Origin of the sequence: uncultured Sulfitobacter sp. (assembly GCF_947502895.1) — a bacterium.
Classification (GTDB): domain Bacteria; phylum Pseudomonadota; class Alphaproteobacteria; order Rhodobacterales; family Rhodobacteraceae; genus Sulfitobacter.
This window is the reverse complement of the sequence record NZ_CANNBM010000003.1, coordinates 340958-427981: the sequence shown is the minus strand read 5'-3', so window position 1 is coordinate 427981 and position 87024 is coordinate 340958. Positions and strand designations below refer to the sequence as shown.

Sequence of the window (87024 nt, the reverse complement as noted above, 5' to 3'; positions counted from 1 at the left end):
TTGCCTGCCACTGTTGCCTGCCACTGTTGCCTGCCACTGTTGCCTGCCACTGTTGCCTGCCACTGTTGCCTGCCACTTATGTTCTAAGCATGGACAGGCAAATCGGGGTTCGTTTTGGTGTCGCTAGCGGCATTCCATGGGCGTTACTCCAATACCGCACATTCCCCAACGTCGAAATAGTCGCCTTCCCACGTTGCGATGACGATCATGTCACCGAGTGACGGTCCCGCCAGGTTGGGTTTCCTTTCGTGGGCTGTGCATTGTTCAAGGCTCTCGATTTGATCTCAGAACCGTCTCGTGTTCCAGTATGCTCTACCGCACGCGAAAGGCTGTGATGATCCTTCTTTGTGAACGAAGAGCTCCTCCTCATCTTCTAAAATCACATAAACAGGTCTGTTCGCCCGCGTGACCTCAATATGAAAAATCTGTTTGTCGTCACCTTCCACCAGAAGGTAGAGGCAGGATGACGAACGCTCCAACCATACGTGTTGCCGAACTCAGTTCACACCCCGAAGGCGGCCTTTCAGGCGCAGCGCCTCCGAGACAAAAACTGACTAGCGCTTAGGCAAGTTCGAACATCAGCTCCACGCCCTTTCGAGGTCTTTCACTGGGTAATGGTCCAGTCCCGAAAGTAACCGCTTTTTCGTGCTGCAAGTTTTGAGACCAAAGGGTAGATTTGCAGCTCGCAATCGATCAGGTTAATACATGATCGATCCCCCGCGCCAATCGGATAGAAGTTTGAAATGACGGAACAATCAGTCTCGCCCGCCAGCGAAGAGTACACTTGGATGACCTTTATGGGGCAAGGAGCTATGCAATGGGGCCATTCAGATCTTCTCGCTGTCGGATCCGACAAGGAACTCGCTCGGCTCGGCGAGCTCGCCACCTACTTTTCGATCCGGGGCGATAATAATGGTGGTCGTCTGGCGGACCAAATCTGGATCGTTTTTCCGCCTGTGGCCGCGAAAGGACAGGCGAACACCCTACAGCAGTTACGGGCCGGTGTTGATGCAACTCTGGCCAAGATATCGGAGGGCACAGCCACCGCCGAGCAACGCGACGATGCGTTTGGTTTCCTGTCCCCCCATTTCATGGAGAGCTATGACGGTGATGCGCTAGTCCGCGTGCTCTCGGCGGCGCCCGCGAAGACCGCCATTATTGTCGTCGAGGCCGGCCGATATCGTATGGTCACCACGCACATGCCAAACGGTAGCCCGCTCGAGGAAACCGTGCGTGCAGCGCATCTCCATCAGCTTCTGACGGAGATCGACGCGCTTTGCCGCGCCAATGCCGTCTACGTCACGCTCGATTCCGGCTTTTTTCCGCCCCAGCGGCAGGAGTCGTTGGACTTACTCATGTCGGTGGGTGACGCCGGATTCGTGTCTGGCGCCATGGTCGGCGCCGAGCCTCTCAATGCCGTCGAAGTTACTGCCAAAGTTTCGCGATGGAGCGATGCCGTCGACGCGGGCGGCATTGGCGGAGTCATTAAGGAAATCGATGGCGATGAAAGCTTCTCCGACCGGAAGCGCTTCTTCCTGAAACTCGAGTTTCTCTCTCAGGCGGGCCTTTCGGACCCGTTTCGCGATCTCCTTAAGACCAAACCGGATATGCTGGTCGAGCTGCCCGTCCAACAGGCCCTGGCGATAGCGCGGCTTTCGGAGACCGCTGACATTGACGATTTCGCGGAAACGCTTATTACGAAGGCGCTCCCAGATATACGCGACCGCGAGGACTTCGCCCAAGCGCTCGACACCGCGCTGCGATTGCGCGGCCAACGCTTGCAGTCAGCAGTGCTCGACGCGTTCCGTAGGCATCATCCCAACGCGCCAATGTTGCAGCGACTCGACGTGGTCGCTGCAGCGCGCGAAGGTGATTTCGATCGCGCCGTTACGATCTTGGCATCGATGTCCGACGGCGATTACGATGAAGAAGCTCGCTTCTATCGCCTACTCGCCGACGGCACGCGGGTTGATGGCTGGAACCCTTATACCGTGCATGCAACGATCGCCGATGAACTTCCTGACCTGGTTAGCGATGCCGGCGTCAAGATTGCGCTGCAGCTTGAGCTCGCTGGTCGGTTAGATGACAGCTTCGGGTTCCTGCTTGGACGCAGCGCCGACGTTTCCAGCCAGGAACTGCTCCTTCTGATACGGCTTGCCAGCACTGCGCTTCAAGCAGAAACACTGTTGAGTACCGATCCGATTATCGAGCAGATCATGGACCGATCGATCGCGTTTCTCGCGGCCAGTCCAAGTGACGGACGCGTTCGAACGCAGCTGGCCAAGCTGCTCGGACCTACAGAAACCGGCACGCGCGGCACCGCAATGTTGGTCACAGCCCTCATGAAGCGTTCCGTCGCGATGCCGCCAATCGATCCCCGTCCCAAGATTGCCGATCGTCCGCCTGTCATTCCGGCCGAACAGACCCGAGCGCCACTGGAACGTATCTGGAAATGGCTCGCCGAACAGGGGCAGGGCATGTGGTTGGTGGGACAGGAAATCCTGCCGGCTGAGCTGCTCGACGTATCCGCGGACGCGCTCATTGGCTCGATACTCATGCAAGCGGATTATGCCGGGAACCGCATCGCAGAGGCAGGTGATCTTGAACTGCTAAACATGTATCTGGCGGCCGCCAATGCTATTGCCCCGCTCGCCAAGCAACCCGACGAGGATCTGAATATCGCTCGAACCGTAGGAAGCAAGCTCGCTGTTGCGGGTAAGGGACAGGCAGCCCGCGACATCGCCGAGTTCATCGTCACGAACAGCGGCTACCGTCCGGAGCGGCACCGAATAGCCTTGTTCAGCTTTGCGGACATCTATGCGCGCGTCGGAATGAGAATTGAAGCGATGGTTGCGATGGCGGCTGCGCTGGAAACGCGTGGAATGGCAACTTGGGATGAAATCTGGTTCGAGACAAATCTGCTGTTCCGTCTCCTGCGCGACGCTGGCATGGCAAACCTTGCCATACCGCTGCTGTACCGGTCGCAGGAAGCCCTTGACCAGCTCGGCATCAAGGAACGTGATGGATTTCGCCTCGAAACCATGGCGCTACAAGCCAAGACCACTGTCTTTTCTCGCGATGGCGGGTCTGATGCGGACCTGATCGAATTGTTCGACGCTGCGGCCGCCAACGCGGCAGAAGTAATGGATCGAAGCGACGAAATGCTGCCGATTGCGATGATCCTGAACACGTTGGTGCATTTCGGCAATACGCGGATTCCCGAGCAGGTCGCGTCTGCTGAAGCGCTTCTACAGAAGATTGTTATCGCGCTGCCACCTGAGCAGCGGCCCATGATTAAAGCGTCGGGTCGATTCCCGACACTCGCTGACATTGTCGACGTGGCACGCGGCCTTGATAACGCCCGCTACGCTGTCGATGCGGGCTACGACTTGAGGCACTTGCGCGTTATGACGCGCACGCTGGTCGGAAACGCTCTGGCCGATGTCGACCCCAATGCGCTGACCTATGTGGTGGAAGCGTCGGCGGACCGTGCCATCGAGCTTCGGGCCGCAGACGGCAGGCTCTTCGAGGTCGAGCGCCTGCTGACGCGAGCAGATGCTCCCTATGAGGCGGCGATCGCGCTGAGTCGATCAGATGCTGCGATCGTCGGCATGGCTCTGTTCGACAACCAACTCGCCACCGTCGAATTCGAGAACGGCGATATTTCGGACATCACGATCGAGCCAGAAGGCACCTTTTCGGTCGGAGCGCTCGATCGCTGGAGCGAGCGATTCCCCAAGGACTATGCCCTGGATTCAGTAAGCGAAGCCGAGATGCGTGAAAGCGTCGCGGCCTTGGGTGTGACCAAGTTGCCCAAGCGGTCGATCATTGTTGCAGATGGGAGACTACAGAGATTACCCGCTAATCTTCTGACTATTGATGGAGCGTCTGTCGGATTCAGTCATGCAATCGGCGTGACGCCCTCGCTCGAATGGTTGACAGCTTCACGGCAGCTCGACCGGAAGGGGAACGGCTCGGCGCGCATGTGGATTCCGGTTCCCTCTGCAGGCGAGGGACCCGGTCCCCTTGCCATGATGGCAGATGAGGTGGCGCCAATCCTGGCCGAACATGGTGTGGACCTCGAGCGAGGCAAACAGCCATCCCCAGGATTTGCCGACGCCGATGTCGCGATTATCGGTGCTCACGGCGGTCTAACCGAGGTGAACCGCTATTTTCGGTCGATGAGCGACGACGGACACGGCGTTACCGAGATCGCACAGATCGCCGAGGTCACCCGCAAGGCACGTCTGACCATCCTGTTCGTGTGCTCGGGTGGCCGCATCGATCCGCACCCGGAAACCGGAATGGCGATTGGTCTCGCGAAGCAAATCCTCGCGCGCGGCAGCGCCGCCGTGATTGGACCGGCTTGGCCGATTCCGTTCTTTGTCGCACGTCCTTGGCTGAAGGGTTTCCTAAATGCTTGGCAGGAAGGTATGATGGTGCTGGACGCTTGTCACGCGGCCAACCGCTGCGTCTCCGACATAACCAGCTGGGACCCTAAGCGCGCTCTTGCCATGTCGCTCTACGGTGATCCCTTTATTCGCAAGGACGCCTGATATGGTTGCGTTCGCAAATCGTTGAAGCTACCGGGCCGACGGTTTGCGATCGAGCATTGTCCCGGTCATTAGAGTCGGGACCCTCGCGCAAAAAGCACTGAAAAGGCGTCTCTGAAACTCCAGCGGCTGAAACGATAGTCCGCTTTGTTATGTGGCGCGACAAATGCCGCCATTCCGCAATCGGCCCCAAAGCCGCCATTGCCTCGGAGCGGACAAACGGCAGTAATGTCCACACTTCGGTTGTCCGACTCCATCAGCACGAAGGTCCGCTTCGCGCAACCAAGCACGTCGATACGGTGGTCGTGTTCGGCTGGAAGCGGCCGTTAGATGACCTCAAGGTATCGGGTCTAAAAAACTTAAATATTCGAAATAGAATAGTAAGTAGAAGGTATCAAATCGCTTTCGGACTATTATTTTGAGAATTTCTCTGTGGACGACTTTAAGTTCCAATTAGACAGGTTATGGTTAAGCTTTTGATTTAATTGTTAAATAAATTTGGCAAGGGTACTGGGAGGAAGTTTTCCAGATTTGAAGCCAAGTTTTCCACAATTCATCTTCCTGGTGCACTTCGTCCTTTCGTTCATTGCGCGCACATTTGTTTTGAAACAAGAAACAGGAGTTTTCGCATGCACCTTACTGCACCCGATGAAATTTTTACGAGCCAGGAGGCTGCTGAGTATCTCGGTAGGAGCCGCCGCCAGATACAGCGTCTCCTCACCAGCGGAAAGCTCAATGCAGTGCGCCCGAATGGGCGGTGGGTAATCTCCGCCATCTCACTGTGGCGTTATCTTGGAATTGCAGATGACATGATGCTGCTCTGGGAGCGCCGTGGGCTGGATGAATCCGGACCTTCAGCTGAAATCTATAAAGTTCAACAGCTTACGTAGATCGGGTCGTGAGGGGTTAGCCCAAATCCATCGGATTTCGCGCAACCCCTTTTGACCCGAAGTCGCCCACTGTCGTCCCATGTCGCCTTAAGACACCACGAGACACCTAAAGGCGCCACCCGTCACTCTAACAGATAAAGCCCATCACGATGAAGCCAAGCCAATTGGCGTCATCCGCAAAAAGTGGTGGCCGAATTAAGAAAAGATAAACTGATGCTAGACCAGAAAAATTCGCCTCCAATGATTTCAGATCTTGAGATTGCCCTTCGCTTAAAAGAGATGCCTTATCAAACGCGCAGTTCGACTATCAAATCTCTGAGGAAACTCCGCCAGACAGCCGGAAATGATGGAGACCTGAGTGTTGAAGATGTTCGGCATATCGTTGCATATCCCGATCCAAAGTTACGTAATAATCTGGGACATAAAGCATCCCAAGTATTCTCTGATTCTCGGAGGGCCCTGAAAGTTTGGGATGAATATCCCATTCAAAGACTTGCTATTAAGCTGCGGGGTAAAGTGGTGACATTGGAACATGCCATCGATGCTGCGCACCTGAATTTTCCACCTGAACGCGCCACACGAGCTGAAATGGCCATGCGGGCGTTCGCCAAACATCTGAACCAGCCAGTTGAAGCAATCATTGCGACTGAGGCGGTTGTCGGTCCAAAATTAATTGCTCTGACCCCGGAAGATCTCGCCGTCGGCACTGATCAAACCCTGAAGAACAAGAAGACCCTCATTCGTTCGGCCCTTCGTCTTGTCGATCCCGTTTGCCTCGGTCGTATGCACAGCGACACGACACGGCTTCCGGAAGTTTGGAGTACAACGCTTGAAATGCTTGTCTCTCGTGCCCCCAAGCACTCACCTTCTATCGCCGCGATTTTTCGCCGTCTGGCAACCAGGTCTGATTTTGAGGGAATGACCCCTGACGAATTGACCAAGGGTGACCTCGAAGGCTTCTTGTATCAGGAGCGTCAAACGCACGCAAAGCCTTTCGGAAGGAAGCTCGGGATGGCAATTAAAATATGGAACGGTGCAATCAATGAGGGCGCGCTCAATGCGACGCCTTTCATTCGGAGCCGCCAGACCGAACGGTTGCCCGACGTACCATGGGGTGCCGTCCCTCTATCCATTCGCGAGCCACTCGATGCGTTGCTCGGACGAGCTTCGATCGCTGACCGAAGCGGCGGCGTCTGGGAAGATCTAATCGATGACGACCTCGGAGTCCCTGATGCAGAAACTAACGGCGAAGCAGAAAACGTCGATCTGACAATAGACCCGGCGACTGCCGAGCTGTGGCGCAGGTCTCTAAAACGCATATGGCATGCCGCTGCACATGATGAGGGAGGAAAAGGAGCGCCGGAAACCCTCGAAACACTGTTTACTGTGCAGAATGCTCGCTCTTTTGTCACGGCGGTTTGGACCTGTCGCAAAAAAAATCTCGATAAGGCGGGGGAAGACTGGGAATCCAATAAGAAAGGGATTTACGAAACAGGTCTACTAAGAACATTTGTTAATGCTGGACGAATTCTGGGTGTCGAGGATAGTCAGCTTGAAAAGATTCGGGCCTTCATTAACAAGATCGACCCTGCTGTCGTCGGCAAAAAGAGAATGCCAGATGGCACGACAAAGTTGATTTACGAAGAAACCAGGATCGGTCCAAAACACGCTGACATGTTAAGAGCGTTTAACCACGACAGTGTTTTGGCGCGTTGGTTCAAGGCACCGGAACTGCTCTGGGCAGCCGCGTTGAAGGGCAAATCCCGTAAAAACGGTTTTAATGAACACGACGCTGCCTTGGCGCGTTCCGCTTTAATCCTGCAAATACTGCAGCGTGTTTCCCCTCTAAGGCGCAATAACCTTGCGCGGCTTCGAATCTCCGGACCCAATCCTCACATTCATCTCCCAGTTGGGAACGGGGAGGGTCGCCTGCTCCTGCCAGCGGTTGAGTTGAAGAATCTTCGGGCAATTGAGGTGCGCATCGACGCTGATACAGTGCGCATGATCAGAGAGTTCGTAAAGACATTCAGGCCGTTTGCAATCGCGCGCGAAGGGGTGTCGGACGGTAATGAACACCTTTTCCCTGGTGCTACAAATAAACGCCCAGAGCACGGCTTTGATGCAGAATACTCGGACGGGTATGGCTACCACTCGCCGAATGCTTTCAGTGCCATGTATTCGAAGCATATGATGAGAAAATGTGCATTGAAGGTCGATATGCATGTGGCCCGCCATATCGCAGCCAAGGTCATTCTGGATATTGACCCCAGCGCTATGGGGCTCGTTCAGGAGATTCTTGAACATAGACGTATCGAGACAACTCGTGCGTACTATGCTGAAGTCAGCAAGTTGATAGCGCAGAAAAGATACCTGCAACTTCTTGATAAGGCTACTTTGCGAGCACTCGGGAAGATTGATTTCAGGGTTGAGTTCGAGAAACAGTTGGGGGCATAGAGCATGGCAAAGCAGATCAGAAAATCGCTTCCTATTGCTCAGTGGCCGGCCGATATCCAAGAGCGCTTCCTCAACGTCTTCAGTGACAAAGAGGCAACCCATCTCGCGTGTTTGAGGCAAATGATGGGTCGATGGATACTTGACGCAGAACAGGATGGAGTGCCACCGAACTTGGTGACGCCCTCACTTATCACACGGCGTTCAGAAGGTCTGATCCCGGCACATCGCTCTAAAATGAAGCAAGCGCTCTTCGAGGTGTTTGAAGTGCCTTGCACCTTCGTTTCGCCGGATAAGCAAATTCAATCCAGTGAAAAGGAGAAGCTGTCCGATTTGGTTCAGCGGCATCTTCAGCGTTTTCCTACAGATTGGCATGACCGAGCTGTCCCGATGTTATACGTCTGTCCGGAAGGGCTCGCGGACGGTGCTATAATTGATGCACGAGCATTCTCATCCATAAAGTCTACAATGGAGTTGGCGGGGCAATATTTTGATTTTTGTCGTGCCAACGACCTGCCGGTTGATCTCGATCGGGTTCCCTTCCGTTCATGGGTAGCTCATCGACGCAAACGTTTCGCTATCGGTGATTTCTCTATATATACGATGGTGATTGAAGCTGGGCGCCTTCTGACGCTTGGAAGAGACGTCTACCCGGAACGTGACTGGGGATGGCTCTCCAAATTCTTGGCGAAGATGAAAAGTTTAGCTAAATATCATCCGACCCGTGCGAATGGGCGTCACGTAAATATTGAGGAACTGCACATTGCGGCTCTGCAAGGTATGGAGGCCGCTCTTGAAGCTCATGAGTTTTCTTCAGGATACCGTGGTAAACTTCAAGCACATACGCTCGCCAGAACGATGCTATCGATCCTGATGTTGATAAATTCACCGATCCGGATCTCATCGCTTGCCGCGCTTGATATAGAACATCACTTTGATCCGGAGATGACACGGCTGCATTTATCTCCTTTGGAGACGAAGGACCGAAATCGAGACGAGCGTGCGATCCCTGAGCGTCTCAGGGCAGTGATCTTAACCTACATTCGTCATCATAGGTCGCTCGTCGCACCTGAGGATGAAACACGTCTATTTATAGGGTGGAAAGGCGCGCCCTGCACACCGGGTCACTTAAGTGAGTGCATCGGTGATATGACGGAAGCGTTGTTTGGTAGCCGTGTTTCGGCTCACATGATCCGAAATGTGATAGCCGCTTTTATTGTTTCAGAATCCCCAGCTGAACGCGGACTTGCGTCTGAGGTCCTGAACCATCGCCGCAGTTCTACCACTGACACCTATAGCGCAAACAGCAATGGTATTGTGGCGTCTCGAAAGCTGAGTGCTGCCGCAGATGCGGAGAAAATTCGCCTTGGTATAGGACCAAAAATTATGCAGAAAAAGTCGAAGCGCTCTCGACCGTCTGGCAGGCGAAAGCACAGGGGCACGGAGACCTGATGTCACATGCCGAGATGAGCGTCCTTGCATAGATGTTTCCAGCGTACAGCTTCTAAAAGGTGAGATCGCAAAATTGCTACGGCTTCATAGTTGAGCCGGTAGATATGAATGGTTCTTTTAGAATATTTGCTCGTTATCCACGTACATATGTCAAATAGAACCCCTTAACCATACGATGTTCTTGAAGGCGATCGCCAAGGTTAAAGCCAGCTCGACTCAATGGGGGTTGGAAAATATCCAAGCCTCTATCCAATACAATTTTCCAGCCAGTGTCAGTTACGATATCTCGAGCATGAGCTGTTCCCGAAGTGTCGAAGGCCCAAGTGAAATCAACTCCTGATCCAGTGCAAGCTTCGGAGATGCTCTCGAGAAGTTCGCGTTGCTTCTGGACCTCACCGTCATTTGCACCAGTGACAAGATGAACTGAGACCTGATCTTCGGGCGCTTTGCGCCGAATGATCATTTCAACAAATTCCATCATGTTCTTGATCTGATAATAATAGCGGATGTAGGGATCAGTCACCATAATCCGCGAAGCGCCGTCGGTGTAGGGGCCGAAGAGTGTATCGAACCTTACGCCTTTCCGGTTCTCAGCAAAAGTGTGGTGCCCTTCTTCGAGTGTCGGCTTGGATGGCTTCGCTATAAATGTAGGACTTGCTACATTTGCGTCGGTTTCAATCAAGTTCTCATTAAGCTCGTCGACATTGTCGGAGGGTGGTTGTGTGTCTTGTCCAGGTTTCCGGTGATAAAACTGGGGATACTCCTGTTCTTCTACAGTCTGGATGCTGTGTTTCTCGCCGTCTGAGCCAGTGTAGTAGAAATCGACTTCTGGATATGTTGCGTCAATCCGGAACAGCTGATCTTTCACACGCTTGCGGCTCTCCAAGGCGAGTTGCAGCAGTTCCTCAACATCTTCAGCACTCTCACCGCCTGCAGGGAAGATGATCTTGAGGAGGCCTGACATCGTTTTGTAGACGGCATCGCGGTCTCGGGTCGAAATTTTCGCGCTGATCTGGAAATACTGATCCGGACGGTTCGAAAAGTCTTCCTGACGCAATTGGCGTAGAACTTCAGCCAGATAATCAACAATGAACCCATATCCACTGGTGAACATCTCTCCCCGGATCACATCGATCTCCCAGCCAGGAAGGTAGGCGTGCAGACGGTCAATGAATGCGGAGTCGTGGAATTGCGGAGGGAGAGCTTCGAACAGATCGCTATTCTTCAGCATGAAGGGCACATTGTGGTCGGTGTTCCCAACGAAGGCAAAGCTGGCCTCGGCACCCATGGGGCTCACCCCGCGCGAGAAAGTCTTGTTTGCCATGTAGTTCTTCATGATGTCGACGAGCGCTTTGTTGGCGGTTTTCTCACGCCCCGCAAATTCGTCAAATGCTACTACGTCCCAGTAGCCTACCAAGCCGATACGACCATTTGAGTTGTTGACGAAGAGCTTCGGGATCGAGACTTCGCCGCCTGAAATCAATTGGCCGTGAGGTGAAAACTCAGAAAAGATGTGAGATTTCCCGGTTCCCTTAGGGCCCAGTTCAATCATGTTGTAGTTACGCTCAACGAAGGGAATTAGACGCATCAGCTGCAGCAGCTTACTGCGCTGCCCGAAAGCTGCTGGATCAAAGCCAATGGATTGCATCAGCAGGTCGATCCATTCGTCTTTGCTGAACTGAGCGCGGGCGGTCTTGTAACCTTCGTAGTCTACCTTAGCGATCTGGATCGGCTTAATCGTTTCCAACATCCAAGGGGACGTACGCGTATCCTCGGAAAACTCGTATTGGACATCAGCGATGCACCAGACACTTGTCACCAGGAGTTTGGGGTGGGCCTTGACCGTGCCACTGTCTACAGCGACCTTCTTAATTCCAAGATTGTCAAAAACCGCCTCATAGCTGTCGGTCTTTTCGTTCAACGAAACGCTGATTTGGTCGATGACTTTATAGCGGCCTTTTTCCTTAATCGTAGACTGGATCAGCCCTGCCTCATTGCGGTGCACGTAATGCTTGCGCAGGATGTCTTTGACCGTCTCGATACCGCTCTGGATGGATGCTTCATCGTCAGTCGCACAGTATTGCCCCAGCAGGTATTCAAGGACATAGGTCGGGACGATTGCGTTGCCTTTTACGGCCTTTACCAGATCTTTGCGTACGACGTAGCCGGCAAAGTGTTCGTTTGTCTTGTCATCGAGTGAGCTCATGACTGCTCCTTAAAAATCGAAATCGGTTGAGATGCCGCGGCGCAGCTGAAAAGGGTGGCTTGCATACTCTTCAAAGTGGCTGGTTTTGCCGATGCGTTCTCGTAGTTTGAGGAAGACATCCTGATTATTGAAGCGGTCAGCCTCACGCGAGAGCAGGAAAGTGACGGGGAATTCCCGTTCGCGCGGGTTTTGCGAAATGAAGTCAAAGGTCAGCTGGTGTTCGTCGGAAATCAACGTCCCATCCTGGGCGTATATCCCGGCCAACAGATCGCGCTGCTGTTGCTTTTCTGAAACCGACTGTGCCTGATAGAGTGCAACGGATGTCTGGCCGGAGGAGATCAGGCTGCGGCTTGGTGCAATGATCTGGACTTCGACTTTACCAATATCTGCCTCGCGGCGTTTTCCAACGCGCAGCACGGGAATAACAACTTCTTGAAGCGTTGCTCCGCCGTGGACAAAACGGCTGGCGGATCCTTTCTTGCGAATTCTGTTGATTGAGTTTGGGATCAACACATCCAGATCGCCAGCCAGACTGAGTTGTGATGAAGTGAACTTCTTCATGCCGGGTGTTTCGTTAAATCCTCGACCGAGTAAGAAACGTCGATCTCGGTGTAGAATTTCGGAAGCCATGGGATCGGCAACAGAATAATCGGTTTCTTCAAGGGATCGATGCTGGTATAGAAATCCATGATCAGCCGTGATCAGTATGTTCGAAAAATTTGCGGTAGTCAGCTTGCGGACAAGCTTCGTGAGGTCTTGAATGGCATCTTCGGCTGCTTCAGTCGCGCGTGTTTCTGAAGCGAGGTCATGGCCAACCTTATCGATCCGGTCGTGATACAAATAGAGGATATCATTGTCGCGGAAGAGGGCCTTACCCTCATCAGCTTTCATCGCCATAAATTCGTCAGCCTTCATGGCCTTTGCACGATCACCATCGCGTCCTTTACCCAGGATTTTTTCTCGGTTCTTCGTACCTTGTGTCGGATCCCCGAAGGAAGACACCGCACCGTCGCCAGATAGGGTCATGTCTTTGTTCGGCAGGAGAGCGGCCATTCCCAGCTGCGTGTAACTCGGCAGAGAACTGAGCATTGGTTTCAGATCGGCGTCAAAACGGTTAAGTTTGCGGATCTCCCGCAGGCATTCCTCGGCCACTTCAAAGCGTAGTGCGTCCGAAATGACGACGACAATCTTCTGATCACGACGACGGAATTCGGCAGCTTGATCAAGGTAGAAGTCCGATTGCTTCGGGTAGCCGGGCACTGCCCAATCCGTCATCTTGGCAATCTGATCCTGCCATGCATCGTTCACTGTCTGGAGGAAGTTTGTAGTGTAACGGTTTTCTACGCTTTCAAAAAGGGCTCCCAGCAAGGAAGCCTGTCCACTTTTCTGCATGTGGTAGATGAACTTGCGATAGAGCTGATCGATCTTGAACCATGTCGTAACATATCGCTTCACGCCCTCCGCTGCTGACGTCATCCCAAGCGTCGCCTCGGAAAGAGCTTGCTGAAACTCGGTCGCGTAGCCGATCGCCTCGTAGACGTCGCGGTAGATTGCGTACCAGTGGCTCTGCCGCCGTTCTCGGACGGTTTTCAGCACCTCGGCAGAGGTAACGGTCTGGCTGGACATCTCGGCCACCAGCAGCCGGATGATTTGCCTATCAATTTCTTCGAAGTGGTCGATGGTGCGCAGGGCCTTGATGTCGCGCTCGCGCAGATCCTCAGCGATGCGCAGGATATCTTGATATTTCTGGCTCAATGTCTCGAAGGGTTCCGCGCCCAGACGGTTGTTCTTCCAGCGGCGATAAACCAACAACGCTTCACTGTTCAGCTTGCCGTCTTCCCCAAGGGCTCGACAGTAACATGACTGGAACAGCGTGATGGCGAAGTCTTCGAAATCCGGCTCGTCCGTGACGTAGCCGTAGGCATTCGCTACTTGCTTCCAGAAGAACTCACTCAGGCCCGCGCGGTCCATGAGGCGTAGCGCGTCGTCTCGACCCTCGGCGAGTTGGCCGAGCAGCGTCTCAATCACCGTGTCCAGCGCGCCATCTGCATCGGCGCAAACCGCCAGCATTTTGCGCTGTACGGCAGCGACGGAATCCGAGGGTCGCTCTGCTTCCAGCTCTTTCAGGCGCGCCATCCTCTTGCCGGATACGTAAAACTCTTTGTGGTCGCGCACTGCGGCCTCGTATTTGCTGGGTAGGCCAAGCTCTGCCAGCCAAATAGCCGCCTGATCGGCTCTGAAGACCGCGGTGGCAATCTGCAGATCCAGCAGCCAGTTATCGGTCATTTCTGGCTCCGGCCCGTCCTTGAACACCAGGAACTTCTGCGCAGGCTCTTGCCGCAGCATCCGGTATTTCAGCCCAAACTCGTTGTTGGCGATCTCGAGTTTTTCGACGCCGTCCAGTTCCATGGCTTCATAGGCACCGCGCATGTCGTGTGCGGTGTCGTACCAGAATACGATGCGGTGCTCTTCGAACAGGCGCGCCAGTCCGGCGGTTATCCGGTCCGACATCAGCTAAGCCCCACGATCTTTTTCAACGCGGTGCCGAACAGCGGGTAGTTCACCTTTACTCCGTCATCGAGGTCGATCTCGATCTTCTGCTGGGCGAGGGGGAAGATCACTTCGCGTTCCCATTCGTTCAGCTCGTCGATCTGCTTGGCTACTATGCTGGCGTCCTTGATCGCCTTAGTGCGTTGCGCTTGGGTGGCGGTCGCGTCATCCGACAGCTTGTCGAGGCGGGCGCGCTCACCTTCCAGCTTGCTGATGAATTCGCGCAGGTATTCGTTGAGCAGAACCGACACCGTGTCGCTTTGATAGCGGTGCATGTAGATCAGCGCGTTGAACGTGCCCTTGGGGCTGGAGAACATCCAGTAGATCGGGCGTTTTTTGTAGCGCTTCACGTGGTCGGCGTAGAAATCCTTGGTGAAGTATTTGCGGATGTCCTTACCAAGCGCATCCTCGATATAGCGCAGGTTCTCGCGGAAATGCGCCTCGCCGAAGGTGGTGCGCAGGAACAGGCGGAAGCGGTCGGTAATGTCGTCGGGAAACCAGTCGGCGTCGAGCACGGGGATGACGTTGTCTTCGTCCGGCATGAAGGTCGGCTCGGGGACGCGGGCGAGGTAGTCGTCCAGCGTCTCGCCCTGATTGGCGAGGATCAGGCCGGGGGCGTCGAGGCTGTAGCGCCCGAACATGCAGCCCACGGCGTAGGAGAGGAACTCGGCCATTGTATCGGCGCGCAGGCGGGTCTCGTTCGCTGCGGCGTCGTTCTTGATGCCATAGCGATAGGCGGGGTTGCAGGTGAGGGTGATCTCGTTCAGCGGTACCTCGGGGGTCAGCTCGTCTTGCAAGCCGTAAGCGTTGATGAAGATGCGGTTGTTCTCTTCCTCCAACGTAAGCATCTCGTCTGTCATGCCCTGCCAATGGGTGCGGAGGGTGGTGTAGGTGCCCTCCAGTGTCTCGGCACCATGATCGGGTTGGAGCAGCGGGAGCGTGGTGAAATCCCATGAGGTTTCGTAGGCGTCCCAGTCGGAACGATGCAAACCGATAGCTTGTTCACTATTCTGGACTACAGCATCCTTATTCGAAAGTTCTCTTACCGGTATTTTTCCCACCGGTCCCTCATGAAAGTCGATTGTCGGGGCAACGAAAGTCAAAAGGTTCTCTACAACCTTCGAATTCATAAGCGCCAAAGGATATTTTATAGGAATATCTGCTACCTGAAAGCACATCGATCCTTTAGTCTCGAACATACTTCCAGCCTCTGCAAAGCGCATAGAGAGCTTTGTGCTACTTACCGTAGACCAAGTCATTCCTTCCTTGAAGTAGTAATTCGGGTTCCTGATTACAGAGCCTGATTCAGACTTTATTCTTGTTCCATCGAATTGCCAGTCAACAACAACACTATTGTTTCCATACCAGCGTCGAAATGGGCCACCTTTGTTACAGGGGAACCACCTCAGCTGGCTGCTCTCAGCTTCTTGTGCCGACTTGAAGCCAAATCCAATAGCCATATGACCCACCTCAAACCACTCGCGGATATAGTCATCATTTCGACCCGTTTGCATCCCCACTTTGGGGACCGCGATCGAAGCAAGTGGCGCGTCATTTTCAAATGAGTTCAGAACCTCTTCACTTGCCCAAAAAGCAATTGGGCGACCTGGGATACGCTTAATGTTGGCGATTGTTGACCTGAAGGAAATTCTCGATCCATTTTCGTTAGAGATATCTGAGATGTCGGTAACTCCATCGCGATCTCTGTATTCGTCGAAGTCATACTTGTATGAACTATCTTTTTTTGCATTTAAGAAGATCGCGCTGATATCGCTTGGGTGTAGGTGCTGAAAATTTCTTTTGTGGAGCCTAAAGAAGCTCCCATTTTTCTCTGGTCTGTTTGCTTTGTTCAAGACGAATGCCACTGATCCCCAATCAATGCCAAATATTCCCCGCCCCATATGGAGAAGAGATTCGAACGAACAACTATCTGTTATTTTGAAGCGAAGCTTCTCGAATGAAGAGAGAAATAGCCATGAAGGTAGGTTGATCATGCCTACATAGCCGCAAGTAGTAGTTAAATTTAAGCATCGAACCATAAACATGGAATATAGATCCGTTCGGCTGTCCGCATAATGCTTCTTGACCCAACTTGCTAAAGCCCCATTCATCCCCCCGCTGCCCATATACGGCGGGTTAGCCACCACCACATGATACTTCGGCGACAGCGCCTCGGCCATGCGCAACACGGCGACGACGCGCTCTTGCACCTCCTTCAGCAGCAGGTCCCCGCCGAAGTCCCGTGCCTCCACCACCCGCAGCGCCTCTGCCGGATCGCGTAGCTTCGGCACGATCAGCGAGCCGAAGTTCTTGGCATGCTCGAACTGCCCCAGCGTCTCACGCAGCTCATCCGTGAACAGATCCTTGCCCACCACGGCGGCCACGTCCTGCATCTCGGCCTCTGTAAAGGTCACGTTTTGCAACACGCAGATGTCGGGCTTTGCCTCCATCCGCAAAAACCGCCGCCGCCCCAGCTTGGCCGCCGCCTTCATCGCCAGCGCAAAGGCGGCCAGCGCGCCCGCGCGGTCGTCAATCTCTACCCCCGTCAGGTTGTGCGTCAGGATCAGCGCGGGGATCTCGGTCGCGTCATATCCCTCTTCCTCGTAGATGGCGTAGAGCAGGTCAAAGGCATAGGTCAGCATGTGCCCCGACCCGGCGGCGGGATCGCAGATGCGGATGTCTTCCGGCTTGGTGATGCGCAGGAAATCCGTCTCGGGCTCTTCCGGCGCGATGTAGTAGTCCATCCGTTCGGCCAGACGGCTTTGCGGCCGGTTCAGCAGCCAGAGCCGCCCCAGCGAGTTCTCGACCAGATAGCGGACGATCCAGTGCGGGGTGAACAGCTGCGTCGCGGCGGGGATGTTCTCGGCCGTGATCTTCTGGTTCTTCTTCAGACCCGCAAAGACCTGATCCTTTTTCTCCGAGATATAGAACTGGTAGAGCCAACCGATGATCTCGACATCCTGACAGGCGTCCTCGGTCATGACCTTGCGCAACTCAGACAGGATGGAGGTCTGCGACAGCAGATCCTCGGGCATCAGTAGTTCGGTGTAGTCGTCGATCTGTTCGAACAGAAACGGCATCGGCCCGTGCCATTGGTTGCAGGTATGGACCAGCAGCGCACGGTACGCCTCTGCCTGCGGATCATTGGAGGGCGTGCGCCCGTCGAGCAGGGCCGCGATAGTGGCAGGAGCGCCATCCGGTAGGTTGCCCGCCATCGCCTCTGACAGGATCTCAGGCCGGGTTTGACCGTCAGCAGGGGACACGACCCGCACCTGAGTGTAGCCGTTGGCATCCATAAAGCGCAGGGCGGTGAACCGGTTGAACCAAGTGTAGGCGGTGGCCTCGATGACCTGTTTGCGGCTGTCGCGGTTGATGGCTTTTTCAAGGTCTTTCACAGCTTGCGGATTTTCGCGGCGGACAGGGGACCCTTCGGCCACCACAAGGTCAAGCTTGGCCGTAACCTGATCTATCAAAAGGTTACGAGCGCCTTGGGCGAATTTTTTGAGAGCGTTGGTGTCCATGTCAGACGATCACTTTCTTGCCCGCGTGGATCTCGGCCAGCAGGGTCTTTTTGAATTCTTCGAGGTAGTCGGCAACGTCCGCATCGTCAGACAGGTAGGCCTTGGTGAACGGCACCTTGATCTGCGCGGCGTTGATGTATGTCGGAGCCTGCGGCGCGGGGGCAGGGGGATCGTTCACGCCGGGTGCGGGTTTGAAGGGCTCCTGCGGCGGGCGTGCAAGACGGTCCACCTCGGCGATCAGTTCCCCGAGCAGAGTGCTGTGCGCATGGTTTGCCTTGTTCTGCAGTACTGCGATCATGGTGATGGTGTCGATGCCGGCTTTTTGGTGGTCCAGGCGTCCGGTGATGCGAGTCTGCTTGTCAGCTTCGAGCCCTTGGAACTCGGGCATCTGGGTCACTTTGGCAGCAACCTCATCAACCGCGGCAATAACGCCCTTACGCTCTTCGAGCACCTTGAGGTCGATCTTCTCCTTCAGATCGTAGAGCGCGGACTTGAGGTCCTGAATGGCATTGCCTTGGTGACACGCGGGATCGGCGAGTACATCGCGGATCTGTTGACCGGCTTGCGGATCAACGTATTCGATATTGGCCTGCTGCTGGGTGATGGTGTTGCGCGCCTCATCATAGATACCGCGCTGCGCACCGCCCATGAAGGATTTCATCTTGTCGAGGATGTCCTCTTTTGGGTTCAGCCAGTCATCCTCGTGCCGCGGCGCGTCTGTAATGAACCAGGGGGCTACCTTGGCCTTCATGCTGCGCAACTGGTCACGGAATGGCACCAGCGCTTCAAGGAAGGGGTAGTCGCGCGCCTGACGGGTCAGGTCGTCGACCTCAGCCTCCAGCTCCGTGACGCTTTCAAGCCATTCTACGCCAAGGCTACGGGCATCACTTCCAGACGCAGGCCGAGAGAACAGCTCTTGATAGAGCTCTTTCGATCTGCGGATATCAGCGGCAGAGAATTCCTGTTGCGGTGTGAGTAGAATGTTCGCCAAGGCATGACTGTTGTTCAGGGCCTTTGCCAGATCCGGCCCTTCGGTCGAGGTGCTGTCTACGCGGGCTTCAACTTTACCCTTGGCGGAAAGGCTCCCCGCAAGGCAAAGCACTGCAACTGTCGGCCAGCCATACGGCTTGGTCGTGAACTTTTCGACCAGATACTTGACCGAGACTTTCACCCCGTTGCGTGCCTGACCGTTGATGAAGCTAAGGACATCTTGTTCGGCTTCACCGAGCCCGGTTCCTCCTGAACCGAAAAGGCTGCTTTCCGGTTGCACTGATTTATTGATATCTGCCTCGGAATAGCTGACGCCGCGCAGCATAGGCAAGTTGGTGTAGACTTTGTCGACAAGCGTCTGAAATGCCTTCGTGATGCGATCCTGAGCGTCCTCGCCTCCGATTTCGAGCTCGTTTCCGCGCACGAACATCCTTGCCTCGCCCATAAGACGGCGTAGGCGGAGTTCCAGATCCTTTGCGCGGCGGCCATTCTGTTCGCCTTTTTCGGCAATGATACGGTCACGACCAGGTTGAGGTGATCCGGTCCGAGACTGACGGATGAATTTGTCTGTTTGTTTGAAGAGGATCAGATCACGAACAAAGTTCGTGTCAGCTTTCAATGTAACGGCCAATTCTTCGCGGGACATAGTCCTCATCCGCACAGCCTCGGGGCTGTCGGCGTCTTCGCTGAAGGGCGAGATGATATTGATGGCCAGCTCGTGTTCCCGGCCAAGTGAATGATCATCCAATTTGCGCGTAAATGCATATTCGCTATTCGTCGCGGCGTGCTTTAGCTTTCTGAGCTTTAGAATGGTATCGAAAGCCAGTGTTTCGAGTTCCTTGGAGAGCTCCGATGGGTCGATGTCGAGCGACTTGATCTCAGCTTCGACGTCCTTCTCCTCGTCGGTCAGAAACTCATAAACCTCCCCATTACGCTGAATGAGCGTATTACGCTCCAGCAGACTAAGGGCTTCCTCAATCTTGCGGCGTTGTCCCGTCTGGTCTGCGGCAAGATCAGAGAGCAAAAGGACTGAGATGTTGCGGACCGACGGTTTGAAACCTTTAACGTATTTCACAAGAAAGAGAGCTTTCAGAACTCTGACGGCGAATTCGTCCAGATCCTGAATCTGCCGTTCAGCCAGGTGGATCGATTGCTGAACATTCGATTTCAAAGCCGTTCGAATGCCTTCGAACATCAGATCAAAAGTGCCCAGTCCGCCGACTGGCTCATTCATCAATTTTTTCGAGACTTCTTGGAAAACGCCAAGCATGGAGCGTTCGCCAACCGAACTGTGCTTGCCCTCAAAAGCGTTATGTTGGGACAGCGAGCGGATTGCCATCTGGAACAAGGTGAACTGGTAAGGTGGGAAGGGGTAGCTGGCGATAAAGTTTTCCCGGTCGGTGTAATTTTTCAGCTTGATTGAGCCATCTGTAAAATCGAACAGGGTCTTCAGATTGTTTTGTTCGCGGTCATGTAAGCTGCCCAGTGTCACCTCTGCTTCGGGGGTCTTCGACAGCAGGCGCTTCTGAATGACTTCGGCGACATTTTGAGAGTCGAGCGGCATCCGGATGGAGAACCGCGCCATGATCTTCGAAAAATCTTGGCTCTGAAAAACTTTGGTGTCGCCGACGATGGCCTCCATGTCCTGCTGTGAGGTCACGATGATCCACGCCTGTCCCTTACAACGGGTGTTCAGGGTCTCGGCAACCGTCTGCAGATTTGTCATCAGCTTGACGTTGTCGGCAATGTACTGGCCCACCTCATCGACAAAGAAATTTAGCCGGAATCCTTTTGGTTGCTCGTCGATCCAGTCTTTGACGGTGCTTGCAAAGTCATCGATCGAGACGCGCGTATCCTTGCGGTATTGTGTCAGAATATCCTTGGCGTCAGCTACATCGCCGCCCGTTGCCGCGGCGAATGCGGTGGCGATGTTCCTTGCCTCAAGGAGCGCCTGTTCTCGACCGTGCTCCCAAGGCTTACCTGCTGCCTCTTGGAATGCAGTACGGAAGGCCTCAAGTTGCCCGCGTCCATGCATATCTCGTTCAAACTGAGCGATATGCGGCTGCTTGCCATAGAAGCCGCAGGATTCATCAAATACTTTCTGGAACACAGATAGTAGCGCATCGACATCCGTTTTTGAGATGACATCCGCTTTCTGGTCGATGTTGAACAGAATAGATTTCGACGGGATCGAGACAGCTTTGTCCAGCGCGCCTCTCAAGAACGGATCATCTTTCAGCTTCGCTCCGAAAATCTCATGGGCAGATGCGCCGCCGACGTCACGGTTCTCGAGCAGAAGGGCAAGCATTTTCAACAGGTGGGATTTACCTGACCCGAAAAATCCTGAGATCCAGACACCATTGGAGGTTTCATAGTTGTTGTAGGCTTCCAGGAACTGACCGAGTTTCTGACCGATCTCGCTGGTGATAACATACTCGTCCAACTCGATGCGCAGGCTTGCTTCATCGTCGGCTTTGATAACACCATCAATCGCGCGGTCGACCGGTTTCTCGAAAATGTCTTTGAGTAATTGTGCCATGGGGTCAGACCTCGTAATTCAGGATATTGAAGGCGCGGTAGTATTTATCGTCATGGAGCATGCCAAATAGATCCAGTGACGCGCCGGTCGCTAATGCATGAGTGTAATTCCCAGGGAAGAACAGCACTGTAGGTGCGTCCTTCGCTGTACTTTGTAAATTGTTCAGGACGTTATGGGAGCGGATGAAGGGATAGACCTCGCCTACACCCGATAGAAAGATCACATCGTGCGGGGTTGCTGAGATGGCAGCGCCGATCTTGGGAACCAAATGCGTTTCAGGGGCAAGCACGCCCTGCAAGAGGTCCTTGATTTCGGGTTTCTCGCTGTCAGCCTCGATTTCCAATATCTGTTCGAGAATGTCGCGCTCTGCAAGGATTTCAAGCGCGATGTCGTAGAGGTTGAGGTCAAGAACCCTGACCCCCGAATGCCCCACGCGAGACACCAGATCTTTCCGGTCATCGACCATGGACAGACCTTCAACGGCCGGAAACGGGCATATGAAGAAGGGGACCTCGTTTCCAAGACCTTGCTTGGTAAGAAAGCGTTCGCTGGTGATAACGCGATAGAGGTGCTCGGCACGTTCCTTGCGGCTAAAGTCGAGTTTCAAAATTTATGCTCCGTCAACCGAAGTGCTGGGAAAATACGCCAGTTCACCAGGATTGTTGTCATTGATTATTTGCTTCAGTTGAGTGGACAGAATTGAGGCCTGAATGCGATTATCTTGGGATAAGATGCCCGCCTCACGCATGATACGAAAGAGTATTTGCCGAAGTTTGCTTCGAGTGGATCTGCTGAGACTGGCGATACCATCATCCCACTCCGCCTTGTTTTCCAATGCTATATCAAAGGCCGATAAAGGAAGTTCCAATTGATAGGATAGGTATCGATCGCGCACGACGTCTTGAGCGAACTCCCCGACGAAGCGATATGCACGGCAGGCTGCCAGCCATAGAAGCGCCTGTTGATCCGTTCTGTCGGCATGCTCACAAAGAAAACGACGTTCTTCCTCAGTCAGAGTTCGCAGACGGTTGGTAATCTCGCGCAATGACCTGCTGTTCGATGCTGATTTTGGCAGTGTGGTAGTGCCTTGTTCCAATGCGCGCTTTCCGGTGTCACTCCAGGTTTCACCATCACGGTGCAGCCGAGCCACTTCGACACTTTCGTTCAGGAAAAGCCCGCCAGTTGTAAATGACATACGATAGGGGCGATCAGAGGCGGTTGTCATTGCGCTACCTGCCCGAGAAAGCCCTGAACTTCGGCAGGGTTCATTAATGCAATATGTTGATCTTGCGGACGACGCGTATCAGGGGCGATATCCAGGCCGAGCCGTTTTAAGATATGGAACCGCATGCATGTCTTGACGATGCCTTCAGCTACGCCTTGCACCATGGCGTAATCCAGCTCCACGACTCGCCGTTGGTTTTCAGAGAGCCCAGGATGTGCTGCGATTTTTAGGGTAACGCTTTCAGACCAATTAATGTCGGCTTCCGGATCTACATCGGCCGGCTCACTCAAAGTGCAGGTCAATATACGAGCCAATACGAAGTCCTTAAAAATGTTGTTGCGGAAGCACCACGCTCTCGCATTCCATTGGTGACGCTTCGCCGTCCTCAGTAAGAAGATGCACAATGTCCTATGACCTGACATGATTGCGATACTCAGGGCGTAGATGGACATGCGAATTGCCCCTTGAAGGGCTTCGCGTCTACCGAAGCGTTCTTTTTGGTGTTCTTGCTCAAGGTAGTTCTCCAGAAATTCCCGAATTCAATCCGCTGTTCCCGGTAAGGTAGGGCATTCGTTTCATAAATAGAATCTCTAACCTGAACAAAGGTGTGGATAATCATGGTCTTTCATCAGGGGCCTGGCGGCGTATGGGTGAACATTACTTTGCGATAGCGAAAGTTCGTACGATTTTCTCTCGTCCATCGTGCTCCCCTTATTACTTGAGGTGAAGTTTCTTCAAAAACCGAAAAACTGGCTCTGTAACAAGGTCAGTGAATTGTTTTTAAAGGATAAAATTTGCTATTCAGTAGCGCTTGTTACGCCCTGTAACAGAAAAAGTATTTAAAAACAACGGGTTGGCAAAATGTTACGCTGTTACGCCCATATGAGTGTCTCTATGTGTGTGTACATAGGTGCATGCGTGCATGTCTGGGTATGAGTGTATGTATATATATTTATGAATCTTGTAACAGATAGATATATATACTTATTTAATAATAATATCAGGTACTTATGGCTGTTACTTAATGTGTAACGCTTTTCAAGGCTGTAACAAAGTCCACGTGGCTTTATTCGGTTTGAGGAAAATGAATTAACCAATTGAAAGAAAACATAAAAACGATGATTTATTTCGTCTTCAGGCACTTATTCGGGGTCGATTTTTTTGTTACAGCGGTGATGATTTGTTTGGCAGTGTTCTACAAAACCGGGTTTTCGCAATGGCGAAACCGTCAGGTTTAACCTGGTGCTGAGTGCTCGTTCTGTGGTGGCGATCGGTAAAATTTTGCCAGTGAAGGTAGTTTCCGCCGATTGCTGTAACAGAGAGTCTCCGGAATCGTTCGCGATCAATGAGGTATTCTCCGGGGCAATCTTTGCCAGCAGGTAGTTTTTTTACCCTTAGCGGAGCGATAGTCGCGACAAAGATCTCTGGCGAATTTCCTTTTTCGCAAGCGGGATTATCAGGCATATGCAGGGAGCATCTTACTCCCTAAATCATGTATGCTTTGGTTTTTGCGAAATTTTTATGGCCTGGTTAGAACGTAGTCTGTTTTTTCGCATCCTTTCCGATGCTTAAAAATCCAATAAAACCTTTTTTTTCGCAAATAAATCAATGCCTTGATGGGGTTGGCTCTTCCGATTTCGGTAGTCAGCTTTGTTATTGAAGTGAGCGAGGTATCCCATTGATCTACGACATCCTGAATGTGCCGAAAGTGCATCGTTCCGAATATCGCTGCCTCATCGACGCGTGTGAGTGGGATGTCTGAAATGGACCCGAACGCAGATGACTTGCGGGTCCTGCATGCTCTGCGGCAAGCAGACCCCATGGCGTTCACCGGGGCAGACGGAGTATTATATGCGGTGGCAGACACTATCCCGTCAGAAGCTTTGGAAGCGTTAGAAGCCATGCCTTCGCCAGTCAAATACGTTTTGGTAGACGAAGTCTGGAGTGTGCTGGCAAGTGAGTGGATGGCTTCCAAAAGGCAGCTGATGTCGACGCTCGGCATGCGTTTGACGAACCGGTCTCTCCAACTTGGTGTAGAGGGACCTGCTGATCATGATCTGGAAGCTGCACCGCTTTTAAATCCCTGGACAGCAATCCGCGATCCGCAATGTGGTGGAGCCATCCTTCTGGGCATACAATCAGGGCACCCCACACTCAAATGTCGGCTGATAAACAGTTCTCGGCTTTGCGGCATTGCAGCCGATCAATCATGGGCGCGTACAGCCTCACGCTGGTACCGGCTGAAAGAAGAGGTGACGACAGAGGATCTTGTCGAGCGACTCGGGCATCAGGTCGGCGGGCTTGAGCATCTGACGCTTGATGCTCGGGAGGTGAAGGCCTTCGTCGAGCGCGATCAGATTGATGCGGGTGTCCGAGATGTCTGACCAGATTTTTTTAGATTCTCGGGATCAATGATGAAGTTACTTGTACTTGCGGATCTCCACTGCGACCTGCACTTCGCGGATGGTGTGGATCCGTTCAAAAATATTTCAGACGCGCAACTTCGAGCCATCACGCACTGTGTACTGGCCGGTGACGTGAGCAACAAAGGCCATAAGAAGTGGAAAGAATGTCTCCGGTGGATCACCGCTCGGCTGCCTGAGGCTCAAGTCTTTGCGATGCCGGGAAACCATGACTATTACGACGGCTGCATTGATCAAGAAGACAAGCTGCGCGATGTAGCGGCTGCACATGGTGCGGCATTTATTCAGAAGTCTGAGCTGGTTTTAGGTCGGCACCGTATTCTGTGCTGCACCCTGTGGACCGATTTCGAGATCTACGGCGATCGAACAGACAATTTGCGACACGCTGCAACCTATATGAACGACTACAGGTGCATCAGGATCGCCAGGACGGGTTACAAAAAGCTCTTGCCAGTTCAGACTGCGCAAATTCACCTGGATCATCGCCACTGGTTGGAAGAGCGACTGTCGAGCGCGTTTGACGGGGAGACAACGGTCATTACGCACCATGCTCCGCATGTAATGGCGCTGAAGGGTAGACCAGATATCGGTCCGTGTTATGCCTCTGATCTCGAGGCGGTGATCATCAAGTACCAGCCCGAACGGTGGCTGTACGGCCATACACATCGTCGGATTACATTCACTATCGGCCAGACGTCGTTGACCAACGTCTCGGTAGGCTACCCTGGGCAGCATGACCCGATTGATGATCTTGCACGGTTTACATTTGACCTGGATGGAGGAGCTGCACTGTGACGAACAAGCTCTACGCCAAGTTCGCGTTTCTTAATTTTGAGGTAAGCAGTCTTGATACAGACAGCTGGCCGGGTGAGATCGGCCTCAGCTGGGTCGATCAAAATTTGGAAGTTCAAACTTTTGACAGTTTGATCCGTCCCGCACCAGAATGCCCCGAGGATGCATGGTCCCCAGCGAGTGCTGCGATACACAACATCACGCGTCGTGATCTGGACAAAACACCTGACGTCGTGACGCTCGCAAGAGCGTTTTTGCATGCTCTCAAAGTGCGTATCGCGCTTTCAGACGCCGTTACGTTCGAGCGGCATTGGCTCGATCAGCTGTTCGGCGCTGCAGGGGTCTCCGGCTATGTCTCAATCCACTATTTCGATGTGACAACGCTGGGAGCCTTCCCGTCAAATGCGCTGGATTACGTCTATGAGCGTCTTGACCGTACCAAGGCACCGCACCGGGCAGGGCCTGACAGTGGTCGGACGGCAAAGGTATGGATAGCTGGCCTGAAGCAGACAATTGATGGGTCAGGGACACGCTGATATGACTTCTTGTTTCGATACGCATATCGTTTTTCATTTTTGTTGGATCGACTGAAGATGCCCACTGACCAAACGTCCTATAAGTCATATCATCTGCCATGGCGCGAGCTGCCTGGCGAATTTCCAGATGACACCGAGGCATTCGTGATCGGCGATGTGCATGGGCAAGCTGATTTGCTGGCGCAGGTCCTCAAGGAGATAAGGGATGTGCCGCGCGAGGCGCGGACCAGGCATCTCATTTTTCTCGGAGATCTGATTGACCGCGGTCCGTCATCCATCGAAGCCGTCGATCTGGCGATGAGGGCAGGGGACTTCACAGGAGCGGATCACCTACATGTTTTACCAGGCAATCACGATCTGGGGCTGTATTTTGGGTTGTCTTCGGGAAGTGTGCTTTCATTCTGGATCGCTGGTGGAGGAAATACGGTCTTGGCTGAAGTCGGCATGTCTGAACAGACGCACACACCGGCGGAGGTCACCGATAAGCTACTCGAATCCTTCCTCCCCGAATATCTCAAATGGATCGGGGAGGGGCCGAGCCATTTGAGATTGGGTGATTTGGTTTTTGTCCATGCTGGCGTTCATCCAGATGGTGATCTCGAAGAATTTCTGGCTCAGGATCGCTTCTTTCTTGGAGTGGATGATCACTGGGCCACGATGAGGCACCCTTTTCTGTCGCATCAAGGTGGCTGGGATACCCGCGATCCAGACCCCGATCGTCGCGACCGTAGGCCGACGGTCATAGTCCACGGCCATACGCCAGCGCTACGTCGGGATTTGAGCAGTGCCGAAGATCTTGAGGCCTGTGACGGGATTGAGGGGTATCGGACCATCGCACTCGACATTGGCGCCGCGTACCGGCCGCAGCTGGCTGTCGGGCATGTTCGCGGACGCGCTGGTAAAGCTAAGGTCCGGATATTTGCTGTAAGAGAGAGCACTTTGAACCAATCACCAGAAAATAGTCGATCTCTGGGAGGGAGTAGGGGAGTGAAGCCATCAAGTATGAAGAAGAGTACAGAATGTTAAAATCGTTAGAGGCCTTGCAGCCGAATGGGGGATGTTGTGAAAAATCAGGACAGTAGCATATCGTATGAGACCTCGCTGTTTTGGTTGGACAAAGAGAACAAAAATCTGTTGCCGAAAGTAGGCGGGATATACGTCCTTTGGGAAGACGGTCGCCTCTACGGCGGTTCGACCGACAATCTCTTCAGGAGAGTTCCAGAAAGCATCCGAGAGCAAGGCTTTGGGAAGACTATATTTTATTATCCAGAGAAGCTTCTGAGTTATAACGGAAACATCGACTTGATAGCGCTTCTAAGGCGTATCGAGGCACAATGTATTTCGGCAGTTTTCACGATAACCTGTGGGAATGGGGTTCCGTTCGTTCTTACGAATGAACAGCATGCGTGTCCGCTTCAGCCTTCAGCGTGGAACATGGATGAAAAAGGGGGACATTCGTTGGGTATCGATATCGCGCATACCGTACTCCATAGCCTAATGGTCCCTAAGTGTCTGAATTTGTTGCCATACTACGACCTCTTATTTTCTGAAATTCCGTCCAAAATGCGTATGGAGAACGCTCTTCGATGGAATGACATAATTACTTTAGAGCGAGATAATCGGAGAAAAACAGGTTTTCAAAAGGGACCGCTCTGGTGCATCAAAACTGATTAAGGAGCTTTATGGAGCATTCCTGCTTGAAAATCCCGCTTTGGCAAATGCGATGCTGACTTGACCCTTACCCCAACAAGGCCACGACCCGCGTGTCGATCAACAGGCCGGATACATATGAGCGACTTCCGAGAACACGCCAGAAATCATTTGCGAACAGCAGCCGGTACATACATTTGGGCCGACCTTACTGAGAAAAATTTGCCCGAATTATTGTTGAGGAAAAAAGTTGCTCTTCAAATTTAGTTGCGGGCGCTGTCAGGTCGATTGTTCTGAACGTGACTGTATGCCCTTGAACGACCATCGTCTCATCCACGCTCCCGCCAGCCTGAGGGTGAAGGAAAAGACCTTCGGCAGTCATGCTCGACGGTTGGGACATGTCTTCCTGCGTTCTTAGGTAGGCGTACATCTGGTAAAGGTATCCGCTTTTCAAAATCTGCTGTCGATAATTGGATGACGTCAAAATATTCGTGAATTTCGTATCAATGACGACACGGCGTCCCGAAACAGCGTGGTTCATTTCAATGTCTGTCTGCATGCCTGGAAGTATATCGGATAGACTTGGGGTCGCCATCGTCACGGGCCAGGCAATCCTTCGACCTTGCGCGATATGCCAACCCAATGGTTGAAGCTTGATCCGGAGTGCATTCCCAACGGCACGCTCAAACAGCCGTCGGATCAAGTGCTCTGTCGTTTCGTCTCCAGGCTGAAGTGCTGCCCCCTGCGCTTCTGTGGGGATCGTCCCGTCAAAGATCATTCGCGCGAGTGCGACCATCATCCGGTCAGCGCTTTCGTTCCGACCAATTTGGTCAACTCCAAGCTCAGCCCGCGACGGCCGCCCCGCCGAGACCCCTAAACGTGAGAAATCAGCGGCAAGTCCGCGGCACCGATGCGCCGTTTCCTTGGATGAGACGCGCCCAGCCTGCCTTTCCAGCGCGGCACGGATCAGTCGGTTGCGGGGCGTATCCATTACGTGCTCTTCAAACCGGCAAGCGATTTGTCCTCGCTCCATGAGTTGCCCCGCCTCAGTTGCCAGCATGTCGATGCGGCCGCGCACGCGTGGCAGGACTGCTGCGCGCGTCCGATAACCCCGGCTGAGGTTGCGGCGTAAACGATCCTCTACGACATGCGCAAGTAATCGACCAACCAGATCAGGCAGGTCCCGCGCGTTCTCAACATCGCGTTCGAACTTGTCACGCAGTTGCGCAAGATCGGCTGCATAAAGGAACAATATCCAAATGTTGCGCAGAGGGATCTTGGTCGACATCAAAGCCCGTCGCGTAAGCGCGCCGCTGCTTCTGCAGCCCGCTCGGGGGCGTCGAACCAATACTCATCCAGCAGGGGCCCGATCTCCGTGTCTATCACGTCGCGAAACCAGCCTACCAGATCATCAAGCGGCTCGGTCGGCGTGACGTAGGAGTGGCCCACACGAAATTGCGGACCCAGCGTTCTGTCGGCTGAGATCTCCTCGTTGAGAGCTCTCATGCGGGCCCGCACCAGTGTCACCATGTCTTCGTCAAAGCCGCGATCCAAACACCAAGCTGCCCAAGAATCGTTGAATGCGGGCTCGAGCGAGACGAAGGCGAACCGACGACGAAGTGCCAGGTCAACGAGGGCCAGTGAACGATCGGCAACGTTCATGGTCCCGATGACGTAGAAGTTATCGGGAACATGCACTCGTTCACCTGGCTGCTTTCGATAGGCCAGCTCTATGGCGTCAGCCCGGCTGCGCTTGGTGTTCTCAAGCAAGGTCAGCATCTCACCAAAGACCTGGGCAGGGTTGCCACGATTGATCTCTTCAATGATGAGCACATGTGCGAGGTCTGGTTGTGCGCGAGCGGCTTCGACGGCCTGCAAAAATACACCGTCGGTAAGTGTCAGGCCATTTGAACTGGGCCGATAACCTCGCACAAAATCCTCATAGGAAAGCGAAGGGTGAAACTGGACTGAGCGCAGTTGCTCGTGTTTAGGGGTTCGCCGTCCGATTAACGCTTTGCCAAGGCGTTTGGCCAACCAAGTCTTGCCGGTCCCCGGTGCGCCCTGCAGAATGAGGTTCTTTTTGATCTCGAGACGGTTGATCATATTGGATATCAAACCGCGCGGTAGGAAACCACCGTCAGAGACGATGTCATCGATACCATAAGTCTCGACAGGAGGCGCATCCGCCTCACTATCCGACTGCTCTTCGTCTTCAATCGCAGTGAGCGGCGCAACATCGTCTGCGAATTTTTCAGCCCAATATGGATGTGCGAGGAAGCCATCAATATTCTGATCTTGTCCGTCAAACGCGAAAGCGACGAGTTGGCGAGCCATATCGTCATCCTCGAACCGAGCGCGCGCAATGGTTTTCCGATAGGTGTAGAAGAACCACTCGCGCGGAGGGTCGACCTCTTCCCAAGCGACATTGACTATTTTCCCATCACCTTGATTGCCGGTGATCGTACCAATTGCTTTGATACGCATTGCGCTGACCATCCGCCCCCGGTTCTCGAACGGCACATCGTGCTTACGGGTGTAAGTCGCTTTGATTGCGATCCGGTCGCCCTGCTTCATCTGTTTGACGAGATGCCCGAACTTTTCATCATATCCATTTTCCCAGATACCCTCATCCAAGAAACGCGCCGCCTGATCGCCTTCGTTCCATGCCGCGCCTACAAACCAGTAGTTCATACCATCGGGGACGATCTCTCCTTCAGGTGCTTGGTCTTCATCCTCGTCAGCTTGGAAAGCAGATTGGGCATTGCGAAAAAGTTCGGCTGCCACGGCGTCAGTAAGTTTGGCTGACGCACCTTCGTCGGTCAACGCCCAAACGCCACGTTTGGGGGAGTATATGTAGCCTGCTTTCACAAGATAGAACCGCGCCCAAGCTACCCGATTGTTAAACGTCGGTTGCCCATTTTTGTTAGTTTGATGAAGTGAATCTTCGGGAATATCATAGCGCCGTGCGATTTCGTCCATCACATCCTTCGGCTTTGCCTGTCCTCCAAGATCTCGCAAGATCTCCAAAACCGGCGTGAAATAACTTACGAATTGTGGAACGCCCTCAATTTTCTGGTCAAAGAGACTCACGGTTAGCTTTCCATTCAATTAGAAACTCGTGTTTCAATAGAACCGAAACCAATAGTATTCGCAATCTCAAGTCCGTGGCGCGTGAAAATACGGCACTATCGATCAAATTCCGTTTTGGGAGGCTGCGCCTCGGCGCTGAGCTGTATAGCTTCAAAAAGCGAACTCAGTTATCAATGTGATGCTTCGCTTAATTGAAAGCTCAAGCTGCACCTTTCGGATCAAATTTTATTACTTTTCATACGTGAGTCATTCAAATCGTCTTTCACGATACTGAGCTCATACTCTACCTCAGCCAGAAGCCTTTTTGTCTCGCCAAGTTCTTCCTCAAGCTCACTTATCCGTGCGTCTTTCACCGTGGCCTCTTTTTCCATCGAGGAAATGTAGCTTTGAAGTTCAGACAGAATATTGCCCACCCCACCTTTTACATTCTCCGCTGACGCTGTTTTTGCGTCATTGCCTTTCTTCCTCTGCTCCCAGGCCGCATGCATAGCGTTCTTCTTCTCGGGGTGTTGCTCTACAAATGCATCATAACGCTTCTTAATATCAGCGGCTGTAGCGGGGCTATCCGGGTCGAGGCAGGCCGCTAGCGCTTTTGACCCTTCACCTGCATCCAGCTGGTAAAGTCGCTCTGCGATTTCGATTGATGAAATTTTCGCATTGATCGCATATTTTTGTGGAATTCTATCCAGCTCCATACTGGAGGAGAGGAAGTTATAGGCACGGCGAACTTTGTGTAGATGACCAGCCGATACTGTATGTCCTGCGTCCGTCAACCTTTTCTGGACTTTGTGTACCCACTGTTCTCCATCGTGGGCCGTGCGCCCCATTTTTTCGAGAGAGGTAAGCACGTGACCTACCACGCGCCAGTCGGTTGCAGTCGGAGCCGTCAACTCACCGAGGAGTTTGTCAGCGGAAATGGGGGGGCTATTCAGATTAGTCATGAGGTATCATCTCAGTATCATACATGATGGTCAATGTTATCCACAGTAAAAAGCAATATCATTATTCGTGATAGTTTCATGATTGTATATCATGTCTATTATCATGATATAAGTCTCGTAACGAGATATCTGAGATGAAAAGGGCAGCGCTGCTGTACAGCGTGATCTAGAGGGTATGCGATTGCTGAAGGATAAGGCGAAAGTGAAAGTGCGAGATTGCAGATGAGAAAGGGCATGAACTCGGAGCTGCGGCCTTTGGCGGTAGGGGAAAAAGCTGCGGCCGCGATGCTTGATATGTCTTTGAAGGACTTCTGGAACCTGGTTTGGTGTGGGGCTTTACCCGGGCCCAAGATCATCGGGGATCACAAGCGTTGGTTGGTTTCTGACTTGGAAGCAATCTTAAGTGGCGATGCGGCTCGGCCAGAACAGGCATTCACCGTATGAAAAAACCGCCAAAACCAAAAATTGTGAAACCCCATCTCAAGTGGGTATGGAAAGGAAAAGACCGAGGTTGGCGTCCGTTCCATAGAATAACGTGGCTTGAGGGTAAGAAGCGCAAGGAAAAAGCCATTCAGCTTGATTGGAAGGGTGATCTTCAAGAGCTAGATCACCTCTACTGGGCGTGCGAAGCGGGTCGACATATCAGGCAAGAAACTCCGAGCAAGTACACTTGGCGCGAATGTATCCAGGCGTGGCGAGCGGATCAGCAAATTCAAGGGAAACTGGCTTCGAGTACAAAAAAATCATATCGGCCACCGATGGAGGCAATTCTACTGAAGAATGGTGGAAAGGCATTGAAGTCCACAAGTCGGCAGGATCTTCGTGCTGCACATCAATCGCTCGCAGACACCCCCAAAAAGGCAGATCGTCTGCTCCAGACAGTATCACTTCTATGGAATTTCGCAGCTCTGGAACTTGATTGGCCGCTGGGTGAAAATCCAGCGAAGGGCATCAAGCACTTTGGGAAGCAGCGTGAGTTTGAACCATGGCCTGAATGGATGGTTGAGGCGCTGAATGAAGCCCCATTTCGAGTAAAGGTACTGGCAAATCTCATATTGGGAACAGGGCAAAGGCCAGGGGCGGCTGTAGCGATGAGGCGCGATCAGTTTAGAGGTGAATGGATGGTTGTCAGAGATGAGAAAGGCAAGCAGGAGCTTGAGGTTTACTGCCCTCGGGAGCTACGATGGTTTGTCAAAGACATCCCGGTCGAAGGTCAGCACCTGCTTTCGAAAAATATGACAGAACCGATGACCTATCATGCGATCGAAAAGGACTTCAGCGCATGGCGACTTTCTTTGGGTCGCGACGCCAAAAAGTTCAGCCTTCACGGCCTTCGAAAGCTGTCCATTATTCGACTGGCTGAAGCAGGTGCAAGCGATGCAGAGATTCAGGCAGTTACTGGTCAGAGCGCAGAGATGGTCGCTTACTATCGCAAGAAGGCAAACCGTAGAATGCTCTCGAAATCTGGTCAGGAAAGAAGAGAATAGAACGCGAACGGAACAGAAGTTGGGACCAGACATTGGGACCAAGGGGTAAATCCCAAAAACGAATGGTTGGCCATAACCTCGTAAGTATCTGACAAGTAAGTGGTGGGCGACCCTGGAATCGAACCAGGCGTGCGTCTCCGCGAGGGAGTTACAGTCCCCTGCCACACCTTGCGGCCTGTCGCCCACTGGCGCGGTGATTACCTGTGGGTCGGCGACGGGTCAACCACTAAATCGGGCGATCTGGCATGAAATGTCAGCAATGGCTTTGGCAGGATTTAAGGATGGTGCAACGATGTCTGCGCGGCAGGCTTGGCCTGCGCTGTGCAAACCGATAGAGGGAGAGGCAAGCGGTGACAGGGGACGCGCAAAATGATCAAAAAACCAAAGTGGGTTGTCGAGAAAGAGCAGGGCAAGAAGGCTGAAGCACGCGAGACGCTTTGGCTGTTCGGTTTGCATGCGGTGCGTGATGCGCTGATGAACCCCGCACGTGAAAAGCTGACCCTCATGGTCACGCCCAATGCGTTGGCCAAGCTGGAAGAGGCTGTCAGCGCCAGCGGAATTGAGCCGCAAGTCATGGACCCGCGCAAGTTCCGCCCGCCAATCGATGCAGGATCGGTCCATCAGGGTGCCGTGCTAGAGGTCAAACCGCTGGACTGGGGGCGCATGGCGGATGTGTGCATCGGCGATGCGGCACCGCGCGTGATTATGCTGGACCGTGTGACCGACCCGCACAACGTGGGCGCGATCCTGCGCTCCGCCGAAGTGTTGGGCGCTTCGGCGGTGATCGGGACACGGCACCATTCCGCGCCCGAAACGGGTGCGCTGGCCAAAACGGCGTCAGGCGCATTGGAGCGTCAACCCTACCTGCGCATCCGGAATCTGGCGGACGGGATCAGGGAGTTGCAAAATATGGGGTATCTGGTTCTGGGTCTTGATGGCGAGGCCGAGATCACCATCGAGGCAGCGGTTGAAGGCAAGCGTGATCGTGCGGTGGCACTGGTGTTGGGGGCCGAAGGGCCGGGCCTGCGCGAGAAAACCCGCGAAACAGTTGATGCGCTGGTGCGTATTGACGCGGGCGGTGCTTTTGGTTCGCTCAATGTCTCAAATGCGGCGGCAATCGCCCTATATGCCACCAAGGATCACAGCTAGGGAGAGGGGCCATCGCCCATCCAACCAAATTTGCCACCTGCTGCCATTGTGGCACGCGCGCCATGCTGCGGCTGGGAAGGGGGCATCATACGTTGACCTGTAGGGCGTGCGGCGCGCCGCTGAGCGCGTTGAAGGCGATGCCCGTCGCGGCAAGTACATCCCAGCCCGCCGTGAGCCACCAGCCTGTGCCACCCAGACCGCGCCAGCAGCCGAAACCGGCGAAGTCCTGGTTTGCACAACCTGCAAAGCCGAAGAAGAAATACAAGAAACGCAAGGGGCTCTGGCGCAAAATTGCTGAAGAAGCCTTCGATCTGGTGGAAGATATCTTTGATTGAGCGCCGCGCTTAGGCGGATATCGGCGCATCGGAACAGGCGCGCATCTTTTGTGCAGTGATGGGTCTTTATCGGGCTGATTGAATACCTATCTAAAGTAAAAGGGGCGGTTTGGAGCAGCCGCCTCTTGATTTGTCCCTGTTCCCACTTTTTCAACCTCCCGACATCGTTCGGGAGGTTTTTTTCTGAATCGCGCGGCGTTAGGATCGGGGAATGGAATATACCGATAGATACCTCAAAGATATCCTGACACGCACCAAACGGATTGCGGTCGTGGGCGTGTCCGACAACCCTGTGCGGGCCAGTTATTTTGTCGCGCGGTATCTGTCGCTGCGCGGTTTCGAGGTTGTCGGGGTAAACCCGAAACTGGTCGGGCAAACCCTGTTCGGATCGCGCGTGGTCGCTTCACTGGGCGAAATAGACGGTGATGTGGATATGATTGATATTTTTCGCCGCTCTGAGGCTGTTCCGCTGATTGTTGAAGAGGCGCTGGCACGATTTGCAGCGTTGAAAACGGTCTGGATGCAGATTGGTGTGACCCATGCAGATGCTGCCGCAATGGCGCAATCACGCGGGGTGGATGTGGTACAAAACCGTTGTCCCAAGATCGAGTATCAGCGCCTGTTTGGCGAGCTACGCATGGGGGGATTTGCCACTGGAGTGATTTCAAGCAAGTTATGACCGCGTGCGTGATCCGCAGACGTACGCGCCTGTGTCGAGGACGGGTATGAGTTTAAGGGAAAAATAAAGAAGGCCTTAACGGGACGCTTTTTCGGCGATGCCGGATGTGGATTGGCGGGCCGCGAGGACCTGCATCACGTCTTCCAGTGGCACGTCGCGGGCGGCCAGCATGACGAGAAGATGGTAGATCACATCGGCGGCCTCGTTCGTGAGGGCAGCTTTGTCGTCTTTGACCGCTTCTATGATTGCTTCGATTGCCTCTTCGCCAAATTTCTCGGCGCATTTTTCGGGGCCTTTGGCCAGTAGTTGGGCAGTCCAGCTGGAGGTCGGATCGGCAGACTTGCGGGCCAGAATAGTGGCGTAGAGATCATTCAGGGTCATGTCAGCCTCATGGGGATACCTGCGGCGGCCATGTGTTGTTTGGCTTGTTGGATTGTGTATTCGCCGAAGTGGAAGATGGAGGCTGCGAGTACGGCTGATGCACCGCCTTTGGTCACGCCGTCAACAAGGTGGTCGAGATTGCCAACGCCGCCAGAGGCGATGACTGGCATAGTTACTGCATCGCTGATCGCGCGGGTCAGCGGGAGATTGAAGCCCTGTTTGGTGCCATCGCGGTCCATGGAGGTGAGGAGGATCTCTCCTGCGCCTTTTTCCATCATGGTGATGGCGAATTCTACCGCATCTATGCCTGTTGGTTTGCGCCCGCCATGGGTGAAGATTTCCCACTTTCCGGGGCTTACGGTTTTGGCGTCAATCGCCGCGACGATGCATTGGCTGCCGAATTGATCGGCGGCCTGCGCCACCACATCGGGGTTGGCCACGGCGGCTGAGTTAAAGCTGACTTTATCCGCGCCAGCGAGCAGCAGGGCGCGGACATCTGCAACCGTGCGCACGCCGCCGCCTACGGTGAGAGGGATATAGCAATGTTCGGCGGTGCGGCGGACCATATCGAACATGGTGCCGCGGTTCTCGTGGGTGGCGTGAATGTCGAGAAAGCACAGCTCATCCGCGCCAGCAGCGTCATAGGCGATGGCGGCATCCACAGGATCGCCCGCATCGTGCAGGCCGACGAAATTGACACCTTTGACCACACGGCCATCGGCGACATCGAGACAGGGAATGATGCGGGTTTTGAGCATAGAAGTGGTTTAGGGGAAATTTAGGGCAGAGGGAAGTGAGCTTAACGGCGTGTTCTGACCTCGATCAGTGCCCCCGCAAGAAACAGGAGGGGCAGGTAGAGAATCGCGGCGAGAAAAGCTGTAACGAGCAGATTGAGGCTGTTGCGGGCAATGATATCGGGCACGACTGAACAGCTGTGATAACCTTTGTCGGCAGTACCGCTGCATGTTGTGTCCACCACGATCACGCATATCCACAAAAGCACAAAGGTTGCGATCCAGAACATGCTGCTTGATCTGAGAATGCGAGCCAGGCGTGGTGCTTGGCTTTTTCTTGCCCAAAGCAGGCCAAGCCCCGACAGCGCTATGACCGGACCAGAGGATAAACCGATGGCTTGCAGGGTCTGCAGTGCTGTCATCAGGCGAGTTCTTTGAGAGCCGTCTTTAGATCAATCGCGCCATCATAGAGCGCGCGGCCAGAGATTGCGCCGCTGATCACTTCTGTTGCCTTGAGCGCTTGGAGGTCGGCCAGCGAGGACACGCCGCCTGAGGCGATGACGGGGATGCTTACGGCACGAGCAAGCGCGGCAGTCGCCTCGATGTTGGGGCCACCCATCGCACCGTCGCGCATGATGTCGGTGTAAATGATCGCGGCCACGCCTGCGTCCTCGAAGGATTTGGCGAGGTCGGTGACCATCACGTCCGTCTCCTCGGCCCAGCCTTTTGTGGCAACGCGGCCATTGCGGGCGTCGATGCCGACGGCAACTTGGTTCGGAAAGGCGCGGGCGGCTTCGCGCACCAGATCGGGGTTTTCGACGGCCACAGTGCCGAGGATCACGCGGGCGAGGCCCTTGTCCAGCCACGCCTCAATGGTGGCCATGTCGCGGATTCCGCCGCCGAGTTGGGCAGGCACTTTGCACCGCTTGAGGATCGCCTCGACAGGGGCGGCGTTCACGGGCGCCCCTGCAAATGCCCCGTTAAGATCAACCAGATGCAGCCATGTGCAGCCTGCATCGACAAAAGCCTGTGCCTGAGCGGCTGGATCATCGTTGAAGACGGTGGATTGCTCCATATCGCCGTGGACAAGGCGCACGGCCTGGCCGTCTTTGAGATCAATGGCGGGATAGAGGATCATGGCAGAGGTCCTTTACAATTGCTTGGGCGCGGTTTTGCACGGAAACGCGCGATGTGCAACGCGACCTGACGTTAGGCTTGCGTCACAATGGGCGACGGCCCCATGCTATGGCCCAGTTCTAGGGAGGAACAGTTATGAGAATGATTTTGGCGGCAGCGGTTGCTGCATTTGGTTTGGTGGGGGCTGCATCGGCTGATCCGGCTGCGGGCACGTGGAAGACAGAAGTGGACGATAGCCGCTATGCCCATGTGAAAATGCAGTCCTGCGGGGCTGCTATGTGTGGCACGATCGTCAAGACGTTCCTGAACGGTGAAAACTATAAATCCCCGAACCTCGGGAAGAAGCTTGTCATTGATATGAAGCCAGAGGGCGGCGGAAAATATGCGGGCAAGGTATGGCGGCCTGCAAATGACAAAGTCTACATCGGGAAGATGACAGTGTCAGGCAACAGCCTTACGCTGTCTGGCTGTGTGGCGGGTGGTTTGATTTGCAAAAAGCAAAAGTGGAGCCGTTTGAACTAGGACGCCCCTATACCACTGCTCTAGGGCGTCCATGATAGAAAGTTCGAGATCATGCGCAGGCCTGTGGTCTGGCTTTTCTCGGGGTGGAATTGCATGCCAACCATATTGTCCCGCCCGATAACGGCAGTCACCTCGCTTGCATAATCTACGTGGGCGAGGCGCTGGGCGGGGTTACTGACAGCCATGTGATAGCTGTGCACGAAATAGGTGTGATCGCCTGATTTGACACCGTCGAAAACAGCGTGGGGCATGTCGATCACCAGATCGTTCCAGCCCATATGGGGTACTTTCAATGTGGGGTCTTTGGGCGTGATGCGGGTGACTTCGCCAGCGACCCAATCAATGCCACGGGTGTCTTCATACTCGCGGCCCCATGTTGCCATCAGTTGCATGCCGACGCAGATACCCAAAAACGGGCGGCCTTTTTGCTCAACTGCTTCGACCATCGCGTCATAGATGCCGCTTTTGCCTTTGAGGGCTGCCATACAAGCGGGAAAGGCACCATCACCGGGCAGTACGATACGGTCTGCGCGTGCGATTACATCGGCATCAGCAGTGACCAACACTTCGCCTGCATCGCCCTCACGCGCCATCCGCTCGAACGCCTTGTGCGCCGAGTGAAGATTGCCGCTTTCATAGTCGATAATTGCGGTCAGCATTCAAAGCATGCCTTTGGTCGAGGGGATCGCATCGGATTTGCGCGGATCGAGAGTGAGCGCATCGCGCAACGCGCGGGCAACCGATTTGAACGCGGCCTCGGCGATGTGGTGGCTGTTGAAGCCGTGCAATTGATCCACGTGTAGGGTGATACCGCCATGGGTTGCGAAGGCTTGAAAAAACTCGCGCACGAGTTCGGTATCAAAGGTCCCGATTTTGGCGGTGGGCAGATTGATGTTCCAGATCAAAAAGGGGCGACCGGACAGATCCAATGCACAGCGCACCTGCGCGTCATCCATCGGCAGCAGGCATGATCCATAGCGGGTCATGCCGCGTTTGTCGCCCATGGCTGCACTCAGCGCCTGACCAAGTGCGATGCCTACGTCTTCTACTGTGTGGTGGTCGTCGATGTGCAGATCACCCGTGCAGCGCACTGTCATGTCGATCAGCGCGTGGCGCGACAGCTGGTCCAGCATATGGTCGAAAAAACCCACACCGGTCTGGTTGTCATAGACACCCGTTCCATCGAGATTGATCTCTACATGTATGTCCGTCTCGGCGGTGGTGCGGGTAATGCTAGCCGTGCGCATGTCGGGCCTCCCTTGGCGTGTCATGCGTCCTTATAACAGGGCATTGGCGCAGGCCAAGGGGCGATGGGGGATTGCGGCGCTGGGTGCTTCATGCCAGCCTATAGGCAGCCACAGCAGGAGCGCCCCTAATGAGTACATGTGTTTTCATCCAGATCCGGTGCAAGCCCGGTACGACCTACAAGGTGGCCGAGGCGATCTCGCTTCGTGAAATCCATTCGGAGCTGTATTCGACCTCGGGTGATTTCGATCTGTTGATGAAGGTCTATATTCCCAAGGGCGAGGATGTGGGCGTGTATATCAACGATCATCTGCTGGATATCGAAGGGATTGAACGCTCGCTGACCACCATGACATTCAAGGTGTTTTGATGCGCGCGCTTACCCTCGTGCTGGCGTTAGCCGCGACACAGGTCACAGCAGCACAGCGCGTCTACGAAGGCGAAGAGGCAGCGGCGCTGCGCTGTGCCAACATGATGGCCTTTACAGGGGTTACGCTGAATCAGGCAGGGCTGATGGGTGATCCTGAAAAAGACGTGCTGATCGGCATTTCGGTTCTTATCCTTGAGCGTCACGTCAGCGGGAACTGGACCGAGAAGAAGCGCGCTATGGAAGCCATGCGCGACCGCCGCGATGTTGATGCAACCCTTGCGGACTACCAGCGCAATGCGCCTGTCTGTCTCAAGAGGTTTCCGATCAACTAGATATTCTACGCGCGAAACTGCGGTGCAACTGCGCCAGGGCAGGTCGCCTCTATCTGTGTCAGAATGTCTGTCACGGGCAGGTTTGTCGCGGCTTGGATCGCTGCGCGGTAGGGCGGCAGGTTTATACATTCAAGCAGGATATGTGCGTGCGCGCGGGTCTGGCTGGTGATCAGGCGTTCCGCGATTTGCAGACCGGCCTTGTCCGCGTCGAGGTTTGCCATATTGCCGCTGATAACCTGTCGTAAATGTTGGCGTTCATTCAGACCTATGATGCTGCCGGTATACGCTTTGTGTGCGCCGAGATGCGCGGCGTTCAGGCTATTTGCATCGAAAGTCAGGATGCGCAGGGCGTCAGGCGAATATCTCTGTGACAGCCGGTCAAGTGCGACAAGGGCCGAGCTGATAAACGGGCGATCGGTAAGAGCTGCCAGGTGGCCTTGCCAATAGGATAGAAAACCACATGACGTGACAATAACATCGCCGTTCGCCGCGCTTAGCGCCTCCTCGAATGGTGCGATATCGATATCTTGCGGACGGTTGGTGACGATCCGGCCTACGGAGGCACCTGCAATACGTATGATTTGGGGCGCGCGCGAATAGCTCTCGGGGCTGGCGACGTCCCCCGCGATGCGGGGGAAATCTGTATCAAGCTGCAAGACTGTGACACGCGGGGTCATATCCGCACTAACTGGCCTGATTTGCGCTGATCTTGTCTGGCAGCCAGGTGGCAAGTTCAGGGAAGATCACGAGGATGATGACCATCAAAAGCATCAGACCGACCATGGGCAGAGCGACCTTGGAAATGTAAGAAATCTCGTGTTTGGTCATCCCTTGGAGCACGAAGAGGTTAAAGCCGATGGGCGGTGTGACCTGTGCCATTTCAACAACCACAACGATGAAGATGCCAAACCATATCACATCAATACCTGCCTGACGGATCATCGGTTCGACAATTGCCATAGTCAGAACGACAGAAGAAATCCCGTCAAGGAACATGCCGAGGATGATATAGAACACTGTGAGGGCTGCGATAAGCGTGATGGGCGAAAGATTCATTTCGTCAATCCATGCCGCCAAGGCGCGGGGTAGTCCGGTAAAGCCCATAGACAGCGACAGAAACGCGGCCCCCATCAGGATCAGCGCAATCATGGCTGACGTGCGCGTGGCACCCATCAGGCTCTCCAGAAAGGTATTAAAGCTCAGCGAGCCTTGGGCCAGTGCCAGCGTAAGCGAGCCCAGAACACCAACTGCCGCCGCCTCTGTCGCCGTGGCCCAGCCAAAATACATGGAGCCGATCACAGCGAAGACCAGCATCAGCACAGGGATCAGAAATCGGCTCTCGGCAAGCATGGTGCTGAAAGGCATAGAAGGCTCTGGCGGCGGCCGTTGATCGGGCCGGACAAAGTGCCAGACAGCGATATAGCTCATGAACAGGCCCGCAAGGACCAAACCCGGTATGATGCCTGCCATGAACAGTTTTATGATGCTCTCATTGATCGACACGCCATAAACAATGAGCGTCAGAGAGGGTGGGATCATCAGGCCTAGTGTGGCTGCACCTGCCAATGTGCCGATGATCATATATTCAGGATAGCCACGCTTGCGCAGCTCGGGGATAGACATCTTGCCCACGGTGGTCAGCGTCGCGGCGGAGGAGCCTGATACAGCGGCAAAGATCGTACAGCCCGCGATATTTGTATGCAGCAATCCACCCGGCAGCCAGCGCATCCACGGCGCCAGCCCGCGAAACATGTCTTGGGACAAGCGCGTGCGATACAGTATTTCGCCCATCCAGATGAACAGGGGCAGGGCGGTGAGGGTCCAAGAACTGCTCGACGTCCAGATGGTGGTGATCATCGCATCGCCCGCGGGGCGGGTGGTGAACAGTTCCAAGCCCACCCAAGCGACACCCATCAATGCAAGGCCGATCCAGATGGAGGACGCCAGCAGCGAAAAGAGAACAAAGAGAAATACGACTGTTGCATAGGCTTCGATCATTCCACGCCCTCCGAAACGATGGGGTTCTTGCCCGTGATAATTGTGCGGTACAGCGTATCCCAAAGGGCAATAGCCAGCAGGATGGCCCCTGCGGACATGGCAAGCTGGGGTATCCAGACGGGGGTATAGACCAGATCAGAGCTGGCACTGCCCATGGCTGTGCCCCATTCGCCGATGGGCGTCGCCGGCAGCGACAGGAAAGTCACGACCCATTCAGGGATCTGGTCCTGACCTTGGGTGCGGTCATTGAGCATTTCTGAGAAAATATTCGTCTTTACCGCAAAGCGCGCGAAATAGGTGGCGATCACGGCTGCCCCGAATACAGCAAACAGATCAAGCCAGCGGGATGTGTGGCGGTTCCAGTTCAGAATGATCGAAACGCGGATGTGTGCGCCCCGCGTGAGCGCATGACACAGCGCGAAAAAGGATGTGGCGGCCATCGCATAGCCTGCAAATTCGGTAGTGCCCGGCAGGGCCACGCTCGTCCAGCGGGCGACCATCTGCGCCACAATCAAGAGCAGGATGGTTATCATGAAGCATGCCGCAATCGCACCCGAGGCGAAATAGACGCCGTCAAGGATGCGCCAGACGGGACGCAAAACACGCTCCAGCGCCGGACGGGCAAAGAAGCACAGCAGTCCGAAAGCAGACGGCAGAACAAACAGCCAGACCCAAAGGGGCAGGCCAAGGACTGGGGACCAGTCACGCATGGGAAATTCCTTTGGAGGGTATGGCGCGCCTGCCTGTCAGGCGCGCCGATCAGGCTTTAGTTGGCGGCTTTGTATGCGTCAAGAATGGCTTGACCATCGGCACCTGCTGTTTCCAGCCATTCGGCTGTCATCTTGTCGCCGATCACTTTCAACTCTGCCAGGAACTCTGGCGACGCATCAGCAACGGTCATACCGTTTTTGGCCAGCTCGTCGAAATAGAAGTTCGACAGTTCTGCCGACTTTGCTGCACAGGATGCTGCGGTTTCGTCAGCGGCTTTCATCACGCCTGCTTGGGTGTCCGCATCAAGCGCTTCCCAAGCCTGCTTGTTCGCCACCACATAGTTGCGCGGCAGCCATGCGTTGACTTTGTAGTAGTGGCTCAGGTGCTCCCAGACCTTGCGGTCATATCCGGTCGAACCGGACGAGATGAACGCGGATGCGACACCCGTTGCCAGTGCTTGGGACAGCTCCGCCGCCTCGATCTGCACTGGAATCATGCCCAGCTCTTCTGCGAAGGTCGCAGTGGCCGAGTTGTAGGAGCGAAATTTCACGCCTTGAGTGTCAGCTGAAGAGTTCACCTCTTTGGCGAAGTAGAAACCCTGACCGGGCCATGGGCAGGTGTAGAGGGCGACCATGTTCAGGTCGGATAGCTGCGCGTTGACTGTGTCTTTCGCGACATCCCACAGCTTGGCGTTGTCTTCGTAGGAGGTTGCAAGAAACGGCAGATTGTCCCAGCCCAGCAGGGGTGCCTCATTGGCGTGAGCGGACATGAAACGCTCGCCGATGTTGACCTGACCTGTCTGCACAGCACGTTTGATGTCACCGCCGCCGAACAGCGACCCGCCCGGGTGCACGGTGATATCGATGGCACCATTTGTATATTCGCGCACTTTGTCCGCAAAGATCACACCTTGTTCAGAGTGATAGTTGGTGGCTGCATAGGCCATCGGCATGTCCCATTTCTGCGCATGGCCATCGGCCATCGCAGTGCCCGCGATCAGTGCAGTGGCCGCAGCAGTGAGGCCCAGTTTTGTAAACATTTTCATGGTATCGTCCCTATTAATTTGGCTCTTATGGCCTTTTGTATTTGATTGGGTCAAAGGCGCTCAGGTCCATGTTCGGACTATGGCCATTAATTAACTCCGCAACCATCCGACCCGTTTTTGGCCCGCCTGTCAATCCAACATGCTGGTGGCCAAAGGCGCTGTAGCTGCGGCCAGCGGAATCATTTGCCCCGATCAGCGGAAGGCTGTCTGCAGGGGCAGGGCGGTGGCCCATCCATTCGACCACCTCGCCGTAAGTGATGTCCGGCAATAGTGTTTTAACCTGCCGCCGCAGCATATCAAGCGGAGCACGCGAAGCAGGTGCGTGCAGCCCCCCGAATTCGATCACACCGGCAGCACGCAAGCGGCCCTGCATCGGCGTCAGCACAAACTTGCCAGAGGCAACCATCATCGGTGCGCGGGGCATGGTGGACGGGTTTGTCAGCTCGATGTGGTATCCCCGCTCGCTTTCGAACGGGACTTTGACACCGAGTTTATGGGCTATCTCGCGCGACCACGGGCCCATGGCAAAAACGATTCTGTCCGCGCTTAGCTTGCCGTCATCGGTGATGAGCGCGGCAACTGCGCCGTCGCGCATTTCGATGTCGGTGATGGAGGTGATATGCAAGGTGCCGCCTTGCGCAACAAAATGATCCGCCAAAGCGCGCACATAGGCCCCCGGATCGCTGATGCGGCCGTGATTTTTACACCGTACGACTGTTTCAAATGCTTCGCCCCAAATCGGATCAAAGGCACCATAAGTCTTGCCGTCGACAACTTCATATTTCACGCCCTGTGCGTCGCGCTTGGACCAGCCGTAACTGTCGGCTTCAAAGGCGGCTTTGGTGTCATAGCCAAAGCAGTAATCATCGGTGGTGATGAATTGGGCCGCAGGGGTGTCGGCGGCCAGTGCCTGATGTTGCTCTACGGTGTCGTGCAGCAGGGCGGACATTGCTGTGCCGTATTTATCAACATGGGCGTCCGTTGCGTAAGACATGTACCGCTTCAGAAAAGGCAAAAGGCGTGGCAGGTACGACCAGCGCAAAAATAGTGGCGAGTCGCGGTTCATCAGCATGGCGGGCGCTTTGCCCAGCAGGCCCGGTGTTGTCACAGGAACAACGCCGCCCGCTGCAAGGACGCCCGCATTGCCGTGGCTGGTGCCACTTGCAGGCCCCTGGCGGTCAACGACCGTTACATGATGGCCCGCCCGTTGCAGCCAGATTGCGGTGGATATTCCAACGATACCCGCGCCTGCCACCAATATCTGCATGTTTTTCCGTACACCTGTCTGACTATGGGGTCAGGTGTATCAAAGCGGCGGCTAATGTCACGTGAGGATATTGCGAAGGAATGATGCTGGCAGTGCAGTGACCTGCGTAAGAAACAACAAAGGCCGCCCGAAGGCGACCTTGGTCGTTTGCCATGTGGGTTACATGGCCCAACTTGGAGCGGGCGAGGCGATTCGAACGCCCGACCCTAACCTTGGCAAGGTTATGCTCTACCCCTGAGCTACGCCCGCATCCGTTGGTGGGGGTGATTTAGCTCTCTGCGCTGTAGGCCGCAAGGGCTAATGTTGTAAGATTTGTAAAAAAAATCATTGGGCAATCGAATGTGCGATAAGGGCAAGCGCACTGACCAGCAGCATCGACAGGGTCAAGACCATCCCACCAACGCGCAAAGGCATAATTTGCGGCCTTCGGGAGAACCCGATCGCGTGCATTAACCGTCCAGCCAGCAAGACGGCCCCCATAAGATGCAACGCTGCTGCAGGCGCGCCTTGCAGTTCCGCAAGGGCCATCAGGATCAGCCCCAATGGGGCATATTCGGTCAGGTTGGCCTGCGCGCGCATCCGTTGCAGTAAAATGCTGTCTCCAGTATCGCCCAGCGACAGCTTGTTCGTGCGCCGGTAAACGATCACCCGCGCAGTAAGCGCCAAGAGCAAGAGCGTGAGCAGACCCGCGTAAAAAGCCGTAATATCTAAGCTGAAACTGCTCACTCCAATTCAACCAGCAGGTCTTTGGCATCAATCTGGCCGCCAGCGGTCACGTGGACCGCTTTGACAACCGCATCACGCTCTGCGTGCAGGCCAGTCTCCATCTTCATCGCTTCGATGGTGAGCAGAAGATCGCCCGCTTTAACAGTCTGGCCCACCACAGCACCCACGCTGGCCACAACACCGGGCATAGGGGCACCGATGTGGTTGGCATTGCCTGCTTCGGCTTTGGGGCGTTGCTGGGTCGTTGCTTTTACCAGACGGTTTGGTACGCGGATGACGCGGGGCTGACCGTTAAGCTCGAAAAACACTTTTACTTCGCCGTCTTCATTAGTGTCGCCAATAGCTTGCAGGCGGATTTCGAGCGTTTTGCCGGGGTCGATCTCGGCAGCGATCTCTTCACCGGGTTCCATGCCGTAAAAGAATGTTGGCGTGGGCAGGGTGCGCACGGGGCCATAGGTGGCATGGCGCGCCATGTAATCGGTATAGACCTTGGGATACATAAGATAACCTGCGAGATCCTCATCGTCGATCTGCGCGCCGTCCATCTGGCCCGACAGATCCTTACGCAGCGCCTCAAGATCAACAGGAGCGAGATGCGCACCCGGACGGTCTGTATTGGGCTTTTCACCCTTGAGCACTTTGTCCACGATTCCGGCAGGGAATCCACCGGGGGGTTGGCCCAGATTGCCTCGCATCATGTCGATGACGCTGTCGGGGAAAGATACTTCGGTGCCCGCATCCTCAACCTGCGCACGGGTCAAACCTTGTGACACCATCATCAGGGCCATATCGCCTACGACTTTCGAGCTTGGCGTGACTTTAACAATGTCGCCAAACATCTGGTTCACATCGCGGTAGGTGCGTGCCACCTCGGGCCAGCGGTCATCCAGCCCGAGGCTGGCCGCCTGTGCTTTGAGGTTGGTGAACTGGCCGCCAGGCATCTCGTGCAGATAAACCTCGGAGGAGGGGGCCTGCATGCCTGTCTCGAAGGCCGCGTATTGATGACGCACATCTTCCCAATAATCCGAAATTTCGCGCACGGCTGTCATGTCCAGCCCCGTGTCGCGGTCAGTGTGGCGCAACGCTTCGACGACCGAGCCGAGGGTCGCTTGGGACGTGTTGCCCGAGAACGCATCCATCGCACAATCTACCGCATCCACACCAGCCTCGGAGGCGGCGAGGATTGTAGCAGTGGCAATGCCTGCTGTGTCGTGGGTGTGAAAGTGTATCGGCAGGCCGACTTCGGATTTAAGCGCTCGCACAAGCTGGCGGGCCTGTGCCGGCTTGAGCAAACCTGCCATATCCTTGAGCCCCAGCACATGTGCGCCCGCAGCTTTCAGCTCTTTGCCCATCGCGACGTAGTATTTAAGGTCGTATTTCGCGCGGTCAGGGTCAAAGATATCGCCTGTGTAGCATATTGTACCTTCGCAGACTTTGCCCGCTTCTTGGACCGCGTCCATTGCAATACGCATGTTTTCAACCCAGTTGAGGCTGTCGAACACGCGGAACACGTCAACGCCGCTGCTGGCGGCTGTCGCCACAAAATGCTGCACCACGTTGTCGGGGTAGTTTGTATAGCCCACACCGTTAGAAGCGCGCAGCAACATCTGGGTCATGATGTTGGGCATCTTCTCACGGATATCGCGCAGGCGCTGCCACGGACATTCCTGCAAGAAACGATAGGCCACATCAAAGGTCGCTCCGCCCCAACACTCAACGGAAAAGAGCGTGGGCAGATTGGCGGCGTAAGACGGTGCAACCTTTATCATGTCATGGCTGCGCATCCGCGTGGCCAAAAGGCTCTGGTGGCCATCGCGCATGGTGGTGTCGGTGATCAGCAGCTGGCGTTGCTGGCCCATCCAGTCGGCCACGGCTTGCGGGCCTTTTTGCTCCAGCAGGTTGCGCGTGCCCATCATCGGCTCTGCGCGGCTGACGGGAGGCTGCGGCGCGCGGTGCGCTTTTGCGGGCAGGGGCTTGTCTTTTGTCTCGGGGTGACCGTTCACGCTGATGTCTGCGATATAGGTCAGCACTTTTGTGCCACGATCAAGACGCGCGGCAAACTGGAACAGTTCAGGCGTCTCGTCGATGAATTTGGTATGGTATGTATTGTCGAGGAATGTCGGGTGCTTCAGCAGGTTTTCGACAAAGGCGATGTTGGTGCTTACGCCCCTGATCCGGAACTCGCGCAGCGCACGGTCCATCCGCGCGATCGCCAGCTCGGGCGTTTGCGCCTTGGCCGTTACCTTGACCAGAAGGGAATCGTAATAGCGCGTGATTACACCGCCCGAATAGGCGGTGCCGCCATCCAGACGGATGCCCATACCTGTTGCTTCACGGAAGGCGGTAATACGGCCATAGTCAGGAATGAAATTATTCAGAGGGTCCTCTGTTGTGATGCGGGTTTGGAGGGCATGGCCCTGCAACTGGATGTCCGATTGCTGCGCTTTACCGGTGGCCTGCGCGATGGTCTTGCCCTCGGCGATCATGATTTGCGCTTGTACGATGTCGATACCGGTCACTTCTTCGGTCACGGTATGCTCGACCTGCACGCGCGGGTTTACTTCGATAAAGTAGAACTCTTCCGTTTCCATATCCATCAGGAATTCGACAGTACCGGCACACTCGTAATTCACATGGGCGCAGATCTTGCGGCCCAATTCGCAGACATGGGCGCGTTGCGCCTCGCTCAGATACGGGGCTGGAGCGCGCTCGACCACCTTTTGGTTCCGGCGCTGGACCGAGCAGTCACGCTCATAAAGATGATAAATGTCGCCGTGGCTGTCGCCCAGAATTTGCACCTCGACGTGGCGGGCCTTCATGATCATCTTTTCCAGATAACCTTCGCCATTGCCGAAGGCGGCTTCCGCCTCTCGGCGGCCTTCGCGGACCTTTTCTTCCAGCTCTTCTTCATTGTAGATCGGGCGCATGCCACGCCCGCCACCGCCCCATGAGGCCTTGAGCATTAGAGGATAACCGACTGCGGCCGCTTCTTTTTTGATGGCATCCATATCATCGCCCAGCACTTCTGTGGCTGGAATGACTGGTACGCCTGCTTCAACCGCGACCCGACGTGCGCTGGCCTTGTCGCCAAGTGCGCGCATTGTTTCGGCCTTGGGGCCAATAAAAGTTATACCGTTTTGCGCGCAGGCATCCACGAAATCGGGATTTTCGGAGAGCAGGCCATATCCGGGGTGAATGGCATCCGCGCCGCAAGATTTCGCAACTCGGATCATCTCGTCGATGCTCAGATATGCCGCGACAGGTCCGAGGTCTTTCCCGATGCGGTACGCTTCGTCCGCTTTGAACCTGTGCAGTCCCAACTTGTCCTCTTCGGCAAAAACCGCAACGGTGGTTTTACCCATCTCATTGGCAGCGCGCATGACGCGGATGGCGATTTCGCCACGGTTGGCAATCAGGATTTTGCGGAATTCGGTCATGAAAATAGCCTTGTGCAGGAAGATATACCAAATTTGTAGGCGAAACGGGGTGCATGCCGCAATGCGTGTCTTTGGGTAGGCGCGATGCTTCTGGCATGAAGCGGTATTCAGCATGGCCGTGCGCGGGGCGAAATACGTGTATCTTGTAGAAACGCTTGTCAGATAACCTGTATTTGATAACCTGACGAAAAAGCACAATATAAAACAGGATCATGAGCGATGGGTTGGAAAAGCAAGGCGGCGGCAGTCGGGGTAGCCATTGGGGTGTTGGCGGGATGCGATGCGCCTGACCCCTATGCAACGGTATCGCTGCCAAGGGGCGAGCAGTTGGACATTCGCAACATACTGGCCGCCAATCCGAACAAGCGGGCCTGTACCGAATATCGTGCAGCCAGCAATAGCTGCGCTTCAATCATCACATCAACTGTGCAAGGTAATACCATGATATCGAGGGAAATTGCTGCGGTGAAAATACCTGGCAGCACCCAAACCCAACGCGTTGAGGTTGTTACACGCAGCGCCCTGCGAGGCAGGCAGGCCTGTGTGCGTGCAGGTGACATCAATGTCACTGGCCGGGACCAGATGTCGGCGTTCTTGCTTCAGGCGACACGCTCACTGGTGAATGACTTTGGCGGGAGCGTGTGTGGCTCTTACTTCCGTGCGGGCGATGGCTATATCGTGAGCAGCAAGGGCGCCAACGGTGAAACCTTTCCACCCGGCGATGTACGTTTCCAGTTCATCACGGGCGAGGCGCAGTTGCGCGCTCAGTAATTTGAGTGGGGTGTCAGAGGCAGCGGGGCAGGCAGATCCGACAGGCGCTGCACCCCGATCTGACCCATATTAGCGCGAAGATCCTGGGCAAGAATCTCGATCAGGTGATCAATACCCTTGGGCCCCAGCGCGCCTAAGGCATAATGGAAAGCACGTCCGAGCATCACAAAATCTGCTCCCAGCGCGAGCGCCCGCAAGATGTCCAAGCCCCCTTCGACACCGCTGTCAAAAATTATGGGCAGGTCGGAGGCTGCTGCAATCTCGGGTAGTACTTCAATCGCGGCGGGTGCGCCGTCAAACTGGCGTCCTGCGTGGTTGGATACCCAGATACCATCCACGCCGAGCCCTTCCAGACGCTTGGCATCCTCCGCGCGCATAACGCCTTTGACCAGCAGCTTGCCTTCCCACTCATTGCGCAGCCAGCCGACATAGTCCCAATCAGGGGCGGTGCGCAGCAGATAACCTACGTGCGCTGTGGGCGAGAGGCCATTGGTGGCGGCGTTGGCATATTTATCCAGCCCGCGCATGTGGGGCATTCCGCGTTTTGCCATGCCCGCAGCCCAGGCAGGGCGCATCGCGACCTGCAGCGCGAGACGCGGTGTTAGGCGCGGCGGGTTCGTGAGACCAGAGCGTACCTGCCGCTCACGGCGGCTCGCCACTGGTACGTCAACGGTCAGGATCAACGTATCAAATCCGGCTGCTTTTGCGCGTGCCAACATATCCCTTCTGATCTCGGGGTCGCGCGGCGGGTACATCTGAAACCATGCATTTTCCCCTAGGTGGGGCGCAATGTCTTCCGGGCTTTGAGTGGCAACTGTCGAAATGCTGTAGGGTATGCCATTGCGCGCTGCGGCCCGCGCCAGATGACCTTCTGCGTCAGGCCACATCAGGCCGGACATGCCGATGGGGGCAATGCCGAAAGGTAACGGCAGGTCCGCGCCCAGCAATTTGGTCGTCAAATCAGGCTCGAACTCGCCGTGTAGGACAGAGGGCATCATGCCGATCCGGTCAAGTGCTGCGCGGTTGCGCGCCTTGGTCGCTTCGTCCCCTGTGCCGCTGTCCAGATACTCCCATACGAACTTGGGGATGCGTTTTTGCGCACGGGTGCGCAGATCGGCAAGGGCGGGGTATTTTGAATGCAGGTCCATGGCGCTATATGGGCGCGTGGTTTCGTAAATGTCTACGGCCTGATCGTTTTGCCGGCGCACAAACGAGGGCCAGCCTTCATGCTACCGGAGGTTAAAGGTAAAACGAAGATTGGAACATCACAAGAACATGGTTTTCCTTGGAATGGAAATTGGGTAGGGTTTACGGATGAGCAGTTTTGATGAAAATGCCGCCTTTGAGGGCGCTTCGCTTTCCGCGCGTGCTGTTGCCGCGCGCCCGCAGCCTTATCTGGAGGGGTTGAACCCCGCGCAGCGCGCCGCTGTTGAGCAAATGGATGGTCCCGTGCTGATGTTGGCAGGCGCGGGGACAGGAAAGACCCGTGCGCTGACCGCCCGCATCGTGCATCTGATGAACACAGGCCGCGCCCGCCCGAACGAGATTTTGGCTGTGACGTTTACCAACAAAGCTGCCCGCGAGATGAAAAATCGCGTGGGCGCGATGCTGGGCCAGCCGGTAGAGGGGATGCCGTGGCTGGGTACGTTCCACGCGATCTGTGTCAAACTGCTGCGCCGCCATGCGGAGCTTGTCGGGCTCAAGTCAAACTTTACCATTCTGGACACGGATGACCAGTTGCGCCTGCTCAAGCAGTTGGTGCAGGCCGAAGGGATTGATGACAAACGCTGGCCCGCGCGGATGCTGTCGGGCATCATTGACGGCTGGAAGAACCGGGCACTGACACCCGATAAAATTCCCGCGGCCGATGCAGGTGCCTACAACCACCGTGGAGGCGAGATCTACGCGGCTTACCAAAAGCGCCTGATCGAGCTGAACTGCTGTGATTTCGGTGACTTGCTGCTGCATATGGTGACAATCTTCCAGACCCATGAGGACGTGCTTGCGCAGTATCAGCGCTGGTTCAAATACATCTTGGTGGACGAGTATCAGGATACGAACGTGGCCCAATACCTCTGGCTGCGCCTGCTGGCGAGTGCGCATAAGAACATCTGCTGTGTGGGCGACGACGACCAGTCGATCTATGGTTGGCGCGGTGCCGAAGTCGGCAATATCCTGCGGTTCGAGAAGGACTTTCCTGGTAGCCATGTGGTGCGGCTGGAGCAAAACTATCGCTCGACCCCACATATCCTAGCAGCCGCTTCCGGTGTGATCGCGGGCAACGAGGGGCGCTTGGGCAAGACCCTGTGGACCGAGGCGACCGAAGGCGAAAAGCTGCGGCTGATCGGCCATTGGGACGGCGAGGAAGAGGCGCGATGGATCGGGGACGAGATCGAATCGATGCAGCGTGGCACCCGCGGACTGAGGCCTTTTTCGCTGGATCATATGGCGATTTTGGTGCGCGCAAGCCACCAGATGCGTGCATTCGAGGATCGTTTCCTGACGATTGGCTTGCCTTACCGCGTCATCGGCGGCCCGCGCTTTTATGAGCGGATGGAGATTCGGGACGCCATGGCCTATTTCCGTGTCGTGACGTCCCCTGACGACGATCTGGCGTTCGAGCGGATTGTGAACACGCCAAAGCGCGGTCTTGGCGACAAGGCTCAGCAGAAAATCCAGATGGCTGCCCGTGCGAATGGCACCAATCTGGTGGAGGGCGCACGGATATTGCTGGACCAGAACGGATTGGGCGGCAAAGGGGCGAAAGAATTGCGCGTGCTGGTCGACGGGATCGAGCGGTGGTCCTCAAAGCTGCGCGGCAAGCGGATCGAACTGAATGACGACAGTGTGCTGGACGATGGCGGACCTGTGCGAATGGAATTCGCCCCGCCAGAAATGAGCCATGTTGAACTGGCAGAAATGATTCTGGACGAAAGCGGCTACACCGGTTTTTGGCAGAACGACAAAACACCCGAAGCGCCCGGGCGTCTTGAGAACATCAAAGAGCTGGTTAAAGCCCTGGATCAGTTCGAGAACCTGCAAGGGTTCTTGGAGCATGTCAGCCTGATCATGGACAATGAGAAAGAAGGCGAGGGCGAGAAGGTCAGCATTATGACGCTGCACGCGGCCAAGGGGCTTGAGTTTCCTGTGGTGTTCTTACCCGGATGGGAGGACGGATTGTTCCCCTCGCAGCGGTCAATGGATGAAAGCGGGCTGAAGGGCCTCGAAGAAGAGCGCAGGCTGGCCTATGTGGGTATTACGCGGGCCGAAGAAATCTGCACGATATCTTTTGCATCCAACCGCTTTGTATTCGGCCAGTGGCAAAATGCCATGCCGTCACGGTTTGTCGACGAGTTGCCCGAAGCGCATGTGGATGTGTTGACGCCGCCCGGTCTTTACGGTGGCGCATTCGGAGCGGCAGCTATGCCGAAATCCACTCTGCACGAGGCGGCTGCCGAGGCGAATGTTTATAACTCGCCCGGATGGCGGAGATTGCAGGCACGCGCGGGCAATCGCGGGGTCAGCCAACCGTCAGAGGCGAAAAACATGACGATCGACATGACCGCAACCAGCAGCTTTGTGATGGGCGAGCGGGTCTTCCACCAAAAGTTCGGCTACGGTGCGATCATTGGAATTGAAGGGGATAAACTGGAGGTTGCCTTTGAAAAAGCGGGCGACAAAAAGGTTGTCGCCCGCTTTCTGACTGCAGCAGATGATGTGCCGTTCTAGCCCTTAACTGGGGCTGTGAACGTCAACTAATCTGCATTTTTGCAAACCGCGTCCACGCACCCATTTGCGCCACTGCGATCCCATTGGCGCTAGTGCGCGTGCCGAATCTGCTTTGCAGAACTCCAGTGCTGCGGCGCGGGCCTCTGACTTGGTGTTCCAGCCGAAGGAAATGCCGTAGGTATGTGTGCCATCGATGGCAAAAGCGCCGTATTTGCCCGGTTTCTGGTCACGCTTGTAGCGGTTCATGAAGTCTTTGTGCGCAGGCTGGCTCAGGCCTTTTACGCCTTTTGCGTTGGGGTTTACGCCTTTGGGGTAGGTGAGGGCGTAAAGCGTGCAAGGCTTGCCGCGTGACGCCATCTCACACATCGCCTTCGCACCTGCTTTGGCAGTGTCAAAGCTGTGAAAGTTCAGTGTGTTGCCGCTGAAGTCTGTCCCGGGTCGTACATAGAATGCGCCAAAATAGGTCCGCTGTGCGCGATACTTCTTGAATACATCGCGCTGCGCACGTGACAGCTCTATTCCCTCAACAGTGCTGAGGCGCACAGAGTTGCCGAATAATTTTGTCTCTGCCTGCACGGGCGAGACGCTCAGCATGGCAAGGGCAGCTGCCCAGATCAATGGTCGCAAAATAATTCTCCTCCTAGGGTTCTTATCTGCTTATAAAGAATGAGAATTGACGAATTTGCAATGAATATTTACTGTGAAACGATAATTTTTGGAAGGCGCTCATGCAAAAAATACGCACACTCTCTACATTTGCGATGATCCTGATGCTGCCGATGATGCTCTATTATCCGTATCAGGCGATGGTTTGGAACCTGAACCTCTCCTTCCTTGATCAAGGGGCGTGGACGCGCAACGATGTTTGGGTTGATGTTGATGCACAGATCGCCACAGCCACGCGGGTCGTGTTTTTTGTCGTCTGGACGATACCTGTGGTGTTGGGGTCGCTGTCATATCTTCTTGCATTTATGACGCTGGTTTTGGTGCGGCAGGGCATTGTCTTTGACTATCGTGTGGCGCGGCGGTTGCGGTTGTTGGGCATTTTTGTCTTTTCGTCCTCTGTGTCCTCGCTGCTCGGCGGGGCGATAAGCCCGATGATACGGTCATGGCACAACGCAGACGGGCCATTGCCCCTGCGGTTTTGGTACAACAGTAGCGAAATCGGGTTGGCATTTTGCGGGCTTGCGTTCTTGTTCTGGGGGATCGTGATGCGCGAGGCCATTCGCATCGCCCGCGAGAACGAGGAGTTCATCTGATGGAGATTGTCGTCAGGCTGGACATGGTACTGGCCCACCGCAAGATGAAGGGCAGGGAGCTTGCCGAAGCAATCGGAATAACCGAACAGAACCTCAGCTTGCTCAAATCGGGTAGGGTGAAAGGCGTTCGTTTCGAGACGCTGGCCCGGATATGTGAAGTGCTAGAGTGCCAGCCTGGCGATTTGCTGGAGGCGTTGCCAAAAAAATAAAACGGCGACCCACAGGGAGGTGTGGATCGCCGCTCTATCAAATGCACCCTTCCGAATGGGAGGAGGGAAAGATGCATCTTTTGCAGCATAGGGTCATCTGGGAGGAGAGACTCTGCTTTGCTGCTTTTTCACCGCTGCCCAGTGGGAGGACCGGGCAGCGAGGAATTTCGATTACTTGACCATTTCGGCAGCTTCGCGCGCCAGACGATTGAAATCACCGCGCGACATGCCCAGATCGGCCAGATCACGTGCTGTCATTGTGCACAGCTCATTGAATGTCTGGCGGTAGACTTTGCGCTGGCGCAGTTTCAATCCGATGGCATCAAACAATGCTGCGATGCGGCTAGGCTGGCTGGAGACGGCTACGTTGGTGTCGTTGAAGTATGTCATGTTGCTCTCTTCTCATCATCAGTATGTCTTGTTGTGGATCATAAGTAAGGTTTGTTGCCCTGCGTGCAACCGCCAATGCTGCAATGCGGCTATGCATTTTCTGCATACGCAACCTTAGGTTAACTAAATGTTTAAGTTAGACAAAATGTCACACGAGATCACGGTGGCGTGATCGGCAGGCGCAGCGATGGACAAAAAAATGGCGACGACATCAGGGAGGAGGAGATGTCGCCGCCTAAGAAGAAGAGGGCCCTCGGGAGGAGGATGAAGGCCTCTTCGATAATCAAGAAAACCATCGGGAGGATTGTTTTCACTTCTCATGTATAGCGAATCTTTCTGCGCTTGCACAATAATAAATTCCGCAATGCTGCCATGCAGCATCTGCATATGTGCGAAATTGCCTCATTTATGTGCATCCGTGTTTTGCTGCCATGCCGCAGGACCATGGCCTTGCGCATTTCGCGCAATATGCGATGTGGTGATGCAAAGGGGAGAACTATTATGTCAGTCACAAAATCCGATGTCCTTGCCGCGCTGGAGCGCATCAACTTGCCCGACGGGCGCAGCTTGGTTGCCCATGATTTGCTGCGTGCGTTGACGGTAGAGAACGGTGTTGTGCGTTTTGTGATAGAAGCACCCGATGCCGAAGTGGCGCGCGCTATGGGTCCGCTACGCGATGCGGCGGAAAAGGTTGTCTCCGAATTGGCAGGGGTGAGTAAGGCCACTGTTGCTCTGACAGCCCATGGTCCTGCGGCCAAACCTGCCGCCCCGCCGAGCCTCAAAATCGGCGGCCACCCCAAGCCGCAAGAAGGCCCCACCAAGCCAAGCGGTGTGAAGCGCATCGTGGCCATCGGCTCGGGTAAAGGGGGGGTTGGTAAATCAACCGTCAGTACCAATCTGGCTGTTGCGTTGGCAAAGCAGGGGCGCAAAGTAGGATTGCTGGATGCAGACATCTACGGACCGAGCATTCCGCGCATGATGGGCGTTAACAAACGCCCTGCCAGCCCCGACGGCAAAACCATCATCCCGCTAAAGGCGCATGGCGTTACGCTGATGTCGATCGGCTTCATGATGGAAGAAGGCAAGGCCACGATCTGGCGCGGTCCCATGTTGATGGGGGCATTGCAACAAATGCTGGGGCAGGTGGAGTGGGGCGAGCTGGATGTTCTTTTGGTTGATCTGCCCCCTGGCACGGGCGATGTACAGCTGACCTTGTGCACAAAGTCCGAGCTTACGGGCGCGATTGTGGTCAGCACACCGCAGGATGTGGCACTGATTGATGCCCGCAAGGCGCTGGATATGTTTGGTACGCTCAAAACACCTGTGCTGGGGTTGATTGAGAACATGTCGATGTTCGTTTGTCCCGACTGCGGGGCAGAGCATCAGATATTCGGGCAGGGCGGTGTTGCTGCAGAGGCGACCAAAATGGGTGCTCCGCTGTTGGGAACACTTCCTATTGATCTGGAGACGCGTCTGGCGGGCGACGGTGGCACACCTGTCGCTGCAGGCGAGGGGCCAATGGCCCAAGCCTATGCACGCATCGCTGAGGGACTGATTAAAGGCGGAATGGCCTAAGATTAAATGCTGTCGTTGTCGGTCTTCTGGATCTGGCGCGCATAAAGTGTTGTGAGCACGCTGAAGATCAGCAACCCTTCGATGATATAGATAGGCAACTCCAGCACCAGCGCGTGAACGGGACGTGATAGGTCAAACAGGGTCGTTAGCCCTGTAAGGGCCGTATTGACCAGTGCAAGCACCGCAGCCACGCCCCACAAAGGTCGTGTCAGGGGCAGAGTATGCTGCCAACTGACCCGCATAGAGATAGGGCGCCCCAGCGCCGCGGCCGGTAAAATCAGACTGAGCCTGAGTGACAGCCAGAGCAAAAGCAGTTGGGTGATGAATGTCGTAAGCATCATGGAAGGCAACGCCGGAGGGCGCGCGCCTGCTGTGCCGGACTGGCTTGCGATCAGTAGCGGGATCACAAGGGCAAGGCCGGCGACAAGCTGGATCAGTGCAAGCGCGACCACCCGCCATAAATATCCGCCGATCAAAGGGGCTGTCATCGGCTGCGGTTTGCGGATGCTTCCCAGCGTGTGGCGATGCCACAGGATAGCCATCAGCGCGTAGCTGAGTATGAATGTGCCCAACAGGATCGCAGACAAACGTACCGACTTGATGCTTTGCAAATCAGGATTGGTCGGGTCCAGCGCCAGGAGTTCGGGCGCGGTCAGCGCTGTGATGGCGCCCACGCCACACATCAACACTAACGCAGGTGCGACGACAGCCAGCGTTTTAAGCGGCGCTTCTGTCAAAAGGCCCAGAGCGTGGCGCAAAAGTGCAAGTGCAGTGTTCACTGGGCAAACCTGAATGAATGATCCTGACGCCATATTGGCCGCTTGTGTCCGTTTACACAAGAACGATGGCTGCCCGCGCATGTGTAGACTGTTTGAAGTCGCGCAATTGCATCGAAGCTGGGGCGGTATGGGAAATGATGGTACGCGCCATGGGAAATGATGGGCGCGGTTTGATTGAATTCGCGAGATCGGGGCGCGCAGGGTCAGTTTCTCACGGGAATAGGGGGCGATTCGGATCCTTTGTCGTCGTTTACTTGTGAACAAAAGGGGAATACGAATTGGTAAGTCTTCCCACAGTCAAAAAAATCGGGAAATCATGGGAAAAAATTCCCGTTTCCAGAATTGTCTATATGTTGTGGTTATAGGTCGGTTTGTCAGCACATATTCCGAAAATTCTAAATTTTCTGGTATAAATTTAGATTTATACATGCTGAGTTAGCGTAATCTTCACTGATATTTCGAAATTAATTGTAGACGCCCATGATTTCCCATGGCATCCCTAGTGCATCGGAAGAGATCGAGACACGGGGCACCAAACGACCCCACGCAACAATAAACTCTAGCAGGTTTCATACAGGCACCTCGCTTTCTTCAGACCAAAGAGATCCGGCGCGCGGGCGAGCAGACATCCCCCCAGGTGGCGCGCGCAGTCGGACTTCCCCGCAACAGCGGGACAAAGCGGCGGGTTGATCAGTGGCAGCAGATCAATCCGCCCTTTTTACATTTAACGGGTCGATAAGGCCCGCGCATCGCACCGACGGGTGCCAAACGCAAAACGACGAGGCGCAAAGCGCAAGGGACAAACACAGTGAGCCGAAGGTTCAGAGGCGAAAGCCAGCACAAGGTCGACACGAAGGGGAGGGTATCTATACCCGCCTCTTTTCGGCGTGTGCTGGAAGCGTCTGACCCTAACTGGAAGTCCGGCGAGACGCCCGAGCTGGTTATCGTCTATGGCGACCATCGCCGCAGTTTCCTCGAATGCTACACAATGGCCGCGATAGAAGAGGTGGATGCCAAGATCGACGCACTGCCGCGCGGCTCGATGGAGCGCAAGATGCTGCAAGCCCTGTTTCACGGGCAGTCGTTTCCTACGACTGTCGATGAAACCGGGCGTTTGGTTCTTCCTGCCAAGCTGCGCAATAAAATCGCGCTGGATAAAGAGGCGTTCTTTATCGGGATGGGCGACACATTCCAGATTTGGCAGCCCGAAACCTATGACACCCAAGAGCGGGCCAAGCAGGAGGCATGGCTCGACGAGCTGCCAGAGGATTTCGATCCGATGCAGTTCCTGGATGGACCAGCCGGAGCGTAGAGCGTTATGGCTGCCACCAATACATCCCCTCACATTCCTGTTCTCTTGCGCCCCATCCTTGAGGCCGTGGCACCTGTGCAGGGCACATGGCTGGACGGGACCTTTGGTGCTGGCGGCTATACGCGTGGCTTTCTGGACGCGGGCGCTGACTGTGTTATCGCAGTTGACCGCGACCCGCTGGCGTTCGAGATGGCTGCCCCTTGGGCAAGCGAATATGGCGGTCGTCTGGTAATGCAGCACGGCGTTTTTTCGAAAATGGATGAATACGCCCAAGACCTCGACGGCGTTGTTCTCGACCTCGGCGTATCCTCGATGCAGCTTGATCTGGCCGAACGCGGATTTTCGTTCATGCGCGATGGCCCGCTGGATATGCGGATGTCACAAGACGGCCCTTCGGCGGCTGATTTGGTGAATGAGGCGTCAGAGGAAGAGCTTGCCAACATTATCTTTCTGTATGGAGAAGAGCGTGCAAGCCGCCGGATCGCCAAGAAAATTGTGTTGGCGCGCGAAGAGGCGCCGCTGACGCGGACGCTGGAGCTGGCCAAATTGGTCGAAAGCTGTCTGCCGCGCCCCAAGCCCAACCAGAGCCACCCCGCAACGCGGACCTTTCAGGCGCTGCGCATTGCGGTGAATAATGAGTATGGCGAACTTTGGGAGGGTCTTATGGCCGCCGAACGGGCGCTCAAACCTGGCGGTAAGCTGGCGGTGGTGACGTTCCACTCAGTCGAAGACCGCATGGTCAAACGCTTTCTGACGGCGCGCGCAGGGGCGGGCGGCAACGCCAACCGCTTTGCGCCCGAACTGGTACAGGACGCGCCGCAGTTCAAGGTCAAGTCGCGCAAGGCCATCATCGCCGATGCGCAAGAGTTGGACGAAAACCCACGCAGCCGAAGTGCAAAGCTGCGTGTGGCCACACGCACCGACGCGCCAGCCGGCAGTATCGAGGCGAGGGCCATAGGAATGCCGATGATGAAGGGGAAAACGAGATGAAGTCGGTGATTTACGTTTTGACCGCTCTTGGTGTGATCGGACTGGCCTTTTGGGCCTACCGCGAAAACTATGCCACCCAAGCTATTCTGAACGACACGGACGAGCTGCGGTACGAAATTCGCAATGCCCATGCCCGTCTGGCAGTTTTGCGCGCTGAATGGGCATTCCAGAACCGCCCCGACCGCCTGCGTGATTTGGCCGAGCTGAATTTCGAGCGTTTGCAGCTGTTGCCGTTGCACCCTGACCAGTTCGGGCAGGTAGACGAGGTGCAATACCCGACACCGAAACTGCTGCCGATCACCAACTCCATTGATGTCTCGACCATGAATGCGGAGGATCCGCTATGATCCGCACCCCCCTGCGCCCGCTTGCCCGAATTCTTGAGGCCCGTGCCAAAGGTGAAAACCCTGACGCGATCGAAAACCAGAACCGCCGCATCCGGCACGAGCAGATGCGCGATCAGGACCGCAGCCGTGCCGAGGGCCGTCTGCTGGTGCTCGGTGTGTTCTTTTTCTGCGCCTTTGCTGTAGTTGGCGCGCGTATGGGCTTGCTCGCCATCTCTGATCCGGTAGAGCCGCGCGCCCACGCACCCGGCTCGATTATCGCCAACACCCGCGCAGATATCGTGGACCGCAACGGTCGTATTCTCGCGACTAATCTTGACACACATGCGCTTTATGCCCAGCCGCCACATATGATTGACGCCGAAGGCGCCGCCCGTCAGCTGGCCAAGATTTTCCCTGACCTGAAAGAAGAGCGGCTCATCAAGGACTTTACCGGTAAGCGCAAGTTCTTGTGGGTGAAAAAGAAGATCAGTCCCGAGCAGATGCAAGCCGTACATGATATTGGTGATCCGGGTCTGCTGTTTGCTCCGCGCGATATGCGCCTTTATCCCAATGGTAAACTGGCCGCGCATATTATGGGCGGTGCCAGCTTTGGCCGCGAAGGTGTGCGTGCTGCCGAAGTGATCGGTGTGGCCGGTGCCGAGAAGTATTTTGACGACTACCTGCGCGATCCTGCAAATGCAGGCAAACCGCTGGAATTGAGCCTTGACCTGACCGTGCAGGCCGCAGCCGAGCGTGTTCTGGATGGTGGCATGAAGCTGATGAACGCCAAGGGTGCCACCTCGATCTTGATGGACGTGCATACGGGCGAGGTCGTAAGCGTCGTATCATTGCCCAGTTTTGATCCCAACAACCGTCCGCGCCCCGCGATTGAGGGCGATCCGTCTGACAGCCCATTGTTCAACCGCTCGGTTCAAGGTGTGTATGAGCTTGGCTCGACCTTCAAGATTTTCGCGGCTGCCCAAGCGATGGAGCTGGGGCTGGTTAATGCCAACACAATGATTAACACCGCAGGACCAATGAAAGTTGGCGGTCATACGATTGGCGAGTTCCAGAACAAGAATTATGGCACACTGAGCGTAAGTCAGATCATCGAGAAATCCTCCAACCGCGGCACAGGTCGTCTGGCCCTAATGATCGGCAAAGAGCGTCAGCAAAAATTTCTGGAGAAACTTGGCCTGTCCGTGCGGACCCCGTTCGAGATCGTCGAAGCTTCTGGTGGGCGGCCCTTGATGCCTGCGCGCTATACCGACCTGTCAGCGGTCACGATATCTTATGGTCACGGCATATCCACAACAGCAATGCATCTGGCGGCAGGTTATGCGGCGATTGCGAATGGGGGGCTTGCGGTTAAACCGACACTGCTCAAGCAAAAAGGTCCGCAGCTGGGCGAGCGTGTGATGCGAACCGAAGTCGCCGCTGCAGCACGGCGGATGCTGCGCGACGTGGTCGTAGGCAAGAACGGAACAGCAAGTTTTGGCGAAGTCCCGGGCTATTTTGTGGCTGGCAAAACAGGCACTTCGGAAAAGCTGCGTGCGGGTGGCGGGTATTACAAAAACAAAAATATCAACACCTTCGCTTCGATGTTTCCAGCCGAAAACCCGCGCTATGTACTGATTGTCACGCTCGACGAGCCTGTGATGACCTCGGGCGACAAACCGCGCCGCACCGCAGGTTGGACGGCGGTGCCAGTAGCAGCTGAAATGATCCGCCGTGTTGCACCTTTGTTGGGGATGCGGCCCACCATTGAACCTGCGCAAGTCGCTGATATAACCCTGACCAGCAGCAACTAATTACGCAGGCCCACCCCCATGACAACGCATCCCGGCATTCGGCTAAACTCTCTGGGGCTGATGGCCGTAGGGGGTGAGAACCCGACACTGACAAGTCTCGAAGTCGATAGCAGGCGGGTGGGTCAAGGCACACTTTTTGCCGCGATGCCCGGATCGGTTGTGCATGGGGCAGGTTTTGTGGACAAAGCATTGGCGGCGGGGGCTGTCGCGGTCCTGACGGATGCGCAGGGCGCCCAATTGGCGGGTGACGCGGTGCGCGCTGCAGGGGCAGCACTTGTGATCTCCGAGCAGCCGCGCGAAGCATTGGCCCGCACTGCCGCCCTTTGGTTTGGCGCACAGCCCAAGACCATGATTGCAGTGACAGGGACCAATGGAAAAACTTCTGTTAGTACGTTCGTGCGGCAGATCTGGATCGAGATGGGCCTTTCGGCCGTAAATCTGGGCACAACGGGGGTCGAGGGGGCATGGACCGCACCGCTGGCCCATACCACGCCAGAGCCGATCACGCTGCACCGCGCGCTGGCAGATGCGGCTGCCAATGGTATCACCCATGCGGCGATGGAGGCGTCCTCGCACGGGTTGGACCAGCGCCGCCTTGACGGTGTGACGTTGCAAGCAGCGGGGTTTACCAACTTTACCCAAGACCATCTGGACTATCACGAGACGTTCGAGGCCTATTTCGACGCCAAAGCGGGCCTGTTCGCCCGCGTGCTGCCCGAGACCGGCACAGCCGTAATCAATATTGACGATCCGCGCGGCGTTGACATGGCCGCGATTGCCTCGGCGCGGGGGTGCAACGTGATCACCGTCGGCCGCGATGGGGGTGATTTGCACCTGACGGGCCAGCGTTTTGATGCAACGGGACAAGACCTTCGGTTTGAATGGCGCGGCAAGGCATATCAAAAACGCCTGAACCTGATTGGTGGTTTTCAGGCAGACAACGTACTGCTGGCGGCCGCCTTGGTTATCGCTTGTGGTGCCGACCCTTCCCATGTGTTTGATACCATCCCGCATCTGACAACTGTGCGGGGCCGCATGCAACTTGCCGCGACGCGTGACAACGGTGCGGCGGTTTTTGTTGATTATGCCCATACGCCTGATGCGATCGCCACGGCGCTGGCGGCCATGCGCCCGCATGTCATGGGCCGCCTGGTGGCTATTGTCGGTGCAGGGGGTGATCGCGACACGGCCAAGCGCCCGCTGATGGGGGCCGCTGCCGCGGAGAATGCCGATCTGGTTTTTGTGACCGACGACAACCCGCGCTCCGAAGACCCTGCCACCATCCGCGCTGCCGTGATGGAAGGCTGTAGGGATGCCACCGAAGTGGGCGACCGTGCCGAGGCAATCCTGCGGGGTATAGATGTGCTGGAAACAGGTGATGCGCTGCTGATTGCAGGCAAGGGGCATGAAACAGGCCAGACCATCGGCGATGATGTGCTGCCCTTTGATGATGTGGAACAAGCCAGCGTAGCTGTGGCGGCGCTCGACGGGAGGCTGACATGAGTTTGTGGACAAGCGCGCAGGCTGCTGCGGCGACAGGTGGCAAGGCGCAGGGTGACTGGGCTGTAAATGGCGTCTCTATCGACACCCGCACGATTGAGGCAGGTGATCTGTTCGTGGCGCTGAAGGATGTGCGCGACGGCCATGATTTTGTCGCCATGGCGCTGGAAAAAGGGGCAGGGGCGGCACTCGTCTCGCGTATCCCCGAAGGGGTAGCACCCGATGCGCCTTTGCTGGTTGTGGATGATGTCCTGAAGGCGCTGGAAGGCCTTGGCGCTGCGGCGCGTGCGCGCACGGATGCCAAGGTGATCGGCATTACCGGCTCTGTAGGCAAAACCTCGACCAAGGAAATGCTGCTGGCCATGCTTTCCCCGCAGGGGCGCACGCATGCAAGCGTGGACAGTTACAACAACCATTGGGGCGTGCCGCTGACGCTGGCGCGAATGCCCGCCGATACCGAATACGCGATCATCGAGATGGGCATGAACCATCCCGGTGAAATTCTGCCTCTGACCATGTTGGCCCGCCCCCATGCGGCTATGGTTACAACAGTCGCCGCCGCCCATCTGGAAGCGTTCGAGAACATCACCGGCATCGCGCTGGAAAAGGCGAGCATCTTTGACAGCCTGCCCATCGGCGCTCCGGCGGTATATAACGCAGATGTTGAAACTTCTGCCATTCTGGCAGCGAAAACCCATGACAAACGATTACACGGCATAGCCTTTGGCGAGCACGGATTTGACTGGAAGCTGAAGGAGCTGAGCATTCAGGGTGATACAACCGTTGTGCAGGCTGAATTCGACGACAAGCCGATCTTGTTCAAGCTGGCCACACCGGGGCGGCATTTTGCCATGAACGGGCTGGGTGCCCTGGCGATTGTGCAGGCCATTGGTGCCGATCTGGGCCAAGCGGTGGCTGCCTTGGGCCGCTGGACCCCCTACAAAGGGCGCGGCCAGCGCGAAGTCATACAGCTTGATCCGGTAGAAACCTCCCAGCGCCTATCCTTGATCGACGATAGCTATAACGCCAACCCCACGTCTGTCTCGGCCGCTCTCGAAGTGCTTGCCGGCGCGCAGACTACCGATGGTGTGGGCCGCATTGGCAAGGGTCGCCGCATCGCCTTTCTGGGTGACATGAAAGAGCTTGGCACAGACGAGATAGCGCTGCATGCGGGGCTTGCGCATCTGGAGGCTACACAGTCACTGGATGTGGTGCATTGTGTCGGCCCGCTGATGCGCGCGCTCTATGATCTGCTGCCCGAGCACCAGCGCGGTGACTGGTATGAAACCTCTGCGCAGATGTGCGAAGGTTTGCGCCACCGTCTGGATGCGGGGGACGTGGTGCTTGTTAAGGGCTCTTTGAGCATGAAATTGGGCCTGATCGTTGACGCCATCCGTAAAATGGGCCATCGGGTAACTGACGAGTAACACCGCCTATGGGGGGGATACGCTGGGCTGACCTACAAGATGTGGGTAGTGCACCGGTCAAGTAAGTAAGGACGATGTATGCTGTATTGGTTGACCCTGTTGTCGGATGGCGGCGATTTCTTTAACCTTTTTAGATACATCACTTTTCGTGCAGGTGGCGCTTTTCTGACTGCGCTTATCTTTGGCTTTATCTTTGGCAAACCGCTGATCAACATGCTGCGGCGTACCCAAGGCAAAGGTCAGCCCATCCGCGATGATGGCCCCGAAGGGCATTTTGCCAAGGCTGGAACGCCTACCATGGGCGGCTTGTTGATTGTCGGTGCTTTGTTGACGTCCACGCTGTTGTGGGCACGGTTGGACAATCCGTTCATCTGGATGGTGCTTTTTGTCACGATGAGCTTTGCCGCCATCGGTTTTGCAGACGACTATGCGAAGGTCAGTAAGCAAACGGTGGCGGGTGTATCCTCCAAAGTGCGGTTGCTGCTTGGCTTTGCGATCGCTGGCATCGCAGGTTTTTGGGCCGCGCAATACCACCCCGAGCATCTACAGCACCAACTGGCGCTGCCTGTGTTCAAGGATACGCTTATTTATATGGGCTATCTTTTTGTGCCTTTTGCAATGGTTGTGATTGTGGGCGCAGCCAATGCGGTCAATCTGACCGATGGTCTTGACGGTCTGGCGATTATGCCAGTGATGATTGCAGCTGGCACGCTTGGCGTGATCGCCTATGCGGTGGGTCGCGTTGATTTTACCGATTATCTGGATGTGCATTACGTGCCGGGTACGGGTGAAATCCTGATCTTTACGGCGGGTATCTTTGGCGGCGGCCTTGGGTTTTTGTGGTACAATGCGCCCCCTGCGGCAGTGTTTATGGGGGATACAGGCTCGCTTGCGTTGGGCGGCGCGCTGGGGGCAATTGCGGTCGCCACCAAGCACGAGCTGGTGCTGGGCATCGTAGGTGGCCTGTTCGTTGTCGAGGCGCTGAGCGTGATTATTCAGGTGCTTTACTTTAAACGGACGGGCAAGCGTGTGTTTCTGATGGCCCCGATCCACCACCACTATGAGAAAAAGGGCTGGGCCGAGCCGCAGATCGTGATCCGCTTCTGGATCATCTCGCTGATCCTCGCGCTGATCGGTCTGGCCACCCTTAAGGTCCGCTGATGGTCACGCCCGTCAAAGATACGGCTGCTATGATCGCGGGCATGGCGCCTGTGCTTGATCCGGTCCTCTACCACTTTTGCACCGGCCCCGAGGCACTGGCCGCCCACGCCATCGCCACCTTCCGCGAGGACGAAGGCCTGTCCCTGATCCTGAGCGACGAGACGGCAAGCGCGCACGGCCTGCAAAGCGACCTGCCCATGCAGCGCATCACCCTGTCGGTACATTCCGCGCTGGACGGTGTAGGCCTGACTGCCGCCGTGGCCTCCGTGCTGGCCGAAGCAGGCATCGCTTGCAACATGGTCGCAGGCCTGCACCACGATCACGCCTTTGTGCCAGCCGAGGATGCCCCCCGCGCCGTAGCGCTGTTGGTTGATCTGGCAGGACAGGCGTAAGGGGCTGGCACCTCTGGGCTTTTCGCCTTTGCCGTGTATTCTGGACATTGGGATAGGGTGAGGAAAGCGGTATGGACAGCCTTGTTGCGCTAGGTAACGAAGTTTGGACGTGGTTTGGTGTCGAGGACAACCAGAACCGTGCAAATGCCATAGCCGCTGTTTTGGCCGTGCTGCTGACGATCCTTGGTCTATTGGGCGGCGCATTCTGGTTCATCGTCAAACCGATTTTCAAAAAGAAACCGCCCGAACCTCCAGTGTTTACCGCCTCCCTGCCAACGGGCGATGTCCTTTCTATGGATCAGCATTTGATGATCTTGGACAAACGCGAAGCGCAATTGCAGGAAAAACTTCGTACACCCATGTGGAAGAAGGCGATCTTCTCAATCGCGAGATTGCGGCGCTGAAGGCGCAAATCGCCAATCCCGAAGCCTCCCTCAAGGAAGCGCAAAAGCGCATTCGCGATCTTGAGGGAATCCTCGAACGTGCCGGCAATGAAATCGGTGGCGACCGTATTGCCGAGGCGCGCGCGGCGTTGGAGCAGGGCGACTATTCCATCGCGGATGAGTTGTTTGCAGAGATTGAAGCCCGCGAACAAATGGCTGTCGAGAATTCTGCTCGCGCGGCCTTCGGGCGCGGCGAGGTTGCCGAAGCCGAAGTGCGGTGGGCAGATGCCGCCAATCACTACGCCCGCGCCGCCTCCCTTTCCGCGACCTATGACCATCTCTACAACGCCAGCAATTTTGCGTTGAAGGCGGGTGATTTTGCCGCCGGTTTGCGGTTTGCCAAAGAGATGAAACGCAAATCGCGTGCCGAGGGAGATAAATTGGAACTGTCCAGCGCCTTGGACCGCGCCGCAACAGCACTTCAAAACAGCGGAAATTATCCAGCAGCGGAACCGCTGTTTCGGGAGGTTCTAGCTCTTACAGGTGAATTGGAAGGCAAAGAGTCGGAAAGTTATGCAAACGGTCTCAACAATCTGGCTGGATTGCTTGACGCAACCGGACGGTATGAAGAGGCCGAGCCGCTTTACCGCGATGCGTTGGAGATTGACCGAAAGACAGTGGGCGAGGTGCATCCGTCTTATGCAATACGCCTCAACTATCTTGCTGAATTGCTTCGCGTAACCGGACGGTATGAAGAGGCCGAGCCGCTTTTCCGGGAGGCGTTGGAGATTACCCGCAAGGCAGTTGGCGAGGCGCATCCGAGTTATGCTGTACGTCTCAGCAATCTGGCTGGGTTGCTTGAGGCAACCGGACGGTATGAAGAGGCCGAGCCGCTTTTCCGCGAGGCGTTGGAGATTGTCCGCAAGATAGTGGGTGAGGCGCATCCGGACTATGCGGTATACATCAACAATCTGGCTTTTTTGCTTCGCAGAACCGGACGGTGTAAAGAGGCAGAGCCCCTTTACCGCAAGGCGTTGGAGATTACCCGCAAGACAATGGGTGAGGCTCATCCGGATTATGCGATTGGCCTCAACAATCTGGCTAAATTGCTTGAGGCAACCGAACGGTATGAAGAGGCCGAGCCGCTTTACCGCGAGGCCTTTGCTGTGTTTGAGGCGGCTTTAGGGGCGGATCATCCGAGTACGGTGACGGTTGCAAAAAATCTTGAGATTTTTCTGGCCGCGCGGCCTAGAGACTGCCGCTGGCGCGTGGTGCCTGCGCGGAACAGCTCGATTGATCTTGCCCACCCCGAACCTCCACATTGAAGCGGCGCGGAAACTCTGGCAAGGGAGGAAGCGTAACGGGCGGCATTGGGAGACGCGGGATGATACCAGTTCAGGGCATGCAAGGAAGCCGTGTGGCGGTTTTGGGGCTGGGGCGCTCTGGCCTCTCGGCGGCGCGCGCGTTGCAGGCGGGCGGGGCGGAACCTGTGTGTTGGGACGACAATCCCGCCGCGCGGGACGCGGCAACCGCCGAGGGGTTCACGTGTCTGGAGTTGTCAAAACAGGGTGCCTTTGACGGGATCGCGCGGCTGATCGTCAGCCCCGGTATTCCGCATCTCTATCCTGCGCCCAATCCTGTCGTCGCTGCAGCCCTTGAGGCAGGTGTGCCTGTGGACAACGACATCGGGTTGTTTTTCCAAAGCTTCGCCACCTCCGAATGGAACATGTTTGACATCGCCCCACGGATTATCGCCGTGACAGGATCAAACGGGAAATCCACGACCTCGGCCCTGATCCATCACATATTGGAGCATGCGGGCCGCAACAGCCAGCTTGCGGGCAATATCGGGCGCGGCGTGCTGGATATCGAGCCTGCGCCCTCGGGCGGCGTGGTGGTGTTGGAACTGTCGAGTTATCAGACCGATCTGGCACGCAACCTCACGCCGGATGTGGCCGTATTTACAAACCTCAGCCCTGACCATCTGGACCGTCATGCGGGCATGGGTGGATATTTTGCCGCCAAGCGTCGCCTATTTGCCGAAGGCGGACCAGACCGCGCCGTGATCGGTGTGGACGAGCAGGAAGGGGCCTTTCTGGCCGGGCAATTGAGCGAAGGGGCTGTGGATGACCGTGTGATCCGCGTGAGCGTGGCGCGCAAGCTGACCGGACCGGGGTGGCAGGTCTTTGCGCGCAAAGGGTTCCTGAGCGAATACCGTGGCGGTAAACAAGCGGCCTCTATTGATCTGCGCGCGGTGGCCGGATTACCCGGTGCGCATAATCATCAAAACGCCTGTAGCGCCTATGCGGCCTGTCGCGCACTGGGGTTGGCCCCGCGTGTGATCGAGGCCGCCTTTCATAGCTTTGGTGGCTTGCCCCACCGCAGCCAGACCATCGGCGAGAAAAACGGCGTGCGGTTTGTGAACGACAGCAAAGCGACAAATGTTGATGCCGCCGCCAAGGCGCTATCGGCGTTCAAAAACATCCGCTGGATCTGTGGCGGATTAGAGAAAGAGGGCGGGTTGGACGGGTTGGCCGGTGCCAGTGCATCCGTCCGCAAGGCCTATGTGATCGGGCGCGAGGCTGCGGGTTTTGCCATGCAACTAAGTGTCGAGGCGGAAGTTTGCACCACGATGGAGCTGGCTGTCACGCGCGCGATCACAGAGGCCGAAGAGGGCGATGTGGTATTGCTTGCGCCTGCTGCGGCCAGTTTTGACCAATATGACAGTTTTGAGAAGCGCGGTGATGATTTTGTACGGCTGGTGCAGGCGCATCTGGCCTAAGGCTCATCGCTGCCCTTCGGGCGCTCTTCGTCCAGACTAACCCGCATTCAGGTCTTCGGCTGCTGCCATGCCCGATGACCATGCCCATTGAAAGTTATATCCGCCGAGCCACCCTGTGACGTCCACCGCTTCGCCGATGAAATACAGGCTGGGATGGGCTTTGGCGGCCATGCTGCGCGCATCCAGATCGTCTGTGTTGATCCCGCCCAATGTAACTTCGGCAGTGCGGTAACCTTCGGTCCCGCCGGGTGTCAGCTCCCATTGGCGCAAGCCGTCAACCAATGCGCCAAGGCGTTTGTCAGACCAGTCGGCCAGATTACCACCCAGATCAAACAACCCTGCAAGATGATCGACGAGACGGGCGGGTAAATGGCGCGAAAGCTCGGTTGTGAAATTGCGCCGTCCCGCGGCCTGTCGCTGGGTGCGCAATGCCTCATACATGCCATCCGGCGCGATATTCAGATACACAGGCGCGCCTTCGGTCCAATAGGACGACGCCTGTAGCACAGCAGGGCCGGACAGCCCGCGATGGGTAAACAGCAGCGCCTCTTCGAATACGGGGCCATCCGCATGCACGCGGGCAGGGGTGGCCACGCCCGAGATCTCTGCAAAACGACCATCGGGGAAAGTGAAAGGGACGAGCGCGGGGCGCGTATTCGTCACCCGCAAGCCGAATTGCGCGGCGATGTCATAGGCAAAGCCCGATGCGCCCATTTTTGGTATGGATTTGCCACCTGTGGCAATCACAAGGCGTTTGGCCCGCATTTGGTGGGCGCCGTCGGGTGTTTCCAGTGTGAAGCTGTAGCCGGCATCATCCTGTGCCAGATCACTGATTGAGGATTTCAGGCGCAGCTCCACACCGCGTGCGGCCATCAGGCTGTGCAGCATGGCGATAATATCTTTTGCGCTGTTGTCGCAGAAAAGCTGGCCCAGCGTTTTCTCGTGCCAAGCGATTTTATGTGCATCCACCAGCTCGATGAAATCCCACTGGGTATAGCGCGCCAAGGCAGATTTGTGAAAATGCGGGTTGGTGCAGATGAACGCATCAGGATCCGTATAGAGATTGGTGAAGTTGCATCGCCCCCCGCCCGAGATGCGAATTTTCTCGCCCGCAGCTTTTGCGTGATCCACCAGCAGGGTGCGCCCTGACAGATGGGCGGCACACATCATCCCTGCGGCGCCTGCGCCAATAATCGCTGTATCATATTCCATGCCCTCAGGTGCCTTAGCCGCCGCGCGCGGTCAAGCAGGCCTTTGCGCGCAGGTATGGTCAAGGTTTTGTGATCAGGGTTGTGGGCAGGCGCTGCGGGAGTAGTCTGCGGCTAAAATCAGGAGACAATTCAATGACAGCATTACCCGCAGGTAGCCTCTTTCCGAAAACAGATGTCGCTGGAGTCTCAGGAGGCACTCTAACACTAGGCGCGCCGCGCGGCGGACATGACTGGCAGCTGGTGGTTGTCTACCGTGGACTGCATTGTCCGATCTGCAAAACCTACCTGTCGAAACTGCAAGAGCTTGAGCCTGAATTCAACGCATTGGGCGTGGATATTGTGGCCGTGTCGGGTGATCCGCAGGAAAAAGCGCAGGCAATGGTCGCGGAAAAGGAGCTGACCTTGGCTCTGGGGTATGACCTGAGCATGGCGCAGATGACTGCACTAGGGCTCTATATCTCCCAGCCGCGCAGCGCGCAGGAAACCGACCGCGCGTTTCCCGAACCGGGCCTGTTTGTGATTAATGCCGAAGGGGCTATTCAAATTGTTGATGTCTCTAACGCGCCTTTTGCGCGGCCCGATCTGCAAAGCATCGCAAACGGTATCAAATTTATCCGCGCCAATGACTATCCCATACGTGGCACGCACATAGGCTGACAGGCGGGGCAAAAGGGTGCAAAAGCCCTAGCGGCGCGCGCAATTTCGCGCTACACTAATCTTAGATCGTCGAAAAGACGGCATGACAGGCAGTGTAAGGCACGTACCCATGACAGAAATGGTCTATGGCGCAGTCCCCCATCGGGACGGCGAACCAATCCTCCCTAAGTGGTGGCGGACGCTCGATAAATGGGCTCTGTCCTGCATTCTGATGCTCTTTGGTGTCGGCATGCTGCTTGGCCTTGCCGCCTCGCCACCGCTGGCCGAGAAAAACGGATTTGAGCCGTTCCACTATGTGCAGCGGCAAGCCTTTTTTGGTGGTTTGGCAATGATTGCCATGATGCTGACGTCCATGATGTCACCCACGGTGGTGCGGCGACTGGCGGTTGTAGGGTTTTTGACAGCTTTCGTTGCGTTGATGTTTTTACCTTTCTTCGGCACGGATTTTGGCAAAGGGGCAGTGCGCTGGTACAGCCTCGGCTTTGCGTCTGTGCAGCCTTCCGAATTTCTTAAACCCGGTTTTGTGGTTGTAGCGGCATGGATGATGGCAGCCAATCTCGAGATCAACGGCCCCCCTGGTAAGGCGTGGTCGTTTGCCTTGTGTATCACCATCGTGCTTATGCTTGCATTGCAGCCCGATTTTGGTCAGGCCTGTCTGGTGCTTTTTGGGTGGGGTGTGATGTATTTTGTCGCTGGTGCGCCGATGGTGTTGCTGGTGGGCATGGCGGGTATGGTCGTGCTGGCAGGCAGCATTGCCTATTCCAACTCCGAACATTTTGCCCGCCGCATCGACGGGTTTCTCAGCGTTGATGTCGATCCGACAACGCAGTTGGGTTATGCCACCAATGCCATCCGTGAGGGCGGATTGTTTGGCGTGGGTGTGGGCGAGGGCGAAGTGAAATGGTCGCTGCCTGATGCGCATACGGACTTCATCATCGCGGTCGCTGCCGAGGAATACGGGCTGGTTTTGGTGCTGTGTATCATCGCGCTCTATGCCTCCGTTGTTGTACGCTCCTTGCTGCGGTTGGTACGCGAGCGTGATCCTTTCATCCGTCTTGCGGGTACTGGCCTTGCTTGCATGTTCGGTGTGCAGGCGATGATCAATATGGGTGTTGCTGTGCGCTTACTGCCCGCCAAGGGCATGACGCTGCCTTTTGTCAGCTACGGTGGCTCTTCGGTAATTGCCTCTGGCATTGCGCTGGGCATGTTACTGGCCTTCACCCGTTCGCGCCCACAGGGCGAAATCAGCGCGCTGCTGTCTCGGGGCAGGACGTGAGCCGCGCACCTCTTTTGGTGATCGCCGCGGGCGGTACTGGGGGGCATATGTTCCCAGCGCAGGCGCTGGCCGAAGTGATGCTGGAGCGCGGCTGGCGCGTAAAGCTGAGCACCGATGCGCGCGGTGCGCGGTATACAAGCGGCTTTCCCGACGCGGTAGAGATCGAACAGATGGCAAGTGCCACCTTTGCCCGTGGTGGATTGTTTGCAAAAGCGATGGTTCCGCTGCGCATTGCCGCGGGGACCCTCGGCGCAGCATTTGCGATGTTCCGCGATCGCCCTGATGCGGTTGTAGGCTTTGGCGGCTACCCTTCTATTCCGGCGCTCGGGGCTGCATGGATGATGCGCTTGCCCCGTATGATCCATGAACAAAACGGCGTTCTTGGCCGCGTAAACGAGGTATTCGCCTCGCGTGTTGACCGCGTCGCTTGCGGAACGTGGCCGACTACATTGCCGGACGGGATCGAGGGCGTGCATGTTGGCAACCCTGTGCGTGCCAGCGTGCTGGAGCGGGCCGGTGCAGGCTACATCGCACCGGGTGATTATCCGATGGAGCTGTTGGTGATGGGCGGCTCGCAGGGCGCGCGCATCCTCAGCGATGTTGTCCCACCTGCCATCGCCGCATTGCCGATGGAGATGTTGCGCAACATCCGTGTGAGCCACCAAGCCCGTGACGAGGATGGCACCCGTGTCGCGCAATACTATGCAGATAACGGCATTAACGCTGACGTGCAGCCCTTTTTCCACGACGTCCCGCGTCGTATGTCCGAGGCACAGTTGGTCATCAGCCGGTCCGGAGCATCTTCTATCGCTGATCTGACAGTTATCGGCCGTCCGTCTATTTTGATCCCCTTTGCCGCCGCTGCGGGCGACCATCAGGTCGCCAACGCCCACGGTCTGGTAGAGGCCGAGGCCGCCGTTTTGATTACAGAGGCGGCAGCAACCCCTGAAACACTTACCGAATACATCTATATGATCCTGTCTGATGGCGCTGCGGCCCTCAAAATGGCCAACAGTGCGCTGGCGCTGGGCAAGCCGGAGGCCGCGCAAACGCTGGCAGATATGGTTCAGGACATCGCACATAAGGAGCCCGCCCCATGAACGCCGCAACCAAACTGCCCGGAGACGTGGGCGCAATTCATTTCGTCGGCATTGGTGGTATCGGTATGTCCGGCATTGCCGAAGTATTGCTGAACCACGGCTATACGGTGCAAGGTTCTGACCTGAAGGCAACGCCAATCACGAACCGTTTGGCAGAGCTAGGGGCGAAGATATTCGAAGGCCAGCGCGCCGAGAACATCAGTAATGCGCAAGTTGTCGTGATCTCCTCCGCTATCAAACCGGGCAATCCCGAATTGGACGCCGCCCGCGCGATGGGCCTGCCGATTGTGCGCCGTGCAGAAATGCTGGCCGAGCTGATGCGCCTGAAATCCAACATCGCTGTGGCAGGCACTCACGGCAAAACCACGACTACAACGATGGTTGCAGCCCTGCTGGACGGCGGCGGGTTTGACCCGACTGTCGTGAACGGTGGCATCATCCACGCCTATGGCTCAAACGCGCGGAAGGGCGAAGGCGAATGGATGGTGGTCGAGGCCGACGAGAGCGACGGCACCTTCAACCGTCTTCCCGCGACCATCGCGATTGTAACCAATATTGACCCTGAGCATATGGACCATTGGGGCACGATCGAGAATCTGCGCCAAGGGTTCCTTGATTTCACATCAAACATCCCGTTCTACGGTGTCGCAGTCTGCTGCATTGATAACCCCGAAGTTCAGAGCCTTGTGGGCAAGCTGACAGACCGCCGTGTGATTACCTATGGCTTTAGCGCGCAGGCCGATGTGCGTGTGGTCGGTCTTCACTATAAGGGGGGCGTTGCGCATTTCGATGTGCATCTGCAAAACGAGGATATCATAATCAAGGATTGCCAATTGCCCATGCCGGGCGATCATAACGTGTCCAATGCGCTGTCGGCGGTGGCCGTGGCGCGGCATCTGGGCATGAAAGGTGAAGAAATTCGCGCGGCCCTTGCCGCGTTTGGTGGCGTGAACCGCCGCTTTACGAAAGTGGGCGAAGTCGACGGTGTGACGATTATTGATGACTATGGCCACCATCCGGTGGAGATCGCGGCCGTGCTCAAGGCCGCGCGCCAAGCCACAGAGGGTCGTGTGATCGCCGTTCACCAACCGCACCGCTATAGCCGCCTGAGCCATCATTTCGATGAGTTCTGTGCCTGCTTTAATGATTGTGACGTGGTTGGCATTGCCGATGTTTATTCAGCGGGTGAGGAACCGATTGAGGGTGCCGACCGTGACGCGCTGGTTGCAGGCCTGATCCAGCACGGTCACCGCCATGCACGCCGCGTGGATGGCCCCGATGATCTGGCCCGTCTCGTAGCAGAACAGGCGCGTCCGGGTGATATGGTTGTCTGTCTTGGCGCAGGCACGATCAGTGGCTGGGCCAACGGGCTGCCGGATGCATTGCGCGCGCTCAAAGGGGCGGCTGCGTGACACTGATCTGGCTTTCTATCGGCTGGGTTTTCGCCTCGGCTGGCGTGGCGATGCTACCGATCCGTCGGCAGTATTTTCCCGCACTTGTGCTGCTGCTGGCGGCCCCCGTCCTGATCATCATGGCAGGGATGCAGTACGGGTGGGTTTATTCTGTTCTGGGCTTTGCCGCCTTTGTGTCCATGTTCCGCAACCCTTTGCGCTATATCGCAGCACGTCTGCGCGGCGAAAATCCGGAGATCCCCGAATAATGAGCCTTTCTCTTACTCTTGCGTGTCTCTGGGCGTTGATAGCCAATGTGTTGGCCATGACGCCCAGCCGCGATCACCATTGGCGAAACGCCTATATTCTGGTCGCGATCGGTATTCCGATTGTGGGCTATGTGGTCATGCAGCATGGCCCGTGGATCGGGCTTTTGGTCTTGGCGGGGGGCTGCTCGGTATTGCGCTGGCCTGTGATCTATCTGGGCCGCTGGCTGCGCCGTGGCGGGCGCAACACCCCAGCGGAGTAATCGATATGTTGGTTCTTATTGTGGCGGGTCTGGCACTCTGGATGTTCGGTTGTGCTTATGCAGGGTATCACAAACGCTTTTTGCTGTTTTTCCTGATTGCAGTGGTTGGCATGACGCTCAACACAGTCTGGATGGTTGTGGGGCTGGATGCCCGTCCGTTCTCTACCCCTGCAATGACCGCCCATCTTGCCGCGATCATGTATGCAATATCGGCTCTTGGATTTGGGTGGCTTGCGGGACGTCTAGTGCGCGGGTTCCGCAGCAGCGGCGTTGACGACACATGAGCGCGCTTCCCACACCGCGTGGTAGACTGACCCCACAGCGCGATCTGTCCGATCTGACGTGGTTGCGCGTGGGCGGGCCTGCGGATTATTTGTTCCAGCCTGCTGATCTTGACGATTTATGCAGCTTTCTACGCGATCTGCCGCGATCGGTTGAGGTGTTCCCGATGGGGGTCGGCTCAAACCTGATCGTGCGTGATGGTGGCTTGCGTGCCGTAGTGATCCGTTTGGGGCGGGGATTTAACGGGATCGAGATAGCGGATGGCACTGTGACGGCGGGGGCGGCCGCCCTAGACGCTCATGTGGCGCGCAAAGCGGCGGATGCGGGATTGGACCTGACGTTTTTGCGTACCATTCCAGGCAGCATCGGGGGCGCTGTGCGCATGAACGCGGGCTGCTACGGGACCTATGCGGCGGATCATTTCGTCAGCGCCCAAGCCGTCACGCGGGCAGGGGAGGTTATTACCCTCACCGCATCGGATCTGAATTTCCAATACCGCCAAAGCGACCTGCCCAATGGGTGCGTATTGATCAACGCGACCTTTGCACCGCCAGTGGGCGACCCGGAGGAATTGCGCGCGCGCATGGCCGATCAACTGGCCAAACGCGATGCCACTCAGCCCACCAAAGAGCGCAGTGCAGGCTCAACATTCCGCAATCCGGCGGGTTTCAGCTCAACAGGGCAGGCGGATGATGTGCATGATCTCAAGGCGTGGAAGGTGATTGAAGACGCTGGAATGAAAGGGGCAATTCGCGGTGGCGCGCAGATGTCGCTGAAACATGCCAATTTTCTCATCAATGCAGGGGGTGCAACAGCAGCAGACCTTGAAGGATTAGGCGAAGAAGTGAGAAAAAAGGTTTACGATTCCTGCGGTATAACGCTAGTATGGGAAATTATGCGAGTAGGCGAAAAGTAAGCGTCAATTTGCAGAGGCTAAGCCGCAAAAAGCGGCAACCACTATAATAATGAGAGCCAGCAAAATGGCTCGGGACAATTGAGGCACTAGGGTATGTCGAGCAGGACAAACCCGACAGTGGCGGTACTCATGGGCGGACCCTCGTCAGAGCGCGAGGTTTCTCTGGACACGGGGCGCGCATGCGCGGCTGCACTGCGGGAATATGGATATACAAACGTGATCGAGGTCGATGCTGGCCCCGACCTTTGTGCTGTTTTGACACGGCTCAAGCCAGATGCAGTGCTGAACTGCCTGCATGGCCGTTGGGGTGAGGATGGTTGTGTTCAGGGTATCCTTGAGTGGTTGAAAATTCCTTACACCCACTCAGGTGTGCTGGCCTCGGCTGTCGCTATGGACAAACAGCTAAGTAAGGACATTTTTCGCGCCGCGGGCCTGCCTGTCGTCGAAAGCGTAATTGTCGCCGCAGACGAAGTGCGCAGCCGCCACGTGATGCAGCCTCCCTATGTGGTCAAGCCGAACAACGAAGGTTCCTCCGTGGGGGTCTACCTTGTAGACATCGAGAACAACGGCCCGCCACAGCTGGATGCGGACATGCCCGACACTGTGATGGTTGAAACTTTTGCGCCGGGTCGTGAACTGACGACTACCGTATTGGGCGACCGTGCGTTGACGGTAACGGATATCCTGACCACGGGCTGGTATGATTACGATGCCAAATACAAAGAGGGCGGATCGTCTCATGTGGTGCCAGCGGATGTCCCGCAAGATATCTTTGATCTGTGCCTTGAGTATGCGCTGCGGGCGCACAGTGCTCTTGGCTGTCGCGGTGTGAGCCGTACCGACTTTCGTTGGGACGAGACGCGCGGCGCTGACGGCTTGGTTTTGCTTGAGACCAACACCCAGCCCGGAATGACGGGGACATCGCTCTCGCCCGAACAGGCGCAGGCCACGGGCATCAGCTTTCCCGAGCTATGCCACTGGATGGTGGAGGACGCATCATGCGGGCGCTGAGACGCAAAGCCCCTACAGCGGGTCGCGCTGATCCTGCGCCGTCGCGTTGGGCGTGGCGTATGCAGCGCCTGATGCTAACGCCCGGTATCCGCCTTGCCTTGCGTGCAGGCATCCCCTTTTGCCTGACCCTGACCGCAGGCACGATCTATCTGGCAAATGACGCGCGTCGTGGCGCAATCCAGCAGGCGGTGGCCGAAGCCCGCGCCAGCATCGAGACGCGCCCCGAGTTTATGGTCAACCTGATGGCTGTGGATGGTGCCAAAGACGAGCTGGCTACGTATATCCGCGAAAGTCTGCCGCTTGATTTCCCGATCTCCAGCTTTGATCTGGATCTGGACACGATGCGTGCCACTGTGACCGAGATTTCAGCTGTCAAATCCGCATCCGTGCGCATCCGCCCCGGTGGCGTGTTGCAGGTAGATGTTGTGCAGCGCAAAGCGGTTGCTTTGTGGCGCAATGACGATGGTTTGGCGCTTGTGGACGAAAACGGTATCTACGTGGCCTCGGCCACCAGCCGTCATGCGCGCCCTGATCTGCCGTTGATCGCAGGCGAAGGGGCGGATGCCCATGTGGGCGAAGCGCTGGAATTGATTGAGGCGGCTGGCCCGCTGGGAGAGCGGCTGCGCGGGCTGGTGCGCATGGGCGCGCGCCGCTGGGACGTGGTGCTGGACCGTGACCAGCGCATCATGCTTCCCTCGGATGAGCCGCTGCGCGCGCTAGAGCGGGTGATCGCGCTGGAAGGCGCACAAGATATCCTGACCCGCGATGTGGCACGGGTAGACATGCGGCTGGCACGCCGTCCAACAGTGCAAATGACAAATGAGGCCGCCGAAGAACGGATGGCCCAACAGGCAGCGTTTAGGGCAAAGAACAAATGAACGATTTATACGACAGCCAGCGCACAATGCGGCAGATGCGCAAACTCGCGATGCAGCGCGGCGTGGTTGCTATTCTCGACGTCGGTAGCTCCAAAATTGCAGCCCTCGTGCTGCGGTTTGATGGCTCTGCGCGGCTTGAGGACGAAGGCGAGATCGGATCACTTGCTGGACAATCGGGCTTTCGGGTGATTGGTGCTGCGACCACACGTTCGCGCGGTGTGCGCTTTGGCGAGATCGCGGCGATGGGCGAGACAGAGCGCGCTATTCGCACCGCTTTGCAGGCCGCACAAAAGATGGCGGGCATTCGCGTGGATCACGTTATTGCCTGCTTTAGCGGGGCAGAGCCGCGCAGCTATGGGCTGGATGCCCAGATTTCGCTGGAACATCAAGTCGTCACCGAAGACGACGTGGCCCGCGTTTTGAGCAGCTGTGATGTACCCGAATACGGGGAAGGGCGCGAAGTGCTGCACGCGCAGCCCGTAAACTTTGCTCTGGATCACCGCAGTGGTCTGATTGATCCACGTGGCCAGTTGGGCAATGAGCTGAGCGTGGATTTACACATGCTCACCGTCGATGCCGCGGCGATCCAGCATTTGGCCTATTGCATCAAACGCTGCGATCTTGAACTCGCAGGGATTGCAAATTCTGCCTATGTTTCGGGCATTTCCAGCCTTGTCGAGGACGAGCAGGAGCTGGGCTCGGCGTGTATCGATCTGGGCGGTGGATCAACGGGCGTGTCGATCTTTATCAAGAAACACATGATTTACGCCGATAGCATCCGCATGGGCGGCGATCACGTAACGTCTGATATTTCAATGGGGCTGCAGGTGCCTACAGCCAACGCAGAGCGGATAAAGACATTCTATGGCGGCGTACAAGCCACAGGCATGGACGACCGTGAAATGATCGAGATCGGCGGCGAAACGGGCGATTACGAGCATGACCGCCGCACCGCCAGCCGCGCCGAGTTGATCGGCATCATGCGGCCGCGCGTAGAGGAGATTCTGGAAGAGGTCCGCGCACGTCTGGATGCCGCAGGGTTCGACCATCTGCCCAGCCAGCAGATCGTGCTGACGGGCGGTGGCAGCCAGATACCAGGGCTTGATGGTCTCGCGAGCAAGATTTTGGGCCAGCAGGTCCGCCTCGGGCGTCCTTTGCGGGTCCATGGTTTGCCTCAGGCGGCAACAGGGCCGGGGTTCTCCTCGGCGGTGGGCCTTGCGCTGTTTGCAGCCAATCCGCAGGATGAATGGTGGGACTTTGACATCCCTGCAGATCGCTATCCCGCACGTTCGCTGAAGCGTGCTGTGAAATGGTTTAAAGACAACTGGTGACCCCCATATCGGGTGTTGCTGACGAGATACGGTAAAAAGTGGCGAAAAATTGCCTATATTTAGCGCCAAAATGGCCTTTTTTACGTGACGACAGGCGCGGTGGCGTCTAAAGTTAATAAAATTTGGGACAAACGACCCGCGCGGTGCGGGCAAAAAAGAACAGGCGGAACCTTTATGACCTTGAACCTCTCCATGCCGGGACAAGAAGACCTCAAGCCACGCATTACCGTTTTTGGTGTGGGCGGGGCAGGCGGTAACGCCGTGAACAACATGATCGAGAAGAACCTCGATGGTGTTGATTTTGTTGTAGCCAACACCGACGCTCAAGCGTTGCAGCAGGCCAAGGCAGAAAACCGCGTTCAGCTGGGCATCAAGGTCACCGAGGGTCTGGGCGCTGGGGCGCGTGCCACAGTAGGGGCTGCCGCTGCCGAAGAAAGCATCGAACAGATTGTCGATCATCTGGCGGGCGCGCATATGTGCTTTATCACTGCCGGTATGGGCGGTGGCACGGGAACAGGCGCTGCACCGATTATCGCACAGGCCGCACGCGAATTGGGCGTACTGACAGTCGGCGTTGTGACCAAGCCGTTCCAGTTTGAGGGCGCAAAGCGTATGCGTCAGGCCGAAGAGGGCGTCGAGGCTCTGCAAAAGGTCGTCGATACCCTGATAATCATTCCCAACCAGAACCTGTTCCGTCTGGCCAATGAGAAAACCACATTCACCGAAGCCTTCAGTATGGCTGACGACGTTCTGTATCAGGGTGTCAAAGGTGTAACCGACCTTATGGTCCGTCCTGGCCTTATCAACCTCGACTTTGCCGATGTTCGCGCCGTAATGGACGAGATGGGCAAGGCGATGATGGGCACTGGTGAATCCGATGGCGAAGATCGTGCGATCAAAGCCGCAGAGGCCGCTATCGCCAACCCGCTGCTGGACGAAATCAGCCTGCGCGGTGCCAAAGGCGTTCTGATCAATATCACAGGTGGCGAAGACCTCACCCTGTTCGAACTGGACGAAGCCGCCAACCGCATCCGTGAAGAAGTCGATCCGGAGGCCAATATCATCGTGGGCTCCACGCTGGATACCGGCATGGGTGGTCTGATGCGCGTAAGCGTTGTTGCAACAGGGATTGATGCGCTGGACGTGAATACCGATATCCCAGTGCCACGCCGCTCCATGTCACGGCCGCTGAGCAATGAAGTACTGGAAGAGGCAACGCAGCCCGCTCCGGCACCTGCGCCAGAGCCTGCGCGCGCACCGATTGCAGCAGCAGCCGTTGCCACTGCTGAGGTGGTAGAAGAGCCGCAAACTCCAAGCTTCTTTGATGAGGCGCCCCAGCAGGCTGCGCGCACTGAAAATACGCGCGACATGTTTGAAGGCCGCCGCTATGAGCCGGTGCGGGACGTAGCAGATGATCTGCCGCCCCCCGCCTACACGCCAGAGCCTGCATCCTACGAGCCGCAGCCAGAGCAAATCGAAGCGCCGGCCGAAAGCTTTGTTGCGCCCCGCGCTCCAACGCCAGGCACACCGTCACCCGAAGCAATGGCCCGCCTGCGCGCTGCAGCCCAGCGTGCCGCACCCGCAGCCGAGCAGCAGCCCCGTGCAGCGGCACCAGCGCCGCAACAGCAGCAGCAGCCACAGGCGGCTGCGCCTACAGCACATGGGGAGCGTCCACGTTTTGGTATCAACTCTCTGATCAACCGGATGACAGGTACGCAAGAAGGGGATGCACAGCCACGCGCAGCAGCCCCCGCACAGCCCGCGCGCCAGCAACCGCCTGTGCAAAGCCAGCAGACAGCGGCTGCACCACAGCCCCGTCAGGAAGCCGATCCAGAGCAGGAACGCATCGAAATCCCGGCTTTCTTGCGCCGTCAAGCAAACTAATCACACTGATTTCGTGATAGAGAAGGCCGCCCTTGGGCGGTCTTTTTCGTTATAATTACAAGGTGTTGCCGCGTTCACGGCGGCGTTGCGCTGAATTGTGACAGGGATGTTTCAGTTGGTTGCAATGATTGATTTGTAAGCACGCAACCCACTTCGTATTTATGGGTTAATCAAGTGCAAACTTGAATCAAAACCCGAGGACGGCAGCGTGCAGAATACCGTAAAGACAGCGATCAGCTTCGCAGGCAAAGGCCTGCACTCAGGTAAACCTGCGACAGCAACAGTGCGCCCTGCGGCCCCCGGTTTTGGTATCTGGTTTAAACGTATTGACGTGCAGCTGGGTGATCCCATGATCCCCGCGCGCTGGGATGCGGTGAACCGTTCGCCATTGTGCACCAAGCTGGAGAATGCGGCTGGTGTGCAGGTTTCGACTGTCGAGCATCTGATGGCCGCCCTTGCAGGCTGCGGGATTCACAACGCATTGGTCGAGATTGACGGCCCCGAAGTACCGATCCTTGATGGATCTGCAGCCCCTTTTGTACGCGGTATCATGGCGCTGGGTGTGCAGATGCAGGCGGCTCCTGTTATGGCGTTCGAGGTGTTGAAAGAAGTCACCGTGCGTGACGGCGACGCCTCGGCCACGATTGCGCCCTGTGACACGCTGCGTATCGACTTTGAAATTGATTTCGCAGACGCCGCTATCGGACATCAGCAAAAGTCGCTGGTCATGAACAACGGCTCTTTCGCCCGTGAGCTGTGTGACAGCCGCACCTTTTGTCGTCAGGCGGATGTGGATGCGATGCAAGCCAACGGTTTGGCCTTGGGTGGTGAAGCAGGCGAGAATGCAGTCGTCTTTGACGGTGACGCGGTGCTCAGCCCCGGTGGCCTGCGCCACACGGACGAGCCTGTGCGCCATAAGATGCTGGATGCATTGGGTGATCTCGCGTTGGCCGGTGCGCCCTTGCTGGGCCATTACACAGGCGTACGGGCAGGGCACTCGCTAACAAACACCCTGTTGCGTGCACTGTTTGCTACCCCCGGTGCTGTGCGTCTGGTGCAATGTGACGGTGCGATGGCTGCGCGTTTGCCTGGTCATGGTCTGGTCTGGGATGAAATTCCAGCGGTTGCCTGAGCTGCGGATTAAGCTTGATAGAAAGACCCCGCCCGCAGCACAGTCTGCGGGCTTTTTTACAAAGTAGGAAATGGGCGTTTTGCACCGGTAAATAGTGTGCTAACACCATACCCAAACAGGAGGCAAACTCCTGAAATGTATGTGCGGTAAGAGAATAAGGATAGCCAAGGATGGGTTTTGGAAGGTCTGCAAGACGTCTTTCCGTCACGCTGGTGGCTGTAGCGGCATTAAGTGCTTGTGGCGGGTCGCGCGACGCGGGTCGGTTCACGAACAACTTCTTCAATCCGCAGGAAATCCCGCTTGAAACCTACACGCCCGAACAGATTTTCGAGCGTGGCGAGTTTGAGTTGAACCGCAAGCGCCCTGCCGAAGGGGCCTTCTATTTCGCTGAAATTGAACGACTTTACCCTTATTCGGAATGGGCCAAACGCGCGCTGATTATGCAAGCTTTTGCCTATCACCAAGACGCAGATTACCCCAATAGCCGTTCGGCTGCGCAGCGTTTCATCGATTTCTACCCCGATGATGACGATGCCGCCTACGCCGCCTATCTGCTTGCGCTCAGTTACTATGACCAGATCGACGATGTTGGCCGCGATCAGGGCCTGACCTTTCAGGCACTACAATCGCTGCGCCAAGTGATCGAGCGGTATCCCGATAGCGAATATGCGAGTGCGTCGATCCTGAAATTCGATCTGGCGTTTGACCACCTTGCGGGCAAGGAAATGGAAATCGGCCGCTACTATCTGCGCCGTGACCACCATACAGCAGCGATCAACCGCTTCCGTGTTGTTGTCGAGGATTTTCAGACAACCACTCATACGGCAGAGGCCTTGCACCGTCTGGTAGAGGCGTACCTGAGCCTTGGTCTCACGGATGAAGCACAGACTGCGGGCGCTATTCTGGGCCATAACTATCGTTCGACCGATTGGTATGAGGACAGCTACAAGCTGCTGACCGGGCGCGGGCTAGAGCTGAAATCCTTCGGAAACAACTGGTTGTCTTCCATTTACCGTCAGACGCTGAAAGGCGACTGGATTTAAGGTGGGCGCGCCCGTGCTGGGGACGGAAATGCGATAATGCTGCGCGGTCTTGATATATCCGACATGCTGATCATTGAGCGGCTGGAGTTGAACTTCCAGTCGGGTCTCAATGTGCTGACAGGAGAGACGGGCGCAGGCAAGTCGATCTTGTTGGACAGTCTGGGCTTTGTGCTGGGCTGGCGCGGGCGTGCTGATCTGGTCCGCCAAGGCGCGGCACAGGGCGAAGTGACCGCATGGTTTGATCTAGCCGAAGGCCATCCTGCCCGTGCGGTGCTGGCCGAAGCAGGCTTGCCTGGCGGGGACGAGCTGATCTTGCGGCGGATCAATACAGCCGAGGGGCGCAAAACGGCATGGGTCAATGACCGCCGCTGTTCTGGCGAAGTGCTGCGCGCGCTGAGTGAGACACTGGTTGAATTGCACGGCCAGCACGATGATCGCGGATTGCTGAACCCGCGTGGGCACCGCAGTATTCTGGACGCGTTTGGTGTGCTGGACAAACAGCGTGCCGCCGTGCGCACCGCGTGGTCGGATATGGCCCGTACCCGCAAAGCGCTCGCGGCTGCAGAGAAAATTCAGAACGAGATTCGCGCCGAGGAAGAGTTCCTGCGCTATGCTGTGGCGGAGCTGGACAAGCTAAACCCCGAAGAAGGCGAAGAAGCCGCGTTGGACGTCAAGCGCCGCACCATGCAAGGGGCCGAGAAGATCCGCGCCGATGTGGTCAATGCCTACGAAGCGATGGGCCAGAGCGGCGCAGAGGCGCAGCTGGCCGATGCGTTTCGCTGGCTTGACGGGGCGGCAGCGCGCGCCGAAGGGATGCTGGAAGAGCCTATGGCGGCGCTCAACCGCGCGATGGTCGAGCTTGATACCGCCATGGAGGGGGTCGTGGCGGCGATTGAATTCATGTCTTTTGATCCGCATGAGCTTGAAGACACCGAAGAGCGCCTTTTTGCCATTCGGGGCCTTGCGCGCAAGCACGACGTTCAACCTGATGAATTGGCAGGCTTTGCAGATACCTTGCGTGCCAAGTTGGGTGCGTTAGACGCAGGAGAGGCAGAGCAGGCAAAATTGCGGGCCGAAGTTGCCGCCGCAGAGCAGGCTTATGATGCTGCCGCCGCTGCTTTGACTTCTGCCCGTGGCAAAGCGGCTGCCAAGCTGGACAAGGCCGTCAGCGCAGAGCTTGCACCGTTGAAGATGGAACGGGCAGTGTTTGCCACCCAGATTACGCCAGAGAGCGAGGGGCCGGAGGGCCGCGATGCGGTTTCATTCACCGTGGCAACGAACCCTGGCGCGCCTGCGGGACCGCTAAACAAGATCGCCTCGGGCGGCGAGCTAAGCCGCTTTTTGCTCGCGCTCAAAGTATGCCTTACCCAAGGCCAATCGGGCCTGACGCTGATATTCGACGAGATCGACCGCGGCGTTGGCGGTGCCACTGCTGATGCTGTCGGGCGCCGTCTGGCCGCGATTGCACAAGAGGGCCAAGTGCTGGTTGTCACCCATTCGCCGCAAGTGGCGGCACTGGGTGCGCATCATTGGCGGGTCGAAAAATCGGTCACAAAAGGCATGACAACTACAAATGTAGTCCCCTTGAGTGTGGAAGAGCGTGTCGACGAAGTGGCGCGCATGGTTGCAGGCGATACTATCACCGACGCGGCCCGTGATGCCGCCCGCGCGCTTTTGAGCGCGTGATTGCTGCTGTGCAATACGCGCGGCCGCATGGCCCGGCCCGTGCGGGCCACATGCGCATATGACCGAGCCACCCCGCAAATCGTTTTTGGCCGAACAGGCAACATTGGCCCTGACAAGCTGTAAAGACGGCTGGCAAGTGTTGCGCCACAAAGGGCCGAGCAAGGTTACATTCTGGTTTATCGCTCTTTTGATCGGTATCGCCGCAGGTTTTGCGGCGTTATTTTTCCGAAAAGGGATCAATTGGTTGCAGCAAACGCTCTATGGTACTGATGATGTTCAATATTTGCACAGTTTTATCACTGGGCTGGATTGGTACTGGATTGTACTGATCCCGACTGTTGGTGGTCTGGTGACGGGCATCATCTTGCATTACTTCACTCCGGACGCGCGCGCGCGCTCGGTCGCGGATGTGATCGTTGGATCGGCCCTGCATGATGGTCGGGTCGAGACGCGGGCAGGGCTTGCCTCGGCTGTGGCATCGATGGTCACGCTGGGCACAGGTGGATCCTCGGGGCGAGAGGGGCCAGTTGTGCACCT

76 protein-coding genes and 2 tRNA genes (1 of these 78 running past the window's edge) are annotated in these 87024 nt (G+C 56.2%); 48 read left to right on the top strand and 30 right to left on the bottom strand.

All coding sequences use genetic code 11. From position 1 onward, the window contains the following. The 5 genes from Q0903_RS15090 to Q0903_RS15070 form a co-directional block, all read left to right on the top strand. On the top strand, positions 1-221 hold a 221-nt coding region (locus tag Q0903_RS15090; RefSeq protein WP_299416783.1), incomplete at its 5' end, for a hypothetical protein. A gap of 522 nt (positions 222-743) precedes the next feature. Next, positions 744-4556, top strand: coding sequence for a hypothetical protein (locus Q0903_RS15085; RefSeq protein ID WP_299416782.1), 3813 nt, complete (start codon positions 744-746; stop codon positions 4554-4556). Positions 4557-5182: 626 nt separating this feature from the next. Continuing rightward, positions 5183-5443, top strand: coding sequence for a helix-turn-helix domain-containing protein (locus tag Q0903_RS15080; protein WP_299416781.1), 261 nt, complete (start codon positions 5183-5185; stop codon positions 5441-5443). A gap of 213 nt (positions 5444-5656) precedes the next feature. Then, a complete protein-coding gene (locus tag Q0903_RS15075; protein WP_299416780.1) occupies positions 5657-7897 on the top strand; it encodes a hypothetical protein in 2241 nt (746 codons plus the stop codon). A gap of 3 nt (positions 7898-7900) precedes the next feature. Then, a complete protein-coding gene (locus tag Q0903_RS15070; protein WP_299416779.1) occupies positions 7901-9346 on the top strand; it encodes a site-specific integrase in 1446 nt (481 codons plus the stop codon). Between the two features lie 133 nt (positions 9347-9479). Here Q0903_RS15070 and brxL read toward each other — a convergent pair whose 3' ends face one another. Genes brxL through Q0903_RS15035 form a run of 7 tightly spaced genes read right to left on the bottom strand, consistent with a single transcriptional unit; the run spans position 9480 to position 22829 of the window. Further along, positions 9480-11552 carry a BREX system Lon protease-like protein BrxL gene (gene brxL / locus Q0903_RS15065; protein ID WP_299416777.1) on the bottom strand — a complete coding sequence of 691 codons (2073 nt, stop codon included), beginning with the start codon at positions 11550-11552 and terminating at the stop codon, positions 9480-9482. A gap of 9 nt (positions 11553-11561) precedes the next feature. After that, a complete protein-coding gene (gene pglZ / locus Q0903_RS15060) occupies positions 11562-14063 on the bottom strand; it encodes a BREX-1 system phosphatase PglZ type A (RefSeq protein WP_299416775.1) in 2502 nt (833 codons plus the stop codon). Beyond that, complete coding sequence (gene pglX, locus Q0903_RS15055; protein WP_299416773.1) at positions 14063-17623, bottom strand: BREX-1 system adenine-specific DNA-methyltransferase PglX; 3561 nt, start codon at positions 17621-17623, stop codon at positions 14063-14065. Before pglX ends, pglZ begins: the two co-directional genes overlap by 1 nt. Position 17624: 1 nt before the next feature. Next, positions 17625-21152, bottom strand: coding sequence for a BREX system P-loop protein BrxC (brxC, locus tag Q0903_RS15050; protein ID WP_299416771.1), 3528 nt, complete (start codon positions 21150-21152; stop codon positions 17625-17627). 4 nt (positions 21153-21156) lie between these two features. After that, positions 21157-21759, bottom strand: coding sequence for a DUF1788 domain-containing protein (locus Q0903_RS15045; protein ID WP_299416769.1), 603 nt, complete (start codon positions 21757-21759; stop codon positions 21157-21159). Between the two features lie 3 nt (positions 21760-21762). After that, on the bottom strand, positions 21763-22377 hold the full coding sequence (locus tag Q0903_RS15040; RefSeq protein ID WP_299416767.1) for a DUF1819 family protein: 615 nt from the start codon (positions 22375-22377) through the stop codon (positions 21763-21765). After that, complete coding sequence (locus tag Q0903_RS15035; protein WP_299416765.1) at positions 22374-22829, bottom strand: hypothetical protein; 456 nt, start codon at positions 22827-22829, stop codon at positions 22374-22376. Before Q0903_RS15035 ends, Q0903_RS15040 begins: the two co-directional genes overlap by 4 nt. 1368 nt (positions 22830-24197) lie before the next feature. On the opposite strand from Q0903_RS15035, the gene Q0903_RS15030 reads away from it, so the two are divergent. From Q0903_RS15030 to Q0903_RS15015, 4 genes are read left to right on the top strand one after another with little or no spacing between them, the layout of a single operon-like run. Then, entirely contained in the window at positions 24198-24761 is a 564-nt protein-coding gene (locus Q0903_RS15030; protein ID WP_299416763.1) for a DUF6634 family protein, read from the top strand. Between the two features lie 30 nt (positions 24762-24791). Next, a complete protein-coding gene (locus Q0903_RS15025; RefSeq protein ID WP_299416761.1) occupies positions 24792-25595 on the top strand; it encodes a metallophosphoesterase in 804 nt (267 codons plus the stop codon). Continuing rightward, complete coding sequence (locus Q0903_RS15020; RefSeq protein ID WP_299416759.1) at positions 25592-26128, top strand: hypothetical protein; 537 nt, start codon at positions 25592-25594, stop codon at positions 26126-26128. The genes Q0903_RS15025 and Q0903_RS15020 overlap by 4 nt, the downstream gene beginning before the upstream one ends. A 57-nt stretch (positions 26129-26185) precedes the next feature. After that, on the top strand, positions 26186-27154 hold the full coding sequence (locus Q0903_RS15015; protein WP_299416757.1) for a metallophosphoesterase: 969 nt from the start codon (positions 26186-26188) through the stop codon (positions 27152-27154). Between the two features lie 832 nt (positions 27155-27986). Here the strand turns inward: Q0903_RS15015 and Q0903_RS15010 are convergent. The 3 genes from Q0903_RS15010 to Q0903_RS15000 form a co-directional block, all read right to left on the bottom strand. Further along, the gene (locus Q0903_RS15010) at positions 27987-29066 is read right to left on the bottom strand and encodes a hypothetical protein (protein ID WP_299416755.1); all 1080 of its coding nucleotides are present in this window, start codon (positions 29064-29066) and stop codon (positions 27987-27989) included. Further along, positions 29066-30868, bottom strand: a complete 1803-nt coding sequence (locus Q0903_RS15005) for an AAA family ATPase (protein WP_299416753.1) — start codon at positions 30866-30868, stop codon at positions 29066-29068. Before Q0903_RS15005 ends, Q0903_RS15010 begins: the two co-directional genes overlap by 1 nt. Before the next feature lie 218 nt (positions 30869-31086). Then, positions 31087-31809 (bottom strand): hypothetical protein, encoded by a 723-nt coding sequence (locus tag Q0903_RS15000; protein WP_299416751.1) that lies wholly within the window; start codon positions 31807-31809, stop codon positions 31087-31089. A gap of 440 nt (positions 31810-32249) precedes the next feature. Here Q0903_RS15000 and Q0903_RS14995 point away from each other — a divergent pair, with 440 nt between their 5' ends. Then, positions 32250-33296, top strand: a complete 1047-nt coding sequence (locus Q0903_RS14995; RefSeq protein ID WP_299416749.1) for a tyrosine-type recombinase/integrase — start codon at positions 32250-32252, stop codon at positions 33294-33296. 100 nt (positions 33297-33396) lie between these two features. Here the strand turns inward: Q0903_RS14995 and Q0903_RS14990 are convergent. Further along, positions 33397-33480, bottom strand: a tRNA-Tyr gene (locus Q0903_RS14990). 185 nt (positions 33481-33665) lie between these two features. Here Q0903_RS14990 and rlmB point away from each other — a divergent pair. The 3 genes from rlmB to Q0903_RS14975 all read left to right on the top strand — a co-directional run bounded on the left by rlmB (position 33666) and on the right by Q0903_RS14975 (position 35459). Then, positions 33666-34445, top strand: a complete 780-nt coding sequence (gene rlmB, locus Q0903_RS14985) for a 23S rRNA (guanosine(2251)-2'-O)-methyltransferase RlmB (protein ID WP_299023921.1) — start codon at positions 33666-33668, stop codon at positions 34443-34445. A 62-nt stretch (positions 34446-34507) separates the two neighbouring features. Further along, the gene (locus Q0903_RS14980; RefSeq protein WP_299416747.1) at positions 34508-34780 is read left to right on the top strand and encodes a hypothetical protein; all 273 of its coding nucleotides are present in this window, start codon (positions 34508-34510) and stop codon (positions 34778-34780) included. Positions 34781-34991: 211 nt separating this feature from the next. Continuing rightward, on the top strand, positions 34992-35459 hold the full coding sequence (locus tag Q0903_RS14975) for a CoA-binding protein (protein WP_299023919.1): 468 nt from the start codon (positions 34992-34994) through the stop codon (positions 35457-35459). A 75-nt stretch (positions 35460-35534) separates the two neighbouring features. Here the strand turns inward: Q0903_RS14975 and Q0903_RS14970 are convergent, their stop codons facing one another. Genes Q0903_RS14970 through hisA form a run of 4 tightly spaced genes read right to left on the bottom strand, consistent with a single transcriptional unit; the run spans position 35535 to position 37712 of the window. Next, complete coding sequence (locus tag Q0903_RS14970; RefSeq protein WP_299416745.1) at positions 35535-35840, bottom strand: phosphoribosyl-ATP diphosphatase; 306 nt, start codon at positions 35838-35840, stop codon at positions 35535-35537. After that, positions 35837-36598 (bottom strand): imidazole glycerol phosphate synthase subunit HisF, encoded by a 762-nt coding sequence (gene hisF, locus Q0903_RS14965; RefSeq protein WP_299416743.1) that lies wholly within the window; start codon positions 36596-36598, stop codon positions 35837-35839. Before hisF ends, Q0903_RS14970 begins: the two co-directional genes overlap by 4 nt. Positions 36599-36639: 41 nt before the next feature. Then, entirely contained in the window at positions 36640-36996 is a 357-nt protein-coding gene (locus Q0903_RS14960; RefSeq protein WP_299416741.1) for a hypothetical protein, read from the bottom strand. Then, positions 36996-37712 (bottom strand): 1-(5-phosphoribosyl)-5-[(5-phosphoribosylamino)methylideneamino]imidazole-4-carboxamide isomerase, encoded by a 717-nt coding sequence (hisA, locus tag Q0903_RS14955; protein ID WP_299416739.1) that lies wholly within the window; start codon positions 37710-37712, stop codon positions 36996-36998. Before hisA ends, Q0903_RS14960 begins: the two co-directional genes overlap by 1 nt. A gap of 134 nt (positions 37713-37846) precedes the next feature. Between hisA and Q0903_RS14950 the strand changes: the two genes are divergently transcribed. Continuing rightward, positions 37847-38233 carry a DUF2147 domain-containing protein gene (locus Q0903_RS14950; protein ID WP_299023914.1) on the top strand — a complete coding sequence of 129 codons (387 nt, stop codon included), beginning with the start codon at positions 37847-37849 and terminating at the stop codon, positions 38231-38233. A 20-nt stretch (positions 38234-38253) separates the two neighbouring features. Here the strand turns inward: Q0903_RS14950 and hisH are convergent, their stop codons facing one another. Beyond that, the gene (hisH, locus tag Q0903_RS14945) at positions 38254-38892 is read right to left on the bottom strand and encodes an imidazole glycerol phosphate synthase subunit HisH (protein ID WP_299416737.1); all 639 of its coding nucleotides are present in this window, start codon (positions 38890-38892) and stop codon (positions 38254-38256) included. Beyond that, on the bottom strand, positions 38893-39480 hold the full coding sequence (hisB, locus tag Q0903_RS14940; protein WP_299023912.1) for an imidazoleglycerol-phosphate dehydratase HisB: 588 nt from the start codon (positions 39478-39480) through the stop codon (positions 38893-38895). 128 nt (positions 39481-39608) lie between these two features. Here hisB and Q0903_RS14935 point away from each other — a divergent pair, with 128 nt between their 5' ends. Together Q0903_RS14935 and Q0903_RS14930 are read left to right on the top strand one after the other, a co-directional pair. Then, positions 39609-39848, top strand: a complete 240-nt coding sequence (locus tag Q0903_RS14935; protein ID WP_299023911.1) for an Lrp/AsnC ligand binding domain-containing protein — start codon at positions 39609-39611, stop codon at positions 39846-39848. Then, positions 39848-40180: a hypothetical protein gene (locus Q0903_RS14930; RefSeq protein WP_299023910.1), complete on the top strand. Its 333-nt coding sequence runs from the start codon at positions 39848-39850 to the stop codon at positions 40178-40180. The genes Q0903_RS14935 and Q0903_RS14930 overlap by 1 nt, the downstream gene beginning before the upstream one ends. 5 nt (positions 40181-40185) lie before the next feature. Here Q0903_RS14930 and Q0903_RS14925 read toward each other — a convergent pair whose 3' ends face one another. The 8 genes from Q0903_RS14925 to Q0903_RS14890 form a co-directional block, all read right to left on the bottom strand. Beyond that, on the bottom strand, positions 40186-40857 hold the full coding sequence (locus Q0903_RS14925) for a hypothetical protein (RefSeq protein ID WP_299416734.1): 672 nt from the start codon (positions 40855-40857) through the stop codon (positions 40186-40188). 7 nt (positions 40858-40864) lie between these two features. Then, positions 40865-42178, bottom strand: coding sequence for a TRAP transporter large permease subunit (locus Q0903_RS14920; RefSeq protein WP_299023908.1), 1314 nt, complete (start codon positions 42176-42178; stop codon positions 40865-40867). Next, positions 42175-42888, bottom strand: coding sequence for a TRAP transporter small permease subunit (locus Q0903_RS14915; RefSeq protein WP_299416732.1), 714 nt, complete (start codon positions 42886-42888; stop codon positions 42175-42177). Before Q0903_RS14915 ends, Q0903_RS14920 begins: the two co-directional genes overlap by 4 nt. A gap of 56 nt (positions 42889-42944) precedes the next feature. Continuing rightward, positions 42945-43934, bottom strand: a complete 990-nt coding sequence (locus Q0903_RS14910) for a TRAP transporter substrate-binding protein (protein ID WP_299023906.1) — start codon at positions 43932-43934, stop codon at positions 42945-42947. A 25-nt stretch (positions 43935-43959) separates the two neighbouring features. Beyond that, positions 43960-45201 carry an FAD-dependent oxidoreductase gene (locus Q0903_RS14905; RefSeq protein WP_299416730.1) on the bottom strand — a complete coding sequence of 414 codons (1242 nt, stop codon included), beginning with the start codon at positions 45199-45201 and terminating at the stop codon, positions 43960-43962. A gap of 174 nt (positions 45202-45375) precedes the next feature. Next, positions 45376-45450: transfer RNA gene (locus Q0903_RS14900), tRNA-Gly, on the bottom strand. 75 nt (positions 45451-45525) lie between these two features. Next, complete coding sequence (locus Q0903_RS14895; protein WP_299416728.1) at positions 45526-45927, bottom strand: MAPEG family protein; 402 nt, start codon at positions 45925-45927, stop codon at positions 45526-45528. Continuing rightward, complete coding sequence (locus tag Q0903_RS14890; protein ID WP_299023903.1) at positions 45924-49364, bottom strand: pyruvate carboxylase; 3441 nt, start codon at positions 49362-49364, stop codon at positions 45924-45926. The genes Q0903_RS14895 and Q0903_RS14890 overlap by 4 nt, the downstream gene beginning before the upstream one ends. 219 nt (positions 49365-49583) lie before the next feature. Between Q0903_RS14890 and Q0903_RS14885 the strand changes: the two genes are divergently transcribed. Then, complete coding sequence (locus tag Q0903_RS14885; RefSeq protein WP_299023902.1) at positions 49584-50135, top strand: hypothetical protein; 552 nt, start codon at positions 49584-49586, stop codon at positions 50133-50135. On the opposite strand, the gene Q0903_RS14880 is transcribed toward Q0903_RS14885, so the two are convergent. Beyond that, complete coding sequence (locus Q0903_RS14880; RefSeq protein WP_299416725.1) at positions 50129-51283, bottom strand: alpha-hydroxy acid oxidase; 1155 nt, start codon at positions 51281-51283, stop codon at positions 50129-50131. The genes Q0903_RS14885 and Q0903_RS14880 overlap by 7 nt on opposite strands. A gap of 166 nt (positions 51284-51449) precedes the next feature. Between Q0903_RS14880 and Q0903_RS14875 the strand changes: the two genes are divergently transcribed. Next, entirely contained in the window at positions 51450-53864 is a 2415-nt protein-coding gene (locus tag Q0903_RS14875) for a UvrD-helicase domain-containing protein (protein ID WP_299023900.1), read from the top strand. A 3-nt stretch (positions 53865-53867) separates the two neighbouring features. On the opposite strand, the gene Q0903_RS14870 is transcribed toward Q0903_RS14875, so the two are convergent. Continuing rightward, entirely contained in the window at positions 53868-54491 is a 624-nt protein-coding gene (locus Q0903_RS14870; protein WP_299416723.1) for a hypothetical protein, read from the bottom strand. Between the two features lie 101 nt (positions 54492-54592). On the opposite strand from Q0903_RS14870, the gene Q0903_RS14865 reads away from it, so the two are divergent. Together Q0903_RS14865 and Q0903_RS14860 are read left to right on the top strand one after the other, a co-directional pair. Then, positions 54593-55123, top strand: coding sequence for a hypothetical protein (locus Q0903_RS14865; protein WP_299416721.1), 531 nt, complete (start codon positions 54593-54595; stop codon positions 55121-55123). After that, positions 55123-55332 carry a helix-turn-helix transcriptional regulator gene (locus Q0903_RS14860; RefSeq protein ID WP_299023897.1) on the top strand — a complete coding sequence of 70 codons (210 nt, stop codon included), beginning with the start codon at positions 55123-55125 and terminating at the stop codon, positions 55330-55332. The genes Q0903_RS14865 and Q0903_RS14860 overlap by 1 nt, the downstream gene beginning before the upstream one ends. Before the next feature lie 171 nt (positions 55333-55503). Here Q0903_RS14860 and Q0903_RS14855 read toward each other — a convergent pair whose 3' ends face one another. Next, positions 55504-55722, bottom strand: a complete 219-nt coding sequence (locus tag Q0903_RS14855; protein ID WP_299023896.1) for a DUF1127 domain-containing protein — start codon at positions 55720-55722, stop codon at positions 55504-55506. Between the two features lie 501 nt (positions 55723-56223). On the opposite strand from Q0903_RS14855, the gene Q0903_RS14850 reads away from it, so the two are divergent. After that, positions 56224-57297 (top strand): Mrp/NBP35 family ATP-binding protein, encoded by a 1074-nt coding sequence (locus tag Q0903_RS14850; RefSeq protein ID WP_299023895.1) that lies wholly within the window; start codon positions 56224-56226, stop codon positions 57295-57297. 2 nt (positions 57298-57299) lie between these two features. Here the strand turns inward: Q0903_RS14850 and Q0903_RS14845 are convergent, their stop codons facing one another. Continuing rightward, a complete protein-coding gene (locus Q0903_RS14845) occupies positions 57300-58076 on the bottom strand; it encodes a hypothetical protein (protein WP_299023894.1) in 777 nt (258 codons plus the stop codon). Positions 58077-58884: 808 nt separating this feature from the next. Between Q0903_RS14845 and mraZ the strand changes: the two genes are divergently transcribed. From mraZ to murD, 11 genes are all read left to right on the top strand, one after another. Beyond that, the gene (gene mraZ, locus Q0903_RS14840; protein WP_299023893.1) at positions 58885-59388 is read left to right on the top strand and encodes a division/cell wall cluster transcriptional repressor MraZ; all 504 of its coding nucleotides are present in this window, start codon (positions 58885-58887) and stop codon (positions 59386-59388) included. 6 nt (positions 59389-59394) lie between these two features. Then, the gene (gene rsmH, locus Q0903_RS14835; RefSeq protein ID WP_299416718.1) at positions 59395-60378 is read left to right on the top strand and encodes a 16S rRNA (cytosine(1402)-N(4))-methyltransferase RsmH; all 984 of its coding nucleotides are present in this window, start codon (positions 59395-59397) and stop codon (positions 60376-60378) included. Further along, positions 60375-60725, top strand: coding sequence for a cell division protein FtsL (locus Q0903_RS14830; protein ID WP_299023891.1), 351 nt, complete (start codon positions 60375-60377; stop codon positions 60723-60725). The genes rsmH and Q0903_RS14830 overlap by 4 nt, the downstream gene beginning before the upstream one ends. Continuing rightward, entirely contained in the window at positions 60722-62515 is a 1794-nt protein-coding gene (locus tag Q0903_RS14825) for a penicillin-binding protein 2 (RefSeq protein WP_299416716.1), read from the top strand. Before Q0903_RS14830 ends, Q0903_RS14825 begins: the two co-directional genes overlap by 4 nt. A gap of 18 nt (positions 62516-62533) precedes the next feature. Next, positions 62534-64018 (top strand): UDP-N-acetylmuramoyl-L-alanyl-D-glutamate--2,6-diaminopimelate ligase, encoded by a 1485-nt coding sequence (locus Q0903_RS14820; RefSeq protein WP_299416714.1) that lies wholly within the window; start codon positions 62534-62536, stop codon positions 64016-64018. Continuing rightward, positions 64015-65442 (top strand): UDP-N-acetylmuramoyl-tripeptide--D-alanyl-D-alanine ligase, encoded by a 1428-nt coding sequence (gene murF, locus Q0903_RS14815; protein ID WP_299416712.1) that lies wholly within the window; start codon positions 64015-64017, stop codon positions 65440-65442. Before Q0903_RS14820 ends, murF begins: the two co-directional genes overlap by 4 nt. Before the next feature lie 78 nt (positions 65443-65520). Beyond that, positions 65521-66603 carry a phospho-N-acetylmuramoyl-pentapeptide-transferase gene (mraY, locus tag Q0903_RS14810; RefSeq protein ID WP_299023887.1) on the top strand — a complete coding sequence of 361 codons (1083 nt, stop codon included), beginning with the start codon at positions 65521-65523 and terminating at the stop codon, positions 66601-66603. Then, a complete protein-coding gene (locus tag Q0903_RS14805) occupies positions 66603-66995 on the top strand; it encodes an ACT domain-containing protein (RefSeq protein WP_299416709.1) in 393 nt (130 codons plus the stop codon). The genes mraY and Q0903_RS14805 overlap by 1 nt, the downstream gene beginning before the upstream one ends. A 71-nt stretch (positions 66996-67066) precedes the next feature. Next, the gene (locus Q0903_RS14800; protein WP_299416707.1) at positions 67067-67399 is read left to right on the top strand and encodes a hypothetical protein; all 333 of its coding nucleotides are present in this window, start codon (positions 67067-67069) and stop codon (positions 67397-67399) included. Continuing rightward, the gene (locus Q0903_RS14795) at positions 67357-68703 is read left to right on the top strand and encodes a tetratricopeptide repeat protein (RefSeq protein WP_299416706.1); all 1347 of its coding nucleotides are present in this window, start codon (positions 67357-67359) and stop codon (positions 68701-68703) included. Before Q0903_RS14800 ends, Q0903_RS14795 begins: the two co-directional genes overlap by 43 nt. A 59-nt stretch (positions 68704-68762) precedes the next feature. Then, the gene (gene murD / locus Q0903_RS14790) at positions 68763-70160 is read left to right on the top strand and encodes a UDP-N-acetylmuramoyl-L-alanine--D-glutamate ligase (RefSeq protein ID WP_299416704.1); all 1398 of its coding nucleotides are present in this window, start codon (positions 68763-68765) and stop codon (positions 70158-70160) included. A 36-nt stretch (positions 70161-70196) separates the two neighbouring features. Here the strand turns inward: murD and Q0903_RS14785 are convergent, their stop codons facing one another. Further along, entirely contained in the window at positions 70197-71372 is a 1176-nt protein-coding gene (locus Q0903_RS14785) for an aminoacetone oxidase family FAD-binding enzyme (protein ID WP_299416702.1), read from the bottom strand. A 131-nt stretch (positions 71373-71503) separates the two neighbouring features. Here Q0903_RS14785 and Q0903_RS14780 point away from each other — a divergent pair, with 131 nt between their 5' ends. The 16 genes from Q0903_RS14780 to Q0903_RS14705 all read left to right on the top strand — a co-directional run. Beyond that, on the top strand, positions 71504-72028 hold the full coding sequence (locus Q0903_RS14780) for a peroxiredoxin-like family protein (RefSeq protein WP_299416700.1): 525 nt from the start codon (positions 71504-71506) through the stop codon (positions 72026-72028). Between the two features lie 109 nt (positions 72029-72137). Further along, the gene (ftsW, locus tag Q0903_RS14775) at positions 72138-73304 is read left to right on the top strand and encodes a putative lipid II flippase FtsW (protein WP_299023881.1); all 1167 of its coding nucleotides are present in this window, start codon (positions 72138-72140) and stop codon (positions 73302-73304) included. Continuing rightward, on the top strand, positions 73301-74404 hold the full coding sequence (locus Q0903_RS14770; protein ID WP_299416698.1) for a UDP-N-acetylglucosamine--N-acetylmuramyl-(pentapeptide) pyrophosphoryl-undecaprenol N-acetylglucosamine transferase: 1104 nt from the start codon (positions 73301-73303) through the stop codon (positions 74402-74404). Before ftsW ends, Q0903_RS14770 begins: the two co-directional genes overlap by 4 nt. Further along, positions 74401-75816, top strand: a complete 1416-nt coding sequence (gene murC / locus Q0903_RS14765) for a UDP-N-acetylmuramate--L-alanine ligase (RefSeq protein ID WP_299023879.1) — start codon at positions 74401-74403, stop codon at positions 75814-75816. The genes Q0903_RS14770 and murC overlap by 4 nt, the downstream gene beginning before the upstream one ends. Next, positions 75813-76064, top strand: a complete 252-nt coding sequence (locus tag Q0903_RS14760) for a DUF2484 family protein (RefSeq protein WP_299416695.1) — start codon at positions 75813-75815, stop codon at positions 76062-76064. Before murC ends, Q0903_RS14760 begins: the two co-directional genes overlap by 4 nt. Beyond that, on the top strand, positions 76064-76324 hold the full coding sequence (locus tag Q0903_RS14755) for a DUF2484 family protein (RefSeq protein ID WP_299023877.1): 261 nt from the start codon (positions 76064-76066) through the stop codon (positions 76322-76324). The genes Q0903_RS14760 and Q0903_RS14755 overlap by 1 nt, the downstream gene beginning before the upstream one ends. Positions 76325-76329: 5 nt before the next feature. Beyond that, positions 76330-76608 carry a hypothetical protein gene (locus Q0903_RS14750; protein ID WP_299416693.1) on the top strand — a complete coding sequence of 93 codons (279 nt, stop codon included), beginning with the start codon at positions 76330-76332 and terminating at the stop codon, positions 76606-76608. Beyond that, entirely contained in the window at positions 76605-77522 is a 918-nt protein-coding gene (gene murB, locus Q0903_RS14745) for a UDP-N-acetylmuramate dehydrogenase (protein WP_299416691.1), read from the top strand. Before Q0903_RS14750 ends, murB begins: the two co-directional genes overlap by 4 nt. A 129-nt stretch (positions 77523-77651) precedes the next feature. Beyond that, complete coding sequence (locus Q0903_RS14740) at positions 77652-78533, top strand: D-alanine--D-alanine ligase (protein WP_299416793.1); 882 nt, start codon at positions 77652-77654, stop codon at positions 78531-78533. Further along, complete coding sequence (locus tag Q0903_RS14735; protein WP_299023874.1) at positions 78521-79411, top strand: cell division protein FtsQ/DivIB; 891 nt, start codon at positions 78521-78523, stop codon at positions 79409-79411. Before Q0903_RS14740 ends, Q0903_RS14735 begins: the two co-directional genes overlap by 13 nt. Continuing rightward, complete coding sequence (gene ftsA, locus Q0903_RS14730) at positions 79408-80742, top strand: cell division protein FtsA (RefSeq protein ID WP_299023873.1); 1335 nt, start codon at positions 79408-79410, stop codon at positions 80740-80742. Before Q0903_RS14735 ends, ftsA begins: the two co-directional genes overlap by 4 nt. Before the next feature lie 174 nt (positions 80743-80916). Next, complete coding sequence (ftsZ, locus tag Q0903_RS14725) at positions 80917-82626, top strand: cell division protein FtsZ (RefSeq protein ID WP_299416689.1); 1710 nt, start codon at positions 80917-80919, stop codon at positions 82624-82626. Positions 82627-82834: 208 nt separating this feature from the next. After that, positions 82835-83758 carry a UDP-3-O-acyl-N-acetylglucosamine deacetylase gene (gene lpxC, locus Q0903_RS14720; protein WP_299023871.1) on the top strand — a complete coding sequence of 308 codons (924 nt, stop codon included), beginning with the start codon at positions 82835-82837 and terminating at the stop codon, positions 83756-83758. Positions 83759-83928: 170 nt separating this feature from the next. After that, positions 83929-84801 carry an outer membrane protein assembly factor BamD gene (locus tag Q0903_RS14715; protein WP_299023870.1) on the top strand — a complete coding sequence of 291 codons (873 nt, stop codon included), beginning with the start codon at positions 83929-83931 and terminating at the stop codon, positions 84799-84801. 36 nt (positions 84802-84837) lie between these two features. Beyond that, on the top strand, positions 84838-86487 hold the full coding sequence (recN, locus tag Q0903_RS14710) for a DNA repair protein RecN (RefSeq protein WP_299416686.1): 1650 nt from the start codon (positions 84838-84840) through the stop codon (positions 86485-86487). 58 nt (positions 86488-86545) lie between these two features. Then, a protein-coding gene (locus tag Q0903_RS14705) for a chloride channel protein (RefSeq protein ID WP_299416684.1) crosses the window boundary here: on the top strand, positions 86546-87024 show its start. Its footprint extends 1213 nt past the window's final position; only the first 479 of its 1692 coding nucleotides appear in the window; it begins with the start codon at positions 86546-86548; its stop codon lies beyond the right edge, outside the window.

What these genes read in the sequence shown, in the direction of transcription:
- Q0903_RS15000 (WP_299416751.1), bottom strand. Translation starts at nt 31,809, where the DNA reads ATGACTAATCTGAATAGCCCCCCCATTTCCGCTGACAAACTCCTCGGT.
- Q0903_RS14860 (WP_299023897.1), top strand. Translation starts at nt 55,123, where the DNA reads ATGGAGATTGTCGTCAGGCTGGACATGGTACTGGCCCACCGCAAGATG.
- Q0903_RS15015 (WP_299416757.1), top strand. Translation starts at nt 26,186, where the DNA reads ATGCCCACTGACCAAACGTCCTATAAGTCATATCATCTGCCATGGCGC.
- Q0903_RS14755 (WP_299023877.1), top strand. Translation starts at nt 76,064, where the DNA reads ATGAGCCTTTCTCTTACTCTTGCGTGTCTCTGGGCGTTGATAGCCAAT.
- Q0903_RS15025 (WP_299416761.1), top strand. Translation starts at nt 24,792, where the DNA reads ATGAAGTTACTTGTACTTGCGGATCTCCACTGCGACCTGCACTTCGCG.
- Q0903_RS14830 (WP_299023891.1), top strand. Translation starts at nt 60,375, where the DNA reads ATGAAGTCGGTGATTTACGTTTTGACCGCTCTTGGTGTGATCGGACTG.
- hisB (WP_299023912.1), bottom strand. Translation starts at nt 39,480, where the DNA reads ATGCGCACGGCTAGCATTACCCGCACCACCGCCGAGACGGACATACAT.
- Q0903_RS14935 (WP_299023911.1), top strand. Translation starts at nt 39,609, where the DNA reads ATGAGTACATGTGTTTTCATCCAGATCCGGTGCAAGCCCGGTACGACC.
- Q0903_RS14740 (WP_299416793.1), top strand. Translation starts at nt 77,652, where the DNA reads ATGGGCGGACCCTCGTCAGAGCGCGAGGTTTCTCTGGACACGGGGCGC.
- Q0903_RS14920 (WP_299023908.1), bottom strand. Translation starts at nt 42,178, where the DNA reads ATGATCGAAGCCTATGCAACAGTCGTATTTCTCTTTGTTCTCTTTTCG.
- ftsA (WP_299023873.1), top strand. Translation starts at nt 79,408, where the DNA reads ATGAACGATTTATACGACAGCCAGCGCACAATGCGGCAGATGCGCAAA.
- Q0903_RS14930 (WP_299023910.1), top strand. Translation starts at nt 39,848, where the DNA reads ATGCGCGCGCTTACCCTCGTGCTGGCGTTAGCCGCGACACAGGTCACA.
- Q0903_RS15085 (WP_299416782.1), top strand. Translation starts at nt 744, where the DNA reads ATGACGGAACAATCAGTCTCGCCCGCCAGCGAAGAGTACACTTGGATG.
- pglZ (WP_299416775.1), bottom strand. Translation starts at nt 14,063, where the DNA reads ATGTCGGACCGGATAACCGCCGGACTGGCGCGCCTGTTCGAAGAGCAC.
- rsmH (WP_299416718.1), top strand. Translation starts at nt 59,395, where the DNA reads ATGGCTGCCACCAATACATCCCCTCACATTCCTGTTCTCTTGCGCCCC.
- mraY (WP_299023887.1), top strand. Translation starts at nt 65,521, where the DNA reads ATGCTGTATTGGTTGACCCTGTTGTCGGATGGCGGCGATTTCTTTAAC.
- Q0903_RS14825 (WP_299416716.1), top strand. Translation starts at nt 60,722, where the DNA reads ATGATCCGCACCCCCCTGCGCCCGCTTGCCCGAATTCTTGAGGCCCGT.
- Q0903_RS14800 (WP_299416707.1), top strand. Translation starts at nt 67,067, where the DNA reads ATGGACAGCCTTGTTGCGCTAGGTAACGAAGTTTGGACGTGGTTTGGT.
- Q0903_RS14820 (WP_299416714.1), top strand. Translation starts at nt 62,534, where the DNA reads ATGACAACGCATCCCGGCATTCGGCTAAACTCTCTGGGGCTGATGGCC.
- hisF (WP_299416743.1), bottom strand. Translation starts at nt 36,598, where the DNA reads ATGCTCAAAACCCGCATCATTCCCTGTCTCGATGTCGCCGATGGCCGT.
- Q0903_RS14855 (WP_299023896.1), bottom strand. Translation starts at nt 55,722, where the DNA reads ATGACATACTTCAACGACACCAACGTAGCCGTCTCCAGCCAGCCTAGC.
- Q0903_RS14875 (WP_299023900.1), top strand. Translation starts at nt 51,450, where the DNA reads ATGAGCAGTTTTGATGAAAATGCCGCCTTTGAGGGCGCTTCGCTTTCC.
- pglX (WP_299416773.1), bottom strand. Translation starts at nt 17,623, where the DNA reads ATGGACACCAACGCTCTCAAAAAATTCGCCCAAGGCGCTCGTAACCTT.
- Q0903_RS14905 (WP_299416730.1), bottom strand. Translation starts at nt 45,201, where the DNA reads ATGCAGATATTGGTGGCAGGCGCGGGTATCGTTGGAATATCCACCGCA.
- Q0903_RS14950 (WP_299023914.1), top strand. Translation starts at nt 37,847, where the DNA reads ATGAGAATGATTTTGGCGGCAGCGGTTGCTGCATTTGGTTTGGTGGGG.
- Q0903_RS15070 (WP_299416779.1), top strand. Translation starts at nt 7,901, where the DNA reads ATGGCAAAGCAGATCAGAAAATCGCTTCCTATTGCTCAGTGGCCGGCC.
- Q0903_RS15010 (WP_299416755.1), bottom strand. Translation starts at nt 29,066, where the DNA reads ATGTCGACCAAGATCCCTCTGCGCAACATTTGGATATTGTTCCTTTAT.
- brxC (WP_299416771.1), bottom strand. Translation starts at nt 21,152, where the DNA reads ATGGCACAATTACTCAAAGACATTTTCGAGAAACCGGTCGACCGCGCG.
- Q0903_RS15080 (WP_299416781.1), top strand. Translation starts at nt 5,183, where the DNA reads ATGCACCTTACTGCACCCGATGAAATTTTTACGAGCCAGGAGGCTGCT.
- Q0903_RS14885 (WP_299023902.1), top strand. Translation starts at nt 49,584, where the DNA reads ATGGGTTGGAAAAGCAAGGCGGCGGCAGTCGGGGTAGCCATTGGGGTG.
- Q0903_RS15040 (WP_299416767.1), bottom strand. Translation starts at nt 22,377, where the DNA reads ATGACAACCGCCTCTGATCGCCCCTATCGTATGTCATTTACAACTGGC.
- Q0903_RS14925 (WP_299416734.1), bottom strand. Translation starts at nt 40,857, where the DNA reads ATGACCCCGCGTGTCACAGTCTTGCAGCTTGATACAGATTTCCCCCGC.
- Q0903_RS14750 (WP_299416693.1), top strand. Translation starts at nt 76,330, where the DNA reads ATGTTGGTTCTTATTGTGGCGGGTCTGGCACTCTGGATGTTCGGTTGT.
- Q0903_RS14915 (WP_299416732.1), bottom strand. Translation starts at nt 42,888, where the DNA reads ATGCGTGACTGGTCCCCAGTCCTTGGCCTGCCCCTTTGGGTCTGGCTG.
- hisA (WP_299416739.1), bottom strand. Translation starts at nt 37,712, where the DNA reads ATGATCCTCTATCCCGCCATTGATCTCAAAGACGGCCAGGCCGTGCGC.
- ftsZ (WP_299416689.1), top strand. Translation starts at nt 80,917, where the DNA reads ATGACCTTGAACCTCTCCATGCCGGGACAAGAAGACCTCAAGCCACGC.
- Q0903_RS14980 (WP_299416747.1), top strand. Translation starts at nt 34,508, where the DNA reads ATGCTGCGGCTGGGAAGGGGGCATCATACGTTGACCTGTAGGGCGTGC.
- Q0903_RS14910 (WP_299023906.1), bottom strand. Translation starts at nt 43,934, where the DNA reads ATGAAAATGTTTACAAAACTGGGCCTCACTGCTGCGGCCACTGCACTG.
- Q0903_RS14975 (WP_299023919.1), top strand. Translation starts at nt 34,992, where the DNA reads ATGGAATATACCGATAGATACCTCAAAGATATCCTGACACGCACCAAA.
- hisH (WP_299416737.1), bottom strand. Translation starts at nt 38,892, where the DNA reads ATGCTGACCGCAATTATCGACTATGAAAGCGGCAATCTTCACTCGGCG.
- Q0903_RS14890 (WP_299023903.1), bottom strand. Translation starts at nt 49,364, where the DNA reads ATGACCGAATTCCGCAAAATCCTGATTGCCAACCGTGGCGAAATCGCC.
- Q0903_RS14805 (WP_299416709.1), top strand. Translation starts at nt 66,603, where the DNA reads ATGGTCACGCCCGTCAAAGATACGGCTGCTATGATCGCGGGCATGGCG.
- Q0903_RS14785 (WP_299416702.1), bottom strand. Translation starts at nt 71,372, where the DNA reads ATGGAATATGATACAGCGATTATTGGCGCAGGCGCCGCAGGGATGATG.
- Q0903_RS14995 (WP_299416749.1), top strand. Translation starts at nt 32,250, where the DNA reads ATGAAAAAACCGCCAAAACCAAAAATTGTGAAACCCCATCTCAAGTGG.
- brxL (WP_299416777.1), bottom strand. Translation starts at nt 11,552, where the DNA reads ATGAGCTCACTCGATGACAAGACAAACGAACACTTTGCCGGCTACGTC.
- Q0903_RS14715 (WP_299023870.1), top strand. Translation starts at nt 83,929, where the DNA reads ATGGGTTTTGGAAGGTCTGCAAGACGTCTTTCCGTCACGCTGGTGGCT.
- ftsW (WP_299023881.1), top strand. Translation starts at nt 72,138, where the DNA reads ATGACAGAAATGGTCTATGGCGCAGTCCCCCATCGGGACGGCGAACCA.
- Q0903_RS14850 (WP_299023895.1), top strand. Translation starts at nt 56,224, where the DNA reads ATGTCAGTCACAAAATCCGATGTCCTTGCCGCGCTGGAGCGCATCAAC.
- murC (WP_299023879.1), top strand. Translation starts at nt 74,401, where the DNA reads ATGAACGCCGCAACCAAACTGCCCGGAGACGTGGGCGCAATTCATTTC.
- Q0903_RS15030 (WP_299416763.1), top strand. Translation starts at nt 24,198, where the DNA reads ATGGCGTTCACCGGGGCAGACGGAGTATTATATGCGGTGGCAGACACT.
- Q0903_RS15035 (WP_299416765.1), bottom strand. Translation starts at nt 22,829, where the DNA reads ATGTCCATCTACGCCCTGAGTATCGCAATCATGTCAGGTCATAGGACA.
- Q0903_RS14960 (WP_299416741.1), bottom strand. Translation starts at nt 36,996, where the DNA reads ATGACAGCACTGCAGACCCTGCAAGCCATCGGTTTATCCTCTGGTCCG.
- Q0903_RS14735 (WP_299023874.1), top strand. Translation starts at nt 78,521, where the DNA reads ATGCGGGCGCTGAGACGCAAAGCCCCTACAGCGGGTCGCGCTGATCCT.
- Q0903_RS15075 (WP_299416780.1), top strand. Translation starts at nt 5,657, where the DNA reads ATGCTAGACCAGAAAAATTCGCCTCCAATGATTTCAGATCTTGAGATT.
- murB (WP_299416691.1), top strand. Translation starts at nt 76,605, where the DNA reads ATGAGCGCGCTTCCCACACCGCGTGGTAGACTGACCCCACAGCGCGAT.
- rlmB (WP_299023921.1), top strand. Translation starts at nt 33,666, where the DNA reads ATGATCAAAAAACCAAAGTGGGTTGTCGAGAAAGAGCAGGGCAAGAAG.
- Q0903_RS14970 (WP_299416745.1), bottom strand. Translation starts at nt 35,840, where the DNA reads ATGACCCTGAATGATCTCTACGCCACTATTCTGGCCCGCAAGTCTGCC.
- recN (WP_299416686.1), top strand. Translation starts at nt 84,838, where the DNA reads ATGCTGCGCGGTCTTGATATATCCGACATGCTGATCATTGAGCGGCTG.
- Q0903_RS14780 (WP_299416700.1), top strand. Translation starts at nt 71,504, where the DNA reads ATGACAGCATTACCCGCAGGTAGCCTCTTTCCGAAAACAGATGTCGCT.
- Q0903_RS14880 (WP_299416725.1), bottom strand. Translation starts at nt 51,283, where the DNA reads ATGGACCTGCATTCAAAATACCCCGCCCTTGCCGATCTGCGCACCCGT.
- murD (WP_299416704.1), top strand. Translation starts at nt 68,763, where the DNA reads ATGATACCAGTTCAGGGCATGCAAGGAAGCCGTGTGGCGGTTTTGGGG.
- Q0903_RS14865 (WP_299416721.1), top strand. Translation starts at nt 54,593, where the DNA reads ATGCAAAAAATACGCACACTCTCTACATTTGCGATGATCCTGATGCTG.
- murF (WP_299416712.1), top strand. Translation starts at nt 64,015, where the DNA reads ATGAGTTTGTGGACAAGCGCGCAGGCTGCTGCGGCGACAGGTGGCAAG.